The sequence below is a fragment of the Streptomyces sp. XM4193 genome, from assembly GCF_023072595.1.
In the GTDB taxonomy this organism is placed as follows: domain Bacteria; phylum Actinomycetota; class Actinomycetes; order Streptomycetales; family Streptomycetaceae; genus Streptomyces.
In genome coordinates this window covers 57,672-173,014 of the sequence record NZ_JALLGK010000006.1, presented here as the reverse complement: position 1 = coordinate 173,014, position 115,343 = coordinate 57,672, and the positions used below count along the sequence as shown (strand labels likewise).

The window sequence follows — 115,343 nt, the reverse complement described above, 5'->3', positions numbered from 1 at the left end:
GACACCCCCTCGACCGTGGTCGACCTCAAGGGCGAGAGCCACTACGCGCGCACGGTGGAGGACCTGCCGGAGGTCTACCACGAGGTCATGCGGGCCTGGAACTCCACTCTGGAGGAGGGCGCCGACTTCACCGCCATGCAGAGCGCCATCCGCGAGCGGGACGTACCGCGCATCCGCGAGATCTGGTCGCAGCTGGTGGAGAAGCTCGACAACCAGACCTTCTACGGCTTCCTCTGCGACTCGGCGGCCTTCCGCTCCTTCCGCCACCGGGAGATCTTCGGACAGGTCGGCTTCGGGACGGGCGGCTGGGACACCGACTTCCCCAACTCCATCCTGGAGATCCTGCGCGTGGTCTACACCGGCGCGGACGACGACCACCGCGGCATCGTCGGCGGCAGCCAGCAGTTGCCGCGGATGCTCTGGGAGCGCGAACCCGCCAAGATCGTGCACTGGCCGCACGGGACCTCGCTCGACTCGCTGCACGAGCGCGGCCACCGGCCCGCGGTCACCCGGCTCGCCCGCACGGCCGGCAACCGGATCACCGTCACCGACGCCGACGGGGACATCCGCACCTATCGCGCCGCGGTGTTCACCGCCCAGTCCTGGATGCTGCTCTCCAAGATCGACTGCGACGAGTCGCTGCTGCCGATCGACCACTGGACGGCCGTCGAGCGCACCCACTACATGGAGTCCTCCAAGCTGTTCGTGCCGGTGGACCGGCCGTTCTGGCTGGACGCCGCCGTCGACCGCAACGGCAGGGAGACCGGCCGGGACACGATGAGCATGACCCTCACCGACCGGATGACCCGCGGCACCTATCTGCTGGACAACGGGCCCGACGAGCCCGCCGTCATCTGCCTCTCCTACACCTGGTGCGACGACAGCCTGAAGTGGCTGCCGCTGGACGCGGGCGAGCGGATGGAGGTCATGCTCAAGTCGCTCGGCGAGATCTACCCGGACGTCGACATCCGCAGCCACATCATCGGCAACCCGGTCACCGTCTCCTGGGAGAACGAGCCGTACTTCATGGGCGCCTTCAAGGCGAACCTGCCGGGCCACTACCGCTATCAGCGGCGGCTGTTCACGCACTTCATGCAGGACCGGCTGCCGTCCGACAAACGCGGGCTCTACCTCGCCGGCGACGATGTGTCCTGGACGGCCGGCTGGGCCGAGGGCGCGGTGCAGACCGCGCTCAACGCGGTCTGGGGCGTGATGCACCAGTTCGGCGGCGCCACGGACGCCACCAACCCGGGGCCCGGCGATGTGTACGACAGCATCGCGCCCGTGGAACTGCCGGAGGACTGAGCGGCGGCGGGGCTGTCGGCCCCGACTGCGCGCCCGGCCCCGGACGTGTGCCCGGCTGTTGCCGCCGGGCACACGGCGCGGGTCGCGGCGAGGTGCGCGGCGTCCTGCGGCGAGCTGCCGCGGTGGGGCGGTCGTGCCGACGGGTTGGGTGTCGGAGCGCTGCCGAGGCGGCTACTGCGGGTGCGTCAGCGGGGTCAGCAGCAGGGCGGCGACGGTGCCCGCCCGCGCGGCCAGTTGCTCGGTGAACTCGGCTGCCCCGGTGGGGCGTTCGGCCAGCTGAGCGTAGAGGCGGCAGCTGGTCAGCGCCTCCTGGCGGGCGCGGTCCGCGTTCCAGACACCGACCAGATGGGTCAGCGGATCGGCCACCCGCAGCGCGGACCAGTGCGGCGCCAGCCAGTCGTGCACGGCGTCGTCCAGCGCCAGCAGCAGCGGCTGCGCGGCGCGGTGGAACTCCCGCTCCACCGCGCCCAGTTCACCGCCCGACAGCCGCGCCGTACTGCCGATCAGCGCCAGCGGCACGTCGTACCCGAACTGCGCGTTGAGCCCTGCCAGCGCGAACTGCAGCGGGGTCAGCCGCGGATGGCGGCGCAGCCGGAACACCGGCCGCCAGCACGCCGCGAGCGGGTCTCCGCGCGCCTCCGCGTCCAGCGCGGCCAGCAGGCGGTCGGCCAACTCCCGTGCGAGGGCGCGTGCATGGGGGGCTTCCGCGACCCCCTCGGGGTCGTCCACCGCGGCGAGCAGCACGCCCGCGCACACGGCGATCCCGTCCTCGGGCGCGAGCGCGGCGGCGCGGATGCGCAGCCGGACGAGCGGATCGGGCACGGGCGCCACCACCGTGGCGGCCGACGCGGGTGGGGCCGTGGCGGAGGGGGACGAACCGGCCCCGGCCGCGGGGCAGTTCGACTGCGGAGGTACCTGGTGTGGGGGAGGTGCCCAGGGAGCTGCCTTCATGAGCCGAAAGGCTGGCAGGGCGGCGGCCCCCGTGTGGCCTGCGGGCCGCGATGTGCTTCGTTCGAGGGAGCGCGCGTGACGTCTTCGCCGCGCACGCTCGACCAAACGGGAGCGCGCGGCGGTGCGTTGAAGCATCCGAGGGGCGCGTGCGGTGCGGCTGCGCGGTGCCGCCGTCAGCCGGCCGCGTCGCCCTCCCGTGCGGGAATCCTCCCGTCGCCGTCCGGTGCACGGACCGCCTTCGTGTGCGGCCCGTCGACGGCCCCGGACGGGGCGGGCGGGGAGGCGGCGGCGGTGTGCGGTGCGGTGCGCAGCAGGCCGGCGCCGAGCACCAGGCCGCAGGCCAGGACGGTCACCAGACCGAAGGAGAAGGAGAGGCTGCTGACCTCGGCGATCCAGCCCACCAGCGCGGGTGCGGCGAGACCGGAGGCGTAGGCCAGCGTCGCCACCCCGGCGATCGACCGGCCCGGTACGTCCCCGACCCTGCCCGCGGCGGCGAAGCACAGCGGCACCACCACCGCGATACCGACGCCCACCAGCGCGAAACCGGCCACCGCGAGTGCGGGCACCCGGGCCGCCGTCACCACCGCGGCCCCCACCACCGCGAGGACGCCCCCGGCGCGCACCGTCGCCACCGCTCCGAAGCGGCGCACCACCGCGTCCCCCGACAGCCGTGCCACCGCCATCGTGGTGGCGAAAGCGGTGTACGCACCGGCCGCGAGAGTGGGGGAGGAGCCGGTGACATCGCGCAGATAGACGCCGGACCAGTCCATCGACGCCCCCTCGGCGAACACCGCGCACAGCCCCACCAGACCGATGGCGAGCACCGCGCGGGGCGGCCGTACGAAGTGCGGCTGCGGCTCCACCGGCTCGGTGACCCGGTGGTCGGGGGTGCGGTTGACCACCAGCAGCACGGTCAGCAGCACGGGCACCACCAGCGCGGTGTGCAGCCTGCCGTCCAGCTCCAGATGCGTGGTGAGAGCGCCGACGGCTCCGCCGAGCAGCGTGCCGACGCTCCACATCCCGTGCAGCCCCGACATCACCGAGCGGCCCAACTCCCGCTCCACCTCGACCCCCTGGGCGTTCATCGCCACATCGAGCAGGCCCAGGCCCGCGCCGAGCACCAGCAGCGCCAGACAGAGCCAGAGCAGCCCGGGAGCCAGCACGGGCAGCAGCAGAGCCCCGAAGCACCACACGATCGGCAGCCGCAGCCCGGCCCGCGGCCCGTGTCTGAGCGCCAGCCGGGGCGCCAGCGGCATCGCCAGCGCCGCGCCGACGGTGGCGCAGGCGAGCGCCAGGCCGAGCAGTCCGGTACCGATGTCCAACCGCTCGTGGATCCAGGGGATGCGGGTGGCGAAGGTGCCGCTGGCCACACCGTGCGCGGCGAAGACCGCCCCGACCGCGGTACGCGCCCGCCGGGGCCGCGCTCCGGGAATCTCCGGCTGGGACATGGCGAACTCCTCGGGCGGTGGGGGTGGTTGAGCGCGACGCCGCTCACCCCGTACCCACGGGGGAGGCGGGGCACACGGGCGGCGACGGCCTGCCCGCTCGCACCCCGGCGCGCGGCCCGGTTTCCCGCCCCGTCCCCGCGCCCGGCCGCCGGCAACGCGGCTGCGGACCCACGCCGTGCCCCGCCGGCCCGTGCCCCGCCGGCCCCGTGCCCCGGAGAGCCCCGTGCCCGCAGGCCCCGCCGGACGCACCGCACCCCCGCCGCACCTGCTCGTCCGACGCGGCGCGCGGCGCGCAACCGGGCCCCCGCGCGCCCGAGGGGGACCGGCCGTGCCACAGGTCGAGCCCGGCTGCGAGCCCGGGTCCGGTTCTCTTCCGTCCCGGCCTGTGAGAGACCGCACATGATCGCGCCGCACCCGGACGCGCACTCCGTGGCACACTGGCCCGTATCAGTGACGTCAGCGCACTCCGGGGTCGGTGAAAGTCCGAACCGGCGGTTAAAGTCCGCGACCCGGCCGCAGCCAGCGGCCGGTTGACCAGGTGAGATTCCTGGACCGACGGTGAAAGTCCGGATGGGAGGCAGTGCGCGGCGGGCAGTTGCGGCGTTCGGTCCGCGGCGTGCCCCGCGTCCGGTCGTGACGGCCGGGCGGCAGGGCTCCCGGCGGCCTCCGTACGGCGTTCGCGCCCGCTGTTGTCCTTCTCGTACCCCGGAGTCCGTGCCCTTTGGCAGGAGGACCCGGTGGCCACCGCAGCACCGCACCACGAGCGCGAGCGCGAAGCCATGCGCCGTGCCGTCGACCTCGCCGCCCGCGGGCTCGGCCGCACCAGCCCCAACCCGGTCGTCGGCTGCGTAATTCTGGACCCAGCCGGGCGCACCGTCGGGGAGGGCTGGCACAAGCGGGCCGGCGGGCCGCACGCGGAGATCCACGCGCTGGCCGAGGCCGGCGACGACGCCCGCGGCGGCACCGCGGTCGTCACTCTGGAGCCCTGCAACCACACCGGCCGCACCGGTCCCTGCTCCCGGGCGCTGGCGGAGGCCGGAGTCGTACGGGTCGTGTACGCCGTCGCCGACCCCAACCCCACCGCCCGCGGCGGCGCCGAGGCCCTGACCGAGGCGGGGATCGACGTCGAGGCGGGCGTACTCGCGGCACAGGCGGAGGAGGTCAACACCGCCTGGCTGACCGCCGTACGCCGTCAACGCCCCCACGTGCACTGGAAGTACGCCGCCACGCTGGACGGCAGGACCGCGGCGGCCGACGGCACCAGCCGCTGGATCACCTCCGCGCCGGCCCGCGCCGACGTCCACCGGCTGCGCGCCGAATCGGACGCCGTGCTCGTCGGCTCCGGCACCGCGCGCACCGACGACCCGCACCTGGCAGTCCGGGACGTGCCCGGCGCCGAGCAGCCGCTGCGCGTGGTGCTGGACAGCAGTGCCACCGCGGTGGCGCCCGGCGCCCGGGTGCTGGACGGCCTGGCGCCCACTCTCGTCGTCACCTCCACGACCGCCGACACCGCCGCGCTGGAGGAGGCCGGCGCCGACGTTCTGCGGCTGCCGTCGGCGCGCGGGGGCGTCGGAGTGGACCTTCGGGCGCTGCTGGCGGAGCTGTACCGCCGCGACGTGCGCTCGGTACTGCTGGAGGGCGGCCCGACGCTGGCCGCCGCCTTCCTGACCGAGGGCCTGGTGGACCGGATCACCGGCTACCTCGCTCCCGCCCTGCTCGGCGCGGGCCCCTCCGTGCTCGCCGACGCCGGCATCACCACCATCACGCAGGCACAGCGGTTCACCCTGACCGGCACCGAGTCGATCGGGCCGGATCTGCGGATCACCGCCGTGCCCCGGACCACCGAGGAGTCCTGAAGTGTTCACCGGAATCGTCGAGGAGCTGGGCGAGGTCACCGAGGTGACGGAGCTCGGCGACTCCAGCAGGCTGCGGTTGCGCGGGCCCCTGGTCACCGCGGACGTGAAGCACGGCGACTCGATCGCCGTCAACGGCGTCTGCCTGACGGTGGTGACCTTCGGGCAGGGCGGGTTCACCGCGGACGTGATGGCCGAGAGCCTGCGCCGCACCAGCCTGGGCGCGCTGCGCGCCGGATCGCCGGTCAACCTCGAGCGTGCGGTGCCCGCGGGCGGCCGGCTGGGCGGCCACATCGTCCAGGGCCACGTCGACGGCACCGGCACCGTGCTGGAGCGCACCCCGGCCGAGCACTGGGAACTGGTGCGCATCGGCCTGCCGCCCGAACTGGCGCGCTACGTCGTGGAGAAGGGCTCGATCACCGTCGACGGCGTCAGCCTCACCGTCGCCGCCGTCGGTCGGGACGACTTCACCGTCAGCCTCATCCCCACCACGCTCGAACTCACCACCCTGGGCAGCAAGCAGGCCGACGACCCCGTCAACCTGGAGGTCGACGTGCTCGCCAAGTACGTGGAGCGGCTGCTGGCCGCCGGAGCCGTTCCGAACACGGCCCCGGGCGTCGGCGCGCGGACCGCGGAGGAGCGGCGATGAGCGCGCTGGACGGGCTGCACCAGGAGGCGTTCCAGCTCCTGGGCCAGCAGGTCATCTGGTCGGACATGATCGGCAACCTGCTGGGCCTGGCGGCGCTCGCGCTCGGCTGGCGCCGGTCGATACTCACCTGGCCGGTGCAGCTCGCCGCCGGTGTCGTGCTCGTGGTCGCGTACCACTCCGCACAGCTCAGCGGGGGCGTGGGCAAGCAGCTGCTGGTGATCGCGGTCGCCGTCTGGGGCTGGCGCCAGTGGCGGGCCCGGGACGCCAAGGGCGACGACGGCGCCGTACGCGTGCGGTTCGGCACCGGCCGGGAGCGGCTGCTGCTGGTGGCCGGTACGGCGCTGGGCACCGCCGCGGTCGGCGGGCTCTTCACGCTCTTTCCGCAGCTGTCCTGGAGCCCCTGGGCGGACGCGTACATCTTCGTGGGCACGCTGGCCGCGATGTACGCCCAGGCGCGCGGGCTGGTCGAGTTCTGGTTCGCCTGGCTGCTCGTCGACCTGGTGGGGGTGCCGCTCGCCTTCAGCAGCGGGCTGGCCTTCTCCGGCCTGGTCTATCTCGTCTATCTCGTCCTGGTCCTGTGGGGCATGCGCGACTGGTGGTTGCGCACCCGCAGTGCCGAAGCCGCCTCGGCCCCGCGGGTCCGAGCATCGGAAGGAGCGGTGGCATGACCGCGCTCAGCACCTCCCAGGAACCGGCCCCCGGCGGGCAGTTGACGGAGCACGGCGCGCCCTCGCTGCGTCTGGACCCGATCGAGCAGGCACTGGAGGACATCGCGGCCGGCCGTCCGGTCGTGGTGGTCGACGACGAGGACCGGGAGAACGAGGGCGATCTGGTCGTCGCGGCCGAGAAGGTCACTCCGCGGCTGGTCGCCTTCATGATGTCCCAGTGCCGCGGCCTGATCTGCGTCCCGATGGAGGGCGAGGAGCTGGACCGGCTGGAGCTGCCGCAGATGGTCGAGCGGAACACCGAGTCGATGGGCACCGGCTTCACCGTCTCGGTGGACGCCGCTCCCGCGCACGGGGTGACCACCGGCATCTCGGCGGCCGACCGGGCGGCGACCATCACCATGCTCGCCGACCCCGCCTTCGGCGCGGCCGACTTCGTGCGTCCCGGCCACATCTTCCCGTTGCGCGCCAAGCCGGGCGGGGTGCTCACCCGGCGAGGCCACACCGAGGCCGGGGTCGACCTCGCCCGGCTCGCCGGACTGCGCCCGGCCGCCGCCATCGTGGAGATCGCGGACGAGGAGGGCGTGATGATGCGGCTGCCGCAGCTGGTGCCGTTCGCCCGCGAGCACGGACTGTCGATCGTGTCCATCGCGGACCTGGTCGCCCACCGCCGCGCCGTCGAGCAGCCCCCGGCCGACGAGGCGGAGCGCGGGGCCGCGCAAGCACCGGAGCGCGCGGCCGCGCACACGGCGGCCGGGCGCGTCCCCGCCGAAACCCCTCCCGCCGAAGCAGCCCCTGCCGAAACCGCCCCGGCCGCGAGCCCCGCCCCGGCGGCGGTGCGGCGCGAGGCGGAGACCCGACTGCCCACGCTGTACGGCGAGTTCAGGGCGTTCGGCTACCGCTCCGCGGTCGACGGGGTGGAACATGTCGCGCTGGTCGTGGGCGACCCGGGCGACGGTGAGGACGTCCTGGTCCGGGTGCACTCCGAGTGCCTGACCGGCGACATCCTCGCCTCGCAGCGCTGCGACTGCGGACCCCAGCTCCAGGAGTCCCTGCGCCGGGTGCAGGCGGCCGGCCGCGGCGTGGTGATCTATCTGCGCGGGCACGAGGGCCGCGGCATCGGGCTGCTGCCGAAGCTGCGCGCGTACGAGCTCCAGGAGCGCGGGCGCGACACTCTGGACGCCAACACCGAGCTGGGCCTGCCCGCCGACGCCCGCGACTACGCAGCAGCCGCCTCGATCCTCCACGACCTCGGCGTCCGCTCCGTGCGGCTGCTGACCAACAACCCGGAGAAGGCCGACTCCCTCATCCGCAACGGCCTGCGCGTGACCGGCCGCGAAGCCGTCCCCGTACAGGTCGGCGAGCACAACATCCGCTATCTGCGCACCAAGCGGGACCGGATGGGCCACGACCTGCCCTGGCTGGACGACCAGCGGCAGCCGCGCCCGGACCAGTACCCGGCCGAGTACGCCGTCGAGCAGGACGGGCCGACGCCCGCCGGCCCGGGGGAGGAGCATCCGGACCGCACCGCGTTCATCCTCCCCGCCGCGGGCAGCCGGTAGCTCACCGCAGACCCGCCCGACCCGTCCCACCGCACCAGGCACCACCAGTCCCACCGCACCACCCGTCCCACCGCACCACCACAACCGAGGAGCACACACGTGAGCGGCAACGGCGCACCGGAGCTGACCGTCAAGAACTGCCAGGACCTGCGGGTCGCCGTCGTCGCGGCGCAGTGGCACGAGCAGATCATGGACGGTCTGCTCGGCGGCGCGCTGCGCGCGCTGAGCGAGCTGGGCATCGACGAGTCGACCGTGCTGCGCGTCCCCGGCAGCTTCGAACTCCCCGTCGTCGCCGGGGCGTTGGCCGCGCGCGGGTACGACGCGGTGGTCGCGCTCGGCGTGGTCGTCCGCGGTGGCACACCGCACTTCGACTACGTCTGCCAGGGCGTCACCGACGGGCTGGTCCGGGTCAGTGTCGACACCGGCGTACCGGTCGGCTTCGGCGTGCTGACCTGCGACACCGAGGAGCAGGCGCTGGACCGTGCAGGGCTGGAGGGCTCGCGCGAGGACAAGGGCTGCGAGGCGGTCACCGCGGCCGTGGCGACCGCGGTGACGCTGCGCACGGTCGCCGAGCCCTGGCGCTGAGCCGCGAGGCGCGAGCGCGTAGGCTTGGGGTCACCATGGCGAACAAGACATTCGAGGAGCTCTTCGAGGAGCTCCGGACAAAGGCCGCCACCGGCGACCCGATCACCTCCCGCACCGCCGAGCTCGTCTCCTCCGGTGTGCACTCCATCGGCAAGAAGGTCGTCGAGGAAGCCGCAGAGGTGTGGATGGCCGCCGAGTACGAGGGCGCGGACCGCACCGCCGAGGAGATCTCGCAGCTCCTGTACCACCTCCAGGTCATGATGGTCGCCCGGGGCATCTCCCTGGACGACGTCTACGCCCATCTCTGAGCGGCGTCCCGGCGGTTCGCCGAGCCGCTCCGCCGGTGCCCGCCGCCCCGCACCGCCCCCGCAGACCGGGTGACCGCACGGGCCGAACGCCCGTGACGGCCTGAACAGCACCACCATCCGCACAAGGCACGAAGGAAGACACCATGCTGCGCATCGCCGTCCCCAACAAGGGTTCACTGTCCGAGCCTGCGTCGGCGATGCTGCACGAGGCCGGGTACCAACAGCGCAAGGACCGCCGGGAGCTGGTCCTCGTCGATGCCGCGAACGAGGTCGAGTTCTTCTTCCTCCGCCCGCGCGACATCGCCGTCTACGTCGGTTCGGGCAAGCTCGACATCGGCATCACCGGCCGCGACCTGCTGCTGGACTCCGGCGCCGAGGCGGAGGAGATCCTCCAACTGGGCTTCGCCGGCTCGACGTTCCGCTACGCGACCCGCCCGGGCACCGCGCAGCACGTCACCGACTTCGGCGGCATGACGGTGGCCACCTCCTTCCCCGGCCTGGTGCGCGCTCACCTCGCCGAGCACGCGGTCGACGCCTCGGTCGTCCGGCTGGACGGCGCGGTGGAGACCGCGATCCAGCTCGGTGTGGCCGAGATCATCGCCGATGTGGTGGAGACCGGGACCACGCTGCGCAACGCCGGTCTGGAGATCATCAGCGACCCGATCCTCCTCTCCGAGGCCGTGGTGATCAGGGGCCGCGGAACGGACGTCGAAACGCCCAAGGTCAAGCAGTTCCTGCGCCGGATGCACGGCGTCCTGGTCGCCCGCCGGTACGTGATGATGGACTACGACATCCGCGCCGAGCATGTGGAGCAGGCGGTCCGGCTCACCCCGGGTCTGGAGTCGCCGACGGTCTCCCCGCTGCACGACAAGGGCTGGGTGGCAGTCCGTTCGATGGTCCCCTCCTCGGAGGCGCAGCGGATCATGGACGACCTCTACGACCTCGGCGCGCGTGCCATCCTCACCACCAACATCCACGCCTGCCGCATCTGACGGCGGCGCCCGGCGCCCGTCGAGTCCCCGCACCCGCCCAGCTCCGCACCGAGCCCGCTCCACACCTGCCCCGGGAGTACGAACGTGCCCGCCGCATCCGCACCGCTGCCCGCGCTCCCGGTGACCTTCCGTCCCACCCGCACCAGGGTGGTGCTGCTCTGTGTCGGCTTCGCGATGTTCGCCGTGCTCGCCGCGGTCGGACTGGTGCTGGAGCGGCTGCACCCGGGGGAGCGGGCCTCGTTCGTCCTGACCGGACTGCTCTTCTTCGGTGTGCTCGCCCTGCTGGGCAGGCCGCATCTGACCGCCGACCGCGACGGGGTGACCGTCGTCAACCTCACCCGCGTCAGGCGTCTGGAGTGGGCGGAGATCCTGCGGGTCAACCTCCGTTCCGGAGACCCCTGGGTCTTCCTCGACCTGGCCGACGGCACCAGCCTGGCCGCGATGGGCATCCAACCCGGTATCGGCCGCGAGCAGGCGATCAACGACGCCAGGGCGCTGCGCGCGCTCGTCGAGGAGCACGGCAGCGGCACGGGCGGGGACCCGGCGCCCCAACCCTGACCCCGGCCGCCCGGTCGGCTCCCGCAGGGGGCGACGGGTGCGCCGGGGCGCGCGAGAGCGGCGGGTCCGGTGCCGCGTTCGGTGCCCGTGCGGCGCCGCGCCGCCGCGGCCGGTGCTTCCCGGAGGCGTCCGACCGGCCGTGGCGGTCAGCCGAGGGGGCCGGGCATTCCGCCGCCCGGCATCCCGTCACCGGGCAGACCGCCGCCCGGCATACCGCCGCCCCCCGGCCCCCGCCCGCCGGGACCCCGGCCGGAGAGCACCTCGCCGTACGCCTGCATCAGATCGGGCAGCCGAAGCGTCGCCAGATCCTCCCGCGAGGGCTCGGCCGTGTAACCGGCCAGCCGCAGATCACGGTAGGCGCAGCTCTTCTCGTAGAGCGTGCGCACGAAGCGGCCGTTGCCCAGCTCGTCGATCCAGCCCTGGTCCACCACGTGACCGGCGATGCTGCGCAGCTCCTCCAGCGACTCCTCGTCCCACAGGTCGTTGCTGTCGGCGGCCAGCACCTCGCCGATCGAGGTCAGCTCCAGCGGCCGGTGGCTCGGGAAGTCGATACGGGTCGTGAAGCGCGAGCCGAGCCCGGGGTTGACCGCGAGCAGCCGGTCCATGCCCTCGGGATAGCCGGCCAGGATCACCACCAGTCGGTCGCGGTTGTCCTCGGCCCGCTTCAGAAGCACCTGGAGCGCTTCGTCGCCGTACGCGTCGCCCTTGGCGTAGCCGGTGTTGGCCAGGCTGTAGGCCTCGTCGACGAAGAGGACACCGCCGAGCGCGGAGTCGATGAGCTCGTTGGCCTTGACCGCGGTCTGGCCGAGGAACTCGCCGACCAGCTCGGCCCGGCCCGCCTCCACCAGATGCTCACCGCCGAGCAGCCCCAGCGCGTAGAACACCCGGCCCAGGATGCGGGCGACGGTCGTCTTGCCGGTGCCCGACGGGCCCGAGAAGATGAAGTGGCGCTTGGGCGGGTGCACCGGCAGACCCTGCTCCGCGCGGAGCCTGGCCATGTGCAACTGGGCGGACAGCGCCCGCACTTGGCGCTTGACCGGGTCCAGCCCGACCATCCGCTCCAGCTCGGCGAGGGCCTGGCCGAGCAGCACCGGATCGGCCGGCCCGGCGGGCCAGCGCTGCGCACTGCTCTGCCGCCCGGGAAAGAGCCGCGCGGATCTCTCCCGCACCGCGTCGGCGAGCGCGGGCGGTGGGTCGCCGCGTCCCTCTCCGGGCAGCAGCACGGTGTCCGACACGGGGTCCGCCCCCTCGCCCGGGTCCGAGCGGTCCGTTCCCTCGACGAGGTCGCCGCTCTCGCCGCCGAGTCCGTCGCCGTCGAGCGGGCCGCCGGGCACCGGGCCGGTGCCGTCCGCGCTGACGCCGCCGGTGAATCCGCCGATGGCGACCGCGGCCAGGCCGTGCGCGTCCCCGAGGCCGTCCGCGTCGGTGATGGCGGTCAGCCGGGCGGCGGTGTCCATGAACGCCGGGTCGACGCGGTGCACCGCGCGGTAGAGCGGAAGTGCGGCGGCGCTGCGTCCGGTGCCCTCGCGGGCGCGCGCCAACCAGTAGCGCAGCTCCTTGCGTTGGGGCTGCTCGCTGCGGCACCGCATCAGCGCGGAGGCCAGCAGCGGCTCGGCCTGGCCGTACATCTCCAACCGGACCCGGGCCATCCCGGCGAAGAGCCCCGCCTCGATGCCCAGGATCGTGTCGCCCACCAGCGGCTCGGTGTGCGCGACCAGGGTGTCCCAGTCCTTGGCGAGGTAGGCGCGGCAGGCGTGCAGAAACCGCACCTGGCCGTCGGCCTCCACCGGGGGGCAGCCGGCCAGCGCCCGGTCCAGCTCGGCCAGATGGCGGCCGTCCAGCCAGTGCGAGGCGTGCGCGAGCAGCAGGTCCCGCCCCGACTCCAGCACCGGCTGGACCCACCAGCCCAGCCAGTACCAGGAGTTGAAGGTACGACGGTGGCGGGAGCGCTGCTCCCCGAAGCGGTCGCGGTGCTCGTACATCCGCAGCAGCGCGGTGACGGTGTCCGCGCGGAGCGCGTGCAGACCCAGCCAGGCGTCCGCCATGCCCGGGTCGAGCTGGACCGCGGTGCGGAACTCCTCCTCGGCCTGGGTGTAGCCGCCGATGGTGTACGCCTCCACTCCGCGCAGCCAGGCGAGATCGGCGGGAGCGTGCGGTTCGAGCGCGTCGTGCGTGCCGAAATCCATGGACCTCCCCCACGCCGGCGACCCGGTACCGACCACGTGCGTGCACACGGGTGGTGCGTACAACAGCGGTGCCAGGGAGGGTTGTTGACGCACCCTCAAGGCCCGGCGTGCTGGCATGTTACCCGCCCCGCGGGGTGCTCAGTGGTGCCAGGACCGGCCGGATGAGGCGGCCGGAGCAGGCGTTTCGCGTTGCCGGGCGCGGGTCGATGCGCTCGCGATTGCACTCGGACGAGTGGACTTCGCTACCCAGAGTCAGTGCCGGTCGGAACCGCCGGCGGGCGCTGTGCGCTGGCCACCGAAGACGCCACGGGGAGCTGACAGTTGGACACTCTCCGTAGTTGAACCCTCCGGTTCGCGCCGCTTCGGTCCCGGGCGCTCACGGTCGGGTGCGCACCGATTGCAGCGGGTGGGCGGGCCCGGGAAGAACCTGAAAATCTCCCTCCGACTGGCGCACCAGATAGCGCGCGTACGGCAGGGTCGGGTCGTCGGCGAAGTGTGCTCGCTCCTCGGCCGTCCACTCGCTCCAGAAGTCGGCCAGCTCCTCGCCGTCCCGGCGCAGGCCCCGCTCCCAGGCGGTCTCGCGCGGCAGGTCCAACCAGAGCACGGCGCACAGATGGGGACGCAGTGCTCGTCGGCCCGCCCCGACGCCCTCGATCAGCACCGCGGGGGCGGGCGGCAGCTCGGCGCTGTGGATCGCGTGCCGATGCACCCAGTCGTACACCTGGTACCGGGCGGTGCGCCCGCGGGAGAGCGGGCGGATGACCTGGTCGCCGAGGCGTTCGGTCCAGTCGAAGAGCTCCTGGTGTCGGCTGAGGTCGTCCAGGTGCAGCACCGGTGCCCCGCCCAGCAGCGTGGACAGCTGGGCGGACAGCGTCGTCTTGCCGGAACCCGCGTGGCCGTCGATGCTCAGCAGTCGTACCGGCCCGCACGAGGGCGGTGCCCCGGCCAGCCAGGAGGCCAGCTCGCCGACGCTCCAGGCGGCGGGATCGCGGTCGAAGGGCTGAGTGCTCATGTCGATGTCGCCTGCTCGGGTTGGCCGGTGCGGTCGCGGACGGGGTGTGCGCAGATGCCTCGGGTCGACCCCAAGATACGGGCCCGGCAGTGCCCTGCCCAGGGTGCAGCAGTCGGCCCGCTCGCCGCCGGGACGTGCCCCGGTGCGGCCTGGGCCGTCGGCTGTGAAGGGGATGTTTCACCCGGTCCGGAGCGGGCTACAGCGGGGTATATGGTGCAAATCGGATACACGATGATGACCGAACAGGCCGGGCCGCGTGAGCTCGTCGCCCATGTGGTGGCGGCGGAGAAGGCCGGCTTCGACTTCTCCGTCACCTCCGACCACTACTTCCCCTGGCTCGCCTCGCAGGGCCACGCCCCGTACGCCTGGAGCGTCCTCGGGGCCGCCGCCCAGGCCACCAGCCGCATCCCGCTGATGACGTACGTGACCTGCCCGACGACCCGCTACCACCCGGCGGTCGTCGCCCAGAAGGCCGCCACCACCCAGCTCCTGGCCGAGGGACGGTTCCGCCTCGGCCTCGGCTCCGGGGAGAACCTCAACGAGCACGTGGTGGGCGGCGGTTGGCCGTCCGCCCAGACCCGTCTGGAGGCGCTGGAGGAAGCCGTGGAGATCATCCGCGCGCTCTTTCGGGGCGGCAACGTCAACCACCGCGGCACCCACTTCGACGTCGACAACGCCCGGCTGTGGGACCTGCCCGAGACGCTGCCGCCCATCGGCCTGGCCGTCTCGGGCGCTCGCTCGGCGAAGCTCGCCGGACGCGTGGCCGACCTCGTCATCGCCACCGAGCCGCGCGCCGAGCTGCTGGAGTCCTTCGACCGCGCGGGCGGCGCCGGCAAACCCCGGGTCGGCCAGCTCCCGGTCTGCTACGACCCCGACCCGCGGGCGGCCCGCGCCCGCGCGCACGACCAGTTCCGATGGGCCCTGGGGGCCTGGCCGGTCAACTCCGAGCTGCCCGGGCCGGTCGCCTTCGACCGTGCGACCGAGCAGGTCACCGTCGAGGACGTCGCCGCCGCGGTGCCCTGCGGCGACGATGTGGCGGACTTCGTCGAGGCCGTGCGCCCGTACGCGGCGGCCGGGTTCACCGAGATCGCGCTCGTCCAGGTCGGGGGCGCGCACCAGCAGCCGTTCATCGACTGGGCCGAGCGCGAACTCCTGCCCGCGCTGCGGAGGTTGTAGCGTGCCGGACCCACCGGACGGAGCCCGCGGCGAGCCCTCGCCGGCCCCGTCGTCGCAGGCACCGCCTTCGTCGGCCCCGTCTTCGCCGGCCGCGGAGGCATCGAGCAGCGCCGAGGCGTACGCCGCGCTGCTGGACCAGCCGGTCCAGATCGTCACCGCCGCGGCCGGGGGAGAGCGCGCCGGCTGCCTGGTCGGCTTCGCCGGGCAGTGTTCGCTGAGGCCGGTGCGCTTCGCCGTCTGGCTCTCCCGGGTCAACCGCATCTGGCGGATCGCCGACCGCGCCGACCACCTCGGCGTCCATCTGCTCGACCCCGAACGCCTCGACCTGGCACGGCTCTTCGGCGGCGAGACGGGCGACGAGACCGACAAGTTCGCCCGTGTGCAGTGGCGTTGGGGCCCATGCGGGGTACCAGTCCTCGAGGAGGCCGCGGCGTGGTGCGTCGGCGCGGTGCTCGGCCGCGTGGACGGTGGCGACCACGAGGGTTTTCTGCTGGACCCGGTGCGGGCAGCGGTGCCCCGGGACCGGACGCGCGGCGCGTTCCTCTCGCTCGACGACACCCTGCACCTCGACCCGGGCCACCCGTGAACCCGCCGGGACGCACTCCGGGCACCGCGACACCCGCAGACCTCCACGACCCCGGGCGCGCACCCGGAGGCGACGGAGCACCACCGAACGGAACAGCACCAGTGAACGGAACAGCACCACCGAACGGAACAGCACCAGTGAACGGAACGGCACCACTGAACGGAACAGCACCATGACCGACCGCGTCGCACTCTTCGACATGGACGGCACCCTCACCGACACCAACGCACTCCATGTGGTGGCCTGGTGGGAGGCCTTCCGTCAGGCCGGCCACACGGTGCCGACCGCCGCCATCCACCGCGCCATCGGGTTGGGCGCCACCGACCTCCTCGAACGTCTCCTCGGCCCCGACCGGGACACCGATCGCGACGAAGCGCTCAAGAGCGCCCACACCGTGCTCTATGGCACCTGGTTCGGCCGCATCCCCGTCCTGCCCGGAGCCCGCGACCTGCTGCGCGAGCTCGCCGACCGCGACTGGCGCATCGTCGTGGTGACCTCCGCGGGAGACACCGAACTGAACGCGCTGCTGCGGGCGTTGGACGCCGACGACGCCATCACCGACATCGCCGGCGGCGCACACGTCACCCGGGGCAAACCCCACCCCGAGCAGGTCGAACGCGCGTTGCGGATGGCCTCCGTCCCGGCTGGCCACGCGGTCTTCGTCGGCGACTCGGTGTGGGACATGCGCGCCGCCGCCCGTGCCGAGGTGACTGCGATCGGGCTGCTCAGCGGCGGCCTGCCCGAGGCCGACCTCGTGGAGGCGGGAGCAGCCGAGGTGTACCGCGACCCGGCCGAACTGCTGGACTCGCTCGACGACAGCGCCTTCGCCCGGGCCGCCTCCGGCTGAGGCGCTGCCGTACACCCGCGTACCCCCCTTACGTGCCCGAGTCCCGCGTACCGCAGTTGTGGCGGCCACCGCTTCGGACTGCCCCAACTGGCCCCGAGCGACCGTCGGTTGAGGAGTGACGGGCGCCGGTCGGCTCGGGCGCCGCCAGTGCACGGCGGTCGGTCTCCGGGCCTTGTGGCTGGTCAGGGAGGCCCGGTTAGGGTGTCGGTGAAGCAGCCGTGTCTGTAGTGCGAGGGGGAAACCGGCCGTGGGGATGATGCTGCCTGCCGAGGTCGAAAAGGGCCTGGGGATGCTGGGGTTCAACTGGCCGGAGGCCGATGAGTCCAAGCTGATGGAGTCGGCGCAGGCGTGGATCCAGTTCGCGATGGATCTCGAGGCGTTGCAGGTGGCGGGGAGCAAGGCGGCGGGGAACGTCACCTCGGAGAACTTCGGTACCTCGATCGAGGGTTTCAACGAGTCGTGGCGGGAGTTTTCGGGGACGGGCAGCGGTTATCTGGATGATGCCCGTACGGCGGCGACGGTGTTGGCGACGACGTTGCAGGTCGCGGCCGGGATCGTGATCGGGTTGAAGATCGCGGTGATCATTCAGGTCATCGTGTTTCTGGTGCAGTTGGCGGCTGCGGCGGCTGCTGCGGCGCCGACGTTCGGGTTGTCGGCGCTGGCCAGTGGTGGTTTCTACGCGGCGGCGCGCACGATTTTGACGCAAGTCCTGAAGTGGGCGGCGAAAGCGCTGCTGGACACGATCGTCGACGCGCTCAAACAGACGGCGATGAAGGCGATCCAGGCAATGGTCCAGGACCTGGCGCGGCAGTTCACCAACCAGCACTTCGGCGCCCAGGACGGCATCGACTTCGGCAGCGCCGTGGACAAGGGCGGCGAAGCCGGTTTGAACGAGGCCAGGAACCAGGTGCAGAACGCCGGGTCCAACTTCGTCGACAACTTCGCCTCGCAGGCCGGGAGTTCGGCGCGTCGAGGGGTCGAGAACAGCGGCAACAGCGACTCCGCCGGTGACGGCACCACCTCCGGCACGGACGGCGCCGACACCACAGCCTCGGGCGCGGACAGCTCCACCGGCTCCGACGGGCCCGCTTCCACCGGCAGCGACGGTGCGGCCGGCTCCGACGGCTCGACGGGCTCCACTGGCTCCGATGGGTCGACGGGCTCCACCGGCTCCGATGGGTCGACGGGCTCCACCGGCTCCGACGGTTCGACAAGCGCGGGCGGCGGCAGTACCGCACCCTCGGGCAGCGGTACGCCTGGTGGTTCCGGTGCGCCGGCAGGCTCGGGTGCGCCCGGCGGCAGCGGCGCCCCGTCCGGTGCGGCCTCGCCCAACTCCGGTCCCGGTGACGGCAGTTCCAGCGCCACCGCTCCCGGCGGCGGGCAGGACAGCGCCGGCACACCCAGCGGTTCGGACGGCACTCGCTCGGACGGCGGTGACGGTTCGGACGGCGCCAGCCACTACCCGCGCCCCGCCGACACCAGCGACCGGTCCTACCCCGACAACCCCTTCGACGCCCCCGGCGCCCCGGAGTCGGGCTCCGATCCCGCCGCGTCCGACTCCAGCCGGCCGCCGAGCTCTGCCGACAGCGCCGCCGACTCGCCCTCAGCGTCGCCGGCCCCGGACGCAGACACCACCCAGCGGCCCGACCCCGGAAACTCCGCGACATCACCCGAGCCGTCCGCGTCCTCCTCCGACGGCCCCTCCACCGATCGCAGCGCACACTCCACACCGGACCCCGCACCGGACTCCCGGCCCGCGCCGGACCCCGGGGCTGCCTGGGACCCCGGGCCCGCGCCGGACCCGAGCCCCCGCCCCGCACCGGAAGCCGGGCCCGCACCGGGCCCGTCGAGCCCAGCTGTGTCGAGCCCGGAAGCATCGGGCCCGGACGCGCCCCGCACGTCCCCCGAGGCGGACGGTCCGCGCTCAACTACCGTGCCCGACAACGACGTTCCCCGGCCCGCGCCGGACGGCGACTCCGTACGGCCCGCACCCGTGCCGCCCGCGCCCGAGGGCGACGCGCCCCGGCCGGCTCCGGCTCCGGCTCCGGAGGGGCCGCGTTCGGACGGCCCGGCTCCTGACACCGCTCGCGAGCCGGCACCGGCACCGGCCCACGCCTCGACCGGCGCCGACAGCGCCGCGCCCACGGGTCGTCCGGGGCCGGACGGAGGCGCCGCTGCCCCGTCCACGACCCCGCAACCGGCCGCCACCGCCGCGAGTGCCCCGCCCGTGGCAGGTGCCCCGGGTGCCGCCGACGCACCTGCCGCCGGCTCCCAGATCCCGAGCCAGGCAACCGTCGCCCCCACAACGACGGGCGGCGACGGTGCGCAGCCCGGCAGCGCGCAGCCCGCCTCGGCGTCCGGCCCGGCCTCCCCGTCCGGCGACGCGTCCCCGTCCCGTCCCGCGTCCCCGTCCGGCTCCGCGTCCCCGTCCGACGCGTCCGCCTCCGCCTCTCCTTCCGGCAGCGACCGCGGCGCTCCGACCCAGTCCGACTCCGCGCCGCCGACCGGATCGGCCCGGCCCGAGGCGGCCACATCGCCGTCCGGTCCGACGCCCGCCGACGCCGGCACCGGCAACACCCCCGGCAACGACGGGCCCGCCACCGCGGACAGCGGCGACGGCCACGGCTCCGACGACGTGTCGGACGCCTCCGACACCGACAGTGCGGACGCCTCCGACTCCCCGGTACTCGACAGCCCCGAGAGCGATGCGGCGCCGCCGCCTCCTCCGGTGAGCCCCGAGCCTCTCGCGGATGCGACGGCCGATCCGCAGGAGGCGTCGCAGCACGAGCGGGCCACCGAGTGCCCGACGGACCCGGTCAACGCCGCCACCGGCCAGATGCTGATGGAGGAGACCGACCTCTCGCTGCCCGGCATCCTTCCGCTGGTCGTCCGCCGCAAGCACAAGACCGGTTACCGCTACGGCCAGTTCTACGGCCCGAGTTGGTCCTCCACCTTCGACGAACGCCTCGAACTCGACGCCCACGGCGGCGCCCAGTGGTCCCGCCACGACTCAGCCGTCTTCTGCTACCCCACCCTCCCCACCACCCCCGACGAAACCGTCACCCCCCTCGAAGGCGACCTCTCCCACCTCACCCTCACCGGCCCGGACGAGAACGGCGTCACCACCTACCTGGTCACCGAGCCGCGCAGCGGCATCACCCGCCACTTCCTCACCGGCGACGCCGACGACCGCCGCCTCTGGCTCGCCCACCTCTCCGACCGCAACCACAACACCATCACCTTCCACCGCACCCCCGACGGTTCGCCCACCGCCGTCACCCACACCGGCGGCTACCACGTCGACGTCGCCACCACCGCCGGCCGCGTCACCGCCCTCGCCGTGCGCGACACCCGTACCGACGAGACGACCCCGGTGACCGCCTACGCCTACGACGACGCCGGGAACCTCGCCGAGATCGTGAACTCCAGTGGCCGGCCGCTCCGTTACACCTACGACGAGCACCGCCGCATCACCTCCTGGACCGACCGCAACGAGGACACCTACCGCTACCTCTACGACCACGAGGGCCGCGTCCACGAGACGGTCGGCCCCGACGGTGCGCTCTCCAGCCGCTTCGAGTACGACACCGACGCCCGCGTCACGCTGTACACCGACGCCTGCGGCGCCACCACCACCTACCAGTACAACGAACTCCACCAGGTCGTCGCGGAGACGGACCCGCTCGGCAACACCACCCGCTCGACCTGGTCCCGAGACGATCTGCTTCTGAGCCGTACCGATCCGCTCGGCCACACCACCACCCTGGAGTACGACGAGCACCGCAATCCGGTGGCCGTCCACCACCGCGACGGCACCGTCAGCCGCACCGCCCACAACCATCTGCACCTGCCCACCACCAGAACCAACCCCGACGGCAGCACGATCACCTTCGAACACGACGAGAGCGGGAACACCGTCTCCGTGACCGGGCCCGACGGCGCCACCACCCGCCTCACCCGCGACAGCTCAGGCGCCGTCACCTCGATCGTCGACCCGGCGGGCGGAACCAGGTACGCGGTCAACGACGCCGCGGGCCTGCCCGTCCGGCTCACCGACGAGCTCGGTGCGTCCACCCTTCTCCACCGGGACGCCTTCGGCCGCCCGGTGGAGACGACCGACCCGCTCGGCAGCACCACCCGACTCGTCTGGACACCAGAGGGCGGGCTACTCTCGCGCACCAACGACGAGGGCAGCACACAGAGTTGGACGTACGACGGCGAGGGCAACCGGCTCAGCCACACGGACAGCACGGGCGCGGTCACCACTTTCGAGTACACCCGTTTCGACAGGCTGGCTGCCCGTACCGATCCCGACGGCGCGCGCTACGAGTTCGTCTACGACCCCGAGTTGCGTCTGACCGGTGTCCGCAACCCCCAGGGTCTGAGCTGGGACTACCGCTACGACCCGGCCGGCCGTCTCATCGCCGAGTCCGACTTCGACAACCGCACCCAGCAGTACACCCACAACGCGGCGGGCCGCCTCACCACCCGCACCACACCCCTCGGCGAAACCGTCACCTTCACCCACGACACCGTCGGCCGCCCCACCACCAAAACCACCCCCGACGGCACCACCACCTACACCTACGACACCGCCGGACGCCTCACCGGGGCCGCCGCACCCCACTCCACCCTCACCCGCACCTACGACACGCTGGGCCGCCTCACCGCCGAAACCGTCGACGGACACACCACCCACTACACCCACGACATCCTCGGCCGCCGCACCTCACGCACCACCCCCACCGGCGCCACCACCACCTACACCCACGACACCGCCGGCAACCCCACCACCCTCACCACCGAAGGCCACCAACTCACCTTCACCCACGATGAGTTGGGCCGCGAAACCACCCGCACCCTCACCCCCGCCACCACCAGCCACACCACAGGCGACCTCGACCCCGTCACCCTCACCCACACCTGGAACCCCCTCGGCCGCCTCACCGACCAACACCTCACCACCGGCGACCACACCCTGCGCCACCGCACCCACACCTACCGCCCCGACGGCCACCTCACCGCCACCACCGACCACCACACCGGCGACACCACCCACTACCAACTCGACACCACCGGCCGCCCCCTGACCGTCACGGCCGACAACTGGACCGAGTCCTACGCCTACGACAGCGCCGGCAACCAGACCCACGCCACCTGGCCCGACCGCACCCCCAACCGCGCCGCCCGCGGCAACCGCACCTACGTCGGCACCCGCATCCAATCCGCCGGACGCATCCGCTACACCCACGACGCCGCCGGCCGCACCACCGTCCGCCGCAAAACCCGCCTCTCCCACGCACCCCACATCTGGCGCTACACCTACAACACCGAAGACCAACTCACCACCTGCACCACCCCCGACGGCACCCTCTGGACCTACACCTACGACCCCCTAGGCCGCCGCACCGCCAAACACCAATGGTCCCCAGACCGTACGACCACGGTGTCCTCCACCCACTTCACCTGGGACGGCACCCGCCTCGCCGAACAGACCGACACCACCACCGGCATCACCCTCACCTGGGACCACCACGGCCACCGCCCTCTGACCCAACTCGAACGCAAACCCCGCACTCAGGACGAGTACGACTCCCGCTTCTTCGCCATCATCACCGACCTCGTCGGCACCCCCACCGAACTCGTCGACGAAACCGGCCACATCGCCGCCTACGCACGCACCACCCTCTGGGGCACCACCAGCTGGAACCGCGACGCAACCGCCCACACACCCCTCCGCTTCCCCGGCCAATACGCCGACCCCGAAACCAACCTCCACTACAACCACCACCGCCACTACGACCCCGACACCGCCCGCTACACCACCCCCGACCCCCTCGGACTCACCCCCGCCCCCAACCCCACCACCTACGTCCACAACCCCCACACCCACACCGACCCCCTCGGACTCGCACCCTGCGAAGGGGAGCAGAACCCGCTGCCGGCCGTCGGTCCCAGCGAGGTGTGGCAGGGAGACGTCCACGGGGACGTCGTCGTGCAGGGCGGCACGGTCGAGGGAGATGTGCACGGCACCGCGGTCGTGGTGGACGGTGGCACGGTCAACGGCAATGTGCAGAACGCGGTGCAGATCGGCGGCCACAACGTCATCGGTGAACAGGGCCCGCCGGGTGCGAACACCATCACCGGCAACGTCACCGGCGTGCCCGGCCACTCGCCGGGTGTCTCGGTGCAGACCGGGCAGCTCGACGGCGGCGTCAACATCGACGGCGAACGGGTCTGGCCGTTGGAGGGCGAGGGCGCGGGCGGTGCTCGCCCACGTCACGTCACCAACCGACTCAGCGGCGATGTGAACGGCACGGCGATTCAAGCCGGTTCCATCCACGGAGGCGTCCACCTCGACTGATCCGACAGCGCGGGCGGGCCCGATCACCGAGCCGGATATGCGTTCCTGTTCAGGTCTCCGGGCTGCCCGCCCTCACCGGCTGCGGCGTTCGAGGCCTGGCTCCGCCGGGACGTGTGTGCCTGCGCGTCACTGTCCGCCGAAGCAGCGTTGATTTCACTCGCAAGTGCCTTGTTGTGCCAATTAATTGCTCGGTGCATGCTGCTTTTCGGATCACGAGTCGACGAGGCTGAGTTCTGAACGGACCGTGCGGTGGCCAACGATTTTTCGGGGTGCCGTGCGGGCGAAGAAGTGCGGGTGGAGGCGGTGCTGGCGGCCTCCGAGTCGCCACCGAAATCAGTCGTGTCGCCGAGCACCGCCAGCTTGTTCGCCGGAGAATGAAGGCGGGTGACCGCGAGTCCATCGACCCGTTCGTTCGCGACAGTTCTGCGCCGATCCGGCGAACAGTGGGCCGACGGTTCCGCAAAGGCAGAGAGTTCGTCGATTGCTCTGTTCGTCAACTCGCTGTCGGGTGAGTGGAATCGGTCGCTCAGTAAGTGGCTGACGTGCGAAGGAGGCGCGGTCGGTCGAGATGGACGGCACGGCGCTGATAATCCGTCCTCCGGTTCGCGGGGGTGTTTCGATCCGAGTATCCGTGAACCCTTGAATTCGGGCGGCGAGCAGGAGCGTGTGGTGGGTGCCGTCGCGCTGTCTGCTCGCGCGGAGCCGGTCGGAGTTCGACGCGGTGTCTCGGCCGGGAAGTTCGCACAGGAGGGCCGAGGGGGCGGGGGCGGGTCGCGCCGGTCTCCGAACGATGTGGAGCCCGGCGCGACCCGGATGACGCGACCCGGATGCCGCCTGCGAGCCGTGGGCAGTGCTGCCCCACCCGGTCCGCGCGTCGTCCGCCGCGGGGGCCGGGCGTGCGCCGCCGTCGGACGCGCCTCAGTCAGGCGGCAGTTGAGCGGCGGTCGCGGCACGTGCTGTGCCGCGACCGCCGCTCATGGGCGCGTCGCTCAGGGGCGCACCTCGCAGGAGGAGAGCAGGCAGAAGTTGATTCCCTGAAGCCCGAGTATTCCGCCCTGTTCGTTGCCGTTCTCGTTTCCGCCGACACTGCATATCGAGAGCAGGCAGAAATTCGTTCCCTGTGTGGAACGGCCCTCGCGGTCGGCGGATGCCGCCTTCTGTGAGACGTTCTGGGTGTTCTTGCTCTGGGCGGGAGCGGCCTGGGCGGCGGTTCCCGAGAAGAGCATCAGGGCTCCCGCCGCGGTGCCGACGATCGCCCAACGCTGCATGGTCGCACGGTGTTTCACGATGACTCCCAGGTGTCTGTTCGTGCGCGGTGCACAGTGTCTCTACGGAGCCGCGCGTCCCACGGATTGGTTACCCGTCGGTTTTTCTTCCGCATCGGATCCCGGGAAGTCCGCGTCGTTGCGAGCGGTCGTGTGATGCGCGTCACACGGCCAATCCGAAGCCCGCCGGCCACCGAATGCATGACATACCCGCGACCATCGCAGCCGTCGTACCCGACCGACCGTCACGGCCCATTCCACCGCCGCCACCACCAGCCGCGGCAGTCCAGAGCAAGGTGTTATCCGCGTGCCTGAAAACGAGAAGAGTCAACTTCCCGTCACCTCGGCCCAGAAGGGTCTGTGGTTCGCGCAGCAGCTCGACCCCGCCAGCCCCGCCTACAACATCGCCGAGTACGCCGACGTGCGGGGCGAGGTCGATGTCGAAGCCCTCACCAGGGCCGTCGGCCATGTGGTGCGCGAGACCGAGGCGCTGCGGGTCACCTTCGGAGAGCAGGACGGCCGACCGCACCAACTCCTCCACTCCGGCCTGGACGTACCGCTGCCGGTCGTGGATCTCCGCGACGGGCCCGATCCGTTCGGCGAGGCGATGCGGCGGATGCGCCGGGACCTCGCGCGGCCCGCGGACACCGCGGCGGGACCGCTGGTGCGCGTGACGCTCTACCGGTTGGAGCGGACGAGGTTCTTCTTCCACCAGCAGGTCCACCACCTCGCGCTGGACGGCTACGGTGCGGCGCTGGGCCTGATGAGGATCGCCGAGGTGTACGGGCAGTTCACCAGCGCTCCGCACCTGGAGGTGCCGCTTCGACCTGCTCCGCTGCTCCCCGTTCTGGAGGAGGAGCGGGAGTACCGCGACTCCGAGAAGTTCCTCGCGGACCGGGAGTTCTGGTCGGAGTACCTGGCCGGTGCCCCCGAGCCCGTCGGGCTGCGCGACGGCTCCGCAGTGCCCGCACACGTCTTCCATGCCACGGGGGAGGACCGCGACGCGCAGTGGCTGGAGCGGCTCAAGCACGCCGCGAAGGCGGCCGGTGCGGGCTGGCCCTCGATGTTCATCGCCGCCACCGCCGCCTATCTGCACCGCATCAGGGGCGTGGGGGAGGTCGTACTCGGTCTGCCGGTGACCGCTCGCCGCACGGACATCTCCCGGTCCACCCCCACCATGCTGTCCAACGTGCTGCCACTGCGGGTGGAGGTGTCCCCGGCGGACCGGGTCGACGAGCTGCTGCGGCGCACCTCGCGGCAGGTGCGCACGGTGTTGCGGCACCAGCGGTACCCGGCCGAGGACCTGCGCCGCGACCGTGGGCTCCTGCGCCGCCGCGAGCGGCTCACCGGCCCCGCGGTCAACGTGCTCGCCTTCGACGACACGCTCGCGTTCGGCCCGGCCACGGCCACCCTCCACAACCTCTCCATCGGCCCGGTCGAGGACCTGGTGGTCGCGGCGCACGCCTCGTTCGCCGACGGCGGACTGCGGTTGGACATGCTGGCCAACCCCGATCTGCACACCGAGGAGCAGCTGCACGCGCACCGGGGCCGGTTTCTGCGTCTGCTCGACGAGTTCATCGCCGACCCCTCGCGCCATCTGGGCGCGATCGGGCTCCTCGACGCCGAGGAGCACAGCCGCATAACGGGCTTCGCGGCGGGACCGCCCCGGGCCGAGGCCGTAGACGGTCAGGAGCAGGTCGCTCCCGGCGACCCGGCGGCGCTGCCCGTCCAACTCTCCCGGCAGGCCGCCCGCAGACCCCAGGACGTGGCGGTGGTCTGCCGCGGGTCCCGTCTCTCCTTCGCCGAGCTGGACAGCCGGGTGGACAGGCTGGCCCACCGCCTGGCACGGGCCGGAGCGGGGGCCGGCACCCGGGTCGCCGTGGCGCTGCCGCGCTCCACCGAGCTGGTGGTCGCGATGCTCGCGGTCATGCGGGCGGGCGCTGCCTACCTGCCGGTCGAGCCTTCGTACCCCGCCGACCGCATCGCGTTCATGCTGGCCGACTCCGCCCCCGTGGCGCTGGTCGCCGACCGGGCCACGGCGACCGCGGCCGACCCCGACGGACGCCTCGTCCGGATCGACCCAGCCGACGACCAGCCCCCGCACGTCGAGTCCTGGGCTCCCTTCGACGCGCCCTCGGGCCGGGACGCCGCCTATGTCATCTACACCTCGGGCTCCACCGGCACACCCAAGGGCGTCATCGTCGAACACCGCTCCCTGAGCAACCTGCTCGAGCACCACCGCCGCGAGTCCCACGCGGGCGCCGCCCGATCGCTCGGGCGCGGCCTCCGTGTCGCGCTGACCGCCGCCACCTCCTTCGACGCCGCCTGGGACCCGGTGCTGTGGATGGTCGCCGGCCACGAGCTGCACATCGTCGACGACCGGACCCGCCGCGACCCCGAAGCGCTGGTCGACTTCCTCCGCTCCCGTCGCATCGACGTCATCGAAACCACGCCCAGCTACCTCCAACAGATGCTGGCCGCCGGGCTGTTGGCCGACGCCGTGCACCGGCCGCGCGTGATCGCGCTGGGCGGCGAAGCCGTCAACGAAGCCCTCTGGGCGCAGCTCTCCGCCCACCCCGACCTTCTGGTCTTCAACTTCTACGGCCCCACCGAGACCACAGTGAACGCCGTCACCTCCCGCATCTCCGGCGGCACACCGGTCATCGGACGCCCCGTCAGCGGGGCCCGTGCCTATGTGCTGGACGCCGGCATGCACCCGCTGCCGGTCGGCACCGCGGGCGAGCTCTATCTCTCCGGCGAGGGCGTCGCACGCGGCTACAACGGCCGCACCGGGCTGACCGCCGACCGGTTCCTGCCCGACCCCTTCGGGCCCGCGGGCGCACGCATGTACCGCACCGGCGACCTCGCCCGCTGGCGCGAGGACGGTTCGCTGGAGTTCCACGGCCGTACCGACGGGCAGGTCAAGGTCAGAGGGTTCCGGGTGGAGCTCGGAGAGGTGGAGTCCGCCCTGACCCGGTTGCCCTCGGTCCGCGAGGCCGCGGTGGTCGCGCGCACCGGGCCCGACGGACTCGACCGGCTCGCCGCCTACGTCGTCCTCGAAACCGGCGACGACTCGGCCGCCGAAGGAGCTGCCCCCGGCGGTGCGCGGGACCAGGGGACGAGCGCTGCGGTCGCTCTGCGCGACCTGCTGGCAGCCGAACTGCCCGACCACATGGTCCCCGTGCTCTACGCCGTCGTCGACCGGCTGCCGCTGACCCCCAACGGCAAGCTGGACATCGCGGCGCTGCCCGAGGCCACACCTCCGCGCACCGGAGGCGGCGAGGGGCCGCGCACCGAGCGCGAGGCGACTCTGTGCGCCGCGTTCGCCGAAGCTCTGGGCCTGGACGCGAAGAGCGTCGGCCGCGACGACGACTTCTTCGCCATGGGCGGGCATTCGCTCCTCGCCACCCGTCTGATCAGCGGTGTCCGGTCCGCCTTCGGGGTCGAACTGCCCGTGCGTGCCCTCTTCGAGGCGCCCACTCCGGCGTCGCTGGCCGAGCGTCTGGAGCAGGCCGCACCCGCCCGCGCGGCCCTCGTGGCGACGCACCCCCGCCCCGAGCGCATACCGCTCTCCCTCGCGCAGCGCCGTCTGTGGCTGCTGGAGAGCATCGGCGAGGGCGGAGCCGCCTACCATCTGCCGCTCGCGCTGCGCCTGAGCGGCTCACTGGACCGGCATGCGCTCCGTTGTGCGCTCCAGGACCTGGTCGACCGGCACGAGAGCCTGCGCACCGTGTTCCCCGAGGACGAGCAGGGGCCCCGCCAGCAAGTGCTCCCGCCGGAGTCGGCCCGTTTGGAACTCGACGTCACACCCGCCCCGTACGGGTTGCCGCCGGCGCCCGGACGCAGCCCCTTCTCGCTCTCCGACTCCCTGCCGGTGCGTGCGGAGCTCTTCGTCCTCGAACCGACCGAGCACGTGCTGCTGCTGACGGTGCACCACATCGCCGCGGACGGCTGGTCCATGGGGCCGCTGCTGGACGACCTCGCCCGTGCCTGTGCGGCCCGCGCCGAGGGGCGTGCTCCGTCGTGGGAGCCGCTGCCGGTGCAGTACGCCGACCACACCCTCTGGCAGCAGCGGACGCTCGGTGACCCCGACGACCCGCGGAGTCCGCTCGCGGCGCAGCTCGCCCACTGGAGGTCCGTCCTCGAGGAGCTGCCGGCCGAGGTCACGTTCCCGGTGGATCGGGTGCGTTCGGTGGGTTCGGGTGGTGGGGGTGGTGGTGTGTCGTTGGTGGTGTCGCCGGAGGTGCACGGTCGTGTGGTGGCGTTGGGGCGTGAGTCGGGTGTGAGTGTGTTCATGGTGGTGCATGCGGCGTTGTCGGCGTTGTTGTGTCGGTTGGGTGGGGGTTCGGATGTGGTGGTGGGTTCGCCTGTGGCGGGTCGTTCGGATGAGGCGTTGGCGGGGTTGGTGGGGTTCTTTGTGAATACGTTGGTGTTGCGGGCGGATGTGTCGGGGGATCCGTCGTTCCGTGAGTTGTTGGGTCGGGTGCGGGAGGTGGATCTGGCGGCTTACGGGAATCAGGATGTGCCGTTCGAGAGGTTGGTGGAGGAGGTGGGGCCGGTTCGTTCGCCGGCTCGTCATCCGCTCTTCCAGGTGATGTTGGCGCTCAACAACACCGAACCTCCCCGCCTCGAACTCCCCGGCCTCACCACGCGCCACGAGCCGTCGGTGGGACGCATCGGCGCCAAGTTCGACCTGACCTGGGACCTGACCGAGCACCACACCGCCCAGGGCGCCCCCGCCGGTATGACCGGCGAACTGGAGTACAGCACCGACCTGTTCGACCGTGCCACCGCCCAGCAGTTCGCGGACCACTTCGGCCGGCTGCTGACCGCTGCCCTGGACGAACCCGAACTGCCTTTCACCGAACTGGACTTCCTCCGGCCCGCCCAGCGCCGCGCCGCACTGGACCTGGCCCCGCGCGCACCGCACAGCGACGGAGCAGGCACCGCCGTGGGTGAGGCGCCGCCGTGCACGCTCACCGACGTCTTCACCACCCAGGCCCTGGTGGCCCCGGAGCGCACCGCCGTCGTGGACGCCGAAGGCCCGGTCTCCTTCGGCGAGTTGCTCCAGCGCGTCGAGGCTCTCGCCACCCGGCTGCACGAGGAGGGCATACGGCCGGGGGACCGGGTCGCCTCGGCCCTGCCGCGCACCACCCGGCAGATCGAGGCTCTGCTCGCGGTGCTGCGCTGCGGCGCCGTACACGTGCCGCTCGACCCCACACACCCCGTCGAACGCAACCGGGTCGTCCTCGAGAACTCCCGGCCCTCGTGCGTACTGGTCGACTCCTCCTCCGCAGGTCGCCTCCCGGCCGGCGGCCACCGGCTGCTGGAGGTGGGGTCCCACCCGGGCGACGCCGTCGGGGGGAGCGCTCCCCTCCGGCACCGGCCAGCCCCGCACGACCCGGCGTACGTCCTCTACACCTCCGGCTCCACCGGCACACCCAAGGGCGTGGTCGTCGAACACCGGTCGCTGACGCGGCTGTTGGCCGGCCACCGCGCGCACCTCATGGAGAGCGCGGCGACCGACGACGACCGTCCGCTGCGGGTGGCCCTCACCGCCGCGGCCACCTTCGACGCCTCCTGGGACCCGATCCTGTGGATGGTCGCCGGCCACGAGCTGCACCTCGTCGACGACGACACCCGCCGCGACCCCGAAGCCCTCACGGAGTTCGTCCACTCCCACCGCGTCGACATGCTCGAAACCACCCCCTCCTTCCTCGAACAGCTTCGCGCCTGCGGTCTGTTCGCAGCGGAACGCCACCGACTGCGGCTGCTCGCGCTCGGCGGCGAGCCCGTGGGCGAGGCCCTGTGGAACGCACTCGCGGCGCAGACGGACATCGCCGTGTGGAACCTGTACGGCCCCACCGAGGCCACGGTCGACAGCGTCATCTGCCGGATCACCCCCGGCAGCAGCCCCCGCATCGGCTACGCCGTGGACGGCACCTTCGCGCGGGTGCTCGACGCCCGGCTTCAACCGGTCGCGCCCGGTGCCCCCGGCGAGCTCTACCTGGCGGGCGCCTCACTGGCCCGCGGCTACGAGCGCCGGACCGCACTGACCGCCGAACGGTTCCTGCCCGACCCCCACGGCCCGCCCGGCACCCGGATGTACCGCACCGGCGACCTGGTGCGCCGCCACCCGGACGGAAGCCTGCAGTACCTGGGGCGCAGCGACGACCAGGTCAAGGTCCGCGGCTTCCGCGTCGAGATCGCGGAGGTGGAGGCCGCACTCCTGCGTCACCCGGGCGTCGTCCGGGCCGCGGTCGCCGTGCGGCCGGACAGCTCCGGAGCCGGAGCCCTCGTCGCCTGGGTCGTCCGCGACGACGGACCGGGACGCACCACCGAGGACATCCGGCACTTCGCCGCCGAGCAGCTCCCCGGCTACATGGTGCCCACCGCGGTGGAGGCCGTGGCCGAACTGCCCCTCACCGTGCACGGCAAGGTCGACGTCGACGCCCTGCCCGACCCCCGCCCCGCCGGCGGCGAAGCCGGCGCCCCGCCCCGGACCGCCCAGGAGGAGACCCTCTGCGCGCTGTTCGCGGACAGCCTGGGACACGGTGCGGTCGGCCGGGACGCCGACTTCTTCGAGCTGGGAGGCCACTCGCTGCTCGCGACGCGGCTGGCGAGCCGCATCCGTACGGCGTTCGGGGTCGAACTCCCGGTCCGTGCACTCTTCGAGGCCCGCACCCCCGCGGCGCTCGCCCGCCGGCTGGACGGGGCAGCGGCTGCCCGCCCCGCCGTGCGGCCCGCCGACCGCACCGACCGCGTCCCGCTCTCGCACGCCCAGCGCCGCCTGTGGTTCCTCCATCGCATGGACCCCCAGGACCCGTCCTACAACCTCCCCATCGCCGTCCGCCTCGCCGGAACCCCGGACGTCGAGGCGCTGCACGCCGCGCTGGCCGACGTGGTGAGCCGGCACGAGACTCTGCGCACCTCCGTCCACGATCCGGCCGCGACCGACCCCGCCAGCGTCACCACAGCTTCGGGGGCCGCACGGACGGAGATCCTCCAGGTGGTGGGGGAGCCCGGTGCGGGCCCCTCGCTCAGCCGCACCACGACCACGGCCGCCGCCCTTCCGGGCGAGCTGCGGACCGCGGCCGCCCGTCCCTTCGACCTGACCACCGAACTGCCGCTGCGCGCAGAGCTGTTCACCACCGCCCCCGACCGGCACGTGCTGCTGCTGACGGTGCACCACATCGCCGCGGACGGCTGGTCCATGGGCCCGCTGGCACAGGACCTCGCCCGTGCCTATGCGGCTCGCGCCGAGGGGCGGGCTCCGTCGTGGGAGCCACTGCCGGTGCAGTACGCCGACTACGCGCTCTGGCAGCGCGAACTGCTCGGTTCCGCGGCGGACTCGCAGAGCCTGATTTCCCGTCAGCTCGCCCACTGGAAGGGCGTTCTGGCCGACCTTCCCGAGGAGATGCCCCTGCCGGTGGATCGGGTGCGTTCGGTGGGTTCGGTTGGTGGGGGTGGTGGTGTGTCGTTGGTGGTGTCGCCGGAGGTGCACGGTCGTGTGGTGGCGTTGGGGCGTGAGTCGGGTGTGAGTGTGTTCATGGTGGTGCATGCGGCGTTGTCGGCGTTGTTGTGTCGGTTGGGTGGGGGTTCGGATGTGGTGGTGGGTTCGCCTGTGGCGGGTCGTTCGGATGAGGCGTTGGCGGGGTTGGTGGGGTTCTTTGTGAATACGTTGGTGTTGCGGGCGGATGTGTCGGGGGATCCGTCGTTCCGTGAGTTGTTGGGTCGGGTGCGGGAGGTGGATCTGGCGGCTTACGGGAATCAGGATGTGCCGTTCGAGAGGTTGGTGGAGGAGGTGGGGCCGGTTCGTTCGCCGGCTCGTCATCCGCTCTTCCAGGTGATGTTGGCGCTCAACAACACCGAACGCCCCCGCCTCGAACTCCCCGGCCTGCACGCCGAGGTGGAGGGAGTCGACACCGGAGGAGCGAAGTTCGACCTCTCGTTCAGCTTCACCGGACAGGCGCCGACAGCCGGCCCGGCGGAGGACGGAGGTCTGGAGGGCACGCTGGAGTTCAGTCGCGACCTCTTCGACACCGACACCGCCCAGGACATCGCGGACCGGTTCCTGCGTCTGCTGGAGCAGGCCGTCGCCGACCCCGACACCCCGGTCTCCCGGCTGGACCTGCTCAGCGGGCCGGAGCGCGAGACCCTGCGCGCCCTCGGCGACGGCGGTGCCGGCCCCGCGGAACAAGCCACCCTGATCGACCGGTTCGACCGCTCCGTGCGTGAAGCGGGGGCCGGAGCCCTCGCCGTCACCGCGCCGGACGGGAGCCTGACCTTCTCCGAACTCGACGCGCGTTCCGAGGCGTTGGCGCACTGGCTGCACGACCGGGGCGTCACCGCCGGCGATGTCGTCGCCGTGCGCGTTCCGAGGTCCACCGACTCGATCGCCGCGCTGCTCGCCGTGCTCAAGTCCGGGGCGGTCTACGCGCCCGTCGACCCCGCGCTGCCCTCCCGGCGCGTCCGGGCCGTACTGGAGGACGCCGGTCCCGTGCTGGTCCTCACCACGACCGCCGCTGCCGCGGACCTGCCGCCCGGCACGGCCGTGGGCCTCCTCGACGAGCCCCGGACCGCGGCGGCGATCGCCGAGCGCTCCGGAGTCCGCCTCGGGAGGCGCCCGCGCGCCCGCGACGCCGCGTACCTCCTGCACACCTCCGGCTCCACCGGCCGGCCGAAGGGCGTACTGGTCGAACACCGTTCTCTCGGGCGGCTCTTCGACCACCACCGGCGGCACCTGTTCACCCCCGCCGCCGGAGCCCTGAACGTCGCACTGACCGCCTCCCTGTCCTTCGACGCCTCCTGGGACCCGGTGCAGTGGATGGTCGCGGGCCATGTGCTCCACGTCGTCGACGACCTCGTCCGCCGCGATCCCGAGGCACTGGTGGACCATGTGCGAGCGCACGGCATCGACGTTCTGGAAACCACCCCGACCCACCTCCGGCAGCTGCTGGACGCCGGACTGCTCGACCCGGACGCACCGCACCGCCCCAGCCACCTCGCTCTGGGCGGCGAGGCGGTGCCACCGGCGCTGTGGCGCCGTCTGCGGGAGGCACCGGGACTGACCTGCTGGAACCTCTACGGCCCCACCGAGACGACCGTCGACACCCTGGAGGCGCTGCTCACCGACACCCCCGGACCGGTGCTCGGCAGACCGGTGACCGGCACCCGCGCCCATGTTCTGGACGACCGTCTGGGCCTGGCCCCGATCGGCGTCCCCGGAGAGCTCTACCTCGGCGGGGACAGCCTCGCCCGCGGGTACTTCGACCGTCCCGCGGAGACGGCCACCCGCTTCCTGCCGGACCCCTACGGTCCCGCGGGGGAGCGGATGTACCGCACCGGCGACCTCGTCCGCCGCACCCGCAGCGGAGACCTGGAGTTCCTGGGCCGCGCCGACTCCCAGGTCCAGGTGCGCGGCTTCCGCGTCGAGCCGGAGGAGGTGTCCGCCGTACTGGAGAAGCACCCGGCCGTCGCCCGTGCCGCGGTGGTCCTCGACGCGGACGAGACCGCCGGCGGCCGTCTGCTGGCCTGTCTCGTCCCGAGCTCCGCGAGTACCGGCGAGGGGAACGGCGAGCCGTCCCCGGCCGGTGACGGCGGCATCGACACCGACGCGGTGCGCGAACACGCCGCGTGCTTCCTGCCCGACTACATGGTCCCCTCGCTGTGGACCGTGCTCGAAGCGCTGCCGCTGACCGCCAGCGGCAAGCTCGACCGCAGTGCGCTGCCCGCCCCCACCGTCACCGGCCGCCCGCGCGGCCGAGGCCCCCGCAACCCGCGCGAGGAGATGCTGTGCACCCTCTTCGCCGAGACTCTGGGTCGTGAACAGGTGGGCGCCGACGAGGACTTCTTCGCGCTCGGCGGCCACTCCCTGCTGGCCACCGGGCTCATCGGCCGCATCCGGCAGGTCCTCGGAGTCGAGCTCGGCATCCGGGCCCTCTTCGAGTCGCCGACGGTCGAGGCACTCGCCGCCCGGCTGGAGACGGACGCCGAGGAGGACTCGCTCGCGGTACTGCTGCCGCTGCGCACCAGCGGCGACCGGCGACCGCTGTTCTGCTTCCCCCCGGCCAGCGGCATCTCCTGGTGCTACACGGGCTTCCTGCGCCACCTGGACCCGGGACAGCCGCTCTACGGACTGCAGAGCCCCGTGCTGCGAGGAGAGGCCCCCTACCCCTCGGACATGGCCGAGATGGCCGAGATCTACATCCGGGCGATCCGCTCGGTCCAGCCCCACGGCCCGTACCGGCTGCTGGGCTGGTCCTTCGGCGGCAACGTCGCACACGAGGCCGCGGTGCTGCTGCGCCGGGCGGGCGAGGAGGTCGAACTCCTCGCTCTGCTGGACGCCTTCCCGCTCGCACCGCAGGACGGGCTGGAGGACGCCGACCGCGACACGGTCTTCCGCGCCCTCCTCGTCAACCTCGGGATCGAGGCTGCGGCGCTGGAGAGCAGCGAGGCCGTCGACGCCTCGGTGGTGCGCAGGGAACTCCTGCGCACGGGCAACCCGCTGGGTGCGCTCGAACCCGCCACGATCGACGCCATGGTGGAGAACTTCGCCGGTCAGGCGCGCGTGATGCGCCACCACACGCCCGGCGTCCTCGACCGCGACGTGCTCTTCTTCACCGCCACCGAGGGCCGCACCGAAGCCGCCTCCGGGCCTCAGCTCTGGGCTCCCTACGTCACCGGGCGCTTCGACAACCACAACGTGCCCTTCGCGCACGCCCGGTTGACCGAGCCCGGCGCCACCGAGCACATCGTCCCGCTGCTGGCAGCCGCCCTCCGCGCACTGCCCGACGAGCCCACCGCCTGACAGCGAAGGCGGGCCACCGGGCACGGCACGGCAGCCGGTCGACCTCTCGCACAGCGCCACCGCGCCGAGCACGCCGACTCCCGACCCCGAACCACCGACCCCGAACCACCGACCGCGAACCACCGACAACACCACCGCACCCCCGGCGCCGGCGCACGGTGCCGAACCACAAGGAGAGATCGAGATGACCAACCCCTTCGACGACCCCCGCACCCAGCACCGCGTCGTGGTCAACGACGAGGGCCAGCACGCGCTGTGGCCCTCCTTCGCCGCGATACCGCAGGGCTGGACCGAGGTCTTCGGCCCGCAGGACCGCACCGTCTGCCTGGACTGGGTCGACCGCAACTGGACCGACCTCACCCCGCGCAGCGCCGTCGCCGCCCGGTGACCGCACACCGCACGACACACCGCACGACGCCTTTCCCACCCGACGCGACAGAGCCAGAAGGGCACCCATGACCGGCCAGGACAGCTCGCCCGCGATCAGCGCGGAGGGCCTGACCCGAAGCTTCGGAGCCAAGCAGGCACTCGGCGGCATCGACCTGAGCGTGCCGCCGGGAACGGTGATGGGTCTGCTCGGCCCCAACGGCGCCGGAAAGACCACCGTGGTGCGCGTCCTGTCCACCCTGCTGCTGCCGGACTCCGGGACCGCGCACGTCGCCGGCCACGACGTGCTGCGCGAACCGGAGGCGGTGCGCAGACGGCTCGGACTCTCCGGGCAGTACGCCGCCGTCGACCCCAAACTGACGGCGCGCGAGAACCTCTACCTGGTCGCCCGCCTCTACGGGATGCGCCGCAGACAGGCGCGCCGCCGAGCCGGGGAGCTGCTGGCCCGCTTCGCGCTCGAGGAAGTCGCCGACCAGCTAAGCGGGTCGTTCTCGGGCGGCACCCGGCGCCGACTCGACCTCGCCGGGGCCCTGGTGGTTCGCCCCTCGGTGGTGGTGCTCGACGAGCCGACCACCGGGCTCGACCCGCGGGGACGCGCCGACACCTGGCGCTCGGTCCAGGAGTTGGTCTCCGAGGGCACCACCGTCCTGCTGACCACGCAGTATCTGGAGGAGGCGGACCAGCTCGCGGACAGCATCGCCGTCATCGACCGCGGCCGTGTCGTCGCACGCGGCACGGCCGGCGAGCTCAAGGCGACCGTCGGCGGAGAACGGCTGAGCCTGACCGTCCCCCAGCCGCGGCACCGCTCCCTCGCCTGGACGATCCTCGCCTCGCTGGGGCCGCACATGCCCGAACACGACGACCGTACGGGCCGGTTCAACGTGGCCACCGAACTCGGCGCGCACACTCTGGAGCGGGCGCTCGCCGAGCTGCGCCGTGCGGACATCCCCGTCCGCGACGTCGCCCTCGCTCCGCCCACGCTGGACGACGCCTTCCTCGCCCTGACCGGCCGCCCCGCCGCCGACGCGCCACCGGAGCAGTTCACGGCCGACCAGGGCCGGTTGGCCGCCCCGCGGGAGCCGGCGGACCCGGACACTCTCGACCTCACCGCGACTCCACCAGCCGTCCCGCAGCACCACCGAGAGGAAGCCGGCACATGGCCGCGATGACCCACGCCGGACGGGACGCCTCGATCATCGCCTGGCGAAATCTGCTCAACCTGCGCCGGACCCCCGGATCGGTGGTCGCCGCTCTCGTCCAGCCACTGATGTTCGTCCTGCTTCTGGCGTATGTCTTCGGCGGCAGCCTCGGCGGCGACGACTACCGCGTGTACCTGATGGGCGGCATCTTCGTGCAGGCCGTCACCTTCAACGCGAGCTTCACCGCGCTCGGGCTGGCCAACGACATGGACAAGGGCCTGGTCGACCGATTCCGCTCACTGCCGACGCCCCGTCTGTCCGTCGTCCTCGGCCGCACACTGTCCGACCTCGTGATGAGCGCCGTGACCCTGACGGTTACCGCGCTGTGCGGACTGGCCGTCGGGTGGCGGGTGCAGGCGTCGCCGGGGGAGGCAGCGCTCGCCTTTCTCGTCATCCTCGCCTTCGCCTTCGCGATGTCCTGGGTCGGCGCGACCATCGGTCTGACCTCGCGCAGCGTCGAGGTCGCCCAGAGCGCCGGGCTCATCTGGCTCTTCCCCGTCACCTTCGTCTCCTCCGCCTTCGTGTCCACCGCGGACATGCCGGGGCCGCTGCGCCACGTCGCGGAGTGGAACCCCATCTCCGCCACCGCCACCGCCGCCCGCGACCTGTTCGGCAACCAGCCTCCGCCCGGCCTGGAGACCGCTGCCTCCTGGCCAGTGCAGAACGCCCTGCCGTACTCCCTGATGACCACCGCGGCGATCACCGCGCTGTTCATGTCCCTGGCCATCCACCGCTACCGCCGCATCACCCGTGGCTGAGGTCGCGGCGTCCGGTCAGCGCAGGCGGACGGAGGTCGCCTCGTAGCGGACGGCCACGCCGTCGGAGGGACCGCGGCAGGTGAGTCGGCGCGGCGGGGAGCGCCGGGCGACGATCTCCACATCGAGCTCCGCCGGATGCGGGGGGCGGCCGAGGACGCGGATGTGCCAGCCCTCCCCGGAACGCTCCGTCGAGGCGATCGCGTAGTCGTGCCGTCCCGCCGGGCCGAAGCGTTCGAGCACCGCCGCGACGGCCGCCTGCTGCGGCGGACGAAGAGTGGTGTAGCCGCGCAGATAGCCGGCGTGGATGCGGTCGGCCAGATGCTCCTCGACCACGGCGAGCGACGAACGTGCGTCCAGGCCGCCGTAGTAGACGCCGTCGGGCAGCAGGACGACATTGGCCGCGAAGCGGTCGCCGCCGACGTGGGTGCACTCCCACACCGCCTCGGGCCAGCGTTCGCTCAGCGCCCGGCCCACGGGCCGCCCGCGCACCGCGCAGCAGGCGTCGTGCAGACCGTGGGCGCAGACCAGCACGACGGGCGGCAGGCCGAGTTCGCCCGGGCTCTCCAGCGCGTCCGCGATCTGCGCCAGGTCGCGGTCGCGCCGCCAACTGCCCCACTGCTGGCTCAGCCCGTCCGGTCCGCCGTGGCGCAGCACCGCCCACCGGTCGCTGCCGTCGGCCCGGCGGCGGCCGTGCCGTCTGATCAGGAGGACGCGTGCCCGAGCCGCCCGGGCCGCGGAGTGGACGAGCGCCTTGACGGCCGGATCGAGGTCCAGCCCGTCGAAGCCGTTGGCGGGCCAGCCGCCCCGGTGCTCGACGAGCACCCAGACCGTCCCGTGCGGCGCGGTGCCCGCACACGGATCGCCGCGGGCACGGGCCGCCTCGGCGCAGAAGAACCGTCCTGCGTACGGCGGTTGGACCGCGTTCACCGGTCCGCCGGTACCAGCAGGCCCGCGCGGAGCAGCCGGGCGGCGAGATCCACACCGAGATCGCCCGCGGTGTGCACACTGCCGTCCAACAGCCTCGAGACGCGCGGGAGTTCGGCCTCCGAGAAGTCCAGCCATCCCACCCGACTGGAGAGCCTGGTGCCGTCGAGACGGGCCTGGACCGCCTGCCGCAGTCGGACCGGCGTGGCGGGCCCCAGAGCGCGCAGCGCGGCGAGCTGGGCCAGCGGACCCAGCGGCCCGGGGCGTGCCTGTGCACGTCGTGCCCGGTGGAAGCGGGGCGCCGGATCGGCGTCGGCGACCGCCGCCAGCAGCCGCGTACGGATCACCTCGATCTCGGCGTCCAGATCCTCGGAGCCCAGCGGGAGGGTGCCGCGGGCCGCGGGGTCGTCCCTGAGCGCGGCCAGCGCGGCCCCGGTGAGCTGCTCGGCCAGGGCGTAGCGGGTCCAGGCGTGGACCCCGAGCGTCAGATGGATCGACACCTCGCCCCGCGCCTGCGCGGAGTGCAGCCAGCCGCGCGGCAGATAGAGCACGTCGCCGGGCCGCAGCACCGCGTCCAGCGCGGGCTCGTCGTCCCGGGCCGCCTCGGCCACGGCAGCCCGGTGATCGGTCCACGGCTGGTCGCGCAGCGGCTGGGGCAGTACGGGTTCGTGAACGACCCAGCGCTTCGCGCCCTCGATCTGGAGCACGAAGACGTCGTGCACGTCGTAGTGGGCGTCGAACCCCCGGTTCTGCGGCGGCGTCACATACGCGTTGGCCTGCACAGGGTGGCCCAACTCGCCGGCGAGCGCGGTGACCAGCTCGGCCACCGGCTCCCAGGTGCGGTGCAGCGCCTGCAGCACGAGCGTCGCCCCGTCGGCGAAGGCGCGCCAGAGCGCCGTGTCGTCGAGCTGGTCGGCGACGGTGGCGCCGACACCGGCCGGGGAGGTGAACGACGATTCCGGCAGCGTCGACCCGTTCTTGGCCACGCGCAGGAACGGAGTGCGCAGACCCCGGCGCGCCACCAGCTCGTCCACGGCGGACGCGGAGAACAGGTCCGAGAAGTCGTCGGCGCTCCGGGTCAGCAGCGGCCTGCGGGCCCAGACGTCGCGCGCGAACTCATCGCGGCCGAGCCCGGTCAGACGCGACTCCAGGACGCCACCCCGCGGGGCGGCGTCCCGGGTTTCGGTGCGCGGGAGGCTCAAGAGCGGCCCGCCCCTCCGTCGGCGCCACCGTCGTGCACGCCCGGAGTGCCGGCCGCGCCGCCGTCCGCGGGACCCTCGGCACCGTCGTCGGCGCCGCCGTCCGCGCCGCCGTCCGCGCCGCCGTCCGCACCTCCGTCCGCGCCGCCGTCCGCGCCGCCGTCGTGGACGCCGGGAGTGCCCTCGGCCCCGCCGTCGGCCGGGCCCTCCGCGCCGCCGTCTGCACCTCCGTCGTGCACGCCCGGGGTGCCGGCCGCGCCGCCGTCCGCAGGGCCTTCGGCGCCGCTGTCGGCGCCGCCGTCCGCACCTCCGTCCGCGCCGCCGTCGTGGACGCCGGGTGTGCCCGCCGCGCCGCCGTCCGCGGGGCCCTCTTCCTCGTTCGACCTGTCCTCGGAATGCACCATCGTTCCTCCCATGAGTTGCTGCGCGACCGGGCCCGGCCGGTCTCGGGAGACCGAGACTCTGCGGTGCGCCGCACTGCTCGGCGGGCGCCCGGAAACTTCGCCGGACCGGTACCGCGGCAGAAGGGCCCGCTCTCGGTGCAGCGGTTGTCGGGTCGTGTCCACGCCTCCCGCGCTCTCGAAAGCGCGTACCTCTTCACACCGTAATCGGGCGATTCGAACTCGCAACCGAGAGCATTCGGCACGACGCGGCGGTGCGTGGACGACCCGTGCACGCGGCTGTTCCGTCGACCTCCGCCCGCGCCGCCCGCGCCGCCCGCGAGGGCGAACGGGCACCGTCGGACGGCGGTGGCGGGCGGGCCACGTGCGGTCTGGCCACGGGCGGTCGGAGTCGCAGGGTGCGTGGCGTCGCCCGGACGAACTCCGTTGCTCAGGAGGGCCGTTCACGATGCGCCCCGGAGGACCGCGGCGGCCCGGCCCGCGCTCCCGACCTGTCACGCTCGCGCCGCACCGCGGGGCCGGACACGGGCCGATGCACGTACGGCGCCCGGGACACCCCGGCAGGCGCACCGGATCGCTGTCGCCTGCCGCGCGTGGTGCCGCACCCGCACCCGTCACCCGTCACCCGAACCCGCACGTACGCCCGCACTCGTCACCCGCACTCGTCCCGCCGCGCGTCCGTTGCGTGCGGCCGACGGCACCGCGCGCCGCCGCTCAGCGGGTGTGCCGGCCGGGGGAGCTGCGGCCGCGCAGGGCCGAGGCGGCGAGCACCAGCGCACTGGCGCCGAAGAGCGCGGCCGTGACCAGCAGCCAGTTGGTCAGGAAACGGTCGGAGGACAGGCCGGAGGCCGCTCGGTAGGCGTCCTCCGTTCTCCCGCTGATCGTCGGGAACCAGACGAGCAGCAACAGGAGCGAGAGCGCGGCCGGCACCCGTACGTACACCGCGAGGTCCCGTTCACCGAGGGCCCCGGCCGTCGCCAGCAGGGCCCGGTCCGCGGCCGAGTACAGCGGCAGCAGTACGAGGTCGTGCAGCAGCGCCGCCCCGACGATCCACAGGACCACGCCGAGCCAATCGTCGGCGAGCAACCGGATGCCGACGTAGGCGGAGAGCGTGAACGAGCAGGGGAGCAGGGCGAGTTGGAACGGACTGCCCAGCGGCAGCCGCGGCCCGGAGGTGCCTTTGACGGTCTTGCGGTCCGACACGGGTCACAGCCTCTCGAAGTTCAGCCGGGCCACCCACTTGGTGTTGAGCACCCCGGGTGCGGCCGGCACGATGACGCGCGCCGGATAGCCGTGGTCCGGTGAGAGCGGCGCGCCGTTGACGTACAGCGCGAGCAGGGAGCGCGGATCGGCCACCTGGTTGGCCCGCAGCGCGCCTCGCCGGAACGCGCCCCGCCGCTGGAGGGATTCGACGATCACGTCCGGGGGAGGGCCGTCGCCGCCGTGTCCGACCAGGGCGGCGAGGTCGCTCAGCCGCACGCCCCGCCACCGCTGGTCGCCCGTGGACCAGCCCTCGACGCAGGCGATCGGCAACTCGGCTGTGTGCAGGGGCATTTCGGCGAGCTGGGCACGGCTGAGGCGCACCGTCCCGGTACGCCCGACGACCGTCAGACGCCAGGTGTCCGCGGCGGTCTCGGCGGCTTCGATGCCCGCGGCGGCAGCGGTCTTGTTGATCTGGAAACCGTTCGGTCCGCCGCCCGGTTCGGGCCCTCCGCGCGGGGCGAGCAGCGCGGTCGGTCGCAGGACGTCGAAGCTGCGCCCGACAGTGGTGGCGAACAGGAGCGCCGAGCCGCCGCCCGCGAACCAGAGGGCGCCGCGCCGCGAGACGGTCGGCGGGTCGGGCTCGGGCGCGGCCAGGACGTCCGTACGGTCCCGCGGTTCGGCCTTCCGGAGAGTCCGCAGGTTCCGCACCGCGACCGGTACGCGGAGCACGGCGTGGGTGAGGAACGCCGCGAGGAAGATCCAGGCCCCGTAGAAGTGCAGCGGGTAGAAGGAGCCCGGGAAGAGGTAGTCCAGCTGGACGTTCAGCACCCCGGTCGCGAAGACGAACAGGCCGCCGCCGACCAGCAGAAGCAGCGAGATCCGCTCCAGCCCGTGGGCGAGGGAGCGAACCGGCGGCAGCGCGAACAGCCGCGGAACCACCGACCACAGCTTGGCCAGCAGCACCGGCACCAAGGTGATGCCGAGGGTCACGTGCACACCCTGGTTCAGCCGGTACAGCCAGTGCGGATCGGTCGGCCAGGAGAACAGGTAGAAGCCGAGCAGCCCCTTGTCGGGGGTCTTGTCGTTCACCGGCGACAGGTCCGGGTTGTACGCGGCGTAGGAGAGCAGGCCGGTCAGGAACAGCACGGGGACGCCTACCAGCAGTACCAGGCCGAGCACGGAGGTCAGGCGGGTGCCGCGAAGCGGGCTGCGCCAGAAACGCGGTGAGGTGGGCAGTACGGGGAGGTCGCGCATGCCGCGACCGTAGGACCGCAGCGCCCGCAACCCGGTGCCCGACCTGCGAGGAGAGCCGAGGCCCGGCGGTTCGTTCACCGAACGGCCGTGTCCGGGCGTCTCTCGCGGCTCCAACGGCCGTGCCCGCGCGTCCCTCGCGGCTCGAACGGCCGTGTCCGGGCGTCTCTCGCGGCTCGAACGGCCGTGTCCGGGACCTACCGGCCGACGACCGGCACTTCCCACCCACCCGCCGCACCGGCCCCGTTGACACTGGTCCACGCCAATATTGGTGCGCACCCGTTGGGCGGGGGCACTGGTACCCGACCCCGCCGCTCGCGATAGTGGAGTGATCCGCCGCACAACGGCCGGCCGCCGCCCGTACACCGAACTGGGGGACCCCACCGCATGAGCCGAACTTCCGCCACTCGCCGTACCGTTCTGACCGCGGCGCTCGCAGCAGCCGCCGGTCTCGGTGCCGCGTCCGCCGCGCACGCGTCCGCGTCGGGGGCCCGCCTCCCGGCAGGTCCCCGCACCCCCGCCGGCCTCGCCGGACCCGCCGCCCGCCACGCCGCCGAGGAGTCGACAGTGAGCTACCACGCCTGGACGACCGCGGCGGACTGGGCCACCGGCACCGGCGAGGGCACCCGTGTCGAGGCGGTCAAGCGCGCCGGGATCGTCATCGACAGCGCGCAGGGCACGGTGGAGTACGAGGACCCGCACGGCGGCACCGAGACCACCAGCTGGGAGTACGCGCGCTGGACCGGCCCGGTCACCGAACTGGACACCCCCGCCACCGAGCTGATCGCCTCGTGGAACGCCCGTACGCCGGAAGGCAGTTGGGTGCGCACCGAGGTGCAGGGCACCTACACCGACGGCGAGACCACCCCGTGGTACACCCTCGGCATCTGGGCCTCCGGCGACGGCAGCGACGTACCGCGGCGCACCTCCGTCGACGACCAGGGCGACGACCGCACCTCGGTGTGGACCGACACCGTCTCCGTCGACGACGCGGAGGCCGGCCCGCTGCTGGCCGCCTTCCAGCTGCGGCTGACACTGCTCCGCACACCCGGCTCGGACGCGACCCCGACCGTGTGGCGCGGCGGCGTGATGGCCTCCGCGGTGCCGGACCGCTTCGAGGTGCCGGCCTCCGAGCCCGGCGAGGCGAGCGGCGTGGAACTGGACGTGCCCACCTACTCCCAGAACGTCCACGTGGGCCGCTACCCCGAGTACGACAACGGCGGCGAGGCATGGTGCAGCCCCACCTCCTCGCAGATGATCATCGAGTACTGGGGGCGCCGGCCCAGCGAGGAGGACCTCGCCTGGGTCGAGCCGGAGTACGACGACCCACAGGTCTGCCACGCCGCCCGCCAGACCTTCGACTACCAGTACCAGGGCTGCGGCAACTGGCCGTTCAACGCCGCCTACGCCGCCACCTACCGCGACATGCAGGGCATCGTGCTCCGGCTGGACTCCCTCGCGGACGTGGAGCACCTGATCCGCGCGGGCATCCCGCTGATCACCTCCCAGTCCTTCCTCGCCGAGGAGTTGGACGGCGCCGGCTACGGCACCGCGGGCCACCTGATGACCGTCGTCGGCTTCACCGAGGACGGCGACGTCATCGCCAACGACCCCGCCGGCAGCGACAACAGCGACGTCCGCCACGTCTACAAGCGCAGGCAGTGGGAAAATATCTGGCTGCGCACCAAGCGCTACAACGCGGAGGGCAAGGAGGCGTCCGGCTCCGGCGGCGTCTGCTACATCTACCTCCCCGCCAAGCCGAGCGCAGTCCAGCGCCGCGCACTGGCAGACCTCGGCATCCGCTGAGAAGCCGCCGGGGGTGCCGTCTCGAAGCAGTCGAGACGGCACCCCGGCAGACCCGACCGCCCGCCGGGGAGTCTCAGGGAGTCTTGCCCGGCAGCGCCTCGAATCAGAACCGGTACGCCTCACGCCCACGGCCGCCCGCCACCGGTGTCACGGGCGCGTACGCCCCTCCAGAGCTGATGATGACGTCGGCCCTTCGTCCGGAAGTGGCCCGTCCTCGTGCGTTGCGAGCCCTCCAGGGCTGATGACGACTCGGGCGTGGGGTGAAGAGCAGCGGCGAGCGTCTCGTGTTGCGAGCCCTCCAGGGCTGATGACGACGGCCTCCCGTGGGTCGGCGTCGTCGGCGCCTGCATGTTGCGAGCCCTCCAGGGCTGATGACGACGCGGTGTGCACGGCCCCGTAGAGACAGCGGGCCCCGTGTTGCGAGCCCTCCAGGGCTGATGACGACGTGCAGTAACGCAGTGATGCAGTAGCGCAGTGCCTACTGTTGCGAGCCCTCCAGGGCTGATGACGACTGCTGCCTGAGCACTACAGCGTGTGCGCCGCCTGCGGGTTGCGAGCCCTCCAGGGCTGATGACGACGCCCCGTTGTCCGGGTCCTGAAGGGCCAGGAGCACATGTTGCGAGCCCTCCAGGGCTGATGACGACGTCCTGGTGAGCGTTCCGTTGGTGATCCAACTGCGGGTTGCGAGCCCTCCAGGGCTGATGACGACGTGTCCGGCCTCCAGGCTCGGCTGATGGCGTTGATGGTGTTGCGAGCCCTCCAGGGCTGATGACGACGGGTGGTGGTCCCGCCAGTGGCCGATCCGGTCTCGGGGTTGCGAGCCCTCCAGGGCTGATGACGACGTGATAGACGCCCTCCAATACCTGCCCGGCGGGTACAGGTTGCGAGCCCTCCAGGGCTGATGACGACGTCCACGCTGTGGTCGAGCATGTGGCGGGTGAGGAGGTTGCGAGCCCTCCAGGGCTGATGACGACGACAGTTGACCGCGTCATCAACCCCCGGCCGGCGCCGTTGCGAGCCCTCCAGGGCTGATGACGACGCTGGTGGCGGTCGGTTCGGCGGTCGCGTGCGCCTGTTGCGAGCCCTCCAGGGCTGATGACGACCCGACAGGACGCGTTGCTCGTGACGAGCGTACAGAGGTTGCGAGCCCTCCAGGGCTGATGACGACCCGAAGGTAAAGCTGCTGGTCGGGGCGGTCTTGAGGTGGGCTGTCGGGCTGGTTACCGCAGCGTTCTGGCGGTAGTGCATCAGTGCAGGTCAGAGTGGTGGGCTGGTTCGCGTGTTGACGTCCCGGAGCCATTGTCAGTGCCACCGACTAGCTTACGAGCTCACCGCTGTGAGGGCAGGCAGTCGGTTGAGGTGGCGGCACTCAGTCACGCGCAGTGATACTTCTGGCTATTTATGCATTCTCATCACCTTTGTTCCCGTGTCGGAATACAGTGCTTCGCAGCCATTGAGGTCTGTACGCGAGGGCTCAACTGTCGCTGAACCAGCAAGACTTGGGAGTGGGATGCGGGTCAGGGTGGACGTCGACGCGAACGTTCCGAGCTTGCCGTGGAACGAAGTGCACGGGCCGGCCCGTGGCGTGGTCTATGACCTGATCGGTAGCCAGAATCGTGAACTGGCACAGTCGTTGCACGACACCGGGTGGAAGGGCCAGCCTCTGAAGCCGCTTGGAACGACGAGCCCGCAGTTCAAGGGTGCCCCGAGGAAGAACGGCGTTTACACGACGTCGCGGGATGGGGCGTTGTGGTTCGGCTCGCCGGTTCCGGAGATCGCGGCGGTGTTGATTGCCGCCCTGGCCGGCCGGTCCGAGCTTGTGTGGGGCTCTGCTCGTCTCGGCATCCGAGGATTCACTGTTGATGTTTCTGCGCCGGCGGGGGAGGGGCCGGTGGAGCTTCGCACGGCCACCCCTGTGATCGTCAAGCACGAGAACCGCTATCTCCTGCCGGGAGACGAGCACTATCTCGAGCGGCTGCAGCACAACCTGATGCACAAGGCGGACGTTCTCGGGCTTCCGGCGCCTACTGGGCTTCAGATTCTGGAGAGCGGCCCGCGACGTCGTTTCAGCGTGCGGGGAGCACCTCGTATCGGCGCTCAGGTGCGGGTCGCGATGGAGGCTGACGCACGCTTCGTGGACGGTCTGCGGTCGTGGGGGCTGGGACTGGACACGGTCCAGGGCTTCGGGTGGATTCGGTGAGCGGTGTGAAGGAGGCGGTGGCGCCGCTGTCGTTGACGAGTCATCCGCTGCAACGTGCAGGTGCCTGGGCGGTGGCAGTACTGGCTGAGAGGCATGGCCCGCAGTACGTCACGAGTGGGGACTTGGACGCTGTGGTCTCGCGGCTCGTGGCCGATGTCGTGAACGCGGCCTCAGCCGCGAAGGGGACGTGCTTGACCACTACGGCAACCACGCCGGACATTTCGCACCGTCCGACTCCATGGCCTCGGCGAGCGTCGTCCGACGGCAGGTCCTCGCCACCGCGGACGACGAGGGACGCGCCCACATCGGACGTTCCCTCGTTCTCGCAACAGCGGAGAACCTGCGCTGGGCCCTGGACACAGACCTCCTCGACGCTGCCCTGGACACCCTGCGAGCCGCGCTTCCGCAGGCCGCGACCAGCGAGGAGATCATGGGACAGGAAGGCAACTTTCGACGGACCGGCTGGGCAGTCCTGGACACCCAACTGCCGGCCTGGCTAAGACTGAACGGTCGAACCCGCCGGCCACCCACCAACGCCGGCAACGCGTTCGTCAGCTACCTCAACGCACTCGTCTACGCCCGCGTCCTGACCGCCCTGCGCACCACACCGCTGCATCCCGCCATCGGCTTCCTGCACTCCGACACCGACCGGCGCCGCAACACCCTCGAGCTCGACCTGGCCGAGCCCTTCAAGCCACTCTTCGCCGAACGCCTCCTCAAGCGAGCCGCAAGTCAGAAGACCTTGAAGCCGTCCGACTTCGAGACCGAGGTGGGCAAGGCATCTCTGAGCAAGGACGGCCGCAAGAAGGTCGCGGCGCTGATGAAGGAGGAACTGGCCACCTCCGTCCACCACCGCAAACTCAAGCGCAAGGTCAGCTACGAGGAACTGATTCACCTCGAAGCCCTCAAGATCGTCCGGATGTGCCTCGAAGGCAGCCCGTACAAGCCGTTCCACCCGTGGTGGTGATCAACGATCTTCGTCATCCTCGTCTACGACACGGCCGTCGAACGAAACCCCAAGGTGCTGAAGACGTGCCGCAAATACCTGCACTGGACACAGCGAAGCGTCTTCCAGGGCGAACTCTCCACCGCCCAGTACCGCGCCCTGACGGCAGCCCTGAACGCCGTCATCGACCCCACCCACGACAGCATCGTGACCTACCGGACCAGGTCACCTGACCTGGTCGAAACCGCCACCCTCGGCATAGACCTCGGAGGCCCCGGCGACATCCTGTGACGCTGCCGAGGTCGGGCGTTGCGGCTTCTCCCAACGATGCCCTCCAAGCACCACAGCTGGGTCGGCCCGACCTCATGGCGAACCTTCCACGGCTGCTTGAGCCTGCAGTCGGTCACACCGTCGTGGCTCTGGTGTGCTCTAGAGCCCTGTGCCCGTACGTCGATCAGTGGGTAGCGGTGGTCGGGAGCGGCGGAAGAGACGCTGCCAGCCACTGGGTGCGGTCGCGTTTGACCGTCTGGGTATGACTTGGATTCCTACGAGGCGGACCAACCAGCATTGCGAGCCCTCCAGGGCTGATGACGAGGGCAGCGCATCCGCGCCACCGGCCCGTGTCCACCCGGGTTGCGAGCCCTCCAGGGCTGATTACGAGCGGCCACCGCGCCGGTGCCGTTGCTGGACTCGATTCGTTGCGAGCCCTCCAGGGCTGATTACGAGGGCCCGTGGACCCGGACGACGACTACCCATCCGTCATGTTGCGAGCCCTCCAGGGCTGATTACGAGCTGCTCCCGGCGTCACCCGCGAGCAGGTGCTCCTGTCGTTGCGAGCCCTCCAGGGCTGATTACGAGCTGGCCGCTCTACGACCCCGAACTTGGCGCGCTCACGTTGCGAGCCCTCCAGGGCTGATTACGAGCCTGGCGTCTTTCTCTGTGGTCTACCTGGAGAATCAGTTGCGAGCCCTCCAGGGCTGATTACGAGCGCGTATGGCGCCAGGCCCACGCACGCGAGGTCCGCCACAAGTTGCGAGCCCTCCAGGGCTGATGACGAGCCAGTTCGCCTGCTTGGTGGGCGCGGTTCTCTAGATGTTGCGAGCCCTCCAGGGCTGATGACGAGCTCATCCGCGCCCACCACTACTCGCGGGTGGCGTTCGCGTTGCGAGCCCTCCAGGGCTGATGACGAGTCGGCGTACCGGTCTGACGGGACAGCATGAGGAGGTTGCGAGCCCTCCAGGGCTGATGACGAGCTGGAGGCGGACACCGGACGGCAGCAGGCCGTCTCCGAGTTGCGAGCCCTCCAGGGCTGATGACGAGCAGCTCGTAAGTGCCGGGCGGCCAGGCGTCATCCATCTGTTGCGAGCCCTCCAGGGCTGATGACGAGCTCATCGCAGACAACGCCGGGCTCGGGCCGGTGATGGCGTTGCGAGCCCTCCAGGGCTCGGCCTCACCTGACGAGGAGTACCGTTGCGAGCCCTCCAGGGCTGATGACGAGCCAGCCGCTGGAGTCGGTCCGCGTCGCCCTTGACCTGGGGTTGCGAGCCCTCCAGGGCTGATGACGAGCCTGGTCGGCCGTCAGCGTCCACACGCCCTTGCTGTGTTGCGAGCCCTCCAGGGCTGATGACGAGGCGAGAGTAAAGCCTCAGGTGGGAGCCGGTCTTCTGGCGGTTGGCGGGTGAATTAGTGCAGCATTCCGGCGGTAGTGCATCAGTGCAGGTCAAAGCGTTGCTTCGAGTCCTTGCTCCCAGTGGGAAGAATCCAGTCAGTCGCTCTGGACAGCGTACTGAGTCAGCACCTTGTGCGGATGCCGGCGAGCCCAGCTTCGGTGGCGGGTGGTCCGTGGCACTGCTTCTCGCTGTCTGGTCGTTCCCATCGCCCGTGTCGTGGTGCCGAAGATTCGGTGCCCGCAACGCTCGTTGCTTTCGTGTGGGGAAGCAACAGCCCCCCAATCAACCGGGCCCAAGAGACGGCACTGAAGCGGGCTGATGGCGAGGGTGTGGGACGTGGGCTGGCGCAGGGTCAGGATGACGGAGGGCGGTTGAACTCCTCTTGGAGGTCGTGCATGCGGGCGATGGCGGCGGCGGTGTTCTGGGAGTGGAGTCGGTTGTGGACTCGGGACGGGACGGGAGGTTGGTGGGCGCGGCGGTTGAAGATTCCGTCCTGGATTTCGCGGCAGTCGGTGGCAGTGATGTGACGCCCGTTGGCGCGTTGCTCGAGGAGTTCGTCGACGGACTCTTCGAGTTGCTCCTGGGCACGGGCGGCTTCGGTGTGGCGGCGGGCCAGGTCCGAGAGGTTGAGCAGGGCGGGGGTGAGGGGAACGGCGAGTTGGACGAGGCACTGCTGAAGGGTGAGGTTCCGGACTGTGGCGAGAGCCAGCGCGGCGAGGACGGTCACGGTGAGCACTGCCCCGAGCAGGCGGGCGTAGCTGCGGTGGTTGCGGCGGCTGTAGAGGAGGTTCTGGGTCTGACAGGAGAGAACGTCGTTCGGCCAGGGCACGTTCGGGACTTCGCGGTACCAGTCGTGGTCCTTGTCGACAGTGGGATGGGTGCGGGCACGGACCTGTTCGCGGGCGAGGCGCAGGGGGCCGGACAGGGAGGCGTTCCAGGGCAGGGTGAACAGGGTGGTGTCGTAGAGCTCGTTGCGCTGGACGCCCTGGAGGTGGGCCTTGCGCTGCCAGGTGTCGAGGGCGGTACGGGCCAGTAGTAGCCAGAGCACGGCGGCGACGGCCAGTGCGCCGGAGGCGCCCGGCGAGAACACCAGAAGAACGGGCGCGAGCAGTGCCAGACAGACGGCGCCGGCAGTCTGGACGGCGCGGATGTGCTCGGCCCGGTCGTAGGCGACCCGGGTGGCGGCGCGAGCCTGCAACATGTCCGGCTGCTGCTGGTGTTCGGCTATCGGCCGGTGTCCGGGCGGCGGTTGAGGGGGCGGCGAGTTGGCCGGCTGGGTGGTCATGGTGGGCGCTCCGGAGGTCGGCTGGTGACGTTCACGTTCACGTTGGCGTTCACGTTCGCGTTGGCGTTCGCGTTGAGGTGCAAGGGGGTGTCAGTGGTCCTGGCCGGGGCGGAGGGGCAGGTTCGGTTCGTGCCAGCTGGGGAGGCTGAGGCCGCGGCCCTTCATTGGCTTGCTGTTCTGGATGCGCTCGTTGGCGGTGAACCAGGCGTAGTTGTTGCCGTCGGGATCGGGCGCGAGGGCTTGCCCGTCTCCGGAGTCCGCGACGTACGTTCGGGGGTAGTGGACGGCGGTGCCGGACCGGCCGGCGCTGGTGGAGAGGAACGCGGCGAGGTGCGGGGGCCGGCCCGCCGGGGCGCCGTAGGTCCTCTCCATGTCGGCCTCGAAGGCTTCGCAGGCGTGGGTGAGCGCGGACCGCGCGTCGTCCATGGGCCGGTCGGACTCACGGCTGAGGCTTCGGTAGGCGGTACGCCACTGCTGCTCGGTGCGGAGGTCGAGGGTGCCTTCCGGGTCGATGTCGAGGCGGACACTGCCGAAGCCGAGGGGCTTGCCGAGACCGAGGCGGTGACAGTGGTCGTCCGGGAGCTGCAACAGCCAGACGAGGGCGCCCAGTTCGACTGCGGTGAGGTCGGAGACGGAGAGAGTGAAGGTGGCGGACGAGCCCGGGGTGATCCAGCCTCGGACGGAGCGGTTCTGCTTGTCGCGCTGGGGCCGGCCGTTCTGGTCCGGCCGGCGGTACTCCTGGAACCGGAGGGTGCTGTCGGGCTGCTGTGTGCGGTCGCTGGTCGGGTCGTCCCAGTAGCCGTCGGGCAGGTCGCTGTGGTGCCAGTACGCTTTGCGGCCGCGTGGGCGCTGGTTCTTGGTGTACCACGTGTTGTTGGTCGCGCCGTCGGGGAGCGGGGTCGTACCGTCGGGGCCGTTGCCGAGGTAGAAGCGGGCCTGCTGGGGCTTCGGTCCGCTGAGGATGGCCAGGGGTACGCCGGCCTCGCCGAAATCGGCCGGGACGAAGCCCGCGGTGTCGACCGGGCCGATTCTCAGACGACCGCGTTCGGCGCCGTGGCCGGATTGGTTGACCCAGCCGAACACCCGGTCGGCCGGGGTGAGTTCGGTGCGCGAGGTGGCGGGACGCAGGCTCGGGTCGAGCAACTCGGCGGGCGCATGGGGGAAGAGCCTGCGGGCGATCATGACGGGGTAGACGCCCTGCACGGTGCGTCCGTCCGGCGCCATGCGGGCGTAGCAGAGGGAGCCGGGGCGGAGGCTGAGCCAGGAGTCGTCGTACTGGTGAGGGCTCCAGGCGGTACGTCCGGGTTCTGGCCCGAGATGGGCGTCCGGCCCGACCTGTTGCCCCTGCCTGTCGGTGCGCTCGTACAGTTCCGCAGTGCGGTGGGCGGCCCGGTAGTTGCGGATGGTCTTTTCCCACTGGTTCCTGAGCGCTTGGGTCAGCGGTGTCGACTGCTCTGGGGCGGACGAGGCGAAGAAGAGCCGTTCGTCGTGCTTGCCGTTGATGTTGCGGTTGGTGAGGCAGGCCCAGCCGCGGACGGCTTTGAGTTCGCCGGTCGGTTCGTGCCACGACTTGCCATGGAGACGACTGGAGCTCTGTGCCGGCTCAGGTCGGTCGGGGAGTGGGCCGTCGGCTGGGGCGAGAGTGCGGACGCGCCAGTAGTCGAAGTCGTGCGTGTGCTGTTTGTCGCGCCGGTTCCATCTCCAGTGTCTGATGCGTTCCAGCCACGCTTCGTACGCGTCGCCGTGGACGGGGTCCTGTCCTCCGGTGTCGGTGACGGGAAGCGCCGGACCGTCGTACCGAGGCAGCCAGGCGGCGTGCAACGGGGGCCGCTGGTCGGCCTGGCCGCCGGGCGGGGTGTGGCCGGGCGGGGTGTCGCCGGGCAGGAGTACCAGCTGCCGGCCGTCGTCGCTGACCCGGGCCGGGACCATGTGCTGGGCCTCCGCCGCGGGCATGCGAACGGCGAGCCGTTCGTCGTGGCCGGTGAAGACGCCCATGCGGGAGTTGGTGACAGCTTCGTATGCGGCGCGGAGCATGCCCTTGACGGTGGTCACGGGCAGGTGGGGGCGGCCGTCGCGGCGCAGCAGCGGGTAGGTGAGGTGTCCGTTGTCCGCCTGGTCGGCGCGGGAGGGGTCGAGGAGAAGCAGCGGTGTGACCACGGTCAGGCGTACGGGGATCCGGCCGGTGAAGTGGCCTTTGTGCAGGCGGTCCTGGGCAGGAGGCGGGCCTTCGCCCAGGGTGCCGTCAGAGCCGTCAGAGCCGTCAGGCCGGGACGGGCGCGGGGTGGCGGGCAGGAAGGTGTACGGGTTGACGAATGCGTCCACCGGGACGCGGCGGGGCTTCGGGGTGGCGGCGGTGCCGGTGGGGCGGACGTCCTGCGCCTTTCCGCCGAACCAGCGGAACTCGACGCGGAGGCCGTCGAGTTCCGAGGGGGCATGGTCGGCCAGCGCCGGGCCCAGGTCGTACTCCGGGTTGACCTTGGGCCGACTCTTGGGGGCATCGTCGCGGATGACCCGGAGCTGCTGCTTGGCTTCGTTCCAGCGCAGGACACCGGTGCGGGTCTGCTCAGACATCGTGCTCCCTTTCACGGACTGTGCCGGCTGCTGCCGCAGAGTCGGGCGGCTCCGCCGGCTCAATGCGCAGCAGGCGTTCCTCCGCCACGTGGGCGTTGCCGTGCCGAGGCTCGACGCAGACATACTCGCGGGCAGCCAGGCGCAGCCGTTGGCCGTCGGGGGGTGGTGGCGCGGGAACGTGGAGGCTGCCGATGCGCGGGGTGCGAAGGGTCGTCCAGGCGCCGTCCGGCGTGCGGATCGGCTTCGGGGCCGGGGTGCCCCAGAGCAGGTAGTGCGCCGGCAGCGTCTGGAGCGCGTGCAGTTCGGGAAGCGGGCTGCCGAACTCGGTGGGCAGGGCGGCCGGTTCCTCGCTGAGCAGGACGCACTGGGTGTCCTGGCCGGCGAAGGTCAGCCAGCGCAGTTCGCGATGGTCGTCGAAGACTCGTGCTTCGAAGACCGTGTCCAGTGGTGCGGGGGCGCCCGTGTGGGTGTGGCAGCGGCCCCGGCTGAAGCGGGCGACCCGGAAGTCCTGCGGAGAGCAGAGCAGCGCGGTGGCCTCGGTGAAGCCGGCGCGTTCCAGGGCTTCGGCCAGTGGGACAGCAGGGCAGGCCCGGCCGTACAGGGTGGTCATACGGCGGCTCCGTCCAGGTAGGTGCTCCAGGCGTCGGTGAGGCGGCCGGTCCGCTCGCCCAGCAAGAAGGTGTCGAGTTCCACGGGCGTCCCACCGTCGGGGTCGTCGTCGGGGAAGGTCAGCAGGATCTCGTCCACCGCCATCTCGCCCATCCCGCGGTGAGTGCTGCCGCCCAAGGGCAGGCGGCCCGCCTTGAGGTCTCGCAGGACGAGCAGCAGCAGCGCCAACGCGGCGTCGGCCACCTCTGGTTGACCGGTTTCGGGGGCGGCGACGGTGGCGTGGGTCGCCGCGTGACCGGCCAGGCGGCGGAGATCGACGGTGAGCGTGATCGGCGACCAGGCCAGACCGTGCGGTTCGAGGACGCTGTACAACAGACCGTCCGCGGCGCCGCCGGTCCAGCGGTCGATGGCCACGTGGTCGGCGCGTTCCAGCCCGTACTCGCGCAGTTGCACCAGAGCAGCAGCGGCATCCGGCTGGTGGGTCAGGTCCCAGAGCTCCGCGGGAATCTCGGCCTCTGCGTGGCAGTCGTCCACCAGCAGCGCGCCGCGACCCCGTCCGCGGTCTCCCTTGTGTCGCGGCGCCGAGCCGAACAGCACCCGAACGGCGGGCAGTTGGTCGAGCTGTTCACGAAAGGCGGTGCTGCCCGAGGTGTCGTGCCGGGTGGCCTCGGTGTCCGCGGCGGGGGCGTCCGTACCGCGCGCGGTGCGCTCGATGTGCTCGGCGCGGGAGCGCAGTGCGCCCTTGAGAGAGGTGCCGGGCAGGACCAGCGTCACCGTTTCGCCGTCGTCCCCGGGGCCTCCCGGGCCGGCCGTGGTGAGCGGCAGAGTGTCGACGGTGAGGCCGTCGGCCCCGGAGCGCACCATGACCGGCGCGAGGGGCCGCCAGCGCACCCGGATCTCCAGGTGCCGGGCCGCCGCGTGAGGCGTGTCCGTTCCGTGGTCCCGTATCCAACGGTCGGCGGTGTGGTGTTCGCTGTCGCCGCGCAGGACGGAGAACAGGCTCTGCGGGGAGTCGAGTTGCTCTGTGCGGACAGTGGTGCGGTCGACTGCGAGGCGGGTACGGCCCAGGCCGCAGGTGACGGCCGCGCCCAGCCGAAGCTGCCCGGCGGCGAGGAGCGCGAGAAGCCGGGCGAGGTACGCACTGTCGTCGCCGGCGTTCCGGGCGTCGCTGCGCAGGTCGAGTTCCAGCCGGAGCCAGACGCCGCGGGGAATGACGGACCGGGTGAAGAGGATGCCCTGGGCGGCAGCACCGTGGCGGCGGTCGATACCCACCGACGTGCGCGACTCCAGCCGGGCCGGGCTCAGCGGGCGCGTCGGAAGCCCGTCCCCGTCCAACTCCGGTCCGGCCGCCACGAGTGCGTCGCCGACCACGATGCGGGAGACCGCGCCGTCCTGGCCGCCGTGTTCCGCCCAGCCCCACCGGTGGTTGGCCGCTTCGTCTCGAGGCCCGTCACCGGCGGCCGGATCGGGGTGCAGCAGTGAACGCAGCGCTCCTGCCAGACTGCTGCCCGGCACGCAGAGTCTTCCGCGCCCGTCCACCGCCGTGGCCAGGGACGCGTTGGGGTCCCGGCCGGAGTCGCCGATGTGCAGTGCGCTCTCCGTGCGCAGCCATCCGGCGACGCGGAACCGCACCACCGAGCCGGCTGCGCCGTTGTCCTGAACCATCCGTCCTCGCTCTCCGCCGTGCTCAACTGCCAGGTGCTGCCGAGGCGGGCCTCACAGCCGGGTGCCGCGCGCTCAGCCGTCCGCGCCAACGTCGGGGACTTCCTGGGAGCGGCGCTGCGCGGTCAGGCAGTCCTCCACCACCATCCGGACGGCGACCGGCCACAGCCGGACCCGGGACTCCGCTGCCCGGTCCGGGTCGGCTGTCAGCCGGCCCTCGGGCAACCGCAGCAGCTCCCACACCCGCCCCGGCTCGCTCAGCAGCCGCGTCACTGCCTCCACCACCGCGTCCGGCCAGGGTCGGCGGCGCTGCTCGCCGGGTACCCGGCGCAGGCGCTCCAGCCACGCCGACGCCGCCGGTTCCGAGGGGCCGCTCAGATGCGCGATCAGGGTGAGCAGTCCGGCCAGCTGTGAGGCGCGGACGCTGCCGTGGCCGGGCCCGAGCACCGCGTCGCGGTCCGTCTCTGCGAGGACAGGGCTGCGCTGCCCCAACGCCTCGCGCCACGCAGCGTCCTCCAGGACTGTGAGCGCCGGGAGCGCAGCCCCGTCAGCCTCGCCGCGCTCAACTCCCTCCTTTGGACCGGCCGTTGACGTTCCGGCCGCGTTGCAGGTCGGGGCACCGGGCTCTCCTGTTGTGGCGGGTCGGGCCTGCGCCTGGAGGTCACTGAATGTGGCGCGGAGCAGCGGGTCGTCGATGGTCAGCTGGCCGAAGCCCTCCGCGCGGCGCAGCCCCAGGCCGTCGCACTCCACCCGCCCAACCGCCTGCGCGGTGACGGTGCCGGCGACCACCTCGAACGTCAGGCAGCTGCCCGCCCGCAGCCCCAGCACGGAGACCTGGGGCAGCCCCCAGCGGGTGTGCCACGAGTCGCCGCGGCTCACCTCGCTGAACCGGACACCCCCGGCACCCTCGGCAGCGCCTGCGGTGCGGAACCGCTCCAGCGGCTCGTCCGGCACCGCGGCCAGGGTCACCCCGAGCGCTGTCCCCAGATGGCGGGCCACGTCCTGCGGCCGGGTGCTCTGGCGCAGGCGTTCGTCGGGGACGAGGAGATCCGACAGCAGCCAGACCCGCAGCCGTCCGCCCGGCCCCCGTGCGGTGAACTGTCGTACGGGGCCGCCGCGTTGACTGGGCACGATGGTCGCGGTCACGTCGGTCAGCCCGTAGCCGTCCTTTCGCGAGCGTCCCAAGCGCCAGGTTCCCGACAGTCGCTCCTGCCATCCCGCAGGAAGCAGCCCGGCCGGCAAACGCACCTGTGCGCGGAGGACCGTGCCCGCGGCGATCGCCTGATAGGTGTAGAGACCGCCGATCGCCTCGACCGGCCTCTGCCGCGCGTCGTCAACGGTGTTGTGGGTGAGTTGGGTGTACCCGCAGGCCCCTCGCTCGGGCGGCCGGCCCGGACTGTGGGGACCCACGTACCCGCTCCCGTCCGGGTACTCGACAGCCTCGGTGGGCAGCTCCTGCAGGAGGTTGACCGGTCGCCCCGGGACCTGTTTCGCCCGTGCCAGGGCCAGCGGCTCCGGCCGTCCCGCCGCGCCGTCGACCTCGACGGTCGCGTCGGTGATCACGAGCCGGCCGCCGCGTGCCGCCGCAGCCAACTCGGCCGATCCCAGCTTCTCCAGCACGGCGGGGAGCAGCCGACGGCCCGCCACCCGGCCCGCGCTGCGCACGGTGTTGCCGACGGTGCGCTCGTGGGCCACCAGGGGCCGTCGCACGACCAGACGCAGCTCTGCCGCCTCCCACTCCTCGTCAGCGTCGGTCCCGCGTGGCGACACGGGCAACACCTCGGGCGCGGCGCTCGGATCCGGCAGTGGCGGAGCTGCCCTGCCCTCGAGCCACCGCCATTCCGCCGGAAGGCCCGCCACCTCCAGCCGGCACCGCCCTGCCCCGCGACGACGCTTGCCGCCCAGGGCCTCAAGCAGCCGTGCGCCCGCGTCGAGCAGCGCACCCGCACAGGCCCACTGCTCCTCGCTCAACACCGCGCCGGACGCGTTCAGTTCGGCCCGGCCGCTCAGACTCACGCCGCCCCGGGCCCGCTCCTCCATCCGCAACAGTTCATCCTCGGCCCGCCCGCTGACGGGGTCGATCACCACTCCGGGCCGGATGTATACCGCGGCCGACGCCAACAGCGGCCGCCCGCGGACCGACTCCCGCACCGCGTGCGGATAGTGCAGGCTGTCCACCCACAGCGCCGCTGGACGCGGCGGCCCGAGCGTCCCGTCCCCGGACAACACCCCGCGCTCCTGCAACACCGGTTGGCTGCCGAAGAGGAACTCCACCCACGCCTGCCATTCGGACCCCGATCCGCTGCCGTCCAGCGCGCGGGCTGCTGTCTCGCAGGCGTCCCGCCACACCCCGACCAGCGTCTTCGCCGGAACGAACGGCAGACCGTCGTCGTCCCGCTGCACACCACGGTCCACGCTGCCGTGCCGTCCGGCCCCGGAGCCGATCTGCCAGTCGCCCAGCATGTGCGCAGTCACGCGCAGCGGCACGGATCCGGACGGCCGGTCGGCGGTGTTCGGCGTCTGAGTCATGCTCGGCTCCCCGTGCCCGGGGCCGGTGTGGCGTCGCCCGTCTCCGGCACGAAGCCCACGGCGTTCATCGCGTCCAGGAGTCCGCAGATCCAGCGCCCGCCTTCCGGTTCCTCCTGCCAGAACAGGCTGTCCCCGTCTCCGCCGATGCGGTCCAGCCCGCGCCCGTCGTACCGCACGCGCAGACCGGCGAACAGCGCGTCCGCCACCTGCGGCCCGGCGAACAGCGACTCGCGCAGGCCGTGCATCTGCGACGTCGGCAGCAGCCGCTCCGCGTCCTCGCCCCGCGCGGTCAGCGCCGTCACCCGGCCCACCAGATCCCCCCACCGGCGGCCGCGCACCCACGGAACCGCCGGTACCCGGTCACCGACCACATACGGCTGTGCCACCAGCCGAGTCCCCGGGCCGTCCCGGTCACCTCGGGGATCGGCGACGAACGCTGTCTCCGCGCGCAGCCGGGCCAGATCGGGCCGGGTGCTGTCGTAGAGCACATGGAAGGAGACCGCCGAACACGGCCCCGGTACATGCTCCTTGACCTGCTTCGCCTCCCGCAGAAGCGCATACGCCAACTCCTGTGCGCCCACGAACGGAAAGTGTCGCTTCACCACCGCCACCCCTGCGCACGCCGACAGCCGTACCCCGTTGGCAGGGCCTTCGGACGGCGAGCTCTCCGGCTCGGCGCTGTCGAACTGCGCCTTGTCCGCCTCGGCGAACCGGCGCAATGGGCCCGCCACTGCCTCGCGCTCACCGGTGAGTCGCTCGAAGGCACGCAGATACGCCTCCGTGAACGAGAGCGACCAGGCGCCGTCGCACAGCGCCACCATGTCGTCCCCACCGAGGATCAGCGGCAGCACCGGCACGCTTCCGCATTTCAACGCCGCGCCACGCGCCTCCAGTTCGGACACCGCGCTCGCGAACGCCTCGCGGGTACATGCCTGCAGGCCCTGGGAGAACGCTCGGAAGGTGTCCGCGTACCCCCGGTTCGACGCACCCGGCACGCACCGGTCGAACGCGCCGAAGATCTGCCCCAGCCCGTTGCCGTCGGCGTACACCGTGCCGACCCACTCCGCCCGGTCGTTCAGGTGCTCCACCACGTCCCTGAGCGGCCCCGGGCTCGTCCCGGCCAGCTCCGCCAGCCGCTGCAGCCCCAGTTCCTCGCCCTGCCTGCCGTAGGCCCACCACTTCGCCACCCCCTCGGCCGAACGCGCCTCCACCGAACCGTCCGGCAGACGCAGCAACCGTGCGGCAGGCAGCCCGGTCGCCCGGCAGTAGTCCACCGGAGGCAGCCGTTGGAACCGCGCGTCCGGGCCGGGCAACGCCGTGCGGACCGACGCCAGTTCACGCCCGGATCCGGCCATCGCCTCGTGCAGTGCCCCTGGACGCTCCCAGCCGAACCCCGCGCTGACGACACCGCACACCTCCAACCCCGGAGCCTCCCGCAAGGCGCGCCCGGTCACCGCCGTCACCAGCCGACGAGCCGCCTCCGCGTCACGTACCAGCACGTTCGCCGTACCCGCTCCGGTCTCCAGCAGCTCGACTGGCTGTTCCTCGATCCGCCACCCGTCGCCGAACTCCGCGCCGAAAACCTCCCGCAGCCCTTCTCGCACCCATCGACGGTCCAGATACGTGATCAGCTCCGACGCGCCGGCGATCTCCCGCCGCTTGCCCGTCACGAACATGAACCGCGTGATGTTCCACGCCTCGAACGACACCAAGCAGACCTGCACGGCCCCCCCCAACCAGCTCTGTCTCCCGCCTCGGTCCCCGCACCCCGGCCACCAACGTCCAGTGACCCGAGGCGGCCACCTGACCCCCAGTCAGGCAGCATACGAGCCGCTCGACTTACGTTGCGGGCAAATCACGAAACCGCCGGACGGCAGCCGATCGCAGGCAGTGTGCAGCGACGCCAACGGCCTCGCAACGCAGGCGGATTGAGCGTCCGTCGTGCAGGACCGTCTTCGACGGCGGCGGCCCAAGTAACCATCCAGAGCTGATGGCGACCGCGGACCGCGAGGAGCGGGAGGCCAGCCGCGGCTGAGCTGCGAGCCCTCCAGGGCTGATGACGACGGCGGCTCCCCACGTGGCACGACGCCGAGTGCTGGGAGTTGCGAGCCCTCCAGGGCTGATGACGACCGCGCTGCGTCAGGCGGTTGAGGAGATCGAACGGTAGTTGCGAGCCCTCCAGGGCTGATGACGACCCCTGACCTACGTCACGCACGTCTCCGAGCTGGATATGTTGCGAGCCCTCCAGGGCTGATGACGACGCCGAACAGCCCGAGGACGCCGCACCGGCAGATACCCGGTTGCGAGCCCTCCAGGGCTGATGACGACCTACACCCTGGGGGCGACCAGTGAATGACATCTACTCGTTGCGAGCCCTCCAGGGCTGATGACGACCCGAGTACGCCGGCCTCTCCGCCACGCTGAAGTCGCTGATGTTGCGAGCCCTCCAGGACTGATGACGACAGCACTCAGGGTGTTGAAATTCGAGGGCCTGACGTAGTTGCGAGCCCTCCAGGGCTGATGACGACCGGGGCCTGCGCAGCCGGGAGGTCGGCCAGGGCCTCCTGTTGCGAGCCCTCCAGGGCTGATGACGACCTGCCATCGGTACCGACGTGCCCGCTGGCCGGGAGTTGCGAGCCCTCCAGGGCTGATGACGACATGCTGCTGATCATCCGGGGCCGGCGCCGGCAGTCACGGTTGCGAGCCCTCCAGGGCTGATGACGACGGGATCGCGACTCGTGGTCGGTCCACTGAACCTGCGCGTTGCGAGCCCTCCAGGGCTGATGACGACCCGGTCCCGCGAGTCTGCCGCCTCCACGGGGTCACTGTTGCGAGCCCTCCAGGGCTGATGACGACGCCGCTCAGCGCCCACTACGTGGACCCGTCGGCGCCGTTGCGAGCCCTCCAGGGCTGATGACGACCCGAGGGTAAAACAGCTGGTTGGGAGGGGTGTAGTCGGGGCTTGTGGCGACGTTGTTTGCAGCGATCCGGCGGTGATGCATCTCTGCTGGTCACAGGCTTGAAAAGTACGCGTACGAGTGTGGGCCAGCTTACTGACTTGGACGACCCGCCGGTCTCGAAGTGGGTGAATTCGCAGGCCGATTCGCATCTGCTCCGGAGCCGCCCAGGGATCCGCTGTCTTTCCTCACCGCTCTTGGTCGGAACGAACGACGATTTCATCGGAGCCTTCTGGGCTTGCTCGGACGGGGTGCCTTGAGCGTTTCTCTGCCGGGCAGGCAGGTGATGTCGTGTCAGCGAAAAGATGCGAACGCGTTGGTGAGGCCCTGATTGCAATAGTTGATCGCGTTCGCGCACGGTCACCGCAGGTGGTCTCGTTGTGCTCGAAGGCCACGCGCAGTCGGCACCGCTCCTCGATCCGCTTCTCCGCCACCACTTCTTGATCTGCGTCTGTGTCCCGGGGAGCGCCGGGTGAGTGTGGGCCGGTGGGCGGGTCAGTTGTCGGTGGTGGTGGGGGCCTGCCAGAGGGCGGTGATGGCGTCGATCAGGCCGTCGGCGGCGGTGCGCCAGCTTGTGCGGGCGGTCGGTTCGCCGTCGGCCAGTGCGCGTTCGCGCTCGGCCACCATGCAGGTGATCAAGTGGCGGGTCATCGCGGCCCGTTCGGCCTGGACCTCGGCGGGAAGCTCGGGCAGGCAGCGGCTCAGGCCCTCGGTGAGACGGCCCATCAAGGGCGAGGCGGCCGAGGATGCCTCGCTGGTGAGGGCGCGCAGGGCGGGGTCGCCGGTTGTCTGGGCGATGAAGCGGCCGTACCAGCTGGGGGTGCCGAGGGAGTCGAGGTGCTCGGTCACCGGACGTACAGCGAAGGCGACCCAGCCTCTGAGGTCGGTGAACTCGCCTTCGGTGTCGAGCATTCGCTGCCGGTTGCGCTCGATGCTCTCGGCGTGGCGGTGGGTGATGGCGCGCACCAGGTCGGCCTTGGTGCCGAAGTGGTAGCTGACGGCGGCGTTGTTGCCCTGGCCGGCGGCTTCGCTGATCTGACGGTTGGCCACCGCGTGCACTCCGCGTTCGGCGAAGAGACGTTCCGCGGCCCGCAGCAGGGCTTCGCGTGTTGCGGCGACCTGCTCGTTCCGTGTCATGGTGCGGCTCTCCGTTGTCGGGGGTGCGGGCGGCGTCGGCCGAGGTGTCCGGGGATTTCGCCGGGGTGCGTGGTTGCTCGGCGGTGTCGCGGCAGCGGGCCGGGCTGATTTTACGCAACGCAGGGTGGGTGCCAACGGGTTGGTGGCGGAAGGAGTTGAGTCGGCGGAGACCGCGGGTTCCTGGCGGCAGCATCGGCGCAGGCGGTGTTCGTTGGGGCGGTGTGCAGCGATGCGATCAAGCCGTTGGCGGCAGCCCGAACGGCGTGGTGGTGCGCGGCGGTTGAACGGTGCGTGTGCCTGTGCAGAGGGCGTTGGGCGTCGGGACGGTGACTCCTCGGGGTGGGCCGGGGTGGGGCCGGAAATCGATGTGGCTTCTTGACGGCAGGGTGCTCCGCGCTAGCCTTTTAAATAAATGCATTGATTTAAAAGGGGATTCGGCTTCCGGCTTCCGCGCCTGCCCTGCGGCCCGGTCAATGTCGTTCCCTCGCCACCAGCCACCAGCCACGCGTCAGGGCCGCAGCGCGGCGCGCGGTGAGTACCGCCGCTTCTCCTGTCCTGCTTCCCGTCCACCCCCACCCGGAGGATTCGCATGTCGTCCCAGGAGCACACCGTTCGCCTGCCGCTGGTCAGCGACGGGCCGCTCGATCCGCCGCGGGAGCAGGCCCTGTTGAGAGAGCAGTGCCCGGTGGCCACCGCCGTACTGCCCAGCGGCGACACCGCCGCGTATCTGACCCGGTACGCCGATGTGCGTGCGCTGCTCGCCGACAAGCGGTTCGCCAGGCCCACCGCCGAGGACGACGCCGCACGCGTCGCACCGCCCGGCGGTGGAGGGATCGCGGCCGACGGGGCGCCCACGGTGATCCCCGCCAAGGGGGAGGGGCACCAGCGCTGGCGGCGGCTGCTGAGCCGGTACTTCACGGCCAAGCGCGTCAACCTCCTGCGGCCCGGGATGGCCGGCACCGCCCATCTCCTGGTCGACCGGATGCTCGCGCGGGGAAGTTCGGCCGACCTCAAGGCCGCCTTCGGGTTTCCGCTGCCGGTGTACGTCATCTGCGATCTGCTCGGCGCTCCCGCCGAGGACCGCGACCGCTTCTCCCACTGGTCGGACTCGTTCCTCAACGTCTCGCGCTACACCAGGGAGCAGACCGCCGCCGCGCACGAGGAGTTCACGGCGTACATGGCCGGGTTGGTCTCCGAGAAGCGCCGTCGGCCCGGCGAGGACCTGCTCAGCACCCTGATCGCCGAGAGCGCGGCCGAGGGGGAGGGGATGAGCGACGAGCAGCTGGTGTTCACCGGTATGGCGCTGCTGGTCGCGGGCCACGAGACCACCGCGAACATGATCGCCAAGATGATGGCCATGCTGCTGAGCGACCGCAGCCGTTGGGAGCGGCTGCTCGCGGAGCCCTCGCTGGTGCGGACCACGGCGGACGAGGCGCTTCGGTTCGACGCCAACCTCGGGGCCTTCGGGGCCCGTCGCTATCTCGACCAGGATGTCGAGATCGACGGCCGGACGCTGCCGGCCGGAACGACCGTCTTCTGCGACATGTCCTCCGCCAACCGGGACGCCACCGCCTTCGACGAGCCCGAGCTGATGGATCTGGCGCGCAGTCCCAACCCGCATCTGGCCTTCGGTGCCGGGCCCCACTCCTGCCTGGGTCAGTCGCTCGCCCGCACCGAGCTGCAGGTCAGTCTGGAGACGCTGCTCCAGCGCGTTCCCACGCTCGAACTGGCTGTGCCGGTGGGGGAGTTGGAGAAGCTCGAAGGTCTGAGCGTCGGCGGTCTGAGCGCGCTGCCCGTGCGCTGGTAGCGGACGTCCCCCGCGTTCTCCGCGTCGAGCCCACGACCGCGGTCGCGCGGGTTCGCACACGCCGGCGCGGCTGCGGCGATGAGTTGCCGAGGCACGGGGAGTCTGCACACCGTCGTCCGACAGCACTGGAGGAAAACGTGCCACAGCTCCTGCGGGTCCAGAACTTCACCGTCTCCCGCGACGGGATCGGCGCCGGTGCGGATCAGGGCCCGGACCGGCCGTTCGGGCATGTCGATCCGGCGCAGCTCTTCACCTGGGCGAGCGCCACGGCGAGCTGGCCGGGGCGCACCGAGCCCGGCGGGAGCAGGGGGCTGGACGACTGCTTCACGCGCGACTTCGCCTGCGGCATCGGCGCCGAGATCATGGGACGCAACAAGTTCGGCCCACAGCGAGGGCCGTGGCAGGACCACCAGTGGCGCGGCTGGTGGGGCGACGAACCTCCCTTCCACACACCGGTGTTCGTCATGACCCACCATCCGCGGCCCTCGTTCGCGCTCGGCGACACCACGTTCCACTTCGTCGGAGGTGAACCGGCGGCGGTGCTGGAGCGGGCGCGGGAGGCTGCCGAGGGCCGGGACGTACGGCTCGGCGGCGGAATCGCGACCGTGCGGGAGTTCCTGGACGCCGACCTCGTCGACACCCTGCATGTGGCGGTCGCCCCGCTGGAGCTGGGGTCGGGGCTGCGCCTGTGGGATTCGCCGGAGCAGCTTCTCGACCGCTTCCACCTGGAGGTCGTGCCCAGCCCGAGCGGAGTGGCGCACCACCTCTTCTGGCGCAAGTGACGTTCGGCCCCGTGCCGTCACCACGGACGCCGGCCGACGGACCGTCCGTCGAGCCCTCGCCCCGAGCCTCACCCGGTCCCTCGCCGGCACCGGGCCCGGACGGGACGCGAGAAGGCCGTCGTCCACAACCCGCAGGAACACGAAGGGAATCGACACCATGAAGGTCACTGTTGACGACGACAGGTGCTGCGGCGCAGGGAGCTGCGTCCTGGTGGCGCCAGAGGTCTTCGACCAGCGCGAGGAGGACGGCATCGTCCTCGTGCTCGACGAGAGCCCGCCGGCCGATCGGCACCAGTCCGTGCGCGAGGCGGCAGCGGTCTGCCCCACCTCCACGATCTCCGTGGCGGAGGACGCGCGGTAGCGAGGGCCTGGCGCCGAAGGGAAGGAGAGCCGGGCGTCCGCGGGCGCCCGGCTTCCGGTGATGCCCCCTGCGAGGCGGCAGCGGTGCTCCGTTCTGCCGGAGGTGGCCGTATGGTCCCCTCATGACTGTTGTGCAGCAGCCCTCCCCTCCCGATGACGCCGAACCGGGTCCCCCGGCCGTGGACGTCGGGAAGCGGAAGCAGGAGATACGCAGACGTCTGGAACGGCTGATCGGCATCGCCGCGACAGAAGGCAACGACCTGCGCGTACTGCGCAACGGGGACGAGATCTTCCCCGCGATGCTCGGAGCGATCCGGTCGGCGCGGTACACGATCGACATGATGACGTTCGTCTACTGGCGCGGTGAGATCGCCCGGGAATTCGCCACCGCGCTCGCCGACCGCGCCCGGCAGGGCGTACGCGTGCGACTGCTGTTGGACGGGTTCGGCAGCAGCCCGATCCAGCAGAACCTGCTCGACGAGATGGCCTCGGCGGGCGTGCAGGTGGCGTGGTTCCGCAAGCCGATGTGGCTCTCCCCGCTCAAGCAGAACCACCGCTGCCACCGGAAGGCCCTCGTGGTCGACGAGCACACGGCCTTCACCGGAGGGGTGGGCATCGCCGAGGAGTGGTGCGGGGACGCACGCCATCCGGGCGAGTGGCGGGACACTCACATCCAGGTGCGCGGACCCGCGGTCGACGGCATCACGGCCGCCTTCGCCCAGAACTGGGCGGAGTGCCATCAGGAACTCTTCGACGCCAACGACCGCTTCATCGAGCACGACGCGACCGGTCGGTCCGTGGTCCAGGTCGTCCGCGGCTCGGCCAGCTTCGGCTGGCAGGACATGCAGACCCTGATGCGGGTCGTCCTCGAGTCGGCACAGGACCGGGTGCGCGTGACGACCGCGTACTTCACCCCGGATGACTTCTTCGTCGAGCTGCTGTGCCGCACGGCTCGCCGTGGGGTCGAGGTCGAGATCCTCATCCCCGGCCCGCACACGGACAAACGCGTCTCGCAACTGGGCGGCCGCCGCTCCTACGAGGATCTGCTCGACGCGGGAGTCCGGATCGCCGAGTACCAGCCGACCATGCTGCACGCCAAGATCCTGACCATCGACGGCATCGTCTCCCTGGTGGGTTCCACCAACTTCAACCGCCGCTCACTCGAACACGACGAGGAGGTCATGCTCGCGGTGGTGGACGAGACGTTCACCGCGACGCTGGACGAGCACTACGCCGAGGACTGGCAGGGCGGCGACCTCATCACCCCCGGACGCTGGAAGCGCAGGCCCGTGCGGAATCGCCTGGGAGAAGCCGCCGTACGTCCCATCCGCCGCTTCCTGTGAACCACCCCACGCGGAGAGCTTCCCGCGCGGTGCTCCGGACGGATCAGCAGACACGGCGAGGTCGTTGCCGGAACGGGCGTTCACCGCAGGCGCGTTGACGGAGCCGAAGCGGTCAGTAGGGCTTCTTCTTGCCGACCGTGTGGCCGGTCAGGAAGCAGATGCCGCCCGCGAGGGCGAGTCCGATCAGCGCGACTCCGCCGCTCAGACGCTCCCACCAGAACTCCGCCGGGGCCCCTGCGTCGTGCTCCAGCATCGCCTCCAGCAGCTCGGTGCCGCCCGCCTCCAGGATGACGGCGACATAGCCGTTGGTCACCGCGAAGAAGGTCGCGGCGGTGGCGATGATCGCGCCGCCGATGTGCGAACCGGTGCTGCGGCCCGCGGTGTTGCCGCTGGTCAGACCGATGAGCACGGCGAGCGCCAGCGCCAGGGCGATGTAGCTGATCTGCAGGCCGTCGCGGGAGAGGTCCTCGTAGCTGACGGTGAGGAAGAGCGCGTAGCCACCCATCAGCGCACCCGCGATGAGCAGGGAGAAGAGGAACGCCTTGCCGCCGTTTCCGCGCCGGGGCGGCGGCGGGAAGCCGGGGTGGCGGTAGCCGCCGTAGCCCGGTCCCATCGGCTGCTGGGGCGGCGGATACGGGCCCGGGTAGCCGTAGCCGGGCGGGGGCTGCGGCGGTCCGTACTGGTTGGGCTGCGGCTGCCAGGGCTGGCTCATTGGTCCCCCGATGGTGGAGTGCGCGCGAAGTCGTGCGGAGCGTGGTGGGTGAGCGTCAAAAGTACCAAGACCGCACGTCCCGGGGGAGGTCGATACCGGCGTACCGTTCGGCTCGGGCCGCGGCCCAACCGCCCCTGAAACAGCCCGGCTACGGCTGTGCAACAGCTTGTGCCGAAGCGGTTCGCGGGCCGGTGGTCGCGCAGCCGTCATCCGTTAGTGTGCTTGTGGCGTGCAGCAGTTGCCGTCGCGCGACCGCCAACGGGGCGTCGCCGCACAGCGCGTGCCACATTCGTGAACGTCTGACCTGCGCCGCCGGCCCGCGGTGCAGCACTCCGGGGGATCAGCAATGCGTATTCGCCGCGCCATCGGTGCCACCTCGCTCAGCCTCGCCGTCGTCGCCGCTCTCGCCGGCTGCGCCGACGATCCCAAGGACAAGGCTTTCGGCGGCGGAGGCGATCTGCCGAAAGCACCGTCGACGCTCCCGACGCTGCCCATGCCCTCGCTCGACCCCTCCCTGCGGCCCGACGCCACCGGCGGTTCCTCCGGCCTGTCCTCGGGCGGTTCCTCCGGCGGTCTGTCCTCCGGAGGTTCGTCCGGCGGCTACTCCTCCGGAGGCTCCTCGGGCGGTACGGGCGGCTACTCCGCCCCGCCCACCTACAACCCGAACGCCAACGGCGAGGTCGTCGGCGGGATCTGCAAGTACGACCGGAACTCCAGCCGGATGACGTACGAGGTGGACATCCAGAACGCCTCGAACGAGCAGTCCTTCCGCTACAGCTACAGCGTGGTCTTCAAGGTCGGCACCAGCGCCAGTTCCACCATCGCGACGCGGACCATCGCCACCCGGCCGAACTCGGTGACGGTCAACGCCGGCGGCAAGCGCTCCGTCAACGCGTACACGACGTACACCAACAACGAGCGCTTCGTGTACTCCTGCCAGATCCTCTCCCCGCGCAAGTACCTGAGCCGCTGAGCCACCCGCGGCCCTCCCGCTCGCGGCCCTCACGCTCGCGGGCGGGCCCGCGGTGCGTTCAGCCCTCCCGCAGCAGCCACCCGTACGCGCGGTCGGGGTCGAACTCCCGCTGCCCACCGGGGAAGACCAGCTCCTCGAAGCTCTCCCGCACACCGCTTCCCGGCGCCCGGCCCTCCGCCGGACCGCCCGGGACCCCGCCCTCGTGCGCCGCGGCGTCGGGGGTGTCCGCCTCCAGCCGGTCGGGTGCCGCGTACGGGACGACGATCCGCCGCATTCCCGCGCTGCGGGCCGCCTGCACACCCGGTACGGCGTCCTCCACCACCGCACACCGCGTCGGCCGCACGCCCAGTCGTCTCGCCGCCTCCACGAAGACGTCGGGAGCGGGCTTGCCGCGGCCCACCTCCTCGGCCGAGACGAACCGGGGCAGCAGCGGGAGCAGCCCGGTGCCCCCGAGCACGGCCTCGATGGCGCCCGCCGAGGAGCCGGAGGCGACGATCAGCGGGTGGCCTGCCTCGTGCAGCCGCTCCAGCAGCGTCCGCATCCCCGGGAAGACGGCGGTGCCTCGCCGGGCGAGGTCGAGGTAGATCTCGTTCTTCTCCCGCAGCAACTGGTCGACGGGCGCGGCGAGACGGTGCCTGCGCCGCAGTGTGGCGAGTGTCTCGCGGGTGCCGATGCCGACGAACTCCAGGTGCTCGCGCCAGGTGAAGTCCGCCACCCCGTGTCGGGCCAGCAGAAGCCGTCCGGCCTCGTAGTAGTGGGGTTCGCTGTCCACGAGGGTGCCGTCCAGGTCGAAGATCACCGCGGGGGTGGGGGAGTGCGCCATGCGCCCAAGGATGCCAATCCGGGCGGTCGGGAGGGGAGACGGATTTTGCTGTAGCCGACAGGCGGTGCTTTCCTCTTGCTGTATCAGGATGTGGACCGGGAGGCGTGGGCAAGTTGTGAAGCGGATGTTCGTGGCACCCGACCCGGGCCGGGTACGGCTTCGCACCTCGCTGCGTGCGGTGGCGGGCGTCGGGCTCGCGGTGGCGGCGACGCTGCCGTGGCTCGGCCTCGAGGCGGGCGTCGTCGCCGGGGTCGCCGCGCTGCTGGCGCTCTTCACGGTGACCGACCCGGCCGTGCGCTCCCAGGCGCTCACCACCGTGCTGTTGCCGCCGGTGGGGCTCACCTCCCTCGCGCTCGCCGCCTCGCTCCACGACCAACCGCTGCTGCGTGACGGCGCCTTCCTCGTGGTCGTCTTCCTCACCGTGTACGCCCGCAGATTCGGTCCGCGGGGCAACGCGGTCGGAATCTTCGCGTTCATGATGTTCTTCGTCGCGCAGTTCCTGCGGGCGGCGCCCGCGGACCTCGCCGCGCTCTGTGTCGCCGTACCGACCGCGCTGGCCGCGACCTCCCTGGTGCGGTTCGGGCTCTGGTGCGTGGAGCGCGGACGACCGCTGCCGCCCGTGCCCTCGCCGCTGTCGGGCCGCGGACTGCGCCGCCCGACCACCAGGCAGGCGTTCCAGGCGCTGGTGGCCTGCGCGCTGGCGCTCGCCGCCGGCCAGGCGCTCTCCCAGGAGCGGTGGTACTGGGCGGTCGGCGCCGCCTGGTGGATCTTCGTCAACACCTCGTCCCGCGGCGAGACGCTGGTACGCGGGTTCCGCCGGTTCCTCGGTACCGCCTGCGGCGTCGTGGCGGGGCTGCTGGTGGCGCTCCCGGTCGACGGCTCCCCGGTGCCCACCGCGCTGGTGGTCGCGGTCTGCGTCTTCGGGATCTTCTACACGGCGGCGGTCTCCTACAGCTGGATGATGTTCTTCGTGACGCTGATGGTCAGCGTTCTGTACGGGCTGCTGGGCGCGCTGCACACGGGGCTGCTGGCGCTGCGGGTGGTGGAGACGACGGTCGGCGCGCTGGCCGCGGTGCTGGCGGTGGCGTGCGTACTGCCGGTGACCACCCACCTGACCACGCACGCCTGGATCCACCGCGCCCTGCGGTGCATGCAGCGCTGCACCGCCGAGGCCGCCGCGCGTCTTTCGGGCGACGAGGAGGCCGCGCCGGCCGCCCGGGCCGCCGAGCTGGAGGTGTTGCTGGGCCGCGCTCGGCTCTCCCTCGCGCCGCTCGTCCACCCGCTCAACCCGCTGCGCGCCCGCAAGGAGCGGGCCCGTCAGGTACTGGCGCTGCTGGACGACTGCGCCCGGCAGGTGCACGGGTTGGCCGAGGTCGCCGCCGACCCGTCGGCCTCGCACGACGCCCGGTTGATGGCCGCCTGCTGGCGCGTGGAGGCCGCGGTGCAGGACCTGGTGCGCGAGGGCGACCGCGCGGTGGCGCTGGTGCGCCCGACGTGGCTCGCCGGCGTACCCCAGCAGCACCCCGGCGCGGACCGGGCGCTGGTGCATCTGCGGGATCTGGAGTCCGCGCTGGCCGGGCTCGCGGCGCCGCTGCACAGCGAGCCGGGCGCCCCGCTGCCGCAGCGCTGAGCGGCGCCGCACGGCGCACGCCGAAGGGCGGCCGCGTTCGGCTGAGCCGGCGCCCGCCCGCGGCCCGCCGGGCGGCACTCGGAGCCGGCGCCGTCGACATCCCGCTCGCCCCCGGACGGACCCGCGCGGGTGCCGCCGGAGTCGGCCGGAGGTGTCTCCCGGCGCCGATGCGGGCCCGACGCCGGTCGTACGGCGGGTTTCGGACGGTTTCGCGGGCGCGCATGTCTGGGGCATGGTCCAGACCAACTGCTACCGTCGGCGGAGCCGCGACCCGCGCCGTACCGCGTCCACGCCGGACAGCCGTACAGCCGCACAGAGGTCGCGGGGCAGTGCGGTAGCAGGGCTCGAGGAGAGGCGGCAGTCGTGGCCGGCACGGGGAACGGGCAGTGGGCGTACTTCGGATCGTTCACCGCGGACGGAGGGCGGGGCATCACCACCGCGGCCGTCGACACCGAAAGCGGAGCGCTGACAGTGCGGGGGCACTGCGACGAGGTGGTGAACCCCTCCTACCTCACGCTGGCCCCGGGCTCGGCGTTCCTGTACTCGGTCAGCGAGCAGGACGAGGGGGCGGTCGCCGCCTACTCGCTCGCCGAGCCGGGCGCTCCGCGGCTGCTCGGTGACGGGCCGGTGTCGGTCGGGGCGAGCGGGCCCACCCATCTGACCGTCGCAGCGGGGCAGTTGTTCACCGCCAACTACACCTCGGGCAGCGTCACGGCGCTGCCCGTGCGCAGCGACGGCAGCGTCGGCGGCGCGGAGCCCGCGGTGCGTCGGCACAGCGGCAGCGGGCCGAACGCCGACCGTCAGGCGGGTCCGCACGCGCACGCGGTGGTCGCCGATCCGCGCTGGCACTGGTTGCTATCCACCGACCTCGGTACCGACTCGGTGTGGGTCTACCGGCTCGACCACACCGGAGCCGCCCTGATCCCGCACGGACAGGCCGAGCTCACCGCGGGCGGCGGCCCGCGCCATCTGGCCTTCCACCCGGCGGGCGAAGTGGTGTACGTGGTCAGCGAGTTGGGTTCGACCCTGACCGGCTGCCGCTGGGACGGCGAGAGCGGCACGCTGCGGCCGGTCCGCTCCGTGAGCACCCGTGCGCCCGGCGCCCACGGCGAGAACTACCCCTCGGCGCTGACGCTCTCCGCCGACGGAAGCACCGCCTGGGTCGCCAACCGAGGCGACGACACCATCGCCGTCTTCCGCCTCGACCCCGAGGAGGGCGGCGCGGAGCTGGTCGGAACCGTCTCCTGCGGCGGTCGGTGGCCCCGGGACCTGGTGCTCGGACCGGGCGGACGGCATCTCTACGCCGCCAACGAGGTTTCCGGCGAAGTGGTCTGGTTCGATCTCGACCCGGTGACGGGCGTACCGAAGCGGGCCGGTGCGGTGTCCGCACCGGCGGTCAGCTGCGTCGTGTTCGGCTGATCCGGCGCCCGGCCAGCCCCGAACGGGGCAGTGCCCCCGAACTCCCCGGATCGCTCCGAGAGTTCGGGGGCACTGTCGTACGTGGCCCGCGGGCGCCTCAGCGCAGCGCGGCGCCCTGCTGCTGCCCGGGACCCGCGATACCGGCCTTGGCGCCGTAGGCGGAGGCGACGAGCTTGCCGATCGCCGGGTAGGCGCCGAGCGGCTCGGCGGTCTGGCAGCCGGCCTCCTGCGCGGCGGAGGCGAGCAGTCCCTCCGGGACCTCCGGGCCGATCAGGCACGGAGCCAGCGCGAGGTGCTGGGAGCCCGAGGAGGTCAACTGCTCGGCGGTACGGGCGATCGCGCCCTCCTCGTCGAGCGGCGCGGCCAGCACCGGCACCGCGAGGCGGGCTGCGAGCAGCATGCCGGTGATGCCGGCGACCTGGACGGCCTCCTCGCCGCCCACGGTGGCCAGGATGATGCCGTCGGCGGCGGTGGCCACGGTGAACAGCCGCGCCCGGTCGGCGCGGGCGAGACCGGCCTCGGAGAGCCGGACGTGGACGCCCTCGGCCAGGAGGGGGTGCGGGCCGAGAACATCGGTCAGCTCTGCGCCCGCACCGCTGTTGAGCACGGCCTGGCGCACCCGCCGCATCAGCGCGGCGTCCGGACCCGCCAGCAGCGGGATGACGATCGCGGACGGCGACTCCTCCGCGTCCACCCCGGCCGCGGCGCGCTCCGCCGCGATCTGCGCCAGCACGTTCTCCAGCGCGGGGAACTCCTCGTCCTGGCCGTCGACATAGCCGATCCTGGCGTCCATGCCCGGCAGTTCCGAGCGGGCTATGCTCAGGATCTCCTCGGCCAGGCTCCGGACCGCACCGCTGGGCGCACCGGGTACGGCGAGCACCAGGGCGGGAGCGCCGTCGGGGGCGACGACGGGCTCGGGGCGGCGGTGTCGTCCCGACTGTCGGGGACGAGGCATTCGGACGGGCAGGCCATTGTCGGGGCCGGTAGAGGAGCTCATGGCGCCGCATGCTAATGCCTTGATGGCTCCAGCACGTGGTCCGGGGGTGTTAGAGGGGCCTCTGTCCCGTTATCTCCCGCGTGGCGCACGGCAGTCGGAGTCTGCGTTTTGGTGGGTCCGCCCAAGTGGTTCACCGAGGTCACCACCGCCGTGCCGGCACTGTCGAGGGCCGCACCGCTGCGGCCGGTGCCGCACGGACGGGGCCTGCCGCCGCCGCGCCGACCGCGGCGCCGACCGGCGCAGTCGCGGACCCGCTCGCGGGCGGCTCAGAACACGCTCAACAGCCGTCGGTCCACGGGCAGTCGAAGCCGCCCCCCGGGCAGTGCTGCCGCGAGGCGCAGTGCCCCGGCGAGCGGCTGCGCCTCGGCGCGGCTCACCCCGGTGTCCGGCAGCCGCTCGGCGAGCTGCCGCAGCAGCGGCTCCGTCAGGGCTTCGCCGAGCTCCAACAGCCCGCCCGTCAGGGCGAGTCGGGCCCCGGGCAGGTCGGGCATCGCGGCCACGGCCGAGACCGCGATCTCCTCGGCGGCCCCGGACATGATCGTCATCGCCAGAGGGTCCCGGGACGAGGCGAGATCGGCGACGTCCGGGGCGAAGGAGGCCAGCACCGCGGGCCGGTCCGTACGGGGGTAGAGCCTGCTCGGCAGCTCGCCGGCCGGGCCGAAGCGCTGCTCGGCACGGGCCAGCAGCGCGGCGCTGCCGCCGCTCCTGCCGTCGTGCGCGCGCATCGCGCACTCCAGACCCGCCCGGCCGATCCACGCGCCGCCGCCGCAGTCACCGAGGAGGTGACCCCATCCGTCGGCCCTGCGCCACTGCCGCAGATCGGTGCCGAGCGCCATCATCCCGGTGCCCGCCGCGACGACCGCACCGGGCTCCTCACCGAGGGCCGCCGCGTACCCCGCCACCGTGTCGGCGGCGAGCGCCAGCCGTACGGCTCCCCACTCCCGCCGGAGGGCGGCGGGAACGGCGGCGCGCAGCCCGTCGCCGAGGGTGGCCAGCCCCGCGGCGCCGATGCACACCGCTCCCGGACGCTCGGCTCCCGCCTCGGCCAGCAGCTCGCGCGCGGCGGGCAGCAGCCGGTCGAGCAGCTGAGCGCTGTCGATGCCGTCGGCGCCGGTGCGCAGCGGCTCGAACCGGTGGACCCGGCCGACCGGCTGCGGCGGCTGCGCGGGGGTGCCGCCGGAGCGGGCCAGGGCGGCCGTCTCGGCGCGCGCCAGGGCGATCCGCAGCCCCGACCCTCCCGAGTCCACTCCGAGGACCCAGGAGGCGCTCACGGGAGCCGCCAGTCGACCGGCTGGGCGCCCTGGCCGCCCAGCAGTTCGTTGACGCGGCTGAACGGACGGGAGCCGAAGAAGCCCCGGTCGGCGGACATCGGGGAGGGGTGGGCGGACTCCACGCACGGAACGCCGCCCAGCAGCGGCCGGAGGTTGCGGGCGTCCCGGCCCCAGAGCACCGCCACCAGCGGGGTGCCACGGTCGACGAGCGCCCTGATCGCCTGCTCGGTGACCTGCTCCCAGCCCTTGCCGCGATGGGCGGCGGGCTTGCGCGGGGCAGTGGTGAGCGCCCTGTTGAGCAGCAGCACGCCCTGACCCGCCCAGGGCGTCAGATCGCCGTTGGAGGGGCGGGGCGCGCCCAGATCCGTGTGCATCTCCCGGAAGATGTTCTCCAGGCTCCCGGGCAGCGGTCTCACTTCCGGGGCCACCGCGAACGACAGCCCGACCGCGTGCCCCGGAGTGGGGTACGGGTCCTGGCCGACGATCAGCACCCGGACATCCTGGAAGGGCTGTTGGAACGCGCGCAGTACGTGCTCGCCGGCGGGCAGATAGGTACGGCCCTGAGCGATCTCGGCGCGCAGGAAGTCGCCCATCACGGCGATCTGCCCGGCCACCGGCTCCAGCGCCTTGGCCCAGCCGGGCTCGACGATTTCATGCAGAGGTCGTGGTGCCACGGGGCGTCACTCTACTGCCGCGAAAGCGCTGCGGGGGAGGCGGAGGGAAGACGCGGGCGGGGGCGGGCGGATCAGGCGCTGCCCGGGCGCCCACCCGTGGGACCTCCGCCGACTCGCCCCGCCCGCGGGCCACTTGCCCGGGCCGAGCCGTCTTCGGCGCCGCTCCTATGCCGCGCCGGCGCCGCGCCGATGCCGCGCCGACGCCGCTCCGAGGCGCATGCTGCCCTCACACGCTCGCGGCCCGTACGCAGAGCACATCGGGCAGATGGGCGGCCAACTGCTGCCAGCTGTCGCCGTCGTCGGTGGCCGCGTACAGCTCGCCGTTGCGGTTGCCGAAGTAGATGCCCGCGGGGTCGTTGTCGTCGCTGCACATGGCGTCCCGCAGCACGGGCCCGAAGTGCGGCTCCTGCGGAAGCCCGGATTCCAGCGGGGACCAGCTGCGGCCGGCGTCCTCGGTGCGGTACACCCGGCAGCTCCGCTCCGCCGGGACCCGGTCGGAGTCGGCGTTGAGCGGGAAGGCGTACGCGGTGTCCGCCCGGTGCGGGTGGGCGACCACGGGGAAGCCGAAGGTGGAGGGCAGGCCCGACTCGATGGCGGCCCAGTGGCGCCCGCCGTCGTCGCTGCGGAAGAAGCCCCAGTGGTTCTGCAGGTAGAGGCGGTCGGGATCGGCCGCGTCCCGCGCGACCTTGTGCACGCACTGGCCGAACTCCGGCGCCGGGCCGGGCAGAAACACCGTGGAGACACCGGAGTTGGACGCGGCCCAGCTCTCGCCGCCGTCCTCGGTGCGGTACACGCCGCCGGTGGAGATCGCCACCAGCAGCGAACGCGGGTCCCGCGGGTCGGGCAGCACGGTGTGCAGGCCGAGACCGCCGCCGCCCGGCTCCCACTGGGGGCGGTGCGGATGGTCCCACAGCGACCGGACCAGGCTGAACGACTCGCCCCGGTCCGTCGACCGGTAGAGCGCCGCGGGCTCGGTGCCGGCGTAGACGACGCCGGGCTCCGATTCGCCGGCGGGGCGCAGCTGCCACACCCGCTCCAGCGAGGCACCGGTGTCCTCCGGGAAGGAGATCGCGGGCTTGGCGGGCTCGTGCCAGGTGGCCCCGAGGTCGTCGGAGTGGAAGACCGACGGCCCCCAGTGCGCGCTGTCCCCGCCGACCAGCAGCCGGGGGCCCGGAGCGCGGGTGTCGATGGCCACGGCGTACACCGCCTGGTCGACGAAGTGCGGCCCGCCGGCCGGGCTCCAACTCCCGTCCTGCCCGCGCGAGAAGAGGAAGAGGCCCTTGCGTGTGCCCACGGCGAGAAGTACCTGCGACATGCTGCCAACTCTCCGGGACACCCTTGTCCCTGTACGGCCCTGGCTGTCTGCGCTCGGCGCCGCACGACGGGCCCACAGGGCACGGCGCAGCACCTGTTCCGCAGTCTGCCCCCGACCACTGACAATCGCCCCCCGGCGACGCGTTCCCGCAGGTGGGACGGGGGCGGGAGCCTGCCGTCCCACGGCGGCACGGGGGCGTACGGGCGTGGGAGCGGACGCGCAGGGCAGGGCAGGGCGTGGCAGCGTACGGGCAGCGGGGGAGCGGAACGAGGCGTGGCGGCTGGGGAGCGGGACGGGCGGGAGCGGTGTCAGCGCAGGGAGCGCATCCGGCCGATCTCCGCCTTCTGCTGGGCGGCGATCTCGGTGGCCAGCTCCGAGGTGGTGATGTCGTTGCCCTCGCGCAGGGCGTCCAGGGCCATGGTCACGGCGCCCTCGTGGTGGGTGCTCATGAGCGTGAGGAACAGCTCGTCGAACTCCTTGCCGCGCGCCTCCCGCAACTCCCGGAGCTGCTCCGCGCTCGCCATGCCGGGCATCGAGGAGTGGTCGTGGCCCTTGGCGGAGTCGGACGGGTCGTTCGCCGAGTTCCGCTTCAACCAGGCGCGCATGAAGGTGATTTCGGGCCCCTGGGCGGTCCTGATCCGGTCCGCGAGCTTGCCCACCCGGTCGTCCTTCGCGTGCTTGTCGGCGAGCTCGGACATCTCCAGCGCCTGCTGGTGGTGGACGATCATCATGGTGTGGAACTCGAAGTCGGCCCGGTTCGGCCGGTTCTGCCTGCGGTGCGCCGCCTTCGCCTCGTCGGGGGAGACGGTGGTCGCCTCCTCGCCCGGCCTGCCCGGAGCGATCACGTCGGGACCGGCGCTCTCGTTGGACTCCGAACCCGAGCACCCCGCGGCGCCGGTCAGCAGGGCGAGCGCCAGCAGCGCGCAGACCGTACGGGCGGTACGCCGGGTGGGGTGACGACGCATCACGAGATCCTCCTGTGGCGAGGGGTGCAAGTCGTCTGTTCCTAGCACGTGGTCGACGGCCGGTGAGACCGGTGTAAATGACAACCTTGTTTCGTTCTATTGGAATGTACATGAGAAGCGGGATACTGCCGGGGTCCCCGGCGGGCCCAAGTCCGGGCCGGTCAGGGCCGATCCAAGGAGGAAGCTTTGACCTCGTTGCACACATCCCGCGTGCGGCGCAGACGCCTGGGAGTGGCCGCGGCCGCGGTCGGCATGCTCGCCGCGCTGCTGACCGCACACCCCGCGGTCGCCACACCCGACCCCGGTGACACCCCGCCGGTGGCCGAGGACGTGTCCAGGGCCGAGCAGGCGGAAGTCGAGAAGTCCATCAAGTCCGGTGAGATACCCGGATCGGGCGAGATCGACATGAGCAAGAACATGCGTCATCTGTCGAACACGCCCAAGGGCGCCATCCTCGGCACCAACAGCGATCTGGCCTTCCAGGGCAAGTACGCCTTCGCGGGCAACTACGACGGCTTCGTCATCTACGACATCAGCCGGCCGAAGTCGCCGAAGATCGTCAGCCAGGTGCTCTGCCCCGGTTCGCAGAACGACATCTCCGTCGCCGGCGACCTGCTGATCCTCTCCGTCGACTCCTCGCGCAGCGACGACACCTGCCACAGCACCTCCGGCCCGCCGGACGAGAAGGACTCCTGGGAGGGCGTGCGGGTCTTCGACATCAGCGACAAGACCAAGCCCCGCTACGTCTCGGCCGTGGAGACCGCGTGCGGCTCCCACACGCACACCCTGGTGCCGGACCGCAAGAACGTCTACGTGTACGTCTCCTCGTACTTCCCGGATGAGTCCTTCCCCGACTGCCAGCCCCCGCACGACGGCATCTCGATCGTGAAGGTGCCCAAGAAGTCCCCGCAGAAGGCCGAACTGGTGCGTTTCGAGGGCCTGTTCCCCGACGGCGGCTTCCCCGGGAACCCGGACCGGCCCGAGAAGATCGAGACGACCGGTTGCCACGACATCACCTCGTACCCGAAGTTCAAGATCGCGGCGGGCGCCTGCATGGGCGACGGCATCGTGATGGACATCAGCAGGCCGGACCGGCCCAAGGTGGTCGAACGGGTCCGTGACGAGGAGAACTTCGCCTTCTGGCACTCGGCCACCTTCAGCAACGACGGTCGCAAGGTCGTCTTCACCGACGAGCTCGGTGGTGGCGGCGGCGCCATGTGCAACGAGGAGACCGGGAGCGACAAGGGCGCCAACGGGATCTACCACCTGAAGGGCAAGGGCAAGAAGACCGAGCTCTCCTTCCAGAACTACTTCAAGATCTCCCGCCACCAGGCGGACACCGAGAACTGCGTCTCGCACAACGGCTCGCTGATCCCGGTCAAGGGCCGCGACATCATGGTGCAGTCCTGGTACCAGGGCGGGGTGTCGGTCTGGGACTTCACCGACTCCAAGAAGCCCGAGGAGATCGGCTACTTCGAGCGCGGGCCGGAGTCCACCTCCGAGCTCACCTTCGGCGGCACCTGGAGCGCCTACTGGTACAACGGTCACATCTACAGCAACGACCAGAACGGCTTCGACGTCCTGGAGCTGAAGGACCGGCGCACCGACGGTGCCAAGAAGGTCAGGCTGGACGAGTTCAACGCCCAGACCCAGCCGCACATCCGCCACTGACGCTCAGTCGTCGCCGGCGGATCCACCCGGTTTCCGGGTGACCGGTTCCGCCGGGCGGGTCGCCCCGCCCGGCGGAACGCCCAACTGCCACTCCAGGCCGTACCGGTCGAACAGCTCCGCGCGCAGCCGCGACAGCGGCATCGGGGCGCCCGGCAGCAGTACGGCGACCATCGCACCCATCAACAGCGCTCGCAGCAGCGGGTAGTCGGCGTCCGGATCGTCGGAGCCGTAGTCCACCATCGCCTGCCGCAGCAGCTCGGCCAGGCGCTGCTGCTCCTCGCACCGGACGAAGCCCTCCTGCTGGAGGATCCCGGCCATGTGCGTGCGCATCAGCAGGGGGTGGACCTCGGCGAGGCCGAGGATCGCGTCGATCGCCCGGGCGAGTTGGTCCTGGCCCGCGTCGGCGCCCGGGGTCAGCGCCGCGGCGCCCAGCGCCCGCTCCAGCGTCAGATGCATGAGCCGGTGGACCGCGGACTGAAGCAGCTGACGCTTCCCGGGGAAGTAGTAGGAGACCAGCCCCCTCGCCGTACCGGCCCGATCGGCGATGCTGCCCAAAGTAGTTGCTTCGTAACCCCGCTCGTCGACCAGCTCGATTGTCGCCTGAAGGAGGCGTTCTCGGGATCGGCGGCGCAACTCCTCGTTGACCGCGGCGCTTCTAGGCGACATGCTGTAGCTCCTGCGTTGGCTGGCTCCCAGCCAATATACTCAGCAGGGCCTGCGGAGTTCCGCCCGGTGCGGACTTTCGGGGGCAATGAGAACCGGTACGGGCGACGCGGGGGATCGCCCGTACCGGTTGTCGCTGAAGGGGGCGGCGTTCAGCCGCCCCCTTCAGCGCTGTCCGCGCCGATCCCGGGTCGGCCGGGCGGAATCCGGCACTGTGATTCGCCTCACGTTCGGGGTGTTCGGTGCGCGAGAGAGCGCACCGTCCGTCGGCTGCGGCTGCGGCTGCGGCTGCGGCTGCGGCTGCGGCTGGGCGTGCGAACGGGAGGCGTGGCGCACCGAACCCGGGAACGCCGTCGAGGCCGCCGGCGGTTGCGGAGAAGGTGAGTGCGGCGCCTGCGGCCGGGCGCCTCGTACGCACCGCGGCTCACCCGCCGGGGACGGCGGTCAGGTGAGCGCGTACAGACCCGGCACGAAGGCGACCATCACCGGTACGACCGGCACCAGCGAGGCCACTGCCGTCATCCGCACCCGCCGGGACAGGCTCATCCGGTCCGCGGGTGCCAGCAGGCGGTCCACCCGCTGGGGCACACCGCCGTGCGGCAGCGGGCAGGGGCCGAAGACGCCGCGGTCCTCGTTCAGCCCGACCAGCGCCAGAGCCGTGGTCAGGCGCCCGTGCCGCCGCGAGGCGACGTCGTCGGCGGCCAGCTCCACGAGCCGGTGCATCTGCACCCGGAACGCGCGGAACACCGGAACCTGGGGGAAAGCCGTCGCCAGCGCGGAGGAGGAGTGCAGCAACCAGTCGTGCCGGGCGCGCACATGGCCCTCCTCGTGGGCGAGCACGGCGTCCAACTGCCGTCCGCGCAGCCGTCGCAGGGCGGCGGAGGTCACCACCAGCCGCGGCGGGCTGCCCGGCAGCCACCACGCCTCGGGACGCTCGCTCTCCAGGACGATCACGCGACCTTCCGTGTCCTCCTCCTCGCCCGGCAGCAGCGGAACCCGCTCGCGCAGCTCCTCGCGGCGCCGCCGCCTGCGACCGCGGGCGGCGAGCACCTCGCGTGTGAGCATCGCGGCCGTCCAGGCGCCGCCGCAGAACAGCAGCACCGCCAGAGCGGCCGCCCAGGTGTGTCCCTCGGCCGACAGCGCGTACGCCTCGATCACCTGCTGCGGGGCGGGGCCGAAGACATGTCCGCGCACCGCCTGCCACGCTTCGGCGGCGCTCAACGCCATCGCCAGGACGCAGCACAGCAGGACCGCGGCCACCACGCACTGCCAGACCCACAGGGCAAGCACCGGTTCGCGGTCGGGCCAGGCACTCCGGGCCAGCATCCGCGGCGCCATCGACGCGGTCAGTCCACCCAGGAGCAGCAGCGCCAGCGCGACCATCATGGCCCCAGCCTATGGCGCCCGCGCTCGCGGCAGGTACGACGGTGAAGACGAAGTGACGTACGACTCAGCCCGGTTCGGCTTTTCGGTGACGAGCAGGCAGCAGTCCGCGGCCCGCGGAGATGCGGGACCGAGCGGGGGTCCGGGCCGGGATACATGGCGAGGACGAGCAGCGGCTCACAGCAGCAGCATCGTCGCGGTCGCCAGGGCCAGCGCCGCCCGGCAGGCGTGCGCAGTCTCCGGGAGCGCCGCGAGCCCTGCCGGGCGAGCGGGAGCCGCGGTCGGCAGGGCGACGGCGGCCGGGGACGGTACGGCGGCCAGCGAGGCCACGCGGCGCAGGGCGCAGGCCAGGAAGTAGCAGGCGAGCAGCGCTGCCGGAAGTCCGACGCCGGCCGGGTGCGCACCACCGCCGTGCCCGGTGTGGCCTGCGGACCCGGCAGCGGGGCCGAGAGCGCCCATCGCCATCGCGGCCATCGCGCCCGCTTCGATCAGATGGTGGGGCAGATGCCGCCGGTCCGGGCCGGGGGCGGTACGGGCCCACAACAGGACCGCGACGAGCCCGACACCGACGAAGGCCACGACGAACACCGAGGCCGGAACCGGCGAACCGGGCACGGCCATCAGCGCCATCGCGAACCCCATCGCCGTCTCCAGTCGCGCGCTCCGGCGCTCCGGCCTGCCGGTCCCGCGCCGCGAGCGCGCCAGGCACACCGCGCCTGCCGTCGCGCACACCAGAACCAGGAGCCAGCCCACCACCGGCGGTCCGTGCATCCCCACCTCCGTCGCTGCACACCCGTCACCGGCGACCTACCCGGGAGGCGAGGCCGTACGGGAGCGCAGAGGAGCACACCCGCTCGCGCCGTGCGCGGGGGCGCGCACTCCCCGGGCCGGTCCCGCCGACACATCCGTGGCGGCAGACGGCAGACGGCGTGGGTGCCGGTCCGCTCAGGGGGCGGGCCGGTAGCGCAACGGGTGGTCGGCGGGGATCTCCACGACGCACAGGCTCACCTCGTCCGGAGCCGCCACCCACATCTCGACCAGCCCCCACGGCTCGCGCACCGGCGGACGCGTGATCCGCGCGCCCCGCTCGCGCAGTTCGCGGTGGGCCGCCTCGACGTCGAGGACCTGGAGCCACAGGCGCAGGCCCGGGTTGGCGGGCTGCTCGGCCCGACCCGAGAGCTCGAGGTGTCCGCCGCCGAGGAAGTAGACCGTGCCGAGGTCCTCCGGCCCCGGCCCCGTCTCGAACTCGCGTTGCACCGCCAGGCCGAGGACTCGGCCGTAGAAGTCCCTGGAGGCTGCCGGATCGGTCGGGCGCAGCAGTACGCGGCTGCTCAGTACGTGAACCATGCGGCCGACGATAGGGCGCGGCACCGCGCTAGGCTCGCCGCCATGGAGACTCCCCTCGCCGCAGCGCTGAGCTTCCGGGCCGCCACCGCCGACGATGTGCCCGCGCTGGTCGCGCTGGTGGAGTCGGCCTACCGGGGCGAGGCCAGTCGTGTCGGATGGACGACCGAGGCGGATCTGCTGGACGGCAGGCGCACCGACCACGAGGGCGTGGCCGAACTGGTCGACGCCGCGGACGGGTTGGTACTGGTCGTCGAGCGGTCCGGCGGGACGGTCGCCTGCTGCCATGTGCAACAGCGCGAGTCCGCCGAGGGGCCGAGCGCCTACTTCGGCATGTTCGCCGTACGCCCCGAACTGCAGGCGGGCGGTCTCGGCCGGCAGGTGCTCGCGGAGGCCGAGCGGCTCGCAGCGCACCGGTGGGGCGCGCGGGAGATGCGTATGACGGTCATCTCCGCGCGCGAGGACCTGATCGCCTGGTACGAGCGGCGCGGCTATTGCCGGACCGGCGAGCTCCAGCCCTTCCCGTACGGCGACGAGCGCTTCGGTCTGCCGCGGCGGCCCGACCTCTGCTTTGAGGTGCTGGTCAAAGAGCTGGACGCAGCGCCGCGCTGATCTCCGGCAGGTCGGTGACGACGCCGTCCAGCTCCAACTCCCGTACGCGGGCGAGGTCTTCGGCGGTGTTCACCGTCCAGCTGATGACCTTAAGCCCCGCCTCGCGGCACTCCCGGACGACCTCCGGCGTCAGATGCCGCAGGTCGCAGGAGACCATGTGCGCGCCCAGCTCCACCGCGCGGACGGCGGCGGTGGGGGTGGAGCGGCCGGTGACCAGCACGAGCGGGATCTTCGGGAGCAGCGCGCACGACTCGCGCAGCGCCTCGGCGTGGAAGGAGATGACCGTCACCCGGTCGTGCAGCTCGCGGCGGGTGATCACCTCGGCGAGCACCCGGGCCGCGGCGACGTCCTTGATCTCTGCCTGCAGAGGCGACCGGACCGCGTCGACGACCTCCTCGAAGACCGGCACCTGCTCGCCCGATCCGGCGTCCAGTCCGCGCAGTTCGGCGAGAGTGAGGTCACCGATGGCGCCGGTGCCGTCGGTTGTGCGGTCCACGGTGGTGTCGTGCATGACGACGAGAGCGCCGTCCTTGCTCAGATGCAGGTCCAGCTCGATCGCGTCGAGACCGAGGCGGTCGGCGTGCCGGAAGGACCGGAGGGTGTTCTCCGGTTCGACACCCATCACGCCGCGGTGGCCGACAGTCATCAGGGACACCCGCTGCTCGCTTTCTGCCTGTGCCGACTTCGTCCGACCACCCTAGATCCACGAACCGGCCGGCGGACGGCGTACGGGCGGTGGTCGGCCGGAGCCGCGGTGAACAGTCCGTGACCGCCAAGAGCGGCCGGGCGGGCGGCTGTTCGGCGACTCGATGATCCTGATGCGGACAGATGTGGGCGAACGTAGCATCGAAGTAGTTCTCGACGGGAAAACGTTGCCTTGATCGCATCCAGGGCCGGAAGATTTGCAGTCATTGGTCTTGAGTAGGGGAATGCTGACCAGTTAACGTGGCCACACGTGATTTTTTCCTGTGGAGGCACGCTCATGACGGAAACCCTCTCGTCACCCACCGCCGGCGGCGCCGTTCGTGCTGCCCACAGCGAGTCAACGACCGAGCCCGTGGTGTCCCACCCCGCGTGGAGCGAGCTCAAGGACGCGGTCGAGACGATCCGCCCCTGGCAGTCCGCCGACGGCTCGGTCGACCTCACCGCACCCGACGCTCCCACCGCCGAGCAGGTGCGCGCCCAGGTGGACCGGATGGCCACCGCGGTCGAGCAGCTCTCCCCGCTGCTCCCGCACGGCCGGGAGTACCACCGGGCGCTCGTCGCCGACCTGCACGGCTGGGTCGCCTCCGACTTCGCCGTACCCGACTTCCTGGACTCGCTGCTCGCCTTCCAGCCCGCCGCTGACCGCGTCGACGGCCGCCAGCACCTGGTCCTCTTCCCGATGTACACGCAGAACGGCAACCCCGACCGCAACTTCGAGGCCGTCGCCCTGCGGATGGTGTGGCCCCAGTGGCTCGCGGACCTCGAGCGCACCCGCTACGACAACCCGCTCTTCCTCGGCATCACCTTCGAGGACTTCACCAGCGGGTACGACACCAACTCCGCGGTGCTCTTCCCCGAGACCATCGCCGTGCGCGAGGCGCCCGAGCGCTTCTCCTGGGGCGGCATCTTCTGCGACCGCGAGGCCGCCCGCTTCTCCCGCGTCGTCGAGGCGGCCTGCGAGGTCACCAGCCTGGAGCTGCCCGAGAGCGCGCAGGGCCTGCTCACCGACCTCCAGCGCACCCAGCACGCCTTCGTGCTGTGGGACATGGTCCACGACCGCACCCACAGCCACGGCGACCTGCCGTTCGACCCGTTCATGATCAAGCAGCGCCAGCCGTTCTGGATGTACGGCCTGGAGGAGCTGCGCTGCGACCTCACCGCCTTCCACGAGGCCGTCAAGCTGGAGGAGGACGGCTACCCGCAGGGCCGGGACGTGCAGTACGCCGTCATCCTCGACCGCATCTTCCGCTTCCCGGTCACCGGCGAGCGCAACCGCAACTACGACGGTCTCGGCGGGCAGCTGCTCTTCGCCTACCTCCACCGCCACAACGCCCTGCGCTGGACCGACAACCGCCTCACCGTCGACTGGGACCTGGCCCGGCAGGTCACCGTGCAGCTGCGCGAGGAGATCGAGACGCTCTACCGCCAGGGCATCGACCGTCCCAAGCTCGTGCACTGGCTGAAGGCCTACGAGCTGGTCTCCGGCTACCTCTCGCCGCACCCCGGCTCGACCTGGGCCAAGGGCGCGGAAGCCCTCGACCTCTCGCTGCCGCCGCGCAAGCTCGTCGACGAGGTGCACCCCGACGAGTTCCCGCTGAGCATGTTCTACGAGGCACTTGGGAAGAAGCTGCGCACTGTCATCGCGTCGACCAAGGGCATCACGGCGGAGCAGCCCCCCGCGGCCGCTGCGGCGTGAGGGCCCGGGCACGGCACGAGGGACAACCAGGACGGCACGGGCAGTGGAGGCGAGCATGAGCACAGCGAGCGAGGGCAACGGCGGAGCGCTGGAAGGCGCAGTGGTGGCGGTGGCCGGAGCGGGCGGACCCGCAGGACAGGCCCTGCTGCTGCGGCTCGCCGAGGCGGGTGCGGTCGTGGTGGCCTCCGACTCCGACCCCGAGCGGCTGGCGGTCGGGGTGGACGCGGCCCGCTTCGCCCACGGCGGCACCACCGTCGTCGGCGACACCGTCGACCTGCTCAGCCCGGACGACACCCGGGCCTGGGCGCTGCGCACGGAGAAGGAGTTCGGCCGGATCGACGGACTGGTGCACCTGGTCGGCGGCTGGCGCGGTTCACGGACCTTCGCCGAGACCGACCTCGCGGACTGGGAGGCGCTGGAGAACCTGCTGATCCGCACCGTCCAGCACACCAGCCTTGCCTTCGAGGGCGCGCTGGACCGCAGTAGCAACGGCCGCTACCTGCTGGTCAGCGCGGCCGGCGCCGCCAAGCCCACCTCGGGCAACGCCGCGTACGCCGCCGCCAAGGCCGCCGCCGAGGCGTGGACGCTGGCGCTCGGCGACGCGTTCCGCAAGGCGGGGGGCGAGCAGGGGCCGCGGGCGGCGGCTGCGATCCTGGTGATCAAGGCGCTGGTCCACGACGCGATGCGGGCCGAGCGTCCCAACGCAAAGTTCGCCGGCTTCACCGACGTCAAGGACCTGGCCGAGGCCATCGTCGGGACGTGGGAGAAGCCCACCGAGGAAGTGAACGGAAAACGCCTGTGGCTCACTCCCCAGCCGTGAGGACCGACGTCAAGCGGCGCCACGACCCCGCACTGCGCGGCTTCGCCAGCGACAACTACGCGGGCGCCCACCCCGAGGTCCTCGCCGCCCTCGCCCTGGCCAACGAGGGCCACCAGGTCGCGTACGGCGACGACGAGTACACCGAGCAGCTCCAGCAGCTGATGCGGCGGCACTTCGGCGGCAACGCGCAGACCTACCCGGTCTTCAACGGCACCGGCGCCAACGTCGTCGCGCTCCAGTCGGTCACCGACCGCTGGGGCGCGGTGATCGCCGCCGACAGCGCCCACATCCACGTCGACGAGTGCGGCGCCCCCGAGCGTGTCGGCGGCCTCAAGCTGCTGACCGTGCCCACCGAGGACGGCAAGCTCACCCCCGAGCTGATCGACCGCGAGGCGTACGGCTGGGACGACGAGCACCGCGCGATGCCGCAGGTCGTCTCGATCACCCAGAACACCGAACTGGGCACCGTGTACACCCCGCAGGAGGTCCGCGCCATCTGCGAGCACGCCCACGAGCGGGGCATGCTCGTCCACCTTGACGGCGCGCGGATATCCAACGCCGCGGCGGCACTCGACGTCCCCATGCGCAGCTTCACCAACGTCGCCGGCGTGGACATCCTGTCCTTCGGCGGCACCAAGAACGGTGCCGTCTTCGGCGAGGCGGTCGTGGTGCTCAACCCGGACGCGGCCCGCGCCATGCGGCATCTGCGCAAGCTGTCGATGCAGCTGGCGTCGAAGATGCGCTTCGTCTCCGTGCAGCTGGAGGCGCTGCTCGCCGGCGATCTGTGGCTGCGCAACGCCCGGCACGCCAACGCGATGGCGGCCCGGCTCGCCGAGGGCGTACGGCAGGTCCCCGGCGTGGAGATCCTCCACCCCGTGCAGGCCAACGCCGTCTTCGCCCGGCTTCCCAAGGAGGTCAGCGAGCGCCTGCAGAAGCGCTACCGCTTCTACTTCTGGGACGAGGCGGCCGGCGACGTGCGCTGGATGTGCGCGTTCGACACCACCGAGGAGGACGTGGACGGCTTCCTCGCCGCGCTCCGCGAGGAGATCGGCGCCTGACTGAGCCCGCGGCAGGGCCTGAGCCGGGTCTGTGAGCAGACCGTGCAGCGTCGTACCGGTGGCCCGGAGTACCGCCGCCCGTCGTCCGCGGACATTCAACTGTCCCCGGCCGACGGGCGTTTCCGCGTCTGCACGCCGCTCGACGGGCGTTTCCGGCCGTGCCCCGCGCGCCGCGTGCGCGGGAGCCGAGCCCTGCTGTGCGCCGAGCCCCGCGGCGCGCCGACTGCCCGCCGGTTCACGGAGCCGGCGGGCAGTGCGGTGGAGGTGTCGCTGTCCGCAGCAGTGCGTCAGGCCGCGGTGGCGCCCGGGGCGGGCGGTGCGCTGCCGCCGAGGTGGGCGGGCAGCCACCAGGTGTCGTCCGGGCCGCTGGGCTTGGCCGGGTACGCCTCCTGCGCCGCCTCCAGCAGCTCCTGCATACGGTCGCGCATCAGGTCGGTCAGCGCGGCGGGGGACTCGTCGGCCGGGGCCGGGATCTGCTCGCCGACGCGGATGGTGATGGGGAAGTGGTTCCGCCCGAAGTCGCGCTTGCGTCCCTTGGTCCACAGCCGCTGGGTGCCCCACAGGGCGACCGGCAGTACCGGCACCCCGGCCTCCTGGGCCATCCGCACCGCACCGGACTTGAACTGCTTGAGCGTGAAGGACGGGGAGATGGTGGCCTCCGGGAAGACCCCCACGATCTCGCCGGCCTTCAGCGAGCGCACCGCGTGCCGGTAGGAGTCCTGGCCCGCGCTGCGGTCCACCGGGATGTGCTTCATCGCGCGCATCAGCGGACCGGAGACCTTGTGCTTGAAGACCTGGTCCTTTGCCATGAAGCGGACCAGCCGCTTGGCCGGGCGCGCGGCGAGCCCGGCGAACACGAAGTCCAGGTAGCCGATGTGGTTGCTGACCAGGACGGCTCCGCCGTGGCGCGGAATGTGCTCGGTGCCCTGGATGTCGAAACGCAGATCGAGGACCTTGAACAGGGTCCGGGCAGCGCCGACGACGGGTGGATACACAAGCTCTGCCATGCGGGGGGAACCCTTACGTGAGACTGCCTGGGGAACGTACTCCCGGCGCGGACATCGCGCTCAACTTACGCGACCGTAAGTTGATTCGGCTACCCCCGCCGGGCCGGGACCGGGGTCACGGGTGAGGTGGGTGGGGCGTGTGTGGGTGAGCCCCGGTGAAGCCGGGGACGGGAATATCGGGGCGCTCGGCGGTGCTGCGAGGACACCGGGCCCAGCAGGAGGACAGCTGGGGCGACGAGGCGCGCCACGGGCGCGGAGCGGACTCGCGGGCGCCGGTGGGGGACGGCCGGGCTGCGGTGCGCGGGACGGCCGAGCGACGGAGCGTACGAAGGTGAGGCACCGGCTGCGGTGCGAGCGAGGAGGAGCGCGGTGGGAGAGCCGGCGGGCGTCGAGCGGGTGGAGGCTGCCCTGATCGGAGTGCCGAGCCTGGGGGAGCGGGCGACCCTCCTGCAGTTCTCGACCGCGTTCTGCCAGCCCTGCCGCGGCACCCGCCGGGTGCTCGCCGAGGTCGCCGCGATGGTGGCGGGCGTGGCGCACGTGGAGGTCGACGCGGAGGAACGACTCGCGCTGGTGCGGCGGTTGGGCATCGTGCGGACTCCCACGGTGCTGGTGCTGAACGCCTCGGGAGAGGTGGTGCGCCGGGCCACCGGGATGCCGCGCCGTGCCGATGTCATCGCGGCGCTCGGCGAGGCGCTGTGAACCGGCGGGGCGCGGTGGCCGAGCGGGGCGCGGTTGCCCGGCGCTGTGCCGCCCGGTGCCGCGGTGCGAGTGCGCGGGGGCTCGCGTACACGGCGCCGTCAATGTCGGTGCGCTCGTCGGCATCCGCGTCCGCATCCGTGTCCGTGTCCGTGTCCGTGTCCGTGTACGTCCCCCGCCGAGTTCGCGGTCGTGTGCCGTGCGTGAGAGTGATCGCATCCGGGGAGGCTGTCTTGACGGGGTTGTCGACAGATCGTCAACCTGGGGCGATGCAACTGGGAGTCGCGCGGTGAGCACACCGGAGACCCGTACGGCACCGCGTGTGCCGCGATCGACCGCCGCGGGGGACGCCGCCGACTCGCTCGGTGGCGGTGAGCAGGCGTCGCGGCTGCTGCGCGCGGCCTTCCGCCGCTCGGCCGCCGGTGTCTGGGTGGTCACCGCCTCGGCCCCGGACGGCACCCCGGTGGGTTTCACCGCGACTTCGCTGGCGTCGGTCGCCGCCGAGCCGGCGGTCGTCTCGTTCAACATCGGTTCGTCCTCCTCCAGTTGGCCGGTGCTGGAGTCGGCGGCACAGGTGGCTGTGCACGTGGTGGGCGAGCACCAGGAGGAGCTGGCCGAGCGGTTCGCGCGCCGCGGCGCGGACCGGTTCGCTCCACCGACCCGGTGGCACCGGGGTGCGGCGGGGGTGCCGGTGCTGGAGGAAGTGCCCGCGTGGATGCTGTGCCGGATCGTGGCGCGAGTGCCGGCGGCGGACCACCGGGTGGTGCTGGCGCAGGTGCTGGAGGGCGACGCCTCGGGTCCGGGGCGGCCCCTGGTCCACCACGACCAGCGGTTCGCCGCCCTGCGCGACTAACGGGGTCGCGACCGCAGCCACGGGTCGCCGGCCGGGGCGCCGCACAGGCTCTCCCGCGCACGTGAGCGGGCCGCGCGTGCCTGCGTGCGCAGGCGGTGTGCGACGTTGGCAACGTCACAGTCGTCTCAGCTTGCTAACTCTTCGCCGGAACGATGTACTGGCGAGTAACAAATTGCGCGGAGCGTCGGTCCGACCCGACCGGAGTCCGTGCCGACAGGCGCCTATGCTGCCTGCACAAGGCAGCCCGTAACGACGCAGTAGGAGAGCCGGCGTGAGCTTGAGGATCGTTGTCTGTGTGAAGTACGTGCCCGACGCCACTGGCGACCGGCACTTCGCCGAGGACCTGACCACGGACCGTGATGCCGTGGACGGTCTGCTGTCCGAGCTGGACGAGTACGCCGTCGAGCAGGCCCTGCAGATCTCCGAGGAGGCCGACGACGCCGAGGTCACCGTGCTGACGGTCGGCCCCGAGGACGCTCGCGACGCGCTCCGCAAGGCTCTGTCCATGGGCGCCGACAAGGCCGTCCACGTCGACGACGAGGACCTGCACGGCACCGACGTCTTCGGCACCTCCAAGGTGCTGGCCGCCGCCATCGAGAAGACCGGCTACGACCTGGTCGTCTGCGGTATGGCCTCCACCGACGGCGTGATGGGCGTACTGCCCGCGGTGCTCGCCGAGCGCCTGGGTGTACCCCAGGTCACCCTGCTCTCCGAGGTCTCCGTGGCCGACGGCAAGGTCACCGGCCGCCGGGACGGCGACGCCGCCACCGAGAACCTCGAGGCCGCGCTGCCGGCCGTCGTCTCGGTCACCGACCAGTCCGGCGAGGCCCGTTACCCCTCCTTCAAGGGGATCATGGCGGCCAAGAAGAAGCCGGTCGAGGAGCTGGACCTGGACGACCTGGACCTGGACGGCGACGACTTCGGCCTGGAGGGTTCCTGGACCGCGGTCGACGAGGCCAACGCCCGTCCGCCGCGTACCGCGGGCACCGTGGTGAAGGACGAGGGCGAGGGCGGCAAGCAGCTCGCCGAGTACCTCGCGGGCCAGAAGTTCCTCTGAGCCCCGCCCCCTTGCTCCAGGCCACCAAGCGCCGAACTTTCCTCCCGGGAGAAGATTTCCATGGCTGAAGTCCTTGTCTACGTCGACCACGTGGACGGTTCCGTCCGCAAGCCCACCCTCGAGCTGCTGACCCTCGCCCGCCGGATCGGCGAGCCGGTCGCCGTGCACCTGGGTGCCGGTGTCGAGACCGCCGCCCCCGTCCTCGCCGAGTACGGCGCGGTGAAGGTGCTGGCCGCCGACGCCCCCGAGTTCAACGACTACCTCGTAGTGCCGAAGGTCGACGCGCTGAAGGCGGCCTTCGACGCCGTCTCGCCGGCCGCGGTGCTGCTGCCCTCCTCGGCGGAGGGCAAGGAGATCGGTGCGCGCCTTGCCGTGCGCATCGACTCCGGCATCATCACCGACGCCGTCGACCTGGAGGCCGGCGACGAGGGCCCGGTGGCCACCCAGTCGGTGTTCGCCGCCGCCTTCACCACCAAGTCCCGTGTCACCAACGGCACTCCGGTCATCACCGTGAAGCCGAACTCCACCGCTCCCGAGGCCGCCGCGGCCGCCGGCAGCGTGGAGCAGCTCTCGGTGAGCTTCGGCGAGCTGGCCACCGGCACCAAGGTCACCTCCCGCACGCCCCGTGAGTCCACCGGTCGCCCGGAGCTGACCGAGGCCGCGATCGTGGTCTCCGGTGGCCGCGGCGTCAACGGCGCGGAGAACTTCCACGTCATCGAGTCCCTCGCCGACTCGCTCGGTGCCGCCGTCGGTGCCTCGCGTGCCGCCGTGGACGCCGGTTGGTACCCGCACACCAGCCAGGTCGGCCAGACCGGCAAGACGGTCTCGCCGCAGCTGTACGTGGCGGCCGGCATCTCCGGTGCGATCCAGCACCGCGCCGGCATGCAGACCTCCAAGACCATCGTCGCGATCAACAAGGACTCCGAGGCGCCGATCTTCGACCTGGTCGACTACGGCGTCGTGGGCGACCTCTTCGAGGTCGTCCCGCAGCTGACCGAAGAGGTCAAGACCCGCAAGGGCTGAGCCACTTCGAGCGGCGCGAGCCGAAGCGTCCCGCCAGGGGCGGCGTCACCGGATCTGTCCGGCGGCGCCGCCCCTGGCGTCGTTCCCGGCCGTACCCCGGTCACGTACTTCGGCTGTACCCGTACCCCGGCGCTGTCGCCCGTCCCCGCTCGCTGTGCGCGACCGCGGGAGCGGCCGGTCTCCGTGCGGGATCGGTGACGTCCCGGCGGGTGGAGGGCTGTTGACTCACCCCGCGCGCGAGAGCTAGCTTCCCCGTGACAACTTCAACGTTTTGTTGATTTCCCAGGGGAGTGCCGATGACGCAGGCCAGTACGGTCGCCACCACCTTCGCCAGTTCGGTGAGCCGGGAGGTCGGCGCCGCGCTGGCGGCCGTCGACGCGGAGTTGGAGCGCCGCTACCCCGGCGACCCCGGCACCCGTCAGCCCGTGCACACCGTCTACGTCCCCGGTGACGTCTTCGCCGCCGACACCGTGCGCACCTGGGGCCGGGAGGCGCTCGCGCTGCTGGAGCGGCACGCGCCCGACGCCGCGAGCCTGGCCCAAGTCCTGGATCTCGACCGGGGGCTGGCCGCCGCGGTGCACGAGCGGGTCCGCGCCAAGCTCGTCCGCGAACCGATCGAGGACCTGCGCATCGACTTCGAGGACGGTTACGGCAACCGTCCCGACGCCGAGGAGGACGCCGACGCCGCCCGCGCCGCCGCGCTGGTGGCCGGGTGGGCCGAGCGGGAGAGCGCCGAGCGCGCCCCGTACGTCGGCATCCGGCTCAAGTGCCTGGAGGCCGAGGTCCGCGACCGCGGCATCCGCACCCTCGACGTCTTCCTCACCGCGCTGCTCAACGCCGGCGGCCTGCCCTCCGGGCTGGTCCTGACGCTGCCCAAGGTCACCTATGCCGAGCAGGTCGCAGCGATGGTGCGGCTGTGCGAGCAGTTCGAGCAGGCCCACCGGCTGCCCGGCGGCCGGATCGGCTTCGAGATCCAGATCGAGACCAGCCAGTCGATCCTGGGCGGCGACGGACGGGCGACCGTGGCGCGCATGATCGAGGCGGCGGACGGGCGCGCCACCGGACTGCACTACGGCACCTTCGACTACAGCGCCTGCTGCGGCGTCAGCGCCGCCCACCAGTCCATGGACCATCCGGCCGCCGACCACGCCAAGGCCGTGATGCAGGTCGCCGCGGCCGGGACCGGCGTACGGCTCTCCGACGGCTCGACGAACGTCCTGCCGGTCGGTTCGCGCGAGCAGGTCCACGACGCCTGGCGGCTGCACCACCGCCTGGTGCGCCGCTCCCTGGCGCGCGCCTACTACCAGGGCTGGGACATGCACCCGGGGCATCTGCCGACCCGTTACGCGGCCGTCTACGCCTTCTACCGCGAGGGTCTCGAGTCGGCCGCCGACCGCATCGCCGCCTATGCGCAGCAGCGGACCGGCGAGGTGCTCGACGAGCCGGCGACGGCCAAGGCGCTCAGCGGTTTCCTGCTGCGAGGACTGGACTGCGGCGCCCTCGGCGAGGACGAGGTGGGCGCGCTGACCGGCCTCTCCCGCACGGAGTTGGAGGGTTTCGCCGCCCCGCGGCGCGGGGCGCTGACCCTGTCCCACCCGTAGCTCCGCGGATCGCGGCGCGGCTGCCGGTCGACCGTCCGGTGCGCCGTGCCGTCCGATGCGCTGCCGACTCGATGCGCCGGGTCGCGGGAGGTGCCCGGCGTCGGGTCGGCCCCCGGTGTGCGGGCCCGGGTCAGCTGTGCGGCGGCAGCTCGCCGGAGCCGCGCGGTATCAGGCCCGCGGGCAGCACCACCCGGCGCGGGGCCGGTGCGCCGCCGGCGAGACGGTTGAAGAGCAGTTCGGCGGCGGTGCGCCCGAGCAGCGCGGCGTCCTGGGCAACGACGGTGAGCGGCGGGTCGAGCAGCTCGCCGAGCTCCAGATCGTCGAAACCCACCAGCGCGGTCGGCCGGGGGTGAGAGGCCAGCAGGCGGGCGGCGGTGGCGGTGACCCGGTTGTTGCCGGTGAACAGCGCGGTGACGGGCTCGGACCCGGCGAGCATCGTGCGTACGGCGTGCTCCACCCGGCCGGGGTCGGTGGTGCCCAGTGCCGTCCACTCCTGCCGCACCGGCAGATCGGCCTCGGCCATCGCCTCGCGGTAGCCGCGCAGCCGCTCGGTGGTGGTGTGGATCTGCGGCTGGTCGCCGACGAAGCCGATCCGCCGGTGCCCGTGGGCGATCAGATGGGCGGTGGCCTCCTTCGCGCCGGCGAGGTTGTCGGTGAGCACGGTGTCCACGTCGAGGAGACCGGCGGGCCGGTCCACGAAGACGGTCGCCACTCCGGCGGCGATCTCCGGTTCGAGGTAGCGGTGGTCGTCGCTGGCCGGGACGACCACCAGCCCGTCCACCCGCCGTGCGCACAGCGCGAGTGCCAACTCCTGCTCGCGCACCGGGTCCTCGTCGCTGGAGCCGGCGAGCAGCAGCGCGCCGTGGCCGCGTGCCACCTCCTCCACCGCGCGGCTGAGCGGACCGTAGAACGGGTCGGCGAGGTCCTCCAGCACCAGGCCGACCGTGGCGGTCCTGCCCTTGCGCAGGGTGCGGGCGCTGTCGTTGCGGCGGAAACCGAGGGCGGTGATCGCCTCCCGCACCCGCTGCTCGGTGTCCGGCAGCACGCCCGGCTCACCGTTGACGACCCGGGAGACCGTCTTCAGCCCGACACCGGCGCGGTGGGCGACGTCCTTCATCGTGGGACGCCTGCCGTAGCGCGCGGAGGCGCCGGAGGTGGGGACGTTGCGCTGTGTCACGGGGGTTCCGTTCTGCCGGACGCGGACTGCCATGCCGAGCATACGAGTTGGTGATCACGGCTAGACAACGTTGTCTGCAAGAGGTGAACATACTCGCCATGACTACTGACCTGGTCGCGGCTCTGGACATCGGAGGCACCAAGATCGCCGGAGCGCTCGTCGACGAGCGCGGAACCGTCCACGCGCGGCAGCAGGTGCCGACCCCGCCCTCGGCGCCGGGAGAGACCGTGCTGGCGGCGGTGGTGGACGTACTGCGCCGGCTCGCCGAGGACGGCCGGTGGCCGCGGGTGGGAGCACTGGGGATCGGCAGCGCCGGGCCGGTGGACGCAGCCGCCGGGACGGTGGGCCCGGTCAACATCCCGGGCTGGCGCGACTTTCCGCTCGTCGAGGGCGTACGGCAGGTGGTGGGCGGACTCCCGGTCACGCTCGTCGGCGACGGGGTCGCGATGGTGGCCGCCGAGCACGCCGCGGGTGCCGCGGTGGGGCGTCGCAACGCGCTGGGCATGGTGGTCTCCACCGGTGTCGGCGGGGGGCTGGTGCTGGACGGCAGACCGCTGAGCGGACCCACCGGCAACTCCGGCCACATCGGCCACATCTGCGTGGACCTGAACGGGGACGAGTGCCCCTGCGGCGGACGCGGTTGTGTCGAGACGATCGCCAGCGGACCGAGCATCGTGCGTCGCGCGCTGGCCCGCGGCTGGCGGCCGGGCCCGGGGGAGGAGGCCACCGCCGCGGCGGTCGCGCGGGCTGCCGGACGGGGCGAGGAAGTGGCCGTGGAGGCGTTCGACCGCGCCGGACGTGCGCTGGGCGCGGCGGTGGCCGCCGCCGCGGCGCTGGTGGAGATCGAGGTCGCGGTGATCGGGGGTGGTGTGGCACAGGCCGGTGAGCTCCTCTTCGCGCCGCTGCGTGCCTCTCTGGACGTGTACGCCGGGCTGTCCTTCACCCATGGTGTGCAGGTGCTCCCCACTCGCATCGGTTCGGACGCCGGGCTGGTCGGCGCTGCCGCGGCCTGCCGCGCGGAACTGCTCGAACTCCCCTGAGGTGCGCGGGGCGTGTGCCCCGGTGCCCCCGCGCTCCGGCGCATGCTCCCCTTGGACCGGCGCACATCCGTGGCAGTGTGTACCGGTCACTGAACGGGGCGAGAAAGGGGGAACGGTGATCATCTGGCTGAACGGGATTCACGGAGTCGGAGCCTCTGCCGTCGCGGAGGAGCTGCGGCAGCTGGTGGCCGGCAGCACGGTGTACGACCCGGAGCCGGTCGACGCGGGCCTGCGCGAGCTGCTGCCCAAGGAGCGGCTGGCGAGAATCGAGGAGCTGGCCGAAGGGGTCCGCGAACTCCCGTCCTGGCGGCGGTTGTTCGTGGAGACCGCGGTCGCGCTGCTGGCCGAGGTTCCGGGCCCGCTGATAGCCCCTGTGTCACTGCCGCACCAGGAGCACCGCGACGAGATATTCGGTGCCCTGGCATCCCGGGGCGTGCCCGTACGACACTTTCTGCTGACCGCAGAGGAAACGATCCTTCGCAAACGGGTGGACCAACTCGCCCTGGTGGTGGGGGAGAAGGCCCGCGACACCTACCAGCGGCAGTTGCCCGAATACCGTGCCGCGCACGACTGGCTGGCGCGGGACGCACACCTCGTCGACACCACGCGCCGTACGCCGAGTGCCAGCGCGCGCACCGTCGCCGACGCGATGGCGCGCGGCGAGGGCGACTGCGCCATCGTGCAGACCCCGGAGCCGCGGGGCGAGACGGTCGCCGCCGGGGTGCTGCTCTTCGACGACGAGGACCGGGTGCTCCTCGTCGACCCGACCTACAAACCGGGCTGGGAGTTCCCGGGGGGTGTGGTGGAGGCCGGCGAGGCGCCCGGCTGCGGTGGGGTGCGCGAGGTGGCCGAGGAGCTCGGGCTGCGGCTGGAGAGGCCCCCCGAACTGCTCGTCGTGGACTGGGAGCGGCCCGTGCCGCCGGCGGTCGGCGGTCTGCGGCTGCTGTTCGACGGGGGCCGGCTGGACCCGGCGAAGATCGCCCGACTGAGCCTGCCGGGCGAGGAGTTGCGCGACTGGCGCTTCGTCTCGGAGAGCGAGGCGGCGAACCTGCTGCCCGGGCTGCGCAGGCAGCGGCTGCGTTGGGCGCTGCGCGCGCGAGAGCTGGGCCGACCGCTCTATCTGGAATCGGGCACGCCCACCGGCGGGCTCCCGTAGCCGCGTCCACCGGTGTGCCGACGGGTGCCGCCCGGATCGGGCTCGCGGTGCGAGCGCGACCCGGGCGGGCCGGTGCGTCGGCGGCGCACGGCGGCGCGTCGTGGCAGAGCGGCGCTGCCGCGGCGGAGCGGGCGGCGGCGCGGGTCCGGCGGTGGGGCTCAGTGCCGGGGGCGCAGGGCGGGCGGCAGCGTCAGGAGCGGGCGGCCAGCCGCTGGAGGAAGAGCGCCTCGGCGACCGACATCCGCTCCAACTCCTGCGGGCTGACGCTCTCGTTGACGGCGTGGATCTGCGCCTGCGGCTCGCTCAGACCGGTCAGCAGGATCTCCGCATCGGGGTAGAGCGCGGCGAGCGTGTTGCACAGCGGGATCGAACCGCCCTGGCCGGCGACGGCCATCTCCACGCCGTCGTACGCCTCGCGCATCGCGGAGGCCATCGCGGTGTACGCCGGGCTGCCGGTGTCGGCACGGAACGGCTGGCCCTGGCCCTGCCGTTCGATCTCCGCCCGCGCGCCCCAGGGCACGTGCGCCCGCAGGTGGTCGGCGAGGCGTTCGGTCGCCTCGGTGGCGTCGATCCCGGGCGGCACCCGCAGGCTCACCAGCGCCGCGGCCGTGGCCTGCACCGAGGGGGTGGCGCCGACGATCGGCGGGCAGTCGATGCCGAGGACGGTCACCGAGGGGCGGGCCCAGATGCGGTCGGCCACCGTGCCGCCGCCGACCAGCTCGACACCGTCCAGCACCTTCGCGTCCGCGCGGAACTGCTTCTCGTCGTACTGAAGTCCGTCCCAGACCGTGTCGGCGTCGAGTCCGTCGACGGTGCTGGAGCCGTCATCGGCGTGCAGCGAGCCCAGGGTGCGGATCAGCGCGGCGAGCGCGTCCGGGGCGGCGCCGCCGAACTGGCCCGAGTGCAGATTGCCCGCGAGGGTGTCCACCTTCAGCCGCAGCACGGTCATTCCGCGCAGCACGCTGGTCACGGTGGGAAGCCCGGCACGGAAGTTGCCCGAGTCGCCGATGACGATCGTGTCGGCCCTCAGCAGCTCGGGGTGCGCCTGCGCGTACTCCTCCAGACCGCTGGTGGCCTGCTCCTCGGAACCCTCGACGATGACCTTGACGGTGACCGGGACACCGCCGTTGGCGCGCAGCGCCCGCAGCGCGAGCAGATGCATGATCAGCCCGCCCTTGCAGTCGGCGGCGCCGCGGCCGTACCAGCGGCCGTCGCGCTCGGTGAGGGTGAACGGCGGGGAGAGCCAGGCCTCTTCGTCCAGCGGCGGCTGGACGTCGTAGTGCGCGTAGAGCAGTACGGTCGGCGCACCGGCCGGTCCCGGCAGGAGGCCGTAGACGGACTGGGTGCCGTCCGGGGTCTCCAGCGTCTCGACCTCGGTGAAGCCCTCGGTGCGCAGCGCGTCGGCGATCCAGGAGGCGGCGGCCTCGCACTCGCTCTTGGGGAACTGGGTCTCGTCGGCCACCGACGCGAACCCTACGAGCTCGGCGAGCTCGGTCCGTGCCTGCGGCAGCAGGTCGGCGACGGTGCGCGCAAGCGCGGTGTGCGCCGTTTCGTGCGCCATGGGAACGCTCCTGGAGATGTGTGGCGTTGGGCCGGTGTGCGGGATCACCGCAGCTGCGGCCGGTCCGGCGACGGCTGCGGACCGGGTCGATCCTCCCACGGGACACTTGTGCGACCCCGGGCCGTAGGATGCGGCACTGGGCCGTTCCGTGATCATGGGGCGGCCGTGACGGCGGGAGCAAGTGGGGACTGTGAGCGGCGAGAACACCGAGAACGGCGAGGAGTTCGCGAACAGCGGCGGCACCGGGAGCGCCGGCGGAGCCGGTGACGGCGGCGGGCCGCGCGACGGCGAAGGGCCGTCCGGTGCCGAACGGCGGGCGGATTCCCGGGAGTCCGGGGCCACCGGGAGCCCCGAGCGGTCCGGAGACGCCGACGCCGGGGACGCCGACGCAGAGGACCCCGACGCCGGGGACGCCGAGCCCCGGGAGGACGCCGCCCGCGACGTCGAGCCCCGGGAGGACGCCGACGAGGAGCGGACGCCGGTGTGGGACGTGGTGGTGGTCGGCGCCGGCCCGGCCGGTGCGTCGGCCGCCTACGCCGCGGCGGTGGCGGGACGTCGGGTGCTGCTGCTGGAGAAGGCGGAGCTGCCGCGCTACAAGACCTGCGGCGGAGGCATCATCGGGCCCTCCCGGGACGCCCTGCCGCCCGGCTTCGAACTGCCCCTGCGCGACCGGATTAACGCCGTCACCTTCACTCTCGGCGGCCGGCTGACCCGTACCCGCAAGTCCAAGAACACCCTCTTCGGCCTGGTCAACAGGCCCGAGTTCGACCATGCGCTGGTGACCGCGGCCGAGCGGGCCGGGGCCCGAGTGCGCACCGGTGTCACGGTCTCGCGTGTGGAGCAGCACGGGCCGGCGGTGCCGGACCGCCGCACCGTCGCGGTGGTGCTCTCCGGCGGGGAGTCGGTGCTGGCGCACGCGGTGGTCGGTGCGGACGGCAGCGCGAGCCGTATCGGCGCGCACGTCGGGGTGCGGATGGACCAGGTGGATCTCGGCCTGGAGGTGGAGATCCCGGTGCCGCCCACGGTGGCCGAGGACTGGGCGGGCCGGGTGCTGCTGGACTGGGGTCCGCTGCCCGGGTCCTACGGCTGGGTCTTCCCCAAGGGCGACACGCTGACCGTCGGTGTCATCGCCGCTCGGGGCGAAGGCGCCCGCACCAAGCGGTACTTGGAGGACTTCGTCGGGCGTCTGGGGCTCGCGGGCTTCGAGCCGAGCGTCTCCTCCGGGCACCTCACCCGCTGCCGGGCCGAGGACTCACCGCTCAGCCGGGGCCGGGTGCTGGTGTGCGGTGACGCGGCGGGGCTGTTGGAGCCCTGGACCAGGGAGGGAATCTCCTTCGCGCTGCGCTCGGGCCGACTGGCCGGGGAGTGGGCGGTGCGCGTCGCCGAGTCCGGCGACGCCGTGGACAGCCGCCGCCAGGCACTGGGATACGCGCACGCGATCGGCTCCGACCTCGGGGCGGAGATGAGCGTGGGCCGCAGGCTCCACCAGGTCTTCGCCCGCCACCCGCGCGCGATGCACACCGCGCTGACCTCGCTCCCGCCGGCCTGGCGTGCGTTCACCAGGGTGGTGCGCGGGGCGACGACCTTTGCGGAGATCGTGCGCAACCAACCGATGGCGCGGCGCGCGCTGGAGGCGCTGGACCGCCGGGGCTGAGCGGGGCGGGCCGCCGGGGCCGGCGACGGCGCGCGGGTCCGCGCCGGGACCGGCGACCTGCCCGGCCCCGCCGCCGGTCAGGGGCGTCCGGCCTCCGGCCGCGTTCCGCCGGTGCGTACGGGGTCGGCCGTCGCCCGGCCTCCGGCGTCCCCCGTGTTCTCCCGGGGGACCACGGCCTCCTGGTGTGCCGCGCCGCCGCCCGCCTCGGCCCTCCCGGCCTCCTCGGTGGGGGAGCGGAAGGTGAGTGCGAAGACCGGGAAGTGCTCCGCGCTCCGGTGCCACTGCTGCAGCGTGGCGTCCCGGCCCACTCCGAGTTCGGAGAAGTAGCGGCCGACCTCGGACCAGCGGCGGGCGTAGGCGCGCAGCACCCGTGGCTTGTCCCGGTCGCCCACCTCGACGGCGGTGAAGTGCCGAACCCGCTTTCCCAACCGCAGTTCACCCCCTCCGGCGGCCCGAAGGTTGTGGGTCCACTGGACGTGTCCGCGCGGTGCGACCAGGTAGGTGCGGCCGTCGAGCTCCATGGGGTTGACCGGGGCGTGGCGCAGGGCGCCGCTGGTGCGTCCGCGCACGGCCAGGGTGTGGGCGCCGTGCAGGCTCAGACCGCGGCGGTTGAGCCACATCACGAGGGGGTTGAGGACGCGGCGGGTGAGGCGTCCGGGGGTCAGGGCATGGGTGGAGGGCATGATCGGGGCTCCATTTCGTGAGCAGTGCTCTCGTCGTGTTCCAGTGTTCACCTTCGATCGCGCGAAAACAAGAGCAGTGCTCTCGGATTGGTTCGGTGCTCTGTTTCGGGCAGACTGTGGCGATGGCCAGGATCGAGGGAGTGCGCAGTCGTGCGCGGGCGGAAGTCACGGCGGCGATCAAGGAGGAGGCGCGGCGCCAGCTCGCCGAGGAAGGGGCGGCGCGACTGTCGTTGCGCGCGGTCGCCCGGGAGCTCGGGATGGTGTCCTCGGCGCTCTACCGCTACTTCCCCGGCCGCGACGAGCTGCTGACCGAGCTCATCGTGGACGCCTACAGTGCGGCCGGGTCGGTCGCCGAGTCCGCGGCGTCGGCTTCGGCCGGGTCGGCCCCGGCGGTGCGCTGGCGGGAGGTCTGCCGGGCGCTGCGCCGCTGGGCGCTGGCGCATCCGCACGAGTACGCCCTGGTGTACGGCTCGCCCGTGCCCGGCTACGCGGCGCCCGACCGTACGACCGAGGCGGCCTCGCGGATCGCGCTGGCGCTGTTCGGGGTGGTCGCCGACGCGGTGGCGACCGGCGACTGCGCCGAACCCGTCGACGTCCCGCCCGCCGAACTCCTGGCCGACGCGCGGGAGTTGGGCGAGCGAATCGGGCTCGAACTGCCCGCTCCGCTCCTGTCGCGCGCGCTGGTGGTGTGGCCGCAGCTGTTCGGGCTCATCGGCTTCGAGGTCTTCGGGCAGCTGCACGGGGTGATCGAGCGGCGCGAGGCGTACTTCGACCACGCCGTGGATCAACTGGCCGCCACCGTCGGCCTGTCCGGAGGGCGGCCGACGGGCTCCTAGTCCTCGGTGGCCGGTGTCCGCTCCTCGCGCTGTACGGTCGGCTGCTCGGTGCCGGGCGTGCCGACGGGCCGCTTGCGACGCACGTACAGCTGCTTGCGCACTCGCGCGACCACCGTGCCGTCGGCAGCGACGACCTCGTTCTCGAACCAGGGGAGCGCCTTGGAGCCGTCCGCGGTCGCCTCCCGGATCTGCGTCAACTGCTGCTCGCTCAACGAGAATTCGGCGAAGACGTCGCCGCGCCCGGGGGAGACGAAGTCGATCTCGGCCGCCTTGTCCCAGACGATGTAGTCCTTGCCCAGGGCGGAGACGGCCAGCAGCGCCCAGAACGGATCGCTCATCGAGAAGAGGGATCCGCCGAAGTGGGTGCCGAAGTAGTTGCGGTTGGTGCGGCCCAGGCGCAGTCGTACGCGTGCGCTGCTCCAGTCGTCGGCGATGTGCAGCACCTTGATGCCGGCGAAGAGGTACGGGGGCCACCAGCACATGCCGCGGCGAAGGGTCTGGGGACTGAGTCGGCGGGCCATGCTGCGAAGCTACCAGAGATGCTACTCGTGAGTAATGCGTCCGTGACCAGGCTCTCACCGCCCCGCGCCGACTGTCGGGCGCGCGGTGGGTGCGCCGCCCGCGGGTGGCCCGCCGTGTGCCGCGCGGGAAGGGATTGCCGGGGTCAACTCCCCGATGGCGCCCCGGAAGGGCGAGCGGTGCCGTATTTTGTTCCACTCCCACACAAAGCGAGAATGAGGACGTGACCCAGATTCGTACCAGGCCGGAGAGAGGTCGCAGCGCCCTCGGCCCCGCACTGGAGCTCGTACACACCGGACGGGCTCCCACCCGCGCGGTGCTCACCGCGGAGCTCGGGGTCACCCGTGCCACCGCCGGCGCGGTCGCGGCGGAGCTGCAGCACCTGGGGCTGATCACGGTGGACGCGAGTCCGACCACCGGCGCCGCCTCCCAGGGGCGGCCCTCCCATCGGCTCGGCGTCGCCCCGGACGGCCCCGTGGTGCTGGCCGCACAGGTCCACGCGGACGGCTACCGTGCGGCGCTGGTCGGCCTCGGCGGGCAGGTCGTCGCGACCACACCCGGTTGCGGAACGGTCGACGCGGACCCCGCCCAGGTCATCGGCGAGGCCGTCGCGGCGGGCGCCGGACTGCTCGCCGGGACCGGTCGCCGCTGCGTGGGCGCCGGCCTCGCGGTGCCCTCCGCGGTCGCCGAACCGGACGGCACCGCGCTCAACCCGCTGCACCTGGCCTGGCCGGTGGGTGCGCCGGTGCGCGGAATCTTCCGCGACTGCCTGGCCGAGGCAGGTGTGCGCGCGCCCACCGAGACCGGCTTCACCGGCAACGACGTCAACCTCGGCGCGCTGGCGGAGCACCGGCACGGCGCCGGACGGGGCTCCCGGCACCTGCTGTGCGTGGCCACCGGCCACCGAGGGGTCGGTGGTGCGCTCGTCCAGGGCGGCCGGCTGCACAGCGGCAGCTCCGGCCTCGCCCTGGAGGTCGGCCACCTCGCGGTGGAACCGCAGGGCCGACGCTGCCACTGCGGCTCGCGCGGCTGCCTGGACGTGGAGACCGACCCGCTGGCCTTCCTCGAGGCGGCCGGACGCACACCGGGGCCCGAGAGCTCCCTGCTGCACCAGTCGACCGAACTGCTGCGCGGCGCCTACGAGTCGGACGAGAGCGTCCGCGCCGCGGCGCACCGGCTCATCGACCTGCTCGGCCTGGGCCTGGCCGGACTGGTGAACATCCTCGACCCCGACCGCATCATCCTCGGCGGGCTGCACCGCGAGCTGCTGCGCGTGGACGAGGAGCGGCTGCGCGCCGTCGTCGCCGAACGCAGTCTGTGGCGGCGCGGCGGTGCGGTGCCGCTCCTCGGCTGCACCCTCGACCACAACAGCCTGGTGGGCGCGGCCGAGTTGGCCTGGCAGCCTGTACTTGACGACCCGTTGGTGTTGCAGGAGGACGTGCCATGCTGATCCGCCCAGGACGCGCCGAGGAGTTGGCGGTCTGCCAGGACATCGAACGAGCGGCCGGCGAGCCCTTCCGGGCGCTCGGGATGACCGCCGTCGCCGACGACGAACCGCTGACGCTGGGCGATCTGGAGACCTACCGCAGGAACAACGCGCTGTGGGTGGCTCAGCAGGGCGACGAGCTCGCCGGCTATCTGCTCGCCGCACCCGTGGACGGCCGCACCCACATCGAACAGGTCTCCGTACGGCCCCGCTGGGCTCGGCGGGGGATCGGGCGGGCCCTGATCGACCACGCGGCGCTGGCCCACGGCGGCGGCGACCAGACGCTGACCACCTTCGCCGACGTGCCGTGGAACGCCCCGTACTACCGCAGGCTCGGTTTCCGCGAGCTGCCGGAGGACCAACTCACGCCCGGGCTGCGGCACATCAGGACGGTGGAGCGAAAGCTCGGCCTGGACCGCTGGCCCCGATTGTGCATGCTGCGGACCGGACTTCCCCGCACGGACGTAGCCTTGGAGGCATGATCCCCGCAGAGCTCAGCCGCAGCCGCTACGTCAGCCTGACCACCTACCGCAGGGACGGCACCCCGGTCGCCACCCCGGTCTGGGCGGTCGAGGACGAGGGGGAGCTGCTGGTGTGGACCCGCGAGGACTCCTGGAAGGTCAAGCGTCTGCGCAACGACCAGCGGGTGCGGGTCGTCGCGTGCGATGTGCGCGGGAAGGTCGCAGAGGACGCGCCCGAGGCGGAGGGGACCGCCCGGCTGATGACCGGGGAGGGTGAACTCGACCGTGTGCGCCGGGCGTTGAAGTCCCGCTACGGCTGGCAGTTCTGGCTCACCGACAGCGGCGGCGCGCTGCTGCGCCTCGGCAAGCGGCCCCATGTGGGCATCGCGATCAGCCTGTGAGCTCGGGCTCCCCGCGCCCGGCGGCACGGCTCGGCGCGGCGTCCGCCGCGGGCCCGACCGGCGCGGGCAGCGTGAACCAGACGACCTTGCCCCGCCCGCCGCGCTGAACCCGCACGCCCCAGCTGGCGCTCAGCGCCGCCACCAGCGCCAGTCCGCGGCCGCTGGTCGCCCAGGTGCCGGAGGTGCGAAGCTCCGGCAGCCGCGGGTCGTGATCACGCACCGAGACCGTCAACCGGTCCCACAGCAGCACGAGTTCCACCGTGCAGTGCTTGTCGGGGCCGGTGTGCCGGTGGACGTTGGCCAGCAGCTCGGTCACCGCGAGCGCGGCGCTGTCGATCAGCGGATCCACCTTCCAGCTGTGCAGCTGGGCGGAGATGATGCGCCGCACCTGTCCGATGCGGGAAGGCAGCGCCTGGAACTCCACCGCGCAGTGCCTGCTGGAAGAAGGATGACTGATCACGGCTGCGACTCCCTGAGGCCGGGGCGACATGCGCGCGGGACGCTCCCTTCCGCCGGGGGGCGGAAGGGGGAGAGTGTCCCGGCCTCAAGAGTGATTCACGACACACGGCCGCGCAAATCCACTGAAATCACCGCAGGCGGGCGAGGTGAAGAGCTCGGCCCGAGGCGGGCGCGCTCAGGTGGAAACCGTGCGCCGGTCCGAGGCGAGCCGGGTGGACCGCTCGCGCGTCGTCACCGACTGTGACTGTCGACCGGCGGCCTCGCGCACCTTGGCGGCCTGCTCCCGCGCGTCCCCGAGGGCGTGGTCCAGCCGCTCGTGCGCAGGGGCGTCCAGCCGCAGCGAATACCGCTTGCCGTCCAGGGAGGCGAAGGTCAGATCCCGGCTCAACGGCACCGGGCCGCTCAGCCGCACCTGATCGACGGAGGCACTCGCGATCTCCCGGCCGTAACTGGTCAGAAGTGTCAACCGGCCGTCCTGCACAAGGACTTGGCCTGCTCTGGTAACAGAGCGCCACCGTCGTCCGACCCGCACTCCGGTCAGCTCGAAATCCGGCTCCGTCATGGCACACCGCCCTCCCCGCCGCTCCCGCGACAAGCGTCCTCCTGCAGTCTGCACCCTATCCGGGCGCCAGGCCAGAGTGCCCCCATACGATTGGCCGGTGACCAACAGCGAGCACCGGCCCTGCGGCACCACCCCCGCCCCGATGGCCACAGTCGACGTCGACCGCAGCGACAACGCCTACCGGCACTGGCTCAAGGAGTCCGTGCGCAAGGTCCAGGCGGACGCCAACCGCAGCGCGGACACCCACCTGCTGCTCTTCCCGCTGCCCGAGGAGTGGGGCATCGACCTCTACCTCAAGGACGAGTCGACCCACCCCACCGGCAGCCTCAAGCACCGCCTGGCCCGCTCCCTGTTCCTCTACGGCCTGTGCAACGGCTGGATCCGGCCGGGCAAGCCGGTCATCGAGGCGTCCAGCGGTTCCACGGCCGTGTCCGAGGCGTACTTCGCGGGACTGATCGGCGTGCCGTTCATCGCCGTCATGCCGCGGACCACCAGCAGTGAGAAGACCCGGCTGATCGAGTTCCACGGCGGCACCTGCCACCTCGTGGACGATCCGGGCACCGTGTACGAGGTCTCCCAGCGCCTGGCCGAGGAGACCGGCGGGCACTACATGGACCAGTTCACCTACGCCGAGCGCGCCACCGACTGGCGGGGCAACAACAACATCGCCGAGTCGATCTACCAGCAGATGCGGCTGGAGCGCTATCCCGAGCCCGCCTGGATCGTGGCCGCCGCGGGCACCGGCGGCACCTCCGCGACCATCGCCCGCTACGTCCACTACATGCAGTACGACACCCGCGTCTGCGTCCCCGATCCGGAGAACTCCTGCTTCTTCGACGGCTGGCTGAAGAACGACGCCGACGTCGTCAGCGACTGCGGCTCCCGCATCGAGGGCATCGGGCGCCCCCGCATGGAGCCGAGCTTCGTGCCCGGCGCCATCGACCGCATGATGCGGGTGCCGGACGCCGCCAGCATCGCCGCGGTGCGCACCCTGGAACGGGCGATCGGCCGCCAGGCCGGCGGCTCGACCGGCACCGGCCTGTGGAGCGCGCTGCGGATCGTCGGCGAGATGGTCGCCGAGGGGCGCACGGGCTCGGTGGTCACGCTGCTGTGCGACCCGGGGGAGCGGTACCTGGACAAGTACTACTCGGACGACTGGCTCGCCGAGCAGGGCCTCGACATCGCCCCCTACACCGAGGCGATCGACCACTTCCTGGCCACCTCCCACTGGCACTGACCCCGCATCAGTTCCCGGCAGTGCTCGGCGAGTTGTCCGGCCGTGCCGTCGATGCCCCGTCAAGTCCGTTCCGGAGCGCGGAGGTTGGGCCCGTTCGAACTCGCGCGGGCCGCAACGCGCCGGGACGCCTCCTGTTGCCCGGCCGTCGCCAACTGCCATGATGCGGGGGAGGGTTGACGCATGTCCCCACCGGGAGCGACACACGGGGAGACCATGGACAAGCAGCAGACCGCCCCCGCGCTGGAGCTCATGGTGCACGGGGTCGGCGGGGCCACCCCCCAGGACGTGCTGGACGATCCGCGCACCGTTCTGGTCACCGGGGACGCCACCGCGGGCATCCACCGCAGGGCGGACGACGAGGACGCCGAGGAGCGTCCCGAGGACTACCGCGACGGGCCGATCCGCGAGGCGTACTGCTGGTCCGGCCTGACCTCCGGCAACGGCGCGCGGGCCCTGTGGCTCGTGCTGCTGCCGTTCATGATCGCGAATCTCGCGTACTGGATGCGGCCGGCCGCCCCGCTGCGGCACCCCGCGCAGCGCCTCTACTCCGCGATCGCCAGACTCCTCGCGCTCAGCCTGACCGTGCTGCTCACCGCCGCCGTCTGCGAGCTGGCGCTCGACCTCGTCGCCTGGCAGTGCGCAGGCTCGGCGGCCTGCGCCGAGGGGTCCTCCTGGCTCTCCTTCATGGCCGTCTCCGGCGAGGGCTGGTGGAGCGTGCCCGGCCGCAGGCTGGCGCTGGCGGCTCTGCTCCCGCTGCTCGTCACGCTGCTGCTGTGGTGGCTCTCGCACCGCACCTGGAGCGCCTACGAGTCGGCCTCGCCACCACCGCGCCGTCCGGGCACCGTGCACACCGAACCGGGCGAGGAGCCCCCGCCGTTGAGCCTCCCCGGCTTCTGGTACGGCCGCCGGCTCGTCTCCCGGCTGCGTGCGGCGCACACCACCGCCGGCCTGCTGACCATCGCCACCGCGCTGTCCCTGGCCACCCGGCACTACGACGCCGAGGCCGGCGGCGCCCGGGCCGTGATCGGCCAACTGCTGCTCGTGCTGTGCGCCGGCCTGTGGTGCGCCGCGGTACTGGCGGTGGTGCGGCGCGGGCGCACCGAGCGCGAAGCCGACGAGCACCTCGACCCGGCGGTCACCCGGCTGCTGCCCTGCTCGGCGCTCGCGCTGCTCGCCCTGATCGTGGCGCACGCCGCCTGGGACCGGCCGGGGTGGGAGTCCGCCGGCGCGCTGCCGGGCACCGGCGTCTTCTCCTCCCTCGCACTGCTCCAGGGCGCCCTGCTCACCGCGCTCGCCGTCACCGCGCTCGTGCTCAACCGGGCGGCCCGCCCGGCCGACCGCAGCGCGATGGGGGGCCTGGGCGGCGTCGGTGTCGCGCTGATCGGCTGCGGCATCGGCCAGGTGCTCACCGGTGGGCTGGCGCAGCGGATCTCGGAGTGGCTGGCCACCGGCTCGACCGTCGGCGACTCCGAGCTGATCGCCGGGCCGCCCGTGGTGCTCGTCTGGCAGGCCGCCGTCATCCCGCTGGTGCTGCTGTCCGCCGTGGTGTTCCTGCTGGTCTCCGCGGTACGGGTGATGCGGCTGCGCAAGCGTCTGACGCCCGGAATCGTCGACGGCTACCCCGGCGAGACCACCGAACTCCCCACCCGCAGCGGGCAGATCGCGGGCACCATCTCCCGCGCCGGGCTGACCGACTCCACCCCGGTGCTCATCGGCGCCATCACCGTCCTGTCGCTCGTCCTCGGTGCGGGTGCGGTCGCCGGAGCCCTGATCAGTGGCGAGTCGCCCGGCCAGGCAGCGGTCGGCGCCCCCGCTCCGCTGCCCGCGCTCGGTGCGCTCGCCGAGGGCGTCGGCTCCTGGCTGATGGGCGCGCTGGTGATACTCCTGGTCGCCATGGGCCGCCAGGCGTACCGGGATCCGGGCGCGCGGCGCACCGTCGGCATCCTCTGGGACGTGGGCACCTTCTGGCCCCGCGGCGCCCATCCCTTCGCACCGCCGTGCTACGCCGAGCGCGCGGTCCCCGACCTCAGCTGGCGGATCGGCACCTGGACCGAGCTGACCGGCGGCCGGCTCGTGCTGTCCGGTCACTCGCAGGGCAGCGTGCTCGCCGCCGCCGCGGTGTGGCAGCTGGACCCGGCAACCCGCAGCAGGGTCGCGCTGCTCACCCACGGCTCGCCGCTGGAGCGGCTGTACGGCCGCTGGTTCCCGCAGAGCTTCGGACCGACGGCTCTGCACGCGCTGCACCGCGAGGTGGAGGGCTGGCGGAACCTGTGGCGGCTGACCGATCCGATCGGCGGCCCGGTGAAGGTCTACGCCGACGGGCCGCGCGTCGAAACCGAGTCACCGCCGACCACGTACACCGGAGAAGTGGACCGCGGCCCGCTGAAGGACCCGTTGACCTACGGGCGCACCCTGCGCCACCCGCTGCCCTCGCCGATCCTCGGCCACGCCGACTACCACGCCGACCCGGCCTTCGACGAGGAGCGCGACCGGCTGCTGGCGAGCGTCGCCCGGCCCCACGAGCACGTCGGGGAGCCGGGGCCGAAGAGCCCGGCGACGGACGGCGGACCGGGTGACGCTCGCACTGCGGACGCGGGCGGGCCCGCAGGCGCCGGCGGCCCGGTGAAGGGCGGCGGTACGGCGAAGAGCGGGGACGGCGGTACGGCGACCGCGGTCGACACGGACCGGATCCCCGGTCAGGGCAGGGCGGGCAGATCCTCGGAGTAGAGCAGCGTCAGATCGTCGGTGCTCGGGTCCTCCACCTGCGCGACCCGGCCCGCGTGCCGCTCGACCATCGCCTCGAAGGTCTGGCGCGCGGTGCGGCCGTTGCCGAAGGAGGGGCCGCGTTCCATCGTCGCGAAGTGCTTGAGCACGGCCTCCTCGGTGCCGTCGGCGAGGTGGTACTCGTGCTCCTCGGCCTGCTGCTCGACGATCCGCAGCAGGTCCTCGGCCGCGTAGTCGCCGAAGGTGATGGTCCGTGAGAAGCGGGAGGCCACACCGGGGTTGACCGCCAGGAAGCGCTCCATCTCCTCGGTGTAGCCGGCGGCGATGACGACCACCTCGTCGCGATGGTCCTCCATCAGCTTCACCAGGGTGTCGATGGCCTCCCGACCGAAGTCGCGGCCGGAGTCCTCGGGGGAGAGCGCGTACGCCTCGTCGATGAAGAGCACACCGCCGCGTGCCTTGTCGAAGGCGGCCTGGGTGCGCAGGGCGGTCGAGCCGATGTGCTCGCCGACCAGGTCCACCCGGGACACCTCGACGAGATGGCCGTGCTCCAGCACGCCGAGGCTGTGCAGGATCTCCCCGTAGAGCCGTCCCACGGTCGTCTTGCCGGTGCCGGGGGAACCGGTGAAGACCAGATGGCGCCGGGCCGAGGCCGCCTTGAGGCCCGCGCGCTGGCGCCGCCGACCGACCTCGATCATCGCGGTGAGCGCCCGCACCTCCCGCTTGACGCTCTCCAGGCCGACGAGGGCGTCGAGCTGGCCCAGCACCTCGGCGGCCGGCCTGGCCTCCTGCGGCTCCGGGCGTGCCTCCCCGGCGGGCGCGGCGGCGGGCGGCGAGGCGGGCCGGGCGGCAGGCAGCGCCGCCGTCGCGGTGAGCAGTCCCGCGGTGCTGACCGCGGGCGCCGGCGCGGCGGCGAGCGGCTCGGTGACGGCCGCCGACTCGTCGCTGTCGCAGTCCTCCACGATCGGCCCCGGCTCGGCGAACTCGAACCCGCCCCGACCGCAGCGTTCGGTGCGGCAGCGCCGCAGGACCGTGCGGCAGCCGTCGATGACGTGGAAGCCGAAGCCGCGGGCGCCCGTCACCCGGGTGCCCTCGAAGGTGCCGCGGCCCTCGGCCGAGACGTAGACGCCCGCCTCCTCGGCGCCGGTGATCGTGCACCGCTCCACCGCGGGGTCCGCGCCCTTGGTGACGATGATGCCGGTGGCCACCGCGTCCACGACGCAGCCGGCCAGTACGCCGCCGCTGCCGTGGTCGCGGAACCACGCGCCGGTGCCGGCCTCCCGGATGCGGCAGTCGTCGAGCTGGACGGCCGCGCCGTCGCTGACCGACACCGCCGTACCGCGGATCTGGCTCAGATCGCTGTCCACGACGTCGGCCCTGGAGCCCCGGTCGAGCACGAACAGCGCGTCGGGCACCTCGCGCACCCGGCAGCTGTCCAGCACGGCGGAGGCGCCGTCGCTGATCCAGATCGCCGGATAGTCGCCGGTGGAGTCCTGTATCTCGCAGTGGTGCGCGTCGACCCGGGTGCCCGGGTCCCAGACCGAGAGGCCGTTGCGTCCGAAGCGGCGCACCGCGGTCCTGGTCAGCGTGAGGATGGCCCTGGAACGCAGGTCGACCGCGTTCTCCGGCACGTCGTGCAGCTCGCAGTCGGTGAGGGTGAGCACCGCGTCGGCGTCCAGGGTCAGTCCGTCGCCCGTGGTCCGGTGGATCTGGCACTCGGTCAACTGCCCCTGGGCGCGCGCCGTCGCGCTCACCCCGGAACCCTTGATCTCGTAGATCTCGCAGCCGTGCGCCTCCAGCGAGGTCTCCGCGCCGGTCAGCGAGATCCCGCTGCCGGAGGTGTGGTGGATGCGGCAGCGTTCGAGCCTCGGAGTGGCACCCGCGCTCGCCGCGACGCCGGACTGGCCCGCGGCCACCACCTCGCACTCCTGGAAGAGACCGGCCGCGGCGCCCGAGACGCTGATGCCGAGCCCGCCCGGATTGTCGATCGTGCAGCCGCGTATCACCGGTCGGGCGCCCGCCCGCACCTCCACCCCGGCCGCGGAGCGGGTGACCACCCGCAGCCCGGCGAGCTCGGCGGCGCAGTCCTCGACCAGCACCGCGGGGGCGGCCGCGTCCTGCCCCTCGATTTGGAGGTCGGCGATCCGGGCTCCCGCGCGCACGGTCAGCGGCACACCGTTGTCCGGGGCGATGCGCACCGAACCGGCGCCGGAGCGCTCGGGGCCGCGGAGGGTGACGGCGGTCTCCACGACCACGTTCTCCCGGTAGGTGCCCGGCGCGAGGGTCAGCACATCCCCCTCGGACGCGGCCTCCAGCGCGGCCCCGAGCGTGGGGTAGTCGCCTGTCCGGCGCCGCCACCGCGACGTACCTGTATGCGTCACCTGGACCGAGCCCTGAGCCATGGACCGCTGTGCCCCAACTTCCTGCGAGAACCGAGCGCGTGCCGCGGCACCTGCCGTGCGCCGCCGCCGTACGCGCCTGTGTGTTTCCGTGTGTGCTCTGTACGGGTCTGTACGTGCTTGCGTCTGTGCCGGTCTGTCCGTGCGAGCCGCGGGCGGGCCGAGGCAGTGGACGTCGAGCCTGGTCGGCGCGGTCTCACGGGGCGCCGTGGGTGGCGACGCCTGCCGGCCGCACCACCGTAGCGCGTACCGGGGCGGGCGGATGACCGATGTGGAAGTGCTGCGGCGAGCCGGGCCCGATTGGGGCGGTGGCGGGTGCAAAGTCCCCCGGGCGAGGGGGAGTTGGGAGTGCGGCGCGGCCGGGGCGGGTCAGCTGGAGGCGGCGGGCCAGGAGCGGCCCCAGTCCGGGCCGACCTTGGCCCACTGCCGCTCCCACTCCTCCAGGCGCCGACGCAGCAGCAGCCGCAGCGCCTGCCGGCGGGCCAACTCCACGGCCAGCGCGGCCACGACGCCCACCACCACTCCCGCCAGCGCGGCGTGCGAACTGGCAGTGGCGGCGCTCATCGGCCGGGTGGTCAGGGCGCCCGCCATGTCCACCCAGATCCGGAAGCGGTCACCGGTGACGACCTCGCGCTGCACGGTCACCTGCGCCGAGCGCTGCGCGCCGCTGGGGGCGCGCCAACTGGCCATCACCTGCTGCTGGTGGGAGAGCTCCTCGGACTCCTCGCCGGCCGGGCGGCGAGGAAGCACCTTCTCGACGGTGGCCCAGACCTGCTGGTGGGCGAGCTGCTGGGAGCGAACGGTCTCGGAGAGCTTGCGGTGCGCGATCTCGCCGGCGGCGGCGGCCACCAGCGGGCAGGCCACCAGCACCAGGAGCAGCGCTCCCAGCGCGAGCCATCCCTCGGCGCGGTCGGTACGACGGCACAGTGCGCTACGGCGCCAACGCCACAGACCGACGATCGCCCGGAACACCTGCTCCTCTTTCCTCTTGTCCCTCGTGTTTCGCTGTTTCGCTCGTTCCTCTTGTCGCTCCGCTTCGGGCGCATCCGCCGGTCGGCGGCGGGCACGTCCGCCCGGTGCCGTCCCGGTGCGGGCTGTCAGTGCCCGGGGCGTGTCCGCGCTTCGTGCCCGTACGAGCCACGACCTGACCCGTATCCGGTGCAACAACGTGAACGGTAGCGGGCCGGGGGCGAGTTGTCCCGTGCGATGTCTGTCCGGTTGTGGACGAATGCTCGCGCGCCGGGGCGCGCACCTCTGTACGACGAGGGTGATTTCGCCGCCTCCCGTGATCCGTCAACACCCCTTCGCGTAGCTGAACGTGACGACGGCGGGGTGATTATCACGGTCCGTGGGGAAGTCGGCGTGAAGAGGCGGGGGTACCCCGGCGCCGCAATCCACATTCTTGCGTCCGGCCTCTCTTTCGAGTGATTGCACGGGACGGAATTACCTCGTTACTTTCAACGCGCATCCCGGGCAACTGCTCGGTGCCTGACAAAGATTGGCGGTGTCCTGCGTGACGGCTCCGGTCGAAACGACCTCTGCGGGAGATACGAGTCACCCGCGACTCAGTCTGGCGACGTCGGCTGCCAGACAGCTGGCGACCACCACCAAAACACCCCCGCAAATGCAGGGGATCTCCTCCCGCTGGCTGCTGAAAGTCCTGCCCTGGGTGCAGGTCTCGGGCGGTACGTTCCGGGTCAACCGCAGGCTGAGCCACACTCTCGGCGACGGTCGGATCGAATTCACCACCACCGGTGCCGAGGTGCGCGTGATCCCCGCCGAGCTCGGCGAGATCCCGGCGCTGAAGGGCTATCGGGACGAGGCGGTGCTCGCGGAACTCGCCTCCCGCTTCGAGCAGCGGGACTTCGGTCCCGGCGAGGTGATCGTCGAGTCCGGGCGGCCGGTCGACGGGCTCGTGCTGGTCGCCCACGGAAAGCTCACCAAGACGACCGCCGGCTTCTACGACGGCGAGTCGGTGCTCGGAGTGCTGGCCGACGGCGACTACCTCGGCGAGGCGGGTCTGACCGAGGAGGACCCCGGCACCTGGGACTACACCGTGCGCGCCGCCACCAGCGGCACCGTGCTGACACTCCGAGCGGCGCAGCTGACCGAGGTGCTGGACCGCGCGGACAGCCTGCGCGCGCACCTCGCGGCCTTCCGCAGCGCCATCCCGAAGGCCCGCAACGCCAGCGGGGAGCGCGAGATCGAGCTCTCCGCCGGCCACGAGGGCGAGTTGGAGCTGCCGGGCACGTTCGTGGATTACGACGTGTCGCCGCGGGAGTACGAGTTGTCGGTGGCGCAGACGGTGCTGCGGGTGCATTCGCGGGTCGCGGATCTGTACAACGAGCCGATGAACCAGGTCGAGGAGCAACTGCGCCTGACCATCGAGGCGTTGAGGGAGCGGCAGGAGCACGAGCTGGTGAACAACCGGCAGTTCGGTCTGCTGCACAACGCCGATCTCGGGCAGCGTCTGCACACCCGCACCGGCCCGCCCACCCCCGACGACCTCGACGAGCTGCTGGCCACCGTGTGGAAGGAGCCGAGCGTCATCCTGGCCCACCCCAAGGCGATCGCCGCCTTCGGCCGGGAGTGCAGCAGCCGGGGGCTCTACCCCGACTCCGTCGACCTCGACGGCCACCGCGCGGCCGCCTGGCGCGGTGTGCCGATCCTGCCGTGCAACAAGATTCCGGTGACCTCCGCCGGTGCCACCTCGATGATGGCGATGCGCACCGGTGAGAAGAACCAGGGAGTGGTCGGACTCCACCGCACCGGAATTCCCGACGAATACCAGCCGAGCCTTTCGGTGCGTTTCATGGGAATCAACGAGAAGGCCATCATCAGTTATCTGGTGAGCGCCTACTACTCCGCGGCGGTTCTCGTCCCGGACGCGCTGGGAATTCTGGAGGACGTCGAAGTCGGTCACTGAGACCGCGTCGGGTCGGGTGCCGAAACCGTGTCGAACGGCTATTCGCGCCCGGCCCGGAGTTCCCCCGCGGCCCGGGACTGCCGGGCGGCGCCCGCGGCTTCACCGGCCGCCGCCGGGCCTCCCGGTCTCCGGCCGTGCGGTTTCCGGCGAATCCGCCGACGCCGCTCAGGGGCAGCGCCCCGCGTCCCGCCGCCAGTTGAACCCTGCCGCGTCCCCGCGGCGGCGCGCGGCCACGAGTCCCGCGCGCGACACACACGTATCGGAAGGCCCCACACCGTATGACCAGCACGCCGTTGACCGACCAGAACACCGCTCCCGGCAGCAGCCTGAACACCGCCGCGGCACGCACCCTCGCCACGACCACCAAGACCCCGCCGCAGATGCAGGGCATCTCCACTCGGTGGCTGCTGCGGATCCTGCCCTGGGTGGAGGTATCGGGCGGCACCTACCGGGTGAACCGGCGGCTCACCCACACCCTCGGCAACGGACGCGTGGAGTTCATCAGCACCGGCGCCGAAGTCCGCGTGATTCCGGCCGAGTTGACCGAACTGCCCGCGCTCCACGGATTCGAGGGCACCGACGAGCTCCAGGCGCTGGCCGCACGCTGTGTGCAGCGCGAGTACGCCGCCGGGGAGCGCATCGTGGACGGCGGCAGTCCGGTCGAGGAGGTGCTGCTGATCGCCCACGGAAAGATCAACAAGGTCGGTGCCGGCGAGTACGACGGCGAGACCAACCTCGGGGTGCTCGCGGACGGCGACTGGGCCGGCGATCAGGCGCTGACCGATCGCGAGGGCCGCTGGGACTGCTCGTTGCGCTCGCTCACCCGCTGCACCGTACTGGCTCTGCCGGTCACCGAGTTCAGGGCGGTCGCCGAGCAGTCCGCGCCCCTGCGGGCGCATCTGGAGGGCCTGCTGAGCCGGCTGATGCCCCGGCAGAACAAGCGCGGCGAGGCGGACATCGAGCTCGCCTCCGGCCATGAGGGCGAG

86 protein-coding genes, 1 pseudogene, 3 CRISPR repeat arrays and 1 riboswitch (2 of these 91 cut by a window edge) are annotated in these 115,343 nt (G+C 72.3%); of the genes and pseudogenes, 49 read left to right on the top strand and 38 right to left on the bottom strand.

The genetic code is table 11. From position 1 onward, the window contains the following. Positions 1–1,305, top strand: the 3' portion of a protein-coding gene (locus MTQ01_RS17535; RefSeq protein ID WP_247491500.1) for an NAD(P)/FAD-dependent oxidoreductase. The gene continues 417 nt to the left of window position 1, outside the view; 1,305 of the gene's 1,722 nt are visible here — the last part of the coding sequence; its start codon lies off the left edge, out of view; it ends in the stop codon at positions 1,303–1,305. A 171-nt stretch (positions 1,306–1,476) separates the two neighbouring features. Here the strand turns inward: MTQ01_RS17535 and MTQ01_RS17530 are convergent, their stop codons facing one another. Both MTQ01_RS17530 and MTQ01_RS17525 read right to left on the bottom strand, forming a co-directional pair. Beyond that, positions 1,477–2,127, bottom strand: a complete 651-nt coding sequence (locus MTQ01_RS17530) for a DUF5995 family protein (RefSeq protein WP_247491498.1) — start codon at positions 2,125–2,127, stop codon at positions 1,477–1,479. A gap of 302 nt (positions 2,128–2,429) precedes the next feature. Beyond that, positions 2,430–3,704, bottom strand: a complete 1,275-nt coding sequence (locus MTQ01_RS17525) for an MFS transporter (RefSeq protein WP_247491497.1) — start codon at positions 3,702–3,704, stop codon at positions 2,430–2,432. Positions 3,705–4,161: 457 nt separating this feature from the next. Beyond that, a riboswitch (FMN riboswitch) is annotated at positions 4,162–4,292 on the top strand. Positions 4,293–4,441: 149 nt separating this feature from the next. Between MTQ01_RS17525 and ribD the strand changes: the two genes are divergently transcribed. From ribD to MTQ01_RS17485, 8 genes and pseudogenes are all read left to right on the top strand, one after another. Continuing rightward, a complete protein-coding gene (gene ribD / locus MTQ01_RS17520; RefSeq protein ID WP_374207777.1) occupies positions 4,442–5,560 on the top strand; it encodes a bifunctional diaminohydroxyphosphoribosylaminopyrimidine deaminase/5-amino-6-(5-phosphoribosylamino)uracil reductase RibD in 1,119 nt (372 codons plus the stop codon). 1 nt (position 5,561) lies between these two features. Further along, positions 5,562–6,206 (top strand): riboflavin synthase, encoded by a 645-nt coding sequence (locus MTQ01_RS17515; protein WP_247491496.1) that lies wholly within the window; start codon positions 5,562–5,564, stop codon positions 6,204–6,206. Further along, positions 6,203–6,874, top strand: a complete 672-nt coding sequence (locus MTQ01_RS17510; RefSeq protein ID WP_247491495.1) for a nicotinamide mononucleotide transporter family protein — start codon at positions 6,203–6,205, stop codon at positions 6,872–6,874. The genes MTQ01_RS17515 and MTQ01_RS17510 overlap by 4 nt, the downstream gene beginning before the upstream one ends. Further along, positions 6,871–8,298: pseudogene (ribB, locus tag MTQ01_RS17505) on the top strand (3,4-dihydroxy-2-butanone-4-phosphate synthase); the annotation flags it as partial. The gene MTQ01_RS17510 and the pseudogene ribB, both read left to right, overlap by 4 nt. Positions 8,299–8,532: 234 nt before the next feature. Further along, the gene (gene ribH / locus MTQ01_RS17500) at positions 8,533–9,018 is read left to right on the top strand and encodes a 6,7-dimethyl-8-ribityllumazine synthase (protein WP_247491494.1); all 486 of its coding nucleotides are present in this window, start codon (positions 8,533–8,535) and stop codon (positions 9,016–9,018) included. A 35-nt stretch (positions 9,019–9,053) separates the two neighbouring features. Further along, on the top strand, positions 9,054–9,326 hold the full coding sequence (locus tag MTQ01_RS17495) for a phosphoribosyl-ATP diphosphatase (protein WP_247491493.1): 273 nt from the start codon (positions 9,054–9,056) through the stop codon (positions 9,324–9,326). 143 nt (positions 9,327–9,469) lie between these two features. After that, a complete protein-coding gene (gene hisG / locus MTQ01_RS17490) occupies positions 9,470–10,318 on the top strand; it encodes an ATP phosphoribosyltransferase (protein ID WP_247491492.1) in 849 nt (282 codons plus the stop codon). An 84-nt stretch (positions 10,319–10,402) separates the two neighbouring features. Next, complete coding sequence (locus MTQ01_RS17485; RefSeq protein ID WP_247491491.1) at positions 10,403–10,876, top strand: PH domain-containing protein; 474 nt, start codon at positions 10,403–10,405, stop codon at positions 10,874–10,876. A gap of 146 nt (positions 10,877–11,022) precedes the next feature. Here the strand turns inward: MTQ01_RS17485 and MTQ01_RS17480 are convergent, their stop codons facing one another. Together MTQ01_RS17480 and MTQ01_RS17475 are read right to left on the bottom strand one after the other, a co-directional pair. Then, positions 11,023–13,062, bottom strand: a complete 2,040-nt coding sequence (locus MTQ01_RS17480) for an ATP-binding protein (RefSeq protein ID WP_247491490.1) — start codon at positions 13,060–13,062, stop codon at positions 11,023–11,025. Positions 13,063–13,438: 376 nt separating this feature from the next. Then, entirely contained in the window at positions 13,439–14,074 is a 636-nt protein-coding gene (locus tag MTQ01_RS17475; RefSeq protein ID WP_247491489.1) for a uridine kinase, read from the bottom strand. A 210-nt stretch (positions 14,075–14,284) separates the two neighbouring features. Here MTQ01_RS17475 and MTQ01_RS17470 point away from each other — a divergent pair, with 210 nt between their 5' ends. The 4 genes from MTQ01_RS17470 to MTQ01_RS24995 all read left to right on the top strand — a co-directional run bounded on the left by MTQ01_RS17470 (position 14,285) and on the right by MTQ01_RS24995 (position 23,047). Next, positions 14,285–15,250 carry a TIGR03557 family F420-dependent LLM class oxidoreductase gene (locus tag MTQ01_RS17470; protein ID WP_247491488.1) on the top strand — a complete coding sequence of 322 codons (966 nt, stop codon included), beginning with the start codon at positions 14,285–14,287 and terminating at the stop codon, positions 15,248–15,250. 1 nt (position 15,251) lies between these two features. Next, entirely contained in the window at positions 15,252–15,836 is a 585-nt protein-coding gene (locus MTQ01_RS17465; protein WP_374207776.1) for a flavin reductase family protein, read from the top strand. Positions 15,837–16,008: 172 nt separating this feature from the next. Beyond that, positions 16,009–16,683 (top strand): HAD family hydrolase, encoded by a 675-nt coding sequence (locus MTQ01_RS17460; RefSeq protein ID WP_247491487.1) that lies wholly within the window; start codon positions 16,009–16,011, stop codon positions 16,681–16,683. A 253-nt stretch (positions 16,684–16,936) separates the two neighbouring features. Then, positions 16,937–23,047, top strand: coding sequence for an RHS repeat-associated core domain-containing protein (locus tag MTQ01_RS24995; RefSeq protein ID WP_282613816.1), 6,111 nt, complete (start codon positions 16,937–16,939; stop codon positions 23,045–23,047). Between the two features lie 989 nt (positions 23,048–24,036). Here the strand turns inward: MTQ01_RS24995 and MTQ01_RS17445 are convergent. After that, entirely contained in the window at positions 24,037–24,315 is a 279-nt protein-coding gene (locus MTQ01_RS17445) for a hypothetical protein (RefSeq protein WP_247491486.1), read from the bottom strand. A 304-nt stretch (positions 24,316–24,619) separates the two neighbouring features. Here MTQ01_RS17445 and MTQ01_RS17440 point away from each other — a divergent pair, with 304 nt between their 5' ends. The 4 genes from MTQ01_RS17440 (at position 24,620) to MTQ01_RS17425 (ending at position 37,466) form a co-directional block, all read left to right on the top strand. Next, positions 24,620–35,122, top strand: a complete 10,503-nt coding sequence (locus MTQ01_RS17440; protein ID WP_247491485.1) for a non-ribosomal peptide synthetase — start codon at positions 24,620–24,622, stop codon at positions 35,120–35,122. Positions 35,123–35,306: 184 nt separating this feature from the next. Beyond that, a complete protein-coding gene (locus MTQ01_RS17435; RefSeq protein ID WP_247491484.1) occupies positions 35,307–35,510 on the top strand; it encodes an MbtH family protein in 204 nt (67 codons plus the stop codon). Between the two features lie 67 nt (positions 35,511–35,577). Beyond that, complete coding sequence (locus MTQ01_RS17430) at positions 35,578–36,678, top strand: ATP-binding cassette domain-containing protein (protein ID WP_247491483.1); 1,101 nt, start codon at positions 35,578–35,580, stop codon at positions 36,676–36,678. Next, the gene (locus MTQ01_RS17425; protein ID WP_247491482.1) at positions 36,666–37,466 is read left to right on the top strand and encodes an ABC transporter permease; all 801 of its coding nucleotides are present in this window, start codon (positions 36,666–36,668) and stop codon (positions 37,464–37,466) included. Before MTQ01_RS17430 ends, MTQ01_RS17425 begins: the two co-directional genes overlap by 13 nt. A gap of 15 nt (positions 37,467–37,481) precedes the next feature. Here MTQ01_RS17425 and MTQ01_RS17420 read toward each other — a convergent pair whose 3' ends face one another. The 5 genes from MTQ01_RS17420 to MTQ01_RS17400 all read right to left on the bottom strand — a co-directional run bounded on the left by MTQ01_RS17420 (position 37,482) and on the right by MTQ01_RS17400 (position 42,447). Then, positions 37,482–38,393, bottom strand: a complete 912-nt coding sequence (locus tag MTQ01_RS17420) for a sucrase ferredoxin (protein ID WP_247491481.1) — start codon at positions 38,391–38,393, stop codon at positions 37,482–37,484. Next, positions 38,390–39,592, bottom strand: coding sequence for a cupin domain-containing protein (locus MTQ01_RS17415; protein WP_247491480.1), 1,203 nt, complete (start codon positions 39,590–39,592; stop codon positions 38,390–38,392). Before MTQ01_RS17415 ends, MTQ01_RS17420 begins: the two co-directional genes overlap by 4 nt. Next, positions 39,589–39,993, bottom strand: coding sequence for a BatC protein (locus MTQ01_RS17410; protein WP_247491479.1), 405 nt, complete (start codon positions 39,991–39,993; stop codon positions 39,589–39,591). The genes MTQ01_RS17415 and MTQ01_RS17410 overlap by 4 nt, the downstream gene beginning before the upstream one ends. 711 nt (positions 39,994–40,704) lie before the next feature. Continuing rightward, positions 40,705–41,193, bottom strand: a complete 489-nt coding sequence (locus tag MTQ01_RS17405; protein ID WP_247491478.1) for a hypothetical protein — start codon at positions 41,191–41,193, stop codon at positions 40,705–40,707. Between the two features lie 3 nt (positions 41,194–41,196). Then, entirely contained in the window at positions 41,197–42,447 is a 1,251-nt protein-coding gene (locus tag MTQ01_RS17400) for a molybdopterin-dependent oxidoreductase (protein WP_247491477.1), read from the bottom strand. 384 nt (positions 42,448–42,831) lie between these two features. Between MTQ01_RS17400 and MTQ01_RS17395 the strand changes: the two genes are divergently transcribed. From MTQ01_RS17395 to cas2, 4 genes are all read left to right on the top strand, one after another. Further along, a complete protein-coding gene (locus MTQ01_RS17395; protein WP_247491476.1) occupies positions 42,832–44,250 on the top strand; it encodes a peptidase C39 family protein in 1,419 nt (472 codons plus the stop codon). A 155-nt stretch (positions 44,251–44,405) separates the two neighbouring features. After that, a CRISPR array of direct repeats spans positions 44,406–45,418; the repeat unit is 29 nt; unit sequence GTTGCGAGCCCTCCAGGGCTGATGACGAC. 354 nt (positions 45,419–45,772) lie between these two features. Further along, positions 45,773–46,450: a CRISPR-associated endoribonuclease Cas6 gene (gene cas6 / locus MTQ01_RS17390; protein ID WP_247491475.1), complete on the top strand. Its 678-nt coding sequence runs from the start codon at positions 45,773–45,775 to the stop codon at positions 46,448–46,450. A 187-nt stretch (positions 46,451–46,637) separates the two neighbouring features. Next, a complete protein-coding gene (gene cas1, locus MTQ01_RS17385) occupies positions 46,638–47,417 on the top strand; it encodes a CRISPR-associated endonuclease Cas1 (RefSeq protein WP_247491474.1) in 780 nt (259 codons plus the stop codon). A gap of 6 nt (positions 47,418–47,423) precedes the next feature. Beyond that, a complete protein-coding gene (gene cas2 / locus MTQ01_RS17380; protein ID WP_211041750.1) occupies positions 47,424–47,687 on the top strand; it encodes a CRISPR-associated endonuclease Cas2 in 264 nt (87 codons plus the stop codon). 275 nt (positions 47,688–47,962) lie between these two features. Beyond that, positions 47,963–49,027: direct repeats of the CRISPR family, unit length 23 nt; unit sequence GTTGCGAGCCCTCCAGGGCTGAT. 391 nt (positions 49,028–49,418) lie between these two features. Here the strand turns inward: cas2 and MTQ01_RS17375 are convergent. The 7 genes from MTQ01_RS17375 to MTQ01_RS17345 form a co-directional block, all read right to left on the bottom strand. Continuing rightward, positions 49,419–50,351 carry an S-4TM family putative pore-forming effector gene (locus MTQ01_RS17375; protein ID WP_247491472.1) on the bottom strand — a complete coding sequence of 311 codons (933 nt, stop codon included), beginning with the start codon at positions 50,349–50,351 and terminating at the stop codon, positions 49,419–49,421. A gap of 90 nt (positions 50,352–50,441) precedes the next feature. Then, complete coding sequence (locus MTQ01_RS17370; RefSeq protein ID WP_247491471.1) at positions 50,442–52,922, bottom strand: TIGR03986 family CRISPR-associated RAMP protein; 2,481 nt, start codon at positions 52,920–52,922, stop codon at positions 50,442–50,444. Beyond that, positions 52,915–53,532 (bottom strand): CRISPR-associated protein Csx19, encoded by a 618-nt coding sequence (csx19, locus tag MTQ01_RS17365; protein WP_247491470.1) that lies wholly within the window; start codon positions 53,530–53,532, stop codon positions 52,915–52,917. The genes MTQ01_RS17370 and csx19 overlap by 8 nt, the downstream gene beginning before the upstream one ends. Next, positions 53,529–55,196 carry an RAMP superfamily CRISPR-associated protein gene (locus MTQ01_RS17360; RefSeq protein ID WP_247491469.1) on the bottom strand — a complete coding sequence of 556 codons (1,668 nt, stop codon included), beginning with the start codon at positions 55,194–55,196 and terminating at the stop codon, positions 53,529–53,531. Before MTQ01_RS17360 ends, csx19 begins: the two co-directional genes overlap by 4 nt. Positions 55,197–55,268: 72 nt before the next feature. Continuing rightward, positions 55,269–57,722, bottom strand: coding sequence for an RAMP superfamily CRISPR-associated protein (locus MTQ01_RS17355; protein ID WP_247491468.1), 2,454 nt, complete (start codon positions 57,720–57,722; stop codon positions 55,269–55,271). Next, positions 57,719–59,431: a hypothetical protein gene (locus tag MTQ01_RS24990; protein WP_282613795.1), complete on the bottom strand. Its 1,713-nt coding sequence runs from the start codon at positions 59,429–59,431 to the stop codon at positions 57,719–57,721. Before MTQ01_RS24990 ends, MTQ01_RS17355 begins: the two co-directional genes overlap by 4 nt. Positions 59,432–59,757: 326 nt before the next feature. Continuing rightward, a CRISPR array of direct repeats spans positions 59,758–60,643; the repeat unit is 27 nt; unit sequence TGCGAGCCCTCCAGGGCTGATGACGAC. A gap of 531 nt (positions 60,644–61,174) precedes the next feature. Beyond that, positions 61,175–61,816, bottom strand: coding sequence for a TetR/AcrR family transcriptional regulator (locus tag MTQ01_RS17345; RefSeq protein WP_247491467.1), 642 nt, complete (start codon positions 61,814–61,816; stop codon positions 61,175–61,177). A 589-nt stretch (positions 61,817–62,405) separates the two neighbouring features. Between MTQ01_RS17345 and MTQ01_RS17340 the strand changes: the two genes are divergently transcribed. The 4 genes from MTQ01_RS17340 to MTQ01_RS17325 all read left to right on the top strand — a co-directional run bounded on the left by MTQ01_RS17340 (position 62,406) and on the right by MTQ01_RS17325 (position 66,108). Further along, a complete protein-coding gene (locus MTQ01_RS17340) occupies positions 62,406–63,623 on the top strand; it encodes a cytochrome P450 (RefSeq protein ID WP_247491466.1) in 1,218 nt (405 codons plus the stop codon). 137 nt (positions 63,624–63,760) lie between these two features. Then, complete coding sequence (locus MTQ01_RS17335) at positions 63,761–64,405, top strand: dihydrofolate reductase family protein (RefSeq protein WP_247491464.1); 645 nt, start codon at positions 63,761–63,763, stop codon at positions 64,403–64,405. A gap of 157 nt (positions 64,406–64,562) precedes the next feature. Continuing rightward, positions 64,563–64,766: a ferredoxin gene (locus MTQ01_RS17330; protein ID WP_247491462.1), complete on the top strand. Its 204-nt coding sequence runs from the start codon at positions 64,563–64,565 to the stop codon at positions 64,764–64,766. Positions 64,767–64,887: 121 nt separating this feature from the next. Continuing rightward, a complete protein-coding gene (locus MTQ01_RS17325) occupies positions 64,888–66,108 on the top strand; it encodes a phosphatidylserine/phosphatidylglycerophosphate/cardiolipin synthase family protein (RefSeq protein ID WP_247491459.1) in 1,221 nt (406 codons plus the stop codon). A 112-nt stretch (positions 66,109–66,220) separates the two neighbouring features. Here the strand turns inward: MTQ01_RS17325 and MTQ01_RS17320 are convergent, their stop codons facing one another. Next, entirely contained in the window at positions 66,221–66,820 is a 600-nt protein-coding gene (locus tag MTQ01_RS17320; protein WP_247491457.1) for a hypothetical protein, read from the bottom strand. Positions 66,821–67,166: 346 nt separating this feature from the next. On the opposite strand from MTQ01_RS17320, the gene MTQ01_RS17315 reads away from it, so the two are divergent. Further along, the gene (locus tag MTQ01_RS17315) at positions 67,167–67,793 is read left to right on the top strand and encodes a hypothetical protein (protein ID WP_247491455.1); all 627 of its coding nucleotides are present in this window, start codon (positions 67,167–67,169) and stop codon (positions 67,791–67,793) included. A 58-nt stretch (positions 67,794–67,851) separates the two neighbouring features. Here MTQ01_RS17315 and MTQ01_RS17310 read toward each other — a convergent pair whose 3' ends face one another. Further along, complete coding sequence (locus MTQ01_RS17310) at positions 67,852–68,616, bottom strand: HAD family phosphatase (RefSeq protein ID WP_247491453.1); 765 nt, start codon at positions 68,614–68,616, stop codon at positions 67,852–67,854. 124 nt (positions 68,617–68,740) lie between these two features. Here MTQ01_RS17310 and MTQ01_RS17305 point away from each other — a divergent pair, with 124 nt between their 5' ends. Then, on the top strand, positions 68,741–70,246 hold the full coding sequence (locus MTQ01_RS17305) for an FUSC family protein (protein ID WP_247491452.1): 1,506 nt from the start codon (positions 68,741–68,743) through the stop codon (positions 70,244–70,246). A 363-nt stretch (positions 70,247–70,609) separates the two neighbouring features. Next, entirely contained in the window at positions 70,610–71,665 is a 1,056-nt protein-coding gene (locus MTQ01_RS17300; RefSeq protein ID WP_247491450.1) for a lactonase family protein, read from the top strand. A 97-nt stretch (positions 71,666–71,762) separates the two neighbouring features. Here the strand turns inward: MTQ01_RS17300 and MTQ01_RS17295 are convergent, their stop codons facing one another. From MTQ01_RS17295 to MTQ01_RS17275, 5 genes are all read right to left on the bottom strand, one after another. Continuing rightward, positions 71,763–72,662 (bottom strand): sirohydrochlorin chelatase, encoded by a 900-nt coding sequence (locus MTQ01_RS17295; RefSeq protein WP_247491448.1) that lies wholly within the window; start codon positions 72,660–72,662, stop codon positions 71,763–71,765. Positions 72,663–72,928: 266 nt separating this feature from the next. Further along, positions 72,929–73,933, bottom strand: a complete 1,005-nt coding sequence (locus tag MTQ01_RS17290) for a BadF/BadG/BcrA/BcrD ATPase family protein (protein WP_247491447.1) — start codon at positions 73,931–73,933, stop codon at positions 72,929–72,931. Next, positions 73,930–74,607, bottom strand: a complete 678-nt coding sequence (locus tag MTQ01_RS17285; protein WP_247491445.1) for a uracil-DNA glycosylase — start codon at positions 74,605–74,607, stop codon at positions 73,930–73,932. The genes MTQ01_RS17290 and MTQ01_RS17285 overlap by 4 nt, the downstream gene beginning before the upstream one ends. Before the next feature lie 226 nt (positions 74,608–74,833). Continuing rightward, a complete protein-coding gene (locus MTQ01_RS17280) occupies positions 74,834–75,922 on the bottom strand; it encodes a sialidase family protein (protein WP_247491443.1) in 1,089 nt (362 codons plus the stop codon). A 308-nt stretch (positions 75,923–76,230) separates the two neighbouring features. Further along, the gene (locus MTQ01_RS17275) at positions 76,231–76,887 is read right to left on the bottom strand and encodes a DUF305 domain-containing protein (protein ID WP_247491441.1); all 657 of its coding nucleotides are present in this window, start codon (positions 76,885–76,887) and stop codon (positions 76,231–76,233) included. Positions 76,888–77,073: 186 nt separating this feature from the next. Between MTQ01_RS17275 and MTQ01_RS17270 the strand changes: the two genes are divergently transcribed. Further along, positions 77,074–78,558, top strand: coding sequence for an LVIVD repeat-containing protein (locus MTQ01_RS17270; protein ID WP_247491440.1), 1,485 nt, complete (start codon positions 77,074–77,076; stop codon positions 78,556–78,558). A gap of 3 nt (positions 78,559–78,561) precedes the next feature. Here the strand turns inward: MTQ01_RS17270 and MTQ01_RS17265 are convergent, their stop codons facing one another. From MTQ01_RS17265 to MTQ01_RS17250, 4 genes are all read right to left on the bottom strand, one after another. Continuing rightward, positions 78,562–79,224 (bottom strand): TetR/AcrR family transcriptional regulator, encoded by a 663-nt coding sequence (locus MTQ01_RS17265; RefSeq protein ID WP_247491439.1) that lies wholly within the window; start codon positions 79,222–79,224, stop codon positions 78,562–78,564. A gap of 441 nt (positions 79,225–79,665) precedes the next feature. Continuing rightward, positions 79,666–80,607 carry a M56 family metallopeptidase gene (locus tag MTQ01_RS17260; RefSeq protein WP_247491438.1) on the bottom strand — a complete coding sequence of 314 codons (942 nt, stop codon included), beginning with the start codon at positions 80,605–80,607 and terminating at the stop codon, positions 79,666–79,668. A gap of 174 nt (positions 80,608–80,781) precedes the next feature. Continuing rightward, positions 80,782–81,375 carry a DUF5134 domain-containing protein gene (locus MTQ01_RS17255; protein WP_247491437.1) on the bottom strand — a complete coding sequence of 198 codons (594 nt, stop codon included), beginning with the start codon at positions 81,373–81,375 and terminating at the stop codon, positions 80,782–80,784. A 174-nt stretch (positions 81,376–81,549) separates the two neighbouring features. Next, entirely contained in the window at positions 81,550–81,951 is a 402-nt protein-coding gene (locus MTQ01_RS17250) for a VOC family protein (protein ID WP_247491436.1), read from the bottom strand. Positions 81,952–81,993: 42 nt separating this feature from the next. On the opposite strand from MTQ01_RS17250, the gene MTQ01_RS17245 reads away from it, so the two are divergent. Further along, positions 81,994–82,560, top strand: a complete 567-nt coding sequence (locus MTQ01_RS17245) for a GNAT family N-acetyltransferase (RefSeq protein ID WP_247491435.1) — start codon at positions 81,994–81,996, stop codon at positions 82,558–82,560. Here MTQ01_RS17245 and MTQ01_RS17240 read toward each other — a convergent pair. After that, positions 82,532–83,206 carry a glycerophosphodiester phosphodiesterase family protein gene (locus MTQ01_RS17240; RefSeq protein ID WP_282613794.1) on the bottom strand — a complete coding sequence of 225 codons (675 nt, stop codon included), beginning with the start codon at positions 83,204–83,206 and terminating at the stop codon, positions 82,532–82,534. The genes MTQ01_RS17245 and MTQ01_RS17240 overlap by 29 nt on opposite strands. Positions 83,207–83,542: 336 nt before the next feature. Here MTQ01_RS17240 and MTQ01_RS17235 point away from each other — a divergent pair, with 336 nt between their 5' ends. From MTQ01_RS17235 to MTQ01_RS17225, 3 genes are read left to right on the top strand one after another with little or no spacing between them, the layout of a single operon-like run. After that, complete coding sequence (locus MTQ01_RS17235; protein WP_247491433.1) at positions 83,543–84,961, top strand: DUF6421 family protein; 1,419 nt, start codon at positions 83,543–83,545, stop codon at positions 84,959–84,961. A 55-nt stretch (positions 84,962–85,016) separates the two neighbouring features. Further along, positions 85,017–85,781, top strand: a complete 765-nt coding sequence (locus MTQ01_RS17230) for an SDR family NAD(P)-dependent oxidoreductase (RefSeq protein ID WP_247491432.1) — start codon at positions 85,017–85,019, stop codon at positions 85,779–85,781. Next, on the top strand, positions 85,778–86,839 hold the full coding sequence (locus MTQ01_RS17225) for a low specificity L-threonine aldolase (protein ID WP_247491431.1): 1,062 nt from the start codon (positions 85,778–85,780) through the stop codon (positions 86,837–86,839). The genes MTQ01_RS17230 and MTQ01_RS17225 overlap by 4 nt, the downstream gene beginning before the upstream one ends. A 287-nt stretch (positions 86,840–87,126) precedes the next feature. On the opposite strand, the gene MTQ01_RS17220 is transcribed toward MTQ01_RS17225, so the two are convergent. Then, on the bottom strand, positions 87,127–87,846 hold the full coding sequence (locus tag MTQ01_RS17220; protein WP_247491430.1) for a 1-acyl-sn-glycerol-3-phosphate acyltransferase: 720 nt from the start codon (positions 87,844–87,846) through the stop codon (positions 87,127–87,129). A 369-nt stretch (positions 87,847–88,215) separates the two neighbouring features. Here MTQ01_RS17220 and MTQ01_RS17215 point away from each other — a divergent pair, with 369 nt between their 5' ends. From MTQ01_RS17215 to MTQ01_RS17195, 5 genes are all read left to right on the top strand, one after another. Then, the gene (locus MTQ01_RS17215; protein WP_247491429.1) at positions 88,216–88,545 is read left to right on the top strand and encodes a thioredoxin family protein; all 330 of its coding nucleotides are present in this window, start codon (positions 88,216–88,218) and stop codon (positions 88,543–88,545) included. A gap of 385 nt (positions 88,546–88,930) precedes the next feature. Further along, positions 88,931–89,395, top strand: coding sequence for a flavin reductase family protein (locus tag MTQ01_RS17210; protein ID WP_282613809.1), 465 nt, complete (start codon positions 88,931–88,933; stop codon positions 89,393–89,395). Positions 89,396–89,666: 271 nt separating this feature from the next. Then, positions 89,667–90,452 (top strand): electron transfer flavoprotein subunit beta/FixA family protein, encoded by a 786-nt coding sequence (locus tag MTQ01_RS17205; RefSeq protein WP_247491427.1) that lies wholly within the window; start codon positions 89,667–89,669, stop codon positions 90,450–90,452. Positions 90,453–90,512: 60 nt separating this feature from the next. Next, positions 90,513–91,475 (top strand): electron transfer flavoprotein subunit alpha/FixB family protein, encoded by a 963-nt coding sequence (locus MTQ01_RS17200; protein WP_247491426.1) that lies wholly within the window; start codon positions 90,513–90,515, stop codon positions 91,473–91,475. A gap of 296 nt (positions 91,476–91,771) precedes the next feature. Then, on the top strand, positions 91,772–93,076 hold the full coding sequence (locus MTQ01_RS17195) for an aldolase/citrate lyase family protein (protein WP_247491425.1): 1,305 nt from the start codon (positions 91,772–91,774) through the stop codon (positions 93,074–93,076). Between the two features lie 130 nt (positions 93,077–93,206). Here the strand turns inward: MTQ01_RS17195 and MTQ01_RS17190 are convergent, their stop codons facing one another. Beyond that, entirely contained in the window at positions 93,207–94,286 is a 1,080-nt protein-coding gene (locus MTQ01_RS17190; protein ID WP_374207774.1) for a LacI family DNA-binding transcriptional regulator, read from the bottom strand. A gap of 65 nt (positions 94,287–94,351) precedes the next feature. Between MTQ01_RS17190 and MTQ01_RS17185 the strand changes: the two genes are divergently transcribed. Continuing rightward, a complete protein-coding gene (locus MTQ01_RS17185) occupies positions 94,352–95,293 on the top strand; it encodes an ROK family protein (RefSeq protein WP_247491424.1) in 942 nt (313 codons plus the stop codon). Positions 95,294–95,408: 115 nt separating this feature from the next. Continuing rightward, positions 95,409–96,449, top strand: a complete 1,041-nt coding sequence (locus tag MTQ01_RS17180; RefSeq protein WP_247491423.1) for an NUDIX hydrolase — start codon at positions 95,409–95,411, stop codon at positions 96,447–96,449. A 190-nt stretch (positions 96,450–96,639) separates the two neighbouring features. Here the strand turns inward: MTQ01_RS17180 and MTQ01_RS17175 are convergent, their stop codons facing one another. Next, positions 96,640–98,010 carry a dipeptidase gene (locus MTQ01_RS17175; RefSeq protein WP_247491422.1) on the bottom strand — a complete coding sequence of 457 codons (1,371 nt, stop codon included), beginning with the start codon at positions 98,008–98,010 and terminating at the stop codon, positions 96,640–96,642. 481 nt (positions 98,011–98,491) lie between these two features. Between MTQ01_RS17175 and MTQ01_RS17170 the strand changes: the two genes are divergently transcribed. Then, positions 98,492–99,664 carry a geranylgeranyl reductase family protein gene (locus MTQ01_RS17170; RefSeq protein WP_247491710.1) on the top strand — a complete coding sequence of 391 codons (1,173 nt, stop codon included), beginning with the start codon at positions 98,492–98,494 and terminating at the stop codon, positions 99,662–99,664. A gap of 77 nt (positions 99,665–99,741) precedes the next feature. On the opposite strand, the gene MTQ01_RS17165 is transcribed toward MTQ01_RS17170, so the two are convergent. Further along, positions 99,742–100,347: a nitroreductase family deazaflavin-dependent oxidoreductase gene (locus MTQ01_RS17165; protein ID WP_374207773.1), complete on the bottom strand. Its 606-nt coding sequence runs from the start codon at positions 100,345–100,347 to the stop codon at positions 99,742–99,744. 122 nt (positions 100,348–100,469) lie between these two features. Between MTQ01_RS17165 and MTQ01_RS17160 the strand changes: the two genes are divergently transcribed. Then, positions 100,470–101,183 carry a TetR/AcrR family transcriptional regulator gene (locus MTQ01_RS17160; protein WP_247491421.1) on the top strand — a complete coding sequence of 238 codons (714 nt, stop codon included), beginning with the start codon at positions 100,470–100,472 and terminating at the stop codon, positions 101,181–101,183. Here the strand turns inward: MTQ01_RS17160 and MTQ01_RS17155 are convergent. After that, positions 101,180–101,704 (bottom strand): DUF4442 domain-containing protein, encoded by a 525-nt coding sequence (locus tag MTQ01_RS17155; protein ID WP_247491419.1) that lies wholly within the window; start codon positions 101,702–101,704, stop codon positions 101,180–101,182. The two genes, MTQ01_RS17160 and MTQ01_RS17155, sit on opposite strands and share 4 nt — an antisense overlap. 221 nt (positions 101,705–101,925) lie before the next feature. Here MTQ01_RS17155 and MTQ01_RS17150 point away from each other — a divergent pair, with 221 nt between their 5' ends. From MTQ01_RS17150 to MTQ01_RS17140, 3 genes are read left to right on the top strand one after another with little or no spacing between them, the layout of a single operon-like run. Then, a complete protein-coding gene (locus MTQ01_RS17150) occupies positions 101,926–103,152 on the top strand; it encodes an ROK family protein (protein WP_247491417.1) in 1,227 nt (408 codons plus the stop codon). Continuing rightward, on the top strand, positions 103,146–103,670 hold the full coding sequence (locus MTQ01_RS17145; protein ID WP_247491415.1) for a GNAT family N-acetyltransferase: 525 nt from the start codon (positions 103,146–103,148) through the stop codon (positions 103,668–103,670). The genes MTQ01_RS17150 and MTQ01_RS17145 overlap by 7 nt, the downstream gene beginning before the upstream one ends. After that, positions 103,667–104,050 (top strand): PPOX class F420-dependent oxidoreductase, encoded by a 384-nt coding sequence (locus MTQ01_RS17140; protein WP_247491413.1) that lies wholly within the window; start codon positions 103,667–103,669, stop codon positions 104,048–104,050. The genes MTQ01_RS17145 and MTQ01_RS17140 overlap by 4 nt, the downstream gene beginning before the upstream one ends. Here the strand turns inward: MTQ01_RS17140 and MTQ01_RS17135 are convergent. Further along, positions 104,040–104,510: an ATP-binding protein gene (locus MTQ01_RS17135; RefSeq protein WP_247491411.1), complete on the bottom strand. Its 471-nt coding sequence runs from the start codon at positions 104,508–104,510 to the stop codon at positions 104,040–104,042. The genes MTQ01_RS17140 and MTQ01_RS17135 overlap by 11 nt on opposite strands. 174 nt (positions 104,511–104,684) lie before the next feature. Further along, entirely contained in the window at positions 104,685–104,975 is a 291-nt protein-coding gene (locus MTQ01_RS17130; RefSeq protein WP_247491730.1) for a hypothetical protein, read from the bottom strand. Positions 104,976–105,213: 238 nt separating this feature from the next. Between MTQ01_RS17130 and MTQ01_RS17125 the strand changes: the two genes are divergently transcribed. Both MTQ01_RS17125 and MTQ01_RS17120 read left to right on the top strand, forming a co-directional pair. Next, positions 105,214–106,308 carry a PLP-dependent cysteine synthase family protein gene (locus MTQ01_RS17125; protein ID WP_247491708.1) on the top strand — a complete coding sequence of 365 codons (1,095 nt, stop codon included), beginning with the start codon at positions 105,214–105,216 and terminating at the stop codon, positions 106,306–106,308. A 180-nt stretch (positions 106,309–106,488) separates the two neighbouring features. Next, positions 106,489–109,035 (top strand): hypothetical protein, encoded by a 2,547-nt coding sequence (locus tag MTQ01_RS17120; RefSeq protein ID WP_247491409.1) that lies wholly within the window; start codon positions 106,489–106,491, stop codon positions 109,033–109,035. Here the strand turns inward: MTQ01_RS17120 and MTQ01_RS17115 are convergent. Together MTQ01_RS17115 and MTQ01_RS17110 are read right to left on the bottom strand one after the other, a co-directional pair. After that, complete coding sequence (locus MTQ01_RS17115) at positions 109,005–111,434, bottom strand: right-handed parallel beta-helix repeat-containing protein (RefSeq protein WP_247491407.1); 2,430 nt, start codon at positions 111,432–111,434, stop codon at positions 109,005–109,007. The genes MTQ01_RS17120 and MTQ01_RS17115 overlap by 31 nt on opposite strands. A 366-nt stretch (positions 111,435–111,800) precedes the next feature. Then, a complete protein-coding gene (locus MTQ01_RS17110; protein WP_247491405.1) occupies positions 111,801–112,403 on the bottom strand; it encodes a hypothetical protein in 603 nt (200 codons plus the stop codon). Positions 112,404–112,944: 541 nt separating this feature from the next. Between MTQ01_RS17110 and MTQ01_RS17105 the strand changes: the two genes are divergently transcribed. Both MTQ01_RS17105 and MTQ01_RS17100 read left to right on the top strand, forming a co-directional pair. Continuing rightward, positions 112,945–114,357, top strand: a complete 1,413-nt coding sequence (locus MTQ01_RS17105; RefSeq protein WP_247491404.1) for a family 2B encapsulin nanocompartment shell protein — start codon at positions 112,945–112,947, stop codon at positions 114,355–114,357. A 278-nt stretch (positions 114,358–114,635) separates the two neighbouring features. Beyond that, on the top strand, positions 114,636–115,343 hold the 5' portion of the coding sequence (locus MTQ01_RS17100; protein ID WP_247491401.1) for a family 2B encapsulin nanocompartment shell protein. It continues 684 nt past the right edge of the window; only the first 708 of its 1,392 coding nucleotides appear in the window; its start codon is at positions 114,636–114,638; its stop codon lies beyond the right edge, outside the window.

Excerpts from the sequence above, each read along its gene's own strand:
- MTQ01_RS17525 (WP_247491497.1), bottom strand. The coding sequence starts at position 3,704 with ATGTCCCAGCCGGAGATTCCCGGAGCGCGGCCCCGGCGGGCGCGTACC.
- MTQ01_RS17510 (WP_247491495.1), top strand. The coding sequence starts at position 6,203 with ATGAGCGCGCTGGACGGGCTGCACCAGGAGGCGTTCCAGCTCCTGGGC.
- MTQ01_RS17495 (WP_247491493.1), top strand. The coding sequence starts at position 9,054 with ATGGCGAACAAGACATTCGAGGAGCTCTTCGAGGAGCTCCGGACAAAG.
- hisG (WP_247491492.1), top strand. The coding sequence starts at position 9,470 with ATGCTGCGCATCGCCGTCCCCAACAAGGGTTCACTGTCCGAGCCTGCG.
- MTQ01_RS17480 (WP_247491490.1), bottom strand. The coding sequence starts at position 13,062 with ATGGATTTCGGCACGCACGACGCGCTCGAACCGCACGCTCCCGCCGAT.
- MTQ01_RS17475 (WP_247491489.1), bottom strand. The coding sequence starts at position 14,074 with ATGAGCACTCAGCCCTTCGACCGCGATCCCGCCGCCTGGAGCGTCGGC.
- MTQ01_RS17470 (WP_247491488.1), top strand. The coding sequence starts at position 14,285 with ATGGTGCAAATCGGATACACGATGATGACCGAACAGGCCGGGCCGCGT.
- MTQ01_RS17460 (WP_247491487.1), top strand. The coding sequence starts at position 16,009 with ATGACCGACCGCGTCGCACTCTTCGACATGGACGGCACCCTCACCGAC.
- MTQ01_RS24995 (WP_282613816.1), top strand. The coding sequence starts at position 16,937 with ATGATGCTGCCTGCCGAGGTCGAAAAGGGCCTGGGGATGCTGGGGTTC.
- MTQ01_RS17445 (WP_247491486.1), bottom strand. The coding sequence starts at position 24,315 with ATGCAGCGTTGGGCGATCGTCGGCACCGCGGCGGGAGCCCTGATGCTC.
- MTQ01_RS17435 (WP_247491484.1), top strand. The coding sequence starts at position 35,307 with ATGACCAACCCCTTCGACGACCCCCGCACCCAGCACCGCGTCGTGGTC.
- MTQ01_RS17430 (WP_247491483.1), top strand. The coding sequence starts at position 35,578 with ATGACCGGCCAGGACAGCTCGCCCGCGATCAGCGCGGAGGGCCTGACC.
- MTQ01_RS17425 (WP_247491482.1), top strand. The coding sequence starts at position 36,666 with ATGGCCGCGATGACCCACGCCGGACGGGACGCCTCGATCATCGCCTGG.
- MTQ01_RS17410 (WP_247491479.1), bottom strand. The coding sequence starts at position 39,993 with ATGGTGCATTCCGAGGACAGGTCGAACGAGGAAGAGGGCCCCGCGGAC.
- MTQ01_RS17400 (WP_247491477.1), bottom strand. The coding sequence starts at position 42,447 with ATGCGCGACCTCCCCGTACTGCCCACCTCACCGCGTTTCTGGCGCAGC.
- MTQ01_RS17395 (WP_247491476.1), top strand. The coding sequence starts at position 42,832 with ATGAGCCGAACTTCCGCCACTCGCCGTACCGTTCTGACCGCGGCGCTC.
- MTQ01_RS17375 (WP_247491472.1), bottom strand. The coding sequence starts at position 50,351 with ATGACCACCCAGCCGGCCAACTCGCCGCCCCCTCAACCGCCGCCCGGA.
- MTQ01_RS17370 (WP_247491471.1), bottom strand. The coding sequence starts at position 52,922 with ATGTCTGAGCAGACCCGCACCGGTGTCCTGCGCTGGAACGAAGCCAAG.
- csx19 (WP_247491470.1), bottom strand. The coding sequence starts at position 53,532 with ATGACCACCCTGTACGGCCGGGCCTGCCCTGCTGTCCCACTGGCCGAA.
- MTQ01_RS17360 (WP_247491469.1), bottom strand. The coding sequence starts at position 55,196 with ATGGTTCAGGACAACGGCGCAGCCGGCTCGGTGGTGCGGTTCCGCGTC.
- MTQ01_RS17355 (WP_247491468.1), bottom strand. The coding sequence starts at position 57,722 with ATGACTCAGACGCCGAACACCGCCGACCGGCCGTCCGGATCCGTGCCG.
- MTQ01_RS17345 (WP_247491467.1), bottom strand. The coding sequence starts at position 61,816 with ATGACACGGAACGAGCAGGTCGCCGCAACACGCGAAGCCCTGCTGCGG.
- MTQ01_RS17340 (WP_247491466.1), top strand. The coding sequence starts at position 62,406 with ATGTCGTCCCAGGAGCACACCGTTCGCCTGCCGCTGGTCAGCGACGGG.
- MTQ01_RS17330 (WP_247491462.1), top strand. The coding sequence starts at position 64,563 with ATGAAGGTCACTGTTGACGACGACAGGTGCTGCGGCGCAGGGAGCTGC.
- MTQ01_RS17325 (WP_247491459.1), top strand. The coding sequence starts at position 64,888 with ATGACTGTTGTGCAGCAGCCCTCCCCTCCCGATGACGCCGAACCGGGT.
- MTQ01_RS17320 (WP_247491457.1), bottom strand. The coding sequence starts at position 66,820 with ATGAGCCAGCCCTGGCAGCCGCAGCCCAACCAGTACGGACCGCCGCAG.
- MTQ01_RS17315 (WP_247491455.1), top strand. The coding sequence starts at position 67,167 with ATGCGTATTCGCCGCGCCATCGGTGCCACCTCGCTCAGCCTCGCCGTC.
- MTQ01_RS17310 (WP_247491453.1), bottom strand. The coding sequence starts at position 68,616 with ATGGCGCACTCCCCCACCCCCGCGGTGATCTTCGACCTGGACGGCACC.
- MTQ01_RS17305 (WP_247491452.1), top strand. The coding sequence starts at position 68,741 with ATGTTCGTGGCACCCGACCCGGGCCGGGTACGGCTTCGCACCTCGCTG.
- MTQ01_RS17295 (WP_247491448.1), bottom strand. The coding sequence starts at position 72,662 with ATGAGCTCCTCTACCGGCCCCGACAATGGCCTGCCCGTCCGAATGCCT.
- MTQ01_RS17280 (WP_247491443.1), bottom strand. The coding sequence starts at position 75,922 with ATGTCGCAGGTACTTCTCGCCGTGGGCACACGCAAGGGCCTCTTCCTC.
- MTQ01_RS17275 (WP_247491441.1), bottom strand. The coding sequence starts at position 76,887 with ATGCGTCGTCACCCCACCCGGCGTACCGCCCGTACGGTCTGCGCGCTG.
- MTQ01_RS17265 (WP_247491439.1), bottom strand. The coding sequence starts at position 79,224 with ATGTCGCCTAGAAGCGCCGCGGTCAACGAGGAGTTGCGCCGCCGATCC.
- MTQ01_RS17260 (WP_247491438.1), bottom strand. The coding sequence starts at position 80,607 with ATGATGGTCGCGCTGGCGCTGCTGCTCCTGGGTGGACTGACCGCGTCG.
- MTQ01_RS17255 (WP_247491437.1), bottom strand. The coding sequence starts at position 81,375 with ATGCACGGACCGCCGGTGGTGGGCTGGCTCCTGGTTCTGGTGTGCGCG.
- MTQ01_RS17250 (WP_247491436.1), bottom strand. The coding sequence starts at position 81,951 with ATGGTTCACGTACTGAGCAGCCGCGTACTGCTGCGCCCGACCGATCCG.
- MTQ01_RS17245 (WP_247491435.1), top strand. The coding sequence starts at position 81,994 with ATGGAGACTCCCCTCGCCGCAGCGCTGAGCTTCCGGGCCGCCACCGCC.
- MTQ01_RS17240 (WP_282613794.1), bottom strand. The coding sequence starts at position 83,206 with ATGACTGTCGGCCACCGCGGCGTGATGGGTGTCGAACCGGAGAACACC.
- MTQ01_RS17235 (WP_247491433.1), top strand. The coding sequence starts at position 83,543 with ATGACGGAAACCCTCTCGTCACCCACCGCCGGCGGCGCCGTTCGTGCT.
- MTQ01_RS17230 (WP_247491432.1), top strand. The coding sequence starts at position 85,017 with ATGAGCACAGCGAGCGAGGGCAACGGCGGAGCGCTGGAAGGCGCAGTG.
- MTQ01_RS17220 (WP_247491430.1), bottom strand. The coding sequence starts at position 87,846 with ATGGCAGAGCTTGTGTATCCACCCGTCGTCGGCGCTGCCCGGACCCTG.
- MTQ01_RS17200 (WP_247491426.1), top strand. The coding sequence starts at position 90,513 with ATGGCTGAAGTCCTTGTCTACGTCGACCACGTGGACGGTTCCGTCCGC.
- MTQ01_RS17195 (WP_247491425.1), top strand. The coding sequence starts at position 91,772 with ATGACGCAGGCCAGTACGGTCGCCACCACCTTCGCCAGTTCGGTGAGC.
- MTQ01_RS17190 (WP_374207774.1), bottom strand. The coding sequence starts at position 94,286 with ATGGCAGTCCGCGTCCGGCAGAACGGAACCCCCGTGACACAGCGCAAC.
- MTQ01_RS17185 (WP_247491424.1), top strand. The coding sequence starts at position 94,352 with ATGACTACTGACCTGGTCGCGGCTCTGGACATCGGAGGCACCAAGATC.
- MTQ01_RS17175 (WP_247491422.1), bottom strand. The coding sequence starts at position 98,010 with ATGGCGCACGAAACGGCGCACACCGCGCTTGCGCGCACCGTCGCCGAC.
- MTQ01_RS17165 (WP_374207773.1), bottom strand. The coding sequence starts at position 100,347 with ATGCCCTCCACCCATGCCCTGACCCCCGGACGCCTCACCCGCCGCGTC.
- MTQ01_RS17160 (WP_247491421.1), top strand. The coding sequence starts at position 100,470 with ATGGCCAGGATCGAGGGAGTGCGCAGTCGTGCGCGGGCGGAAGTCACG.
- MTQ01_RS17155 (WP_247491419.1), bottom strand. The coding sequence starts at position 101,704 with ATGGCCCGCCGACTCAGTCCCCAGACCCTTCGCCGCGGCATGTGCTGG.
- MTQ01_RS17145 (WP_247491415.1), top strand. The coding sequence starts at position 103,146 with ATGCTGATCCGCCCAGGACGCGCCGAGGAGTTGGCGGTCTGCCAGGAC.
- MTQ01_RS17140 (WP_247491413.1), top strand. The coding sequence starts at position 103,667 with ATGATCCCCGCAGAGCTCAGCCGCAGCCGCTACGTCAGCCTGACCACC.
- MTQ01_RS17125 (WP_247491708.1), top strand. The coding sequence starts at position 105,214 with ATGGCCACAGTCGACGTCGACCGCAGCGACAACGCCTACCGGCACTGG.
- MTQ01_RS17120 (WP_247491409.1), top strand. The coding sequence starts at position 106,489 with ATGTCCCCACCGGGAGCGACACACGGGGAGACCATGGACAAGCAGCAG.
- MTQ01_RS17115 (WP_247491407.1), bottom strand. The coding sequence starts at position 111,434 with ATGGCTCAGGGCTCGGTCCAGGTGACGCATACAGGTACGTCGCGGTGG.